Raw genomic sequence first — 90,010 nt, 5'->3', positions numbered from 1 at the left:
TAAACTGTCATCACAGGAACTGCAGGCCTCGGGTTGACTATCAGCTGGATAGGAACTACTGTGCGGCAGTTGGTTGTAGTGCCGTCCTGGATTACACTGGCATAAACTATACCGTTGATGCTGTGGTAATTTGCAGGCGTAGGGATTATATTTACCCCGTTTTGGGCTGCTGTCTCTGTCTCATGATAGGTAATTAACAATCCTGTCGTACCGTTAAGGATCTCTGCGCCTGCCTGGGTCAAATCAAAATATGCAAAGCCGTCAAAGTTGTCTGCGCATTCTTCAAGCGGGGTCGCCTGGTTTACTACAGGGGCGCTGTTGATGGTCACCACAAAGTCTGACTCATCACTGCACACATTTGTAGCATCGCCCGTTACGGCATAAATATAAAGTGTCTGTGTTGTTGTTATCGGTGTGCCTGCAGCAAGCTGCGTACCTGTTCCGCCTGCTGCCGTATAGTAGTTTCCTACTGTAAGTGCCGGAAGCACATAGGTGTCACATGCCTGCAGGTCGGCTACCTCCACTACTTCAGGAGCAGGGTAGATAGTCACCTCAAAGCTCGCCTCGTCAGTACACGTGTTTGGCGCCGTTCCGGATTGCGCGTAAACGTAAACGGTTTGCGTAGCGGTTAGCGGAACAGCAGGATCAATCTGCGTTCCTGTTCCGCCAGGACCGGTATAATAGTTTCCTCCTGTAGGAGCAGTAAGCGTATAAGAACCACAAGCTGCCTGATCTGTATATGTACCTACTTCCGGCTGTGGATCAACCTGAAGCGTTAATGGTGCAACACCGTAAACCAGCACATCGGTTACCGACTCATCCTGAGCCCTAACCCAAACTGTTTCTGTAGTACCCGGATAGGTTTCAGGATTTGCAATAGGATTTTGCGCACTTTCGGCATCTGCCTGGTTATTATAGAATGTATACACATATCCTGCAGGTATAGGGTCTATAACTGTCATCTCATCTGTATACGATGTAAGGTCAAAAACTTCGGTATTATCATAAGGCGCAGGCTCACATATATGAACTGCATAAGGTTCCATTTCTATTTCGCAATCGTGGATACGAAGCGTAAATTGTCGTATTGTATAACAAGGGAAGTCATATCCTACAGCACCTACATATATAACTTCACCGTCTTGCCCCATATAATTAGCAGCTTCACTGTTAGGAATTTTAGGCAATCCCTGTTCTATCTCTTCCTGAGAGTGATAGTATTCTATTTCGATAAAATCCGGATTCTGAAGCGTAGCTTTCATTATAGGATCATTCGTCTGAAGGTTAAAAACATGAGGCTGTGCAGGATCGCCGCACACCACAAGATCAATTGGATCTGCCACCTCAATTTCAGGGCGGTATTCCACCTTAATATCATCTGTTAGGAAACAGGTAGGGTCTGATGGGAAAGCCGCTTTAAGCGTATAGATTCCCGGCTCACTAACGGTGATAGTAGCTGTATCAAGAGGCGCACCAGTTACAGGATCTGTCATTTCTACGCCGTCTTTTTCCCAACGTAGTATAAATGTTGTATTTCCACTAAATATTGCCGAAAGCTCATGCTCTTCTCCCGGACATAAAGCCGCACTATTACCAGGAACTTCACCTATGGTAAAATCTGACGGCAGTGTAGGCTGGCCTATGTTAAACGAGCCAGCTGCTAAGAATACTGCAGAATCGTACGCAGTATCACCTCGATCTCCCACAGCCATCTTAATACTATAAAGGTGTCCAGGAACCACAGTAGATGACGCCTGCATTTTTATAGTCTGCCCTCTGTGATTTATTGAAGAGTTACTTAAACCCGGTTCAGTAACATTGTACTGATAAAAATAGGTCGGATTCGCATCTCCACATGCTGTGTTGTAAATTTGTTTCCTGATCGTACCTACGGATACAGGTGTATTTGTTCCAGGAATAACCGCACAGTTTTTTGGAAGAATAGTAGTATCCGTTAAATCTTTAAGAATGAAAGCAAATGTGTCATACCATCCGCATTGAAAAAACCCATATTCATTAGCCGCGAATAAAAAGTCGAAACTCATTTCATCAGATAACGGTACGAATTCAAACTGAAGGTAACTCACATCGTTCATTGTCTCATTATTAGGCGCATACAATGAAAGTTCAGGATCAAGCAAACCAGATGCAGTACTTGATATATTCTGGTCTGTATATTTACCCTCACTAAACTTAGCGTGGCCATTTCTTATAATGATACCTTCCTGGATAGGAAAACTTGTCTCTAATGCATTGTTTTTATTAAAATAACCAATACCGTAATTTCCGTTGATATCTCCTGCCGAAGCCTGGATATTACTTACGTTAATACAATCTGTATTAATAAGAACATCGTTTACAAGCTCTTCGGTAGTATAAGCATTCTGATCTACTGTAACATAGTTAGCCCTTGGGGTATCTACATCGGTACAGCCGGGACACGCAGGAACAGGATCGGGAGTATCGCTGGTTACTGTTACCACATTGGTAAGGTTTCCAACAAACGTAGGGTGGTTAGCCTTAACCGAAATAGTTACTGTATACTCAATAGTTTGGCCAGCAGCAAGTACCGGAATAACATTATGAAGTGTACCTGCTCCTCCTGTACCGTTTCCGTTCCAGGTCATAAGGTCCACATTATATGGTTTACTGTCATGAACAACAACATTAACCGCGTCGCTAGGACCCGGGTTTGTCACCACGATAGTATAAACAGTTTGTGCATTAGCAAAATACTGGGTTTGTCCATTAGATTTCCATGTTACAATATTCGCCTGAGGGTTTGGCGTTGCTGTATGTGTACATCCAGGACATGCAGGATTAGGATCCGGCGTATCGCTGGTAACCACAACCTGATTTACAATATTTGCCGTTGTGCTGTAATTGCTTGGCACAGGCACAGTCAGCGTATAGGTAACCTGCTGGCCGGCCGGCAATGTAGCCAGCACATCATTAAGGCTTCCTGTACCTGTTGTACCGTTACTGCCATACCATGTAGCATTTGCAGCAGGAAGCCCGGCAGGAATAGCATCGGTAACCGATACATTTTGTGCCACTGTAGGCCCTTCGTTCCTAACAACTATCGTATAGATGGCATCTGCACCGGCAGTGTAAGTAGCACCCTGATTTAATGTTTTTGTAACCACAAGATCGGCAGACGCTGTATTGCTGTCCACATCGGCAACAGTATTATCTGTTGTTACAGGATCTGCGGTTGATGAAGTTACCGTAGTTACACTTGATAAGTTTCCGGTATATCCGGCAGGCACACCAAGTATAATTGTGTAGGTAACAGTCTGGCCAACTGCCATTGTAGGGATGGTGTTGTTTAAGGCACCTGTTCCGGCAGAAGTATTGCTGCCTGTCCATGTAAATGCCGTTATACCGGCAGGGACAGGATTAGACACCACTACATTCTGAGCAGGATAAGGACCATTATTGGTTACCGTTACCGTATAAGTATTATTAGTACCCGGCGTGTATATCTCTATGCCATCGGTATTTGTTACAACTATATTTGCCGTAGGTGTAGCACTAGTATCAATATCAATACATTGCGTACATGCAGGCGTTGGGTCGTTATTACTTGTTACAACAGCCTGTGTTGTAAGGTCGCCCTGATAGCTTGCAGGCACTACTACTGTAATGGTATACACTATAGAAGTACCGTTTGGCAGTGAATTTTGAGTATTGTTTAGAGGAGCATTAGTTCCGGCAGAACCATTTGTACCCTGCCACGAAAATTGTGTGATACCGGCAGGAATCGCCATTTGAACATTAACATTCTGAGCTGCGTTAGGCCCTGTGTTCGCAACTGTAAGCGTATAAACTACTGTAGAACCCGGTGTGTATGTTGTCTGTCCGTCGGTGTTTGTTACTGTAAGATCTGCAAGATTTGCAGGGTTGATATCAGTATCAGTGCATTGTGTACATGCCGTTACAGGATCTTTATCGCTGGTTACAGCAGCCTGGCTTACAAAAGTAGCCGCGTTATAACCTGCAGGAACGCCAACCGTAACTGTATAAGTCACAGTTTGGTTTAGCGCCATGGTACCTATTGCATTACTTAAGTTTCCTGTACCTGAACTTCCGTTACTGCCTGCCCATGTTACCGTTGCTCCGGCAGGAAAAGTATCTGTTACTACTACATTTGTTGCAGCGGCAGGGCCATTATTTGTAACTGTAAATGTATAGACTGTAGTGCCGCCTGCAGTATAAACCGACTGGTTATTTGTATTTACCACCACAACATCAGCATCCTGAAGGGATGTATCTGTATCTGTACATTGCGTACAGCCCGGAACAGGGTCTACCGTATTAGGAGACGTTACGCTCGCCTGCGTAGTTAGTGCTCCTGTAAAAGCGGCCGGAATATCAACCGTAACTGTATAGGTTACAACCTGGTTTACCGCCATAACACCAATGTTATTTGCTAAAGCAGCATTGGTACCCGATGAACCATTACTTCCAGTCCATGAAAAACTGGTAATTCCCGCAGGTATAGGCATTGCTATACTTACAGGATCTGCAACTTCAGGACCGTGGTTTGTAACCGTTACATTATAAGTAACCTGTGTACCAGGCGTATATATTGTCTGGTTATTTGTGTTAACAATTTCCAGATCGGCGCTTTTTGTATAGCTCACCTCAAGCTGTGGTATGGTACCGGTGTATCCGGTAGGCACCTTAACATGAAGCGTATAGCTTACCGTTTGTCCCACAGCCAGTATTGGCGTTATGTTATTTAGAGGAGTATTTGTACCACCTGTAGCAGGCACTGCGTTCTCCTTGCTCCACCAGAATTTTGTAATTCCGGGAGGCAGGGGCTGCAAAAACGCCGGAACGGCATAAAATGCGCGCACGTTGTTTGCCGGCATAGGCCCATTGTTAGTAATCATTACCGTCCAGGTTAATGTTTCCCCGTCAACATAGCTATTGTCAGGGTTGGTACTAAAAACAGAAAGGTTTGACTGCGCAAAAGAACTAAAGGTTCCTAAAAGCAGCACTAAGGCGAGTAAAAAATTTCTCATATAACGAGTTTTAAATAATGCCAATTGTTAAAATAAACAATAGAAATTGTTAATATAAAAAGCCAAATATAAATATTCATTGATATTTTGCCTGTTAAATTTAAAAAAATCACAAAAAACCTAAAAAGTTACATTTTAAATAACTTAAGGTCAGTCTTTATGGGATACTAAACATTTATAATCTAATTTACCCTACCTTCTATTTAAGATATTTTTATACTAATTTTGCATAAAATAAGAATCATGGAAACTATCACTATAAGACCCACACAAAACCCATCTATAGTTAAATTTGAGTTTAGCGACTTTGTTGCAAAAAGTACTAACTACGAATACAAGAACATAGATGAAACGGCAAAATCGCCACTGGCAAAAAAAATGTTTTACCTGCCGTTTGTAAAAACAGTTTACATATCAGGCAACTTCATAGCACTTGAAAAATATTCAATTGTAGAATGGGAAGACGTTCAGGATGATGTAGCCTCACAAATTGAGCAGTTTGTAAATACAGGAGGTGTTATCGTTATGGAAGAAGAAGTTGTAAAAAAACAGCCTTCAACCATTTATGCAGAATCTACCCCTAACCCATCTGTTATGAAGTTTGTTGCTAATAAGCTGCTTACAAAAACACCGGTAGAATTCAAGAATATCGACGAAACTGCTGCTTCGCCCCTGGCAAAAGAGCTATTCAAATTTCCATTCGTTAAAGAAGTATTTATTGATGAGAACTATATATCCATCACTAAATATGCGGTTACAGAATGGGATGAGATAACACTTGAGATAAGAAGCTTTATCAAGCAGTATATTGAAAACGGAGGTACAGCGGTAGAAGAATCTCTGATCCAGATTACGCCGGAAGCGGAAAAACAGCAGGAAGCCTATTTTGACAATCTTGATGTTACTTCGCAGCGTATTATCAATATTCTTGAGGAATATGTAAAGCCGGCAGTCCAGGCTGACGGCGGAAACATTGCTTTTGAATCGTATGATGAAAGCGATAAACGTGTAAAAGTATTGCTTCAGGGTGCCTGCAGCGGATGCCCCTCGTCTACCTTTACCCTTAAGAGCGGTATAGAGAATATGCTGAAGGACATGCTTAACGACAACGACATTAAAGTTGAAGCCATTAACGGTTAAACATACAAAACCCCACGCAGTGCGTGGGGTTTTTATTTATTCTTTCTTCTCTGTCTCCGGAGCTCTCTTCTCTTCTTTAATTACCTGATTGGTCTTCTCGTTGTATTCGGCTTCCTTAATTTCCTGTCCGCTTTTACTGAATATCTTGATTTTAGGCGCTTCGTGTGTACCTGTTATCACTATAGGTATCCCTATAAGTCCTCCCGGAGGCAGTCCAAGTCGTACCCTTATATCCAGCAGCCCGTCAAAACTCGTCGTTCCTTTTATCGTAGGCCTGAAAGTGGCTACCTTAAGCGTAAATGGTTCTATACGTATCAGGTTATTGTCTATACTGGTTTTAATGTTTACATCTTTCATGTTAGGGTTTTTCATGCCGTCTACACCGGTTTTGTCTCCCATGCTGCCAAACATCTTAAGCCCTGCCACCTTAACATCGCGCACTGATATTGTTCCTCCCCCTTTAAGCGAAGGGTATATTGGGCTCATGTTGCCATCAAGATCCCCGTTAAGCTCGTAATCAAGCGAGATGATGCCTTCAGCTTTTTCGGCAGCGGTAACAAGGTCATGGAATAACGGGATTTCTTTATAGGCCCTTTTCACATCAAAATCCTTAGCCTTGAAATGAACGTTAAAATTAGCGGCCATAGGCGATTCATCATCATATCCCGCATCAATAGTAACAAGGCAGTCAATAATATTAAAGTTGGCATTATCAAGGTATAGTTTTCCTTTAGATATACCCACTTTACCTTTAAGCTTATTTAACACAAGGCCGGTGTATTCCACTTTATCTGCATCTGCCACCAGCGACACATCCAGGTTTGTAGGCAGTACTACTACGCCGGTCATTTTAGGGTTAGCTTCTTTTACAGCTTTAACTTCGGGCTTTACATCTTTGTTCTCACCTTCCTGTAAGGCCATGAATTCGTCTACGTTGATACGTTTCGATTTTACATCAAAATTGCCGTGCAGCGTACCTTTAGACTCAAGGAAATAATTGATCGTGTTAAGTAGGTAGCCCTTAATCGCAAAATCTGACTTACCGTATCCTGCAAGGAATTTTTCGAACCACATTTTTTCATTCTGGAACCTGAAATGCCCTTCGGTCAGGTCAAAAGGTTTAGGGAAAGATTCAGAAGTTGCCCTTATATCTTTTAATAAAAGCGTACCCCTGTTATCAAGTTTGCTGTACTGCCCCGTAGTGGCATAGCTCTGGCGGCCGTTAAGCGAAAGGTCAGCTTTGGCATATCCTTTCACATCCAGCCCCTTTTGCGAGAATACTTTATATATCCTGCCAATATTAAGCTCGCCCTTAATTTTTGCGTTATAATCTACATCGTCAAAATTAGACACTTTAGCACTTACGTATACAGGGTTGCCTTCAAACACAAAGGATGCCGGCGTTACCGCTATCCTTACGTCATCAAACGTACCTTTATCGTTTTGCACATTGGCAACAAACTTGATGTCGGTAATGGCATTAGGATAGTATTTTGTTTTAAGCCATCCGTTTTGCAGGTTCACGCCGCCATGCGTTTTAGGAAACAGTCTTTTTTCGGCACTAAAAATACCGTCGGCAGTTATATCTGCCTTAAGCAGACCTTTAAGATCCATATTATCTATGCCCAGCGACCTGTCGAGTGCAGCAAGGTCAAGCGTTCCTTTTGCCTGCGCCTTGAGCGTCATTTCAGACAGTCCTTTAGCTATCACAAAAGCATGAAATTTATCTTTATCGCCCAGGTTAAAATCCAGCTTACTCAGATTGATATCCAATCTTTCAGGATCAAGTGAAGGCAGTTTCATGCTAAGGTTCATCTCAAAATCAGACATGGTAAGCGGTGCATCTTTATAGTTGACAGATCCGTCCCATATCTTGATCCTGAAACCAAGGTCCGGATTAAGGTTTTCCGCAGCATTATACCTCCCTTTAAAAGTAAAGAGCAAATCGCTTTTACCTTTTATCTTAGTATCTTCCATCCAGGTTTTATATTGGGGAGGCAGTACTGAGAACAGGTCTTTCAGCTTGTTATTTTCAGAAATCGCTTTTATATCAATATTATAACCGTCTTTTAAAATCGTGAAAATTCCATTAAACTCCAGCGGAAGCCTGTTAATACGCAATTCGTTCTTAGTCAGTATGAATGATAAGGCATTGGTATTAATACGGGTAACAAGATCGGCATGCACCTGTTTCTTTTCAAGATAAGGTACGCCATCCAGAATAAAATCGATAACATCTATATTGGCATCGGTTTGAAGGTCAAAAACATCTTCACTAAGGTTACCACGGCCCACGTAGTTAAAGCCCTTGGCGTCTACTAATATCCTGGCAGATTTATCGTTGTATTTTATGTGGCAGTTTTCAAGGTCTACCCTGTCCAGCCTTATTGCCGGGCCTGTTCCGGTGGTATCTTTTGGCTGGTCTTTAGGCGCAACATATACATTGTAGTTTGCCTGCCCTTTTTCGTTTACCATTACATTGATAAGCGCATCAGACACATATATCTTATCAATCTTGATTTCATTATCAAAAATCAGCCTTTTAAGATTGATCCCGAAGGCAACCTGGTCTGCACTGAGCAGCGTGTCGTTTTTAAAAGGTGCCGATCCTTTAAGCGAAAGTTCGTCAAGCGATACGGTTAGCGACGGAAAATGCGTAAAGAAGGACAGTTTAGAATTGGTGAAATTAAGTTCGCCATCAAGGCTTTTGTTGGCAAATACTTTTACCTGCTGGGCAATTGTTCCCGGAAAAAGCAGCGGTATAAGAAACATAAGCAGTAAAATCGCCGCTATGCCTACACCTGTCCACTCCAGGATTTTTACTATTATTTTTTTTGGAGACATACTCATAGCTTTACTTTTTTAGGACAGCCTAAAGGTAGTTTTTTCCTATTAATTGTTAATATTATTTAACCTGACCTTAATATTCTTTGTTTTTATCACATATAACGATAAATTTACGGTAAAGACCCATTCTTGCTATGAAGATTAAACCTATCCTTATACTAACATTAAGCTGTTCACTTTTTATGTCTTGCAAACAAATTAATAAAGCCGAAGCCATAGGCGAAGATAATCCGCTTTTGGCCGCATACGATACGCCTTTTCAGGCACCACCTTTCCATCTTATAAGAAATCATCATTTTAAGCCGGCGATCCTTGAAGCCGTAACAATCAACCAAAAGGAGATAGATGCCATTGCTAACAGCAAAGAAAAACCCACTTTTGATAACACTATAGTTGCACTTGAAAATTCGGGTAGCCTGCTTAACCGTATCAACACAACGCTGAGCAACCTTACATCTGCAAACACAAACGATACACTGCAGGCACTGGCGCAGGAAATTGCACCCGAACTTTCTAAACACAGCGATAATATCTTTCTTAACGACAAATTGTTTGCCCGCGTGAAAGCGGTATGGGAAAAACAAATTGATCTTAAGCTCAACGCGGAACAAGCCAAACTTTTAGAAAAAAAATATAAGGCCTTTGTGCGCAGCGGTGCAAACCTTAACGCAGCACAAAAAGACAGGCTCAGGAAGATAAACGAGAACCTATCGGTACTGTCATTAAAATTTGGTGATAATGTATTGGCAGAAAACAATGCTTACCAACTGGTCATCGATAAAAAAGAAGACCTTGCAGGCCTGCCTGAAGAAGTAATCCTTGCAGCAGCCGACGATGCTAAGGAAGCTAACAAGGAAGGCAAATGGTTATTTACGCTTCAAAATGCCAGCGTTATGCCGTTCCTTCAATATGCAGATAATCGCGAGCTTCGCAAAAAGATATGGACTGCCTACCAAAACCGGGGCAATAATGGAAATGACCACGATAACCGCATCAATGTAGTGGAAATGGCGAACCTAAGGGCTGAAAAGGCTAAACTTTTAGGCTATACCAGCCACGCTGCCTATGTGCTTGAAGAGCGTATGGCAAAAACCCCCGAAGCTGTTTATGAACTGATGGACAAGCTGTGGGCTCCCGCTCTTGAAAAGGCAAAGGCCGAAGAAGCCGATATTAAGAAAATGATGCTGGCCGATGGTATTAAAGATAATGTTCAGCCGTATGACTGGAGGTATTATACAGAGAAGATTCGTAAAGAGCGGTATGACCTTGATGAACAGGAGATCAAACCTTATTTTAGTCTTGACAATGTGCGCGACGGAATTTTTACGGTTACTAAAAATCTTTATGGGCTGCAGTACCGCCAACTTAATGATGTACCTAAATACCACGACGATGTAACTGTTTGGGAAGTTACCGATAAAGACAACAAACATATTGGCATACTGTACATGGACTTTTTTCCGAGGGCATCTAAAAAAGGTGGTGCCTGGATGACATCGTACCGAAAACAGAGAACTGAGAACGGCAAGCGCATAGCCCCTGTAATTTCTATAGTATGCAATTTTTCAAAACCAACAGCGGGCAACCCTGCCCTGCTAACTTTTGACGAAACAAGTACTTTCTTCCATGAGTTTGGCCATGCCCTGCACGGACTGCTGAGTAACGTGACCTATGAAAGCCTTGCCGGTACCAGTGTACCTACCGATTTTGTAGAGCTGCCATCGCAGGTTATGGAAAACTGGGCTGCCGAACCGGAGGTTTTAAAACTTTATGCCAAACATTACAAGACCGGAGAAGTGATTCCGGATGCGCTTATCAAAAAACTTCAGGAGTCGGCTACGTTTGATCAGGGTTTTGCAACGGTAGAATATCTCGCCGCAGCCTACCTTGATCTTGATTACCACAACCGAAGCGTACCGCTTACCCAAAACATAATTCCGTTTGAGGAAGAGGCCATGAAAAAACTGGGGCTGATACCATCTATCATACCACGCTACAGGAGTACCTATTACAGCCATATCTTTGCAGGAGGATATTCGGCAGGATATTACAGCTATATATGGTCGGGCGTCTTAGACACCGATGCTTTTGAAGCCTTTAAAACCTCTTCATTGTTTGACCAGGCAAATGCAAGATCATTCCGTACCAACATCCTTGAAAAAGGTGGCACGATGGATGCAATGCAGATGTACAAAAACTTCCGCGGGGCTGAACCATCTATTGAGCCTTTGTTGAGAAAACGCGGTTTAGAAACAAAGTTGGAAAGCAAAAAAGCGGTAAAGTAATTCTTTACAAGTCAATATAAAATGGGCAGCCTGCATATCAGGCCGCCCATTTTTATTTTTGTTAACAACAGCATATTTATAGATTTTATATCTTGGCAGTCAAAACCACCAACTATGAAATCCTTACTACTACTTTTATGCAGCATTGTGCTATGCACAGGCTGCTGTGATGACGACAGCACAAACCAGGCATCTGCACCCGTATCTACAGGCAAATTTACCATGAATTACAATGGCGAAGAACTTGAATTCAGGAATATCCAGATAATAGAGGGCGGCCCTGACTCCGGCTACGACCTACAGATGCATTCTGTAATACTCTACGAAGATGTACCGCAAACAAAGCATTCTTTAGTATTGGTATTCAATAAAAATGATGCAGAAGAGTATCATTTAGACAACATTACGTTTGCGGTAAATGAGCGCCTTTCCGCAACTTTGTTTAACCTCAAATCGTTTTATGCCTACACGTCGGGAGATTTTGTGGTAGAAGATTTTGACCACAGTACATCTACGTATGGCCACACAGAAAAAATCACCGTAAACGGAAGTTTTGAAGGTACACTCCTGCCTCACAATCCATCAGCGGCACCTATAGAAATAGAAGACGGTACATTTGCTTCGGTATTTACACCGCGTGATGAGCTGTAAATAAAGTTATTGTTTTACCTGCTTTTTATAGCTGGCCTGCATGGTGGTTCCCCTGCCAACCTCAGAAGAAAGCACCTTTATCTTGCCTTTGTGATATTCTTCAACGATGCGCTTGGTTAGTGAGAGTCCTAATCCCCAACCCCTCTTTTTAGTAGTGAAACCGGGTTCAAATATTTTCCTGAACTGCGACTTAGGAATACCTTTACCAGTATCGCTTACCTTTATTTTAATAAAAGTTTCGTTCTCACTTATTATAAGGTCAAGCCTGCCTTTGCCTTTCATGGCGTCTATGGCATTTTTCACAAGGTTTTCTATAGTCCAGCTGTGAAGTTCAGGGTTAAGCATTACCGGTACCGGATGGTTAGGCGACATAAAAAAGAACTCCACCTGCCTGGAGGCTCTGGAACGGAGGTACTCGAAAGATTTCTCAGTCTCGGCAACGATATCCAGTTCCTGCAAAACAGGTTCTGACCCTACCTTACTAAAACGTTCGGCAATTATCTGGAGCCGGTGTACATCTTTTTCAATTTCTTCGACTGTAGTCTCATCTACATTATCAGCCTTCATTATTTCTATCCACCCTAAGAGCGACGACAGCGGCGTACCTATCTGGTGCGCGGTTTCTTTAGCCATACCCGCCCAAAGCCTGTTTTGGGTTGCCATCCTGCTGGCACGATAAAAGATAAAGACTATCGTAGCAAATAAGATTACGATAATAACAAGCGTAATAGGATAATATTTAAGGTTATTGAGCAGCAATGAACTGCCGTAATATAACTTAGGGTTATCTTTTTGCCCAATTCTAAGCACAACAAAAGAACCGGCTTGTTTAAGTTCCTGGAGATAGGACTGCTTACGAACAGGATCAGTTTCTACAGCATTAGGCAGGTTTTTAAAATCAACAATACTATCCCTGCTGTTTGTCATGATTACGGGTATCGTAGTATTATTTGACACAATGCGAAAAGGCAGTTCTACATCAAAATTGCCTCCCGTATCATTTATCATTTGATACGATTGAACCAAAAGGTCTACTTTTTTTCTTTCGTCTTCCTTAAATATATTAAAAAAGCTATAGGTATTCCAAAGGATAGAAATCACAATAAAGAACGATGCCGCAATGATTACCCATCGGGTTATGTTCCTGTTATCTGTAAATCGCATAAAAATGAATTTGTGGCTTAAAGATACTAAAAGTTGGGAGGTAGCATACAATAACGAAAAACAGTGCCGATTATTTTATTAACACCGTCGTTAAAACCGTATGCCGATAGTGCAGAAAAAGTATCTTTGCAAAAACAAAAAAGCAACCAATGCTAACCATAGACCCAAAAGAACTTACTACACCTAAGCTGCATGGCTACCTGCAAAGCGCTGTAGGTCCGAGGCCCATAGCGCTGGCATCAACGTTAGACGGCAATAATGTGCCTAACCTGTCGCCATTCAGTTTTTTTAATATCTTCAGCTCAAATCCGCCCATGCTCATTTTTTCGCCTTCGCGAAGGGTAAGGGACAATACTATAAAACACACGCTTATTAACGCCGAACTTAACCGTGAGGTTGTTATAAACGTTGTAAACTATGCCATGGTAGAGCAAATATCGTTAGCCAGTACAGAGTATGCTGCGGGTGTAAACGAGTTTGACAAATCAGGGCTTACCATGATACCGTCGCACACGGTTAAACCTTACAGGGTAAAAGAAGCCCCGGTACAGTTTGAGTGCCGCGTTACACAGATAATACCGTTAGGAACGGAAGGCGGTGCAGGTAACCTTATACTTTGTGAAGTGATTAAAATGCATATTGACAAAAGCATTCTTGACGAAAATGGTGTTATAGACCAGCACAAGATAGACCTTGTGTCAAGGCTTGGCGGCAACTGGTACTCACGCAGTTCTGAAGGGCTTTTTGAAGTAGAAAAACCACTTACTACACTGGGCATAGGCGTTGACAGCATACCGGCATTCATAAAAGAGAGCGGCGTGTTTAACGGTAACGACCTGGGTAAACTTGGTAACACAGAAACATTGCCTACTGACGAAGAAGTTGCTATATTTGTAAAAGAGAGCTTTGACGTGAAAGCGGTTTTAAGCGCCGATGACGAAAGCAAAAAGTTCCTGAAAGCCAAGGAATATCTTGACAATAACGAAGTATCTACAGCATGGAAAGTGCTGCTGGCCAAAAAAGATTTCTAATTTTTAATAACGATAGCTGCCCTCAAGGCAGAAAATAACAAACAAACATTATGGAAGTTTCAGGAAGAATCAAAATGATTGACGAAACCAAAGCCTTTGGTGCAAACGGTTTCAGGAAAAGAGAAGTTGTAGTTACTACAGATGAGCAGTACCCACAGCACATTATGATAGAGTTTACACAGGACAAATGCGACCTGCTTAACAGCTACACAGTAGGAGAACCTGTAAAAGTTTCCATAAACCTAAGAGGCAGGGAATGGGTAAACCCTCAGGGCGAAACGAAATACTTTAACTCTATACAAGGCTGGAGAATAGAAAAAGCAGGAGCTGAAGCGCCGCAACAGGGAGGCTACCAGCAAGCGCCGCAAGGTTATAACCAGGCACCGCAGGGTTACAATCAGGCACCACCGGCTAACAATGACCGTTTTGAGCCGGCTAACAATTTTAAAGAAGAAGAGCACGACGATCTTCCTTTCTAATAAAACCTAAAAAACCGAAGTGGCTGCTTCGGTTTTTTTTATGCATTATAATCTGAAGCTATGCAATAAAAAAAGCGGAGAGCCGAACCACCAGCTCTCCGCAAAAATTTAGCTAAAACACAAACTATGCTTTTATATACTTTAAGTATTTTTATATCGTTATAGCTGTAAGACAGTAAACAATTGCACATCCGTATTCCGGTACGAATGTACAAATGTTGCTCCGAAAAAACTTACGGAAAACCTCACGCAAATGTTAAAAAATCATCATATCACAAAATGAGGATTTTCTGTTTAATTTTAAGGTTTTTTCCTTCTATATTATAATTTTATATTTGCCAAAAAGCAGACCGATGTACTTCTTATCCCGTGAACTTTATTTCCCTTCTGTTGAACAGTCTTCTCCAGAAGGAATTGTAGCCATTGGTGGCGACCTTTCGCCTGAAAGGCTGCTCCTTGCTTACAGGAGCGGTATATTTCCGTGGTTTGAAGATGACGAACCTATACTATGGTGGAGCCCTCCCGAAAGGATGGTTTTATTTTTAGACGAACTCAAGGTTTCTAAAAGTATGCGCAACATCATAAACCGCAATACGTTCAGGGTTACTTTTAATACCGCTTTTAAACAGGTAATTGCAAACTGCCGCGACATTAAACGCGACGGCCAGCCCGGAACCTGGATTACAAACGACATGACTGAGGCATATTGCAGGCTGAATGAGCTTGGTATTGCAAAGTCGGTAGAAGTCTGGCAGGACGATGAACTGGTGGGCGGACTTTATGGCATAGACCTTGGCCATGTGTTTTGTGGCGAAAGCATGTTCTCTAAAGTTAGTAATGCCAGCAAGATTGCTTTTATAGCCCTTGCCAAACAGCTGCAGCTTGCCAATTACAGGGTGCTGGACTGCCAGGTACACAACAGCCACCTGGAAAGCCTTGGTGCCCGCGAGATAGACCGTGAAGATTTTATGGAAATGCTGAAGTATTAGCATAACTACTATATCTTACTATATCAGGCTCTCTTATACTAATACTAATTATAATATAGCTTTGTAATTAGAAAACTGGAACGCTTTTTGCCTTAGTAGGCAAACGGCTGTTAAAATTGCTAAACCTTTCTTAACGCCAAAATATTTTATAAAAACCTGAGTTATAGTAAAAAATACAACCGCCATGAAGAACTATTTACATTTGCTGTTGTTGCTTGCCTCTGCCAATTTTTACGGCCACAACCTTGAAAACTGCGGACTCGACAACAACCCTGCACTTACTGATGATGAAGCGGCTTTCTTAAATGCCTATTTTGGAGAAAATGAAAGTGAAGGCTTCGATTTTAAAGGAAAAAAAGTATTGATCGTTAACGGTGCACAAGGCCTTCGTTTTGAGTCTAAAGCAGAATACTTTAAAGACATTAAGCAGCGCCTTGAGCAGTCAGGACTGCCTGTAGCCACTACTCCTATTCCGCTTACACAAATGGAAAAGATACAATCGGGAGGTTATGATGCTGTTATTACGCACTGGGTAGATGAGCCCATGACAAAAGAGAAAAAAAGAAACATTATTGCAAGATTAGCATCAGGCTTCTGGGAAACCCTGAACAACTAACCATGGGAAAACCAAAAGAGCGCCACTCGGCGCTCTTTGCATTTATTATAACTAGTATGGCGGTATTTGGTTACCTACCTATAGCCCATACCTCTCCTATGTTTATAAAACTAAACAGGACATTTTTTTCAGGATTACTAAAACGCTGTGTCTTATTATCAGGTGTAGCATCGGGCTTAAAAAATTTTTGCCATAACGGAAAAAGCGTTTCATATTTTGCCCTCGCCTTATCAAAATTATAAGCTTTATCGGTAGAAGCAGGAACCGGTTTAAAATCGGCTACAAAACAATCTTCATAATCTGACTGTGCCTTCACGGCTTCTTCAGCCATCCCTTCCGGAGTATAAACAATGCGCAGCAGGCCGTTGTCAAACTGCTTTGTTTTATAGTATACAAATTTCCCTTTAAGCTGTGCTGCCATCTTAGCCACGAGAACTTCTGCATCCTCGGGAGTTTCTACGGTTTTTAGCTTTTCAAAAAATGTATAGTCCTGTGCATTTGCCAGCGTGCATAAAGCAGTAAATAAAATGATAAGTACTTTTTTCATGATTTCATATTTTACCTAATTACTTAAATTTAGCTGATTTACATCTTAAATTTACTAACCCTATCTTAAATTTTAAATGTGACAGACGGTTTTTTTGTGTCATGATTCCGCTGTTTTGTATACATTTCTACAAGAGTACCCGCCATAACTTTGCCTTGTTAATCATTAATACTACAAAACAATGTCTAAAACAATTTTTATAACAGGCGCGTCAAGAGGATTTGGCCGCATCTGGGCAGAAGCATTCCTTGAACGTGGCGATAAAGTAGCTGCAACAGCTAGAAACGTAGAAGTACTTAACGACCTGAAAGCAAAATATGGCGATGCCATTTTACCAATACAGCTAAATGTAGATAACAGGCAGGAAGCCTTTGATGCAGTAAATAAAGCAGCAGCACATTTTGGTTCGCTGGATGTGGTAATAAACAACGCAGGTTACGGACTCTTTGGAACTATTGAAGAAGCAAGTGAGGCAGAAGCACGCCAGCAGATAGAAACAAATGTATTCGGACTGTTATGGATTACCCAGGCAGCGCTGCCAATTATGAGGAAACAGGGACACGGGCATATCATTCAGCTTTCAAGCGTGCTTGGTGTATTTACCTTACCTGTACTTGGCATATACAACGCTTCAAAATTTGCAGTAGAAGGCCTTACCGAAACCCTTTCACAAGAGGTAAAAGGCTTTGGCATTAACGTTACCCTTGTTGAACCAAACGGGTTTGCTACTGATTGGGCAGGTTCATCATCATTCCACAGCACATCAATTGCAGCTTATGACGGGGTTAAAAAAGCATTTAATGAGGGCCTTACTGATGATGCCTTTGGAATACCGGAAGCTACAACCCCTGCAATCCTTAAACTGGTAGACGAAAAAAATCCTCCGCTTCGCTATTTCCTTGGAAAAGTAGGACTGCCTACAGTTAAAGAGGTTTATAAATCACGCCTTGCCGAATGGGAGCAGTATGCAGATGATGCTGTTGCCGCCCACGGTAAATAAGAACCGTATTTTTATTACTTTTACAATAGCATCTGTTTAACGCAGATGCTATACTAATTTTCATAGTTATGAATCATTTTAAGACAATCAGCGAATATTACCGACACAATGGTTTTTCATCTCCGGAAAATCCTTTGATAAGTTTTGTACAGTGTACAAAAGTAGATACGTGCAGCTTAAGCCGCGAAAAATTTACAGGCGATTTCTACATGATAATGTTCAAGAAAATGAAATCGGGTGTAATAGTATACGGCCGTACTAAATATGATCACGACAATGGTTCTCTTGCCTTTATAAAGCCGCACCAGGTTATGCAGATGGATAATATAGAACTTGAAGAAGACGGTTTCATCATTTTTGTCCACGAAGATTATTTTAACGGACACCACCTTCACTCAGAAATAAAAAAGTATGGCTTTTTTGACTATGAGGCAAATGAGGCCTTACATCTTTCACCAAGGGAGGAAGAAATCATGTGGGATCTTTTTTATAAAATGACAGGTGAAAACAGCAACAACCAGGATGAATACACCCGCGAAATAATGCTTACGCACCTTGATTCTATACTCAAGTATTCCCAGCGCTTTTACAAAAGGCAGTTTATCAACCGCACGCAGTTATCAGGCACAACGGTTTCTAAGTTTAATAATCTGCTGTCCTCCTATTTTGATAACGGAAAGCTCATAGGAAAAGCGTTGCCCACGGTAAAATCCATGGCAGAAAAACTCAATACCTCATCCCGTTACCTGAGCGACCTTTTAAAACAGGAGACGGGCAAGACGGCAATGGAGCTTATTCACATTTACCTTATCGGTGAGGCAAAAAATATGCTACAGGCAGCACAGTTCAGTGTATCTGAAACTGCCTATACATTGGGTTTTGAGAATCCTCCTTATTTTACCCGACTCTTCAAGAAAGAGGTTGGACTTACCCCCGGGGAATTCAGGAAACAATTTCTAAACTAAATAGTTATATTCTAAATAATAAGAGCGCAGTTTCCTGCGCTCTTATTATTTTTTACCAAAGACGGTTACCTCAACTTTTCCTTTTACAAAGTCGGTAGAGTCATACCAAAAATCGATTCGCTTTATAGTCCGTAAACCGCTTTTTATATCAACGGTTGGGCCTTCGCCATTTTGCGCAATTGTCATTGGCGTTACAAGTATTTCCTCTTCTCCGTTATCATAAACGATCAGCACTTTAGTGATTGTCAGGTCGCGGTCACGTACTGCAAACTTAAGCTTCTTTACATTTACAGGAATCTTAGGCACAGCCGCGTCGTGGTCCTGATTGTGCATAGCAATTACAGTACCCAGCACTTGCCAGCCGCCAATGTCATTAGTGTTATTTGCTAAAAGCAGGCTCATGCAAAAAAAGCAAAGCCCTAAGAAGGTGATTTTTTTCATAATTTATTTAAAAATTAATTATTTCATTGGTTAAAAACGTTTGAACTCCGTAAAACCCTAAGCACCTAACAATCTTTTTCTTACGAACAGATAAAAATTATAAGTAAAATCAGATATTTTACAGAAGTTTCATATAAACATATTTATTTTTTAAATAATCTCCAAATTTCTTTTTATATGCACTCCTACATAATCCTCTGACTTGTAAGACAAAGCACACTAAAATTACACTTTTTTGAGTTATTCATATATCAATCTTTAGCTATATGAAAAATTTAATTACAGCCATGATGTTCTTTCCCGTGTTATGCTTTGGACAAGTGCAGAGCCACGACATACGATATGCTAATGAAACCACTTACGACTACGTTTTCAGGCACAGGAATAACCCTGATAAGGTAAAAGAAATAAAGTGGAACGATTACAACATCATACTTGCCTTTTATGAGTCGGTAGGCACAGTCTATGACAGCGATAACAAGCCGGAAGAGATCTCAAAAATTGATATTGCTTTTTATGCCCAGGTATCTGATTTCAGTTATCTTGAAATCAGTCTGCCTTCATTTGGGGCTGCAGGAGGTAAAGCTGAGATACTATCTATATTTCAGGCGAATGCCGATAAAGACCCTGAAAAGGAACTCTTCATATTAGCATCTTTTAAACAAACAGATGATACCATGAACGGCACCCGATATTACACCCTGGTGTTTGACAACCTGCCGAAAGACTACCGCCAATTTCCTGAAAGCTTTATCCAAATGGATATTAGTACTACATTTAGCGGCTGCGATTGTAAAATAAACGGACAGCACCCTACAGAAGCTAAATTTACAACCTCAGCCGAAATAAGGGAAGAGCTTGAAAAGAGAGGGTTTAAGCAGTGATATGAGAACCCTACTCCTCACTCACAATTTCAACCTTCCTTCGTATCTCATTACCTGATTCATCCGTAACAGTCACAATATATTTACCAGAGACAGCATTTACAGGCATTTCATGAAACGTTTGGGTTTCGCCTAGGTACCTGTCGCCAAGATACCAAAATAACCTGGCATTCGCCGAAGAATGTGCCGCCCTGAAAACAACCGGCTGCACCTGCCCGTTAAAATCTTTAGTCAGGTATATTTTACCATTTTCTTTAGGGTAGATAAAATCCATAGCCCCGCTGCTTCCGCCCTGGCAATCGCTGCGAAAAGGTGGCAAAGGCATATAATCCATGTGCAGGCTTTTATAGTACCACTCCATAACCGGAGGCAGTACAAACCAGGTTTTGGTTAGCATAGCATCTACACTTTCGCAACTGCTGTTTACCTGATACAGTCCTGACTGGTCAAGATGAACCAGTTTATGATAGGTGCATGATGTTGTCTTTCTCCCATTCAGCGGAATCCATTGCTTAACAATTGGGCAATGTTCTCCTGCCAGATGGCCGCTTGTGGCGCATACATCTGCTTCTTCCAGATCGTTGTAAGGCCTTGCAAACCATTTGGTGCGCGGCAGCAGGTTAAATACATCAAACAATACAGGGGCAGCAGTACCCACTCCCGTAAGTGAAGGCCTCCCTTCTCCCGAAGCATTGCCTACCCACACCCCAACAACATAACGCGAACTTGTGCCAATAGCCCAGGCATCGCGGCTGCCAAAACTGGTTCCCGTTTTCCATGCAATCTCTAACGAAGAATCATAAAAACGCCATGCCTCGTCGCCCTGCGGACGGTTAACCTCTTTCATTGCGTTATAGGTAAGCCATATAGACCCTGCCCCCAGCTGTGGCTTATTGAATACTTCTTTACCAAAATCTGTAATTGTGTTGTTGTCCCAGTTGAGTTCAGCAAACTCATTAGTGCGGTATTTTGCCTGCGTAGCCGTAAAATTATTCAGCGTAGAGCTAAGTCCGGCATAGGTTCGGCATAAGTCCCAAAGGTTGCTTTCTGCCCCGCCAAGGATAAGCGATAATCCGTAATGGTTGGGATGCTTGTTGATATTGCGGAGTTTGAAATGCTGTAACTGTTCGTAGAAACGATACACCCCAAAATCCTTAAGCATGAGTACTGACGGAATATTAAGCGAACGCGATAATGCCCTCTGCGCAGGCACGGCACCATCATAGGTCATTTCAAAATTCTTAGGCGAATAGCCGGCTATCTGCGTGGGTACATCGGCAACAAGGGTATTGGGCAGTATTTCGCCAGCATCGAGCATAGACGCAAACAAGAATGGCTTTAAAATGCTCCCTGTGCTTCGCGGTGCAGGAATAATGTCTACATCCTTTTGGTGTGCCCTGTCGGTAGGCGAATTACCCACATAAGCCACAATGTTATGGGTCTTTACATCTACAATAAGTATGGCAAGATTATGCACTTCCGTCTGGCGGTATTCCTGATAGTAACGTGCCGCAATCTGGTTAACCCTTTCCTGAATTTCGTTCTTTATGGTGGTTTTTATACGCTGCCCTTCTTTTGTTTTGGCAATATGCTGCAATAAATGAGGAGCTGCTTTAGGCAGCCTGAACGGTTTTTGCGGCAGGTCTTCCTGAACAGAAAGCTCATAGGTAGTCCTGTCAATTATTTTCTCTTCATACAGTTTTTCAAGCAGGCGGTTACGTTTAGCAAGCAGTATCTGCTGGTTCTTTCCCGGATAAATAAGACTTGGTGCATTAGGCAAAACCGCAAGTGTAGCCGTTTCGGCCCATGACAGCTGGTGCGGCTGAACGCCAAAGTAACGCCAGGAGGCCATCTCAAGCCCTACAACATTACCTCCATAAGGAGCGTGCGCAGCATACAGGCCAAGTATCTCATCTTTGCCATGGCGCACCTCAAGTCGCGTAGCCAAAAGCATCTCAATAAGCTTTTCAAAATAGCTTCTTTTTTTGCCATCGCGCGAAAGTCGAATTACCTGTTGTGTAAGCGTACTACCGCCACGCACAACCTTGCCGGCATCATAATTTTGGCGTACCGCCTTTACAATCGCCACGGGATTAAACCCGGGATGGCTGTAAAAGTGCTGGTCCTCAAAATAAACAATGCACTTTTTAAACTTAAACGGAATACTGTCCTGCGCAGGGAAACGCCACTGTTCATCGCGGGCTATGCGTGCGCCGAGCAATTCGCCCTCGCTGCTTTCTATAACGGTAGAATACGGCTCTTCAAACAACGTGCGAGGCAGGCAAAAATAATAACCCACCAAAAACAAAAAAGTAATGGCTGTTCTTATTTTGTTGGATTTTATCCAATGCCATGCACGTTCCTGCAAGGTTTTTAAAACCTTGTAGGTGTTTTTAAGAACTATTGAAAATTTATGCTTCATGGGTTACAGCTCAAAAGGAGCAGTATCATTTTTAAGAATGATCAATTATAATACTCAATTTTTCTTTCTGCTATTATTGTTGGCTCGTCTTTTTCTCCCATCAGGTATAGCCTGCATCTTATCCAGTTATTATGACTGTCATAATCATATTCATAGTATCGGTCTACTGGCTCAAGCCCGATTTTTTTACGGGGTGGCGATGTGTCATTTTCAACAATAAAATGCATATGCGTTATATCGCCATATTCATTATACTCCGCTATCATATTTCTTGAAGGATAACGTGATAATAAAGGTTCTGCAATATATCGTTTCAATGTAGTTATATAATTTTTAGAGGAATGATAAGTGTACTCTTCAGAGGATACGATTGTTTTACAGCCGTAAAGAACAACTTTAGTAATACGATTTTGATTATCGTATGTATACCTTACTTCAGTGTCATCGCAATAGGGAACTTCAGTTTCCATCATTGGAAGATTTCCAATTGCTTCTCCAAATTTTCCAGCAAAGATTTTTCGGCTTGATAGATTACCATTTTTATCATAAGAGTAAATTATTTTATTAACCAGTTCAGATTCATCAAGTCTATCGTCAAAAGTTCTATCAATCACGTCTACGAAGTATTCTTTTTCTTCTTTAATCATTCCATTTTCCACAACATAATTATAAACCGTTTGAGACGTTGTACCTTCCAATTTAGCGTGTTGAATAAAGTTTAATTTAATAAGGCCATCAAAGTATACAGGGAATACAGGATGTATATTCTTTACTAAATATTTACTTTTTTCTTCAATATCTTTATTATCATAAACATATTGATAAATTGAATCTCTATGAACTATTTCGTCAATAGTTTTCATGAATATCTTACTAGCAGAAAGATTTCCTCTTTCAGTAAACTCAAGGTAAAAATTTGTCCGTATATCATTACTTAAATATATCCTTGATTTATCAAGAGAATTTAATCCTTCTTTATATTTAGTATACATGAAACGTACACATTTTACTGAATCTTTAAGATTTAACCCCCAATGCCTGCTTTGTTTATCCTTAAACATATAGACCTGCGACCATACATATTGATTACAGCCCATAAGTATTGTTAAAATAAATACCACTAATTTTATTTTCATCTAAAAACTTGTTTTTTTATCTAATTGCTCTGGAGTTTTAATCATTTAAACACCTGCAAGGTTTTTAAAACCTTGCAGGTGTTGGTTAAAGCCTTTGGAAGTTTATTTTTCATCTATCAATAATAGAATCAGATTTATCTCTACGCTTTAACACGCAAAAATCTTTCAGGATTATTACAGCTGAGAAAAGAGAGACTAAAAGTGAACCTATAGAAAAAAAGTAAAGGTCAATTAGACCTAAGACCAGTATTACAATCCAAATAACTGTGAGATAGCTATTAAAGACTCCCGCTAACACATAAATAAAATTTGGACACAAAACTTCTTTATAAGACTTTCTAAACCAGGTAAATCTCAATATCATTACAAGTATACTTATCCCGGATATCCACATACAACTCCCCAAGAAAAAGATATACAAACTAAGCCCCTTGAACATTGTATCTTTATCCGTTAGGTAATCAAAGAACGTATAAAGTATCCAGCCTGAAACGATTGGTTGTGATATTGCAACCTGTTTATAAAAGTTCTGACTCATAATTTTAAATTTGGCTAAAGCCTAAAACACCTGATTTAAACCCACGGCTAAAGCCGTGGGCAAAGCATCTAAGGATTTATCATTTTAAGTTTTACTCTGAATGTTTTGCCCCTGACTTTAGTCAGGGGATTATTTGATAATATCGTTTGTTGGCTTCAGCCTAATATAAACATTTTACCTCACCACCTTAACCCACTGCCCTTTAGTCCTGGCAAGGAAAGAGTTATCATACATTGCCTCGCACTGAACGCCCGGCAGGTAATAACTTCCCGGATAAGATGCATTAAGCAGTATCCTGAATGTTTTGGTTTCGCCGGCTTTTAACGGAAAGTAAAAGTTTGTCCTGTCGTCCCTTATATCGGTATAATCCACATCGTTTTCGGCAAAACTTCCAAAGTCGGTAAACCTTGTATTTACGATTTCCCATCCTGACGGAATTATCTGTGTAAGCGCTACATTCTCTACCCTTTCGTTTTTGGTATTGGCAATGGTTACCTCTGCTACAAACTCAGTACCCTGAGCCAGCTGCGACGGATTTATCGTATTGCCTCCCCTGTCTTTAAAGGTAATGTTTGTAGCCAGTCCGCGTTCCTCTGCCAGTTCCTCCCCTACCGGAAGGATACCGCTATAGAATACCTTAATATACAGTGTAGACTTCTTATTGTTCTTAATCGTTACGCTATTAGCACTACTCACATCAAGCTTTCTGTCAGCAAAAGTTTTAGGCGTGTTGATTCCCTGGGTTTTGCCTTTGCTTGTGTAGGTAACATCAATGCCTTTAGGCCCGTTGCTCTGCGCAAATTTAGACATACTGTACAGGCAGTAGGCCGATGTCTGCGTACTCATCCATTCGCCTGACGACATTTGTTTTGCCAGTTTTATTGCCATAGTAAAGGCTTTTTCTTTCTGTCCAAGAACGATAAGTGTTTCCAGTGCCATTGCCCTGTTACGCGCGGCAGATCCATAATAGTAATATTGGTACGGACTCTCATCTAAATCAAGGCTGCTTTGTGCCAACAACTGCTGACCCACAGCTTTTTGTCCTGCAAGAGCATAAGCGACTGCAAGCCTTAGTTTTGTTTCGTTAGATATGCCCGCCGTTTCCCTTAACCTGTTCATAGACGAAAGATCGGGTGCTCCGGCCAGTGCCAGGGTATACAGTCGGTACGCATGTGCAAAGTCGTTATGGTAGCCATCGTTGTAGCGCCACTGCCTTGCCATTTTCTGCTGGTATTGCAGCCATTGTTTTTTAGCATTAAGCGGCAGTGTATAGCCTTTTTTCTCGGCTTCTATAAAGAAATGACCTGCATAGCTGCTGCCCCAGTCGTCTGCTTCCCTTAGCCCTTCCCAGTAGGCAAAACCACCATTAGCAACCTGAAAATGCGCCAGTTTTTGCAGCGCTGCGCTTACATTCTTTTGAATTTTCTGTTTTCTCGCAGCATCTATGTCGGCAATATCAGCCAGGTACAACTGCGGGAATGCAGCCGATGTTGTCTGCTCCACACAGCCGTGAGGATACTGTATAAGGTAATCCAGCCTTCGGTTAAAGTCGATAGAAGGAAACGATGATACTTCCAGCCTTGCTGTATTGCTTCCTGCCACGCCAAAGCTGTTCCAGTCTATAGCTGCCGATTTGCCCGGTTCCAGCACCAGCTCTTTATAATTTATCGTTACCGGATTAGGGTTTACAATATCCAGCTCTACATCATAGCTTGCCTTTGCATTGCCCGATGTTGCCGTTACCGTAACTTTTCCAATACCCGAAACATCATTTACCTCAAGGTCAAAATAAACCACTTTTTCATCGGGTTTGGCAAAGTTCACCGTTTGTTTAGGCGAACCAACTACCCTTATGCCGTTGTTTGTTTTTACCTGAAGTGAAACATTCTTAATCTGGTTTTCCATGGCAAATACCGTCACCGGAAGTGTTACCCTTTCCTTTGGCGTTACTTTTCTTGGTAATGATGCGAGTAACATCAAAGGGCTGCGAACCGGCGTGGCTTTTTCTGCCATACCGTAAGCACTTAAGTCGGTATTGGCGGCTACGACCATAGTACGCACCGAACCTATATACTGCGGCAGTTTTATGTCGTGCAGCCTTGTCTGGCCTTTGCCAATGGTAAACGGGCCATAGTACATAACAACAGGCTTGAACCTGTTGGCTTTTTTAGCTTTGCCACCACCTAAGTCGGCATCACCTCCTATGCTGAACACCTGGTTGATCTTGCCGCCATAAGCGCCTATCACATCATCATAAATATCCCATGTTTTTACCCCAAGGGCTTCTTTGGCATAAAAGGCGTCCCATGCGTTAGGTGTTTTAAACCTCGTAAGGTCAAGCAGCCCCTCATCTACCACCGCAAGAGTATAGGTCATAGGCTTACCTGATTTTTCACTGACTCTTATAGTCGTTTTCTGTTCCGGTTTCAATACATCAGGCATGGTTATTACCGGCTGGAGTATGGTGCTTTTATCTACCACCTCAATTGGTACGATACCATACAGGCGAATTGGCGAATCATTTGCCGTTGTAGCATGCGGCTGCAGCAGCGTAATATGTATGTACACATTAGGCGCCATTTTCTCGGTAACAGGAATCACAACCTGTGTCTCTCCTTTTTTGGTCATTGTCCAAAATGTCTGTACTACTTTAGAGCCATTTTCCAGCGATATAAGCGCACGGCCTCCCTCGCTCGACGGGAAAGATATTGTTGCTTTTTCGCCTACGCTGTATTTCTCCTCATCAGTAGTAAACATAAGCATGGCGGCATCTTCTCCTCCTGTATTTCGGCTACGGCCTGACCAGTAAGGGTAATCTACCAATACCGTACTTCCGGCAGAGTGTCCGCCTTCAATATCAGTAACGCGTATAAGGTACCTGCCCCATTCTTCTTCGTCGGTCTTAAAACTGAACGAACCTTTACCCGAAGCATCGGTTATTATCTGCTGATAGGCAAACGGCTGGTTTGAAACCGCAGTGCTGAATGACGATGCACCGTTATCGGACTGGTCCCACCACCATCTCCAGTTTACTTTATACACACGGGCTTCCAGCCTGCGGCCCGGCCTTGCCTGTCCTTTTTCGTTTACTGTAGCTACGTCAACTTTGTTTGTTTTTCCGGTTTCAAGCATACCGTATTTATTGCCCTGCGGAAGCTTTACACCCACATAGGTATCATAAGGCGAATAAGACGACGTAATCACATCGGTGCTAAAGTCGCCCCCTTTTTCGTAGGCTTTAGTTATGATGGCTGTTTTAAGCATACCCGGAGCACGCGCCTGCAGCTTAGGCTGAAGCGTTACCACGGCATTTCCGTTAGCATCGGTCTTGCCGGAAAAGATATTGACTTCCTCAGAACTGAAATCCTGTGCAGGGTCATCAAAAACATAATTCAGGTAGCCTTTAAAGGCCGTTGTCTGTTTAAGGAATTTGGCCTGCATTTCTACCTTAAGGTCTTTTGCAACGGCGCCATGCATCCATGTTACCTGTATATTTCCTGTGTTTTTTACATTAGCTGAAAGCATTTTACCGTCAAAGCTGTTCTTTATCTTAAGCCTGTTTGGTTTAATGGTCTCTATCTTGATGCTTTTGTAAAAACGCGCACCACCTACCGATACTACCGCTTCCCAGCTTCCTGTAGGATAGTTGGCCTGTGTAGGCACGATAAATTTAAAGTGGTTCTTTTCATTATAGCTTTGCACCGCCTGGAACATCATCTTACCATTGGGGTCGTTAAGCCTTAATTTTACAGGATGGTTTCCCGGCAGTTTAGATGCTTTGTCGTTCAATATAAAGCCAATAAATAATGTGTCGCCAGGACGCCAAACGCCGCGCTCGCCATACACATACCCCTTAAGCCCCTTTACAAGCTGAGTACCGTCTACATCAAAACTGCTGACTGATTTAGAATTACCGTCATAAAGCTTGATGTAGGTGGTATTATTGTCTTTTTTTACAATGGCAAAATAACCGCCTTTTGCAGCGGTAAGGCTTACGGTTCCTTCATTGCCTGTTACGGCAGAACCCACTTTCTGGCGCTGGTAGTTAAAAATTTCTACCGATGCACCAACTACAGGATTTGTAGTCGTAATACTCGTTACTGCAAAGAAATAGTTGTTTACAGCACCACGTTTAGCAATAACGCCCAGATCACTCGCCAGCACATTAGTGCTTATTTTGCGTTCGTAATTTACATAGTACGAATCACTGCACGGGTTATCCCTTTGGTCCCAGTCATAATTGCCATCATAATAATCGTACTCATCATATTCAGAAAAGTCGTCTTCACTTTCATCGTCTTCGTCCTCATCCTTCGGCTCTTCTGCAGTTTGCTGAAGATTGTCGGCAGCATCACATTTATACAGCGAATACGCTTTTTTAATTGTCATTTCTACCTTATAAATAGCGCCCTGCTGCGGTTTTATAAGCGTTGCCAAATCTAATGAGTAGGCATTCCACTTGCCATAGTTCATAGTTTTGTCGGCATTAAGCACAAGCTTTCTTTTAGCTACCGGAAGCGATACCGAACGCATATTATAATTACCGTTCAGTTCGTTTTCCTGAAGGAACTGCATAACATTGTTCTCAAATATGCGGTACACTTTTACATCTACAGCACTAAGGTTAACTGCTTCAAAGCCCAGCTTAAGGTTGCTAGACGAAGGCAGTATCGTGCCGCTCTTTAAAAAACGTACCTCAGGCTTTAGCTGCTCAAAGTTTATCTTTTCAGCATAGCGGCTTTTAGTCTTAAAGCCATCTACGCTTTCTATCCCCTGAAAAACCTCTACCAAGAAACTGCCGTTAAGCGGTTCGCCAAAGAATACCTTCAGCAGGTTACCGTCTACTGCGTACTTAAGCGTGGCTACGGTTTCTACAGCCACAAGCCCTGAGAAATCCTGGTCTTTACGCAGCGGGTCAGAAAAGTTGATAAGCAGCGTCTGGTTATCGCCCTGCTGCGGAGTCATGCTTATCACTTTAAAATTTTCCTTGCCCGGCACTTCAAACATTTGGGAGTCTTCCCTCTCTACGCCCGCAGCTTTGCCATTCCAGCTTATCTTAATCTGGCTGTTCTGTACTTTACGCTGAATGCTGTCTATAATAAAATGGAATTCTGTCGCGGTGCCTGCCTTACCGTCAAAGCGTATCGGCAGCTTTTTGCCATCCTGTTCGGCAGTAACCAGTTTTTTGGCAATAGCCAGTTCCATGTCGTCGCTTGTTTTAAGCGTACCGTTAAGGTATTGCAGGTTGCGGTTATACGATTGCAGATCCTGAACAGTGACTAAAAAATCCTGTTTAATAGTCTTAACCCTAAAGTTAAAATCCTTAAGCCTGCTGTCTTTTAATTCTATAATTTTAGAAAGGTGCAGCGTGATGCGGTATTCGGTATCCTGATCCAGCCTTTCCGTTGGCCTGAAAGCAATAATATTGCCCGGAAGCAAAAGCACTTTACCTTCCGCCGAAGGCGATATCGAAAAATAATCCTTATCCAGTTCCTGGTTTTCCTTCCACTCACTTTTAGAAAAGGCAAGCCCCACCTGTATGTCGGCCTTTGTAGATACTATACCCGATGTAAAGCTCGAAATGTAATCCCTGTACAGGGTATAGTCAGAGTCAAAATCTTTTCCTGATTGTTTAGAGCAGGCATGAAACAGCACGGTGATAACTGTAAGGTACAGCATCAGTCTTAAGGTTTTCATACTTTGGTTGGTTTGATGGTTAAGTAATTATTTTGGTTGTTGTATTTTACGCTATAACTAAGAACATGATAGTATTATTGCAATGAAATCACGATATATTTTAACACTTTTAAAATTCCGCTAATTCATTGGTTTTATAAAACTTACCGCCTTCGCTGTTTAAAAAAATCTTTTACTAAAACAGAGCATTTGTCTTCCATAATTCCGCTTATCACTTCGGTCTTCGGGTGAAGTTTTCCGCCCATTGTGCGGTAGCCCCTGTGCTCATCGGCAGCGCCATACACTACCCTGCTGACCTGACTCCAATAGAGTGCCCCGGCACACATCTGGCAGGGTTCTAACGTTACATACAGTGTACAGCCGGCAAGGTACTTTCCTCCTAAAAAATTTGCCGCTGCCGTTATCGCCTGCATCTCGGCATGCGCCGTTACATCACTAAGCAATTCGGTGAGGTTATGAGATTTTGCAATAACCCTGTCGTTAATTACAACAAGGGCACCTACGGGTATTTCGCCTTTATCAAATGCATCCTGCGCTTCGGCAAGTGCTTTCTTCATAAAATACTCATGGGTAAAAATGTTTTCCATAGGTTCAAAAATACGATTATGATTACAAAAGTATTATAAATAAAATCTTAAATTAACAATACTTTTTGAAGGCCATAATTCGTTATAACACAAAACCTTCACTATGAAAAGCCAATTCACTGTACCTGAACCCTGCCATGAAAGCTGGAACGCCATGACTCCTGACGAGCAGGGACGTTTTTGCAGCCTGTGTTCAAAATCGGTAACCGACTTTACCCAAATGAGTAATGACGAGATAACTATTTATCTTAAAATGAATAATGGCAGCAGCGTATGCGGGCGTTTCAGGAGCAGCCAGTTGCAGAAAGAAAGTATCAGTATACCAAAAAAGGTTTTGTATTCACAAACAAAATTCGTTAATGTGTTTTTACTGGCATTACTGGTAACCATGGGGTCTATGCTTTTTAGCTGTAAAAACACGACAAAGGGAGAGGTAGAAAAAAAGGCCTCTATTGACACCGTAGCAACACAGTCGGCAGGTGAAGCCGAATACACAACCGGTATAACAATTTATGAATTGCCTGACCCAATTGAAGATGAAACAATTAAAATTGATACAATTAACCCGGCAATCAAATTTACAAATAACTAATTTTTATATCGTAAATTTGCTGTTCTATTACAAGCAATGGCAAACAACTTATTAAACAGCATAAACGACCCTGCAGACCTGAGGAAACTCAGCCCTGATCAATTGCCTCAACTGGCGCAGGAACTGCGCAGGTTTATTATAGATATTGTATCGGCTAAAGAAGGCCACCTTGGCGCAAGCCTGGGCGTTACAGAGCTTACCATTGCATTGCATTACGTTTTTAATACACCCGAGGACCTTTTGGTATGGGATGTGGGCCATCAGGCCTACGGACACAAGATACTTACCGGACGCAGGGAAAAATTCGACACCAACCGCCAGCTTAATGGTATAAGCGGTTTTCCTAAACGCAGCGAAAGTGACTACGACACTTTTGGCACCGGCCACAGTAGCACGTCGATTTCGGCAGCGCTGGGAATGGCGATTGCCTCCAGGCTTAAAGGCGAAGACCATAAAAATCATATTGCGGTTATAGGCGACGCATCCATAGCATCTGGTATGGCGTTTGAAGGCCTCAACCATGCCGGCGTCACCGACGCCAACCTGCTCGTTATCCTTAACGACAACGCCATAGGCATAGACCCAAGTGTAGGCGCCCTTAAAAATTACCTTACCCAGGTAAAAGAAGGCAATAATCCGCGCGACAACAACATGATCAAGTCGCTTAACTTTGATTACAGCGGCCCAATCGACGGGCATGACCTTCCTGCCCTGCTAAAAGAATTGGAAAGGCTTAAGCACAAAAAAGGCCCGCGTTTTTTACATATCATTACAACCAAGGGCAAAGGACTTAAACAAGCCGAAGAGGACCAGGTAAAATATCATGCTCCCGGCAAGTTTGACCGGCTAACCGGCGAAGTATTAGCAATTGCAGATGAAAACCTGCCGCCCAAATACCAGGATGTTTTCGGCCTAACTTTAATAGAACTGGCAAAACAAAACGACAGGATAATAGGCATTACGCCCGCCATGCCATCGGGCAGTTCGATGAAATTCATGATGGAAGCGTTTCCTGACCGTGCTTTTGATGTAGGCATTGCAGAACAGCATGCCGTAACCCTTGCAGCCGGAATGGCAACACAGGGCATGACGGTGTACTGCAACATATACTCCACCTTTTTACAACGGGCTTATGACCAGGTAATACACGATGTTGCCCTGCAAAACCTGCCAGTAATATTTTGCCTTGACCGCGCCGGCCTTGTAGGCGAAGATGGCGCTACGCATCACGGTGTGTTTGACATTGCTTACCTGCAATGCATACCAAACCTCATAGTGTATGCCCCCCTAAATGAAAGGGCACTGCGTAATATACTCTATACTGCACAACTGGGTCTTGAGCACCCAATTGCTATACGTTACCCACGCGGACGCGGAGAAAAAACCGATTGGCTGCAGCCATTTGAACCCATAGAAATTGGCAAGGCACACCAGCTTACCGGAGGCTCTCAGATTGCAATACTATCTACGGGAACTATTGGTAATAATGTCATTAAAGCATTAGCTGCAATAGATAATGCTTCACTGTTTTCGCATTACGACTTTGCCTTCATAAAGCCGTTGGACGAAAATCTTTTACACACTATCTTCGGGCAGCACACCGAAATTATAACTATTGAAGACGGATGTATTACAGGAGGTTTTGGCAATACTATCTGTACTTTTGCTGCAAAAAACGGTTACGTATTGAAAATAAACACGTTAGGCATTCCCGACAACTTCATAGAGCAGGGAACGGTCCATCAGTTGCAACAATTTTGCGGTATTGACGTTAAAACCCTTAAAGATATTTTTTCTGCGTACTGAAAAAATACCGACTTTTGCAACGAATTTCCAAAAAACGCTAAGAATGAGAATTAAAGCCTGCGTCATTGTGCTGTTGTGCATTGTATTTAGCCAGACAGCCAAAGCACAAGTTATAATAACTACCACACTGCCCGATTCTATTACCTATTGGGAGAGAAGCAATACCGTAGGGTTTGATATTAACCAGGTTTCGTTTGTAAACTGGAACGTGGGGGGTAACAACTCTGTTGCCGGCCTTATTAAAGGAGCGTTTATCAGAAAATATGTAAAGGGTAACCTTAATTGGAATAACGAGCTTATACTTAAGTACGGGCTTAACAGGCAGGAAGGGCAGGGAACGCGTAAAACTGACGACCAGATAGAGCTGAATTCAACTTTTGGCTACAGGAGGGATAGCGTATCTAATTGGTACTATAGTGCCAAGTTTAACTTTAAAACGCAATTTGCTAACGGTTACAACTACCCAAATACTACTAACGAGATTTCGGGGCCATTTTCTCCGGCATATATCTTCCTGGGTATTGGTACCGAATATATCCGCAAGGACATAGGTTTAAACCTGTATATCTCTCCGCTTACAGATAAAACTACTATTGTAACAAACAATACGCTGGCAGACCAGGGAGCCTTTGGGGTAACTCCTGCAGTGAAAGATGCCGATGGCAACATTATAAGAGGCGGTAAGAACTCGCGTACTGAGGTGGGTATACTTATAACCAATCAGTTCAAGAGGCAGATATTTACCAATATCATGCTGGACAACCGCTTTACCTTTTATACTGATTACCTTAATAACTTTGGAAATATAGACGTTGACTGGCAAATGCAGCTTGACCTTAAGGTGAACCAGTACGTAAGGGCAAATGTGGGTATGCACATGATCTATGACGACGACATTAAGAACAAAGTAGAAAGAGATGGCGTTCAGGTAACCGAAGGCCCAAGGATACAGCTTAAACAAATGATAGGCGTAGGATTAAGTTATACATTCTAAATCCTGTTGCATCATAAAAATAAAAGCCCGAATAGAGTTCTATTCGGGCTTTTATTTTTATGCGCCTGCCTGTTTCGACAGGCTTCTTAAAACAGGCATTCAATTCATTTGCTAATCGGTGTCTGTATAAACACATTAGTCGACAATAGCTTAGGCAATGATTCTATTAGGTACTGTACTAAAAACAAAAAACCCATCTCGCTAAGCGGATGGGTTTTTATATGATAGAGTATATTCTTAAGCTTCGAATGGAACTATAGAAACGAAAGATTTGTTATCACCTTTCTTCTGAAATTTCACTACACCAGCAACTTTTGCATGTAAAGTATGATCTTTACCCATGTAAACGTTTTCACCCGGGTTGTGCTTAGAACCTCTTTGTCTTACGATAATGTTACCGGCAATAGCAGCCTGTCCACCATAAATCTTAACGCCTAGACGTTTCGATTCTGATTCCCTACCATTCTTCGAACTACCGACACCTTTCTTGTGAGCCATGATGTTTTGTTTTAAATGTTAGTTAATTATTCCTCTGTAGCTTCCGCTTTCTTAGCTGCCGCTTTTTTCTTTGGCGCTGCACCAGCTCCAGTGATACCAGAGATTTGGATTTGCGTTAAAGATTGACGGTGGCCGTTTTTCTTTTTGTAACCTTTTCTTCTTTTCTTTTTGAAAACGATTACTTTTTCACCTTTTAAGTGCTGAAGCACTTTAGCTTCTACTGAAGCACCTTCTATAGCCGGGGCGCCTATAGTTACAGTTCCGTTGTCATCAAGTAAAAGAACTTTTGCAAATGAAATTGCATCTCCTTCTTTAGCTTCAAGACGGTGAACATAAACCTTAAGGTCTTTGCTAACTTTAAATTGTTGCCCTGCTATCTCTACGATTGCGTACATAACAATATGGTTTAATTAAATTTTTTAAGGTTGCAAATATACAACTTATTATTTATCAGCCAACATACCCACAATATTTTCCAGTAAAAATTACGTTTTTACAGGCCGAAAAACCTAATTCTTAAAATTTTGTAAAATTATTGTAACAAAATACCGAAATTGCACACCAATTAGCAATATCAAATAATTATTAATGTTTATGAAAAAATCTTTAATGGCTTTGGGTTCACTTCTAATGCTTGGCGGAGTTGCTTCAGCTCAAAAAGTGGCATTCGAAGAATACAATTTAGACAACGGGCTGCACGTTATCCTTCACCAGGATAAATCTGCTCCGGTTATCGTTACTTCGGTAATGTATCACGTAGGTTCTAAAGATGAAAATCCTGAAAGAACAGGCTTTGCTCACTTTTTTGAACACTTACTGTTTGAAGGAACAGAAAACATCAAACGTGGCGAATGGTTTAAAATAGTTACTGCAAACGGTGGTAACAATAATGCTAACACGTCTGACGACAGAACGTATTACTACGAGGTTTTCCCTTCTAACAACCTTGAGCTTGCTATCTGGATGGAAGCTGAAAGAATGCTTCACCCGGTAATCAACCAAATAGGTGTGGATACCCAAAATGAAGTTGTTAAAGAAGAAAAAAGACTTCGTATAGACAACCAGCCTTACGGTAACCTTATTGCAGAAGTTAAGAAAAATATGTTTAAAGTGCACCCCTACCGTTGGGCAACCATTGGGTCTATGGACCACTTAGATGCTGCAACTCTTGCTGAGTTCCAGGCTTTCAACAAAAAATTCTATATCCCTAACAATGCTGTACTTGTAGTTGCAGGTGACTTTGAACCGGCAAAAGCTAAAGAATGGATAAACCAGTATTTTAGCAAAGTACCAAAAGGAACTCCTATTACACGTCAGAAATTTGAAGAGAAGCCTATCACTCAGGCTTTCAAAGCTACTTACGAGGATCCTAACGTACAGCTTCCAATGGTCGTTACTGCTTACAGAACTCCATCTATGAAAACTAAAGATGCTAAAGTTCTTGACATGATCTCTTCTATCCTTACAGGCGGAAAAAGCTCAAGGATGTACAAAAAGATCGTTGACGATAAAAAAATGGCACTTCAGATAGGCGCGTTTAACTACAGCCAGGAAGATTACGGTTTATATATTGTATACGGAATACCGATGCAGGGCTTTACTGCTGCAGACATCATGAAAGAAGCTGACGCTGAGATCGTAAAACTGCAGACAGAACTTATCTCTGAAAGAGAATTCCAAAAACTTCAAAACGAGATTGAAAGCAACTATGTAAGCAGCAACTCTAACGTTGAGGGAATTGCAGAAAACCTTGCTTCTTTCTACCTGCTTTACGGCGATGTTAACCTTATTAACACTGAAATAGACATTTACCGTTCTATTACAAGAGAAGACATAAGGGAAGTTGCTAAAAAATACCTTAACCCTAACCAACGTTTAACACTAGACTACGTAGGCGCTAAAGACAAAGCCCAAAACTAAGCATAGAGAAATATCATGAGAAAAGTTATATATATTCTAGCCGGCGTAATGTTATCACTAAACATGCACGGACAAGTAATACCACAGCCAAAACCGGGACCAGCTCCTAAAGTAAACGTAGGCAAACCTGAAACTTTCAGCCTTAAGAACGGCCTTAAAGTTCTGGTTGTAGAAAACCACAAACTACCTACAGTATCATACACCCTTACTATGGACAACGCTCCGTATGCAGAAGGTGATAAAAAAGGAGTATCTGACATGACTGCTGCACTTATGGGCAGCGGAACTACAAAAATGTCTAAAGATGCTTTTAATGAAGAGGTAGACTTTTTAGGCGCAAGCATCGGTTTCGGATCGCAATCAGCTTACGGAAGCGGACTTTCTAAATATTCTAACAGGATATTAGAACTTATGGCTGACGGCGCCTTAAACCCTGTGTTTACACAACAGGAGTTTGACAAACAAAAGGCTCAGATTCTTGAAGGACTAAAATCTAACGAGAAAAGTGCTTCTGCAATTGCAGAAAGAGTTGGCGGAGTACTTGTTTATGGTAAAAACCACCCAAGCGGCGAATACCTTAGCGAAGAAACACTTAACAACGTAACACTTGCTGACGTAAAAGATAACTATACATCTTACTTTGTACCAGGTAATGCTTACCTTGTAGTTGTAGGTGATGTTAAAGCTAAAGACGTAGAGAAACAAGTTAAAAAACTTTTTGGCTCATGGAAAGCCGCTAAAGCTCCAAACGTTACTTACTCTGACCCTAAAGATGTACAATACACGCAGGTTAACTTTGTAGATGTACCAAACGCAGTACAGTCTGAAATCTCTGTTGTAAATGTTGTTAACCTTAAAATGACAGACAAAGAGTATTTTGCTACGCTGCTTGCTAACCAAATCTTAGGTGGTGGTGGAGAAGGAAGACTTTTCCTTAACCTTCGTGAAGCTCATGGATGGACTTACGGTGCTTACTCTTCAATCCGTGGAGGTAAATACGTTAGCGAATTCTCTTCTTCTACATCGGTAAGAAATACTGTTACTGATAGTGCGGTTATCGAGATATTCAACGAGCTTAAAAAGATGAAAACAGACTTAGTTTCTGCTGAAGACCTTAAAAATGCTAAAGCTAAATACGTAGGAAGCTTTGTAATGAACATGGAGAAACCAGGCACAATTGCTCGTTATGCTCTTACTACAGAAACTCAGGGCCTTCCTACAGATTTCTATGAAAACTATATCAAGAACATCAACGCTGTAACTGCTGAAGATATCAAGAACGCTGCAAACAAGTATTTCCTTACTGATAACGCACGTATCATTGTTGTAGGTAAGGCTGCAGATGTACTACCTGGACTTGAAAGCAGAAAAATTCCAATTTCTTACTTTGATAAATACGGCAAACCAACAGAGAAACCGGCTACTAAAAAAGCGGTTCCTGCAGGTGTGACAGCTAAAACTGTTCTTGACGGCTATATTAAAGCTATTGGTGGAGAAAAAGCGGCTAAAGCTGTTAAAAGCGTAGCTACAAAATCTACAGCTACTGTACAGGGAGCTCCTGTTGTATTTACTTCTAAAGTAACATCTGACAACAAGCAGCTTGTAGAAATTACTGTTATGGGTAACTCTATGATGAAACAGGTAGTTAACGAAAAAGGTGCTTACTCTGTTCAGCAAGGACAAAAAACAGACATTACCGGTGCTGAAGCTGCTGATCTTAAGGCAAGCGCTGTTCCATTTGAAGAACTTACTTTAGCAAACAAAAAAGATGTAACTGTAACAGGTATCGAACCAATTAATGGTGTTGACGCTTATGCAGTTAAATCTGGCGAATCAACTTATTTCTACGATATAAAATCTGGATTTAAAATCGCTGAAGCTAAAGAACAAGAAGGACCGGACGGAAAAAAGATTCCTGTATATACTTACTATGGAGACTACAAAGAAGTGAAAGGCATCAAAATACCTCACAAAGTAGTACTTAATGTAGGTATTGAGATTGACCTTACTGTTAATGAAGCTAAGATCAACGAAGGAGTTTCTCCTGCTGATTTCCAATAATAGTTATTTGAATTGCATACATAAAGGCTCCGCATTGCGGAGCCTTTTGCTTTAACAGCAATCTCCAAAAAAACATATAGCATAAACAGTTAAGTGAAAGCGTTTTTTATATAAATTTGTAAACTCTTTTGAGTTAACTGTTTAAATTCTAATAACGACATAGTATGAATCTTATAAAGAAACTATCATTTTTTGCTTTGGCTGCACTTCTTTTTGCAAGCTGCAAAGACACTTCTAAAGACGGAAACCTTGAAACTCCTGCTGAAGGCACAGTAACCGACACTACACATGTTAAGGAAACTGCCGCTGCTAACCTTGAGACAACAACTTTCAAGATTGATGGCATGACTTGCCCAATGGGATGTGCTGCAACCATAGAGAAAAAACTTGCTAACCTGGATGGTGTAACTAAAGCTAAAGTAGATTTTGAAGCTAAAACGGCTACTGTATCTTTTGATGCTGCGAAACAAACTCCTGAAAAACTTGTTGAGACTGTAGAACACATTGCAGACGGCGCTTACAAAGTATCCGACGTTAAGAACTCAGGAGATAAGGCTTACTATTCGGTAGACCAGGAAAAAGAAAAAGCTGCAAAAGCTAAAACGGCTAAGGCAGAGAAAAAATCTAAAGACGCTAAACCTGCATGCTGCTCTACGGAGAAGAAAGCAGACAAAAAAGCAGGATGCTGCTCAGCAGATAAAAAAGCTGAAAAAGGCACATTGTAATTTTACATTCGGCTATAAACTCAAAAAAGGATTCCAATTACGGAATCCTTTTTTATTGAACTTGTCACAAATTACACTAATCTACACCAATTCAACAATGATAGGTTTAAAAGATAATTTGTGTTAATTTGTGTAATTCGTGGCTAAAATTATTTCTTCCACTTCACGGTTTCCATGATATTTCTCATATCATCGCGAAGGTAGCTTGCAGCAGGCATAATAGAATCAAAATTAGGCTTGGCATAAAAATATACAGATCCCGAAAGAAAATTGCTTGTACTGTCGGTAACATAGAATTGGGCGTTAGTCGCCGCATTCCCTCCTACCTCATAGAACATTCCGTACAGTTTCTTATCAGCGTTAACAAAAGGCTGCTCGCGAATATCATCTGCCTTGACTACCTGCTTATAAGTAAGCTTTTGGGCATCCATAAGCAAAACATCGAGGTTGTTATTTACCGGCTTGTAATTAAGGTATATTGTAGCTTTCATTTTTGGGTAATCAAGCGTAAGTGCCCAACAGTCTTTACTCCTGCTTACCCTGGCCTGTGAATTGTAGCCAAATGTAAAAGGACAGTCGCCCTCAAGCGGTACATATTTTCCTTCAGGGTAATCCAGCCTCAGGTATGCTTTAGGTTTAGGAAGCGTATCGCCGCCACAGCTTACAGAAAGCGTAAACACTGCTGCAATTGCCCCAAAACCCGCTAATCGTTTAATAGTATTCATTTAAGTGTAACCTTAATTTGTTTTATCCTTCTCTTATCAACTGATTCGACGGTAAAGATATTGCCATTAAAGCTAATTTTTTGCCCTTTTTTAGGAAAATTGCCCGATATCTCCAAAACAAAGCCGGCAAGGGTTTCGGCTTCTCCTTTTGCAGATTCGAACGCTTCTTCTTCAATATCTGTAATACGGTAAAAATCCTTGAGGGAAATTTTACCGTCAAAAAGAAAGTTATGATCATCAATACGGGTGTAAATAATATCCTCGTCATCAAACTCATCGCTTATGTCGCCTACAATCTCTTCTAGTATATCTTCCAGCGACACAAGCCCCGACGTACCCCCATACTCATCTACCACTATAGCAAGGTGGTTTTTCATGCTTTGGAATTCTTTAAGCAGGTTGTCGAGCTTTTTATTTTCGGGGATAAAAAACGGCTCACGGATAATTCCCTGCCATTCAAAATCGTCATTATCAATATGCGGAATAAGGTCTTTTATAAACAACACCCCTACTATCTGGTCTATATTATCGCGGTAAACCGGTATACGCGAAAAACCTTTATCTACCACCTGCGTCATAACTTCGGTAAACGAAGCGTCGGCATTAAGCGCAAAAATATCGATACGCGGACTCATAACCTGTTTTACATCTGTATTCCCAAAGGAAACAATACCTTCCAGCAGTTTCTGCTCCTCTGCAGATGCATCACCATAATCAGTAAGTTCAAGCGCCTGCGAAAGCCTGTCTATAGACAGGCCGTTGCCCTGTGCACCTATCTTCTTATGAAACTTCAGCACTACTTCGCGCATGGGTACACTTAATGGGGTAAGCAGCTTATTAAGCCAAAACAAGATATAACATATCCTCCCTGCAAACCTCACGTTATTACGGCCGGCATATACCTTAGGCATTACTTCGCCAAAGAGCAGTACCACAAAGGTTATCACGATAACCTGAAGCACAAAGCTGAACCATGGCAGCAAAGACCCATCAATAATATAAGTGTTCACCTTAAAGAAAAGAACAACTGCCGCTATATTTATAAAGGTATTAGTAATAAGGATTGTGGCAAGCAGCTTTTTGGGTTTTTCAAGAAGTGAAATAATCGTGCTGCCACGCCTTGGATTGTTTTGGGATATCTTTTCAATATCCTGTGCAGTTAGAGAAAATACGGCTACTTCGGTACCGGATATGAACGCAGAACAAACAAGCAGGAAAACAATTCCCGCCAGGCCCGCAATAAGGCTGTAATCTATTGAGATGTAACTCGAGGGATCGGGGTCCACAATAAAGGGTATTGGTTAAACACTAAAATGGCAGGTCGTCATTAGGTGCCGGCACATTTATATCATAGTTTGGCTTTGCAGGCTCGTTCACCGGCTGCGATGAATAGCTTTGCTGTTTATTGTCAAGCTCTTTTTTGGTTGTCAGAAAAGTAAATTCGGTTACCTGGATTTCGGTAGTGTATTTTGTACTGCCGTCTTCTCCCTGCCACTGGCGTGATTTTATCCTGCCCTCTACATAAATCTTATCGCCTTTGGTCAGGTACTTTTCGCAAATCTCTGCAGCTTTATTGCGCACTACGAGATTATGCCATTCGGTAGACGTTATCTTTTCGTTAGTTTGCTTATTGATGTAGATCTCATTAGTAGCAAGAGGAAAACGGCCAATGCAGTTGCCTCCTTCAAAATAATGCAGTTTTACATCATCGCCTAAATGCCCTATCAGCATCACTTTATTTAACGTGCCGTTCATAGTTTATCTGATTAGTTAACCAAATATACCACTTTTAATGATTAGTCCAATGACTCTCCATAAAATTATGGATTACGACAGGAAAAGGATATGCTTTTAACACATCTACAGGAATCGCGCCAACCAATTCATTATCAACACTAATTTCCCAAAAACGAACATAAAGATGCTGGTGCGAGAGCTTATGCACTATAACATCGGTATTGAGAAGCGAAACGTTTTTCGGCGTAAAGTCAAGCCCCTCAAATTTAGAGATAAGAACTCTGGTTTCATCTTCTGCAAATAAGCTTTCTGTCTCTAATAATGGAAATTCATAGAGATTATGCCATATGCCTTTTGACGTCCGTTTCTGCACTACACTATAACCACGGTTGTCTTTAATTACCAAATAGTTAAAATAACGGTTGGTCACCTTAGTCTTCTTCAGCTTTACCGGAAGCTGCCCTACCCTGCCAGTGTTAAAGGCAACACACTCACTGTTAAAGATGCAAACACTACAATCAGGGCTTTTCGGTACGCATTGCAATGCACCAAACTCCATCATGGCCTGGTTAAAATCCGAAGCATTGTCCTTAGGCATAAGCGAAGCAGCCAGCGCTGTAAACTGTTTCTTAGCACCGCCGGAAGAAATATCCGTATCTACACCAAAAACGCGTGAAAGCACTCGGTATACATTACCATCTACCACAGGCACAGTCTCTCCATAACTTATAGAAGCAATGGCAGCTGCGGTATAGTCGCCTACTCCCTTCAGTTTAAGAAGACCTGCATAACTATCAGGAAAATTGCCGCCCATTTCAAACGCTACCTGTTTTGCCGTTGCATGAAGGTTACGCGCTCGGGAGTAATAGCCCAGCCCCTGCCATAACTTAAGCACCTGTTCTTCGGGCGCATCAGCCATATCCTGAACAGTAGGAAAAGCCTCTATAAAGCGTAAAAAATAGGGTAATCCCTGTGCCACACGGGTTTGCTGAAGCATTATTTCTGAGAGCCAAACAGGGTATGCTCCGCTGGTTTTTCGCCACGGCAAATCACGCTTGTTTTGTAAATACCAATGAATTAAAGACTTAGTAAACTCCATTTTTTTATATAAGCCTGCAAAAGTAAAAGTTTATGTAATTAAATTTTAATAGATTAACCTTGAATTATTGTTTTTTTAATTGTTATATTTGCACTCTCAAAAAAATACACAATCATAAATTAGAAAGAAAATGACGAAAGCAGACATCGTAGCGAAAATTTCGGAAAAACTTGGACTTGAGAAAGGTGATGTACAAGCAACAGTTGAGTCTTTTATGGAAGAAGTAAAAAACTCTCTTGAGACTGGTGACAATGTATACCTAAGAGGTTTTGGAAGTTTTATCATCAAAACGCGCGCTGAAAAAACAGGTAGAAATATATCTAAAAATACTACCATCAAGATTCCTGCTCACAATATTCCGGCTTTCAAACCTGCAAAGATTTTTGTTGACGGAGTAAAAACAAATACTGAGGCTAAAGTAAACTAATTATTAACCACCTAACCCTTTCATTATTATGCCAAGTGGTAAAAAAAGAAAAAGACATAAGGTAGCTACTCACAAACGTAAAAAGAGAGCGAGAGCTAATCGTCACAAGAAGAAAAAGTAGTTTAGAACTACTTTTTCTTGTTTTAAAAGAATTTTAAGTTCATTGAAAATGTTTTAAGACCTGAGAGGAAAGACAACAGACCTAAGACACCAGTCTGCACTCTGTCATCTGACATTTAACTGTCTCAAAACACCGGGTAAAAAATACCTGAAATTAATGTTTAATCCATCTGTACTGTGGTTGAGAGTTGACAGTTGCGGGACTTTCCAGCAGCTAACAATCAAAAACCAACTGGTATGGATAAAAATGTACAGTGTGAATAAAGAGCTAATTATTAGATCTGGTTCTGAAGCCGTAGATTTTGCCTTATTAAAAGATGGAAAACTAATTGAATTGCACAGCGAGCGCGAAGATAAGAACCAATTTTCTGTTGGTGACATCTTCATAGCGAAGATCCGCAAACCCGTGGCAGGCTTAAACGCCGCCTTTGTAAATGTAGGCTTTGAAAAAGATGCCTTTTTACACTACCACGATTTGGGACCTAACCTGGCCTCGATGATGAAATTCATAAAACTTGTAAGCGCAGGTAAAGTAAAAGATTACTCACTAAAAAACTTTCCTTTTGAGAAAGAGATAGACAAAGATGGCGCCATAGGCGATGTACTTAGTGCAAACCAGTCTATCCTTGTTCAGGTGGTTAAGGAACCCATATCTACAAAAGGGCCGCGTATAAGCTCAGAGCTTTCACTGGCCGGAAGATATGTTGTATTGGTTCCCTTTTCAGACAGGATATCTATTTCACAGAAAATAGACTCTAAAGAAGAAAAAGACCGCCTAAAAAGACTCGTGCAGTCTATACGCCCAAAAGGATTTGGAGTAATAGTGAGAACGGTAGCGGAAGGCAAAAAAGTAGCCGAACTGGACAAAGACCTGCAGAACCTGCTGGACAAATGGACAGGGATGTGCAAACGCCTGCCGAGCGCCCATCATCCTAGCAAAGTACTGGGTGAAGTCAACAAAGCTTCGTCTATACTTCGCGATGTATTCAATGATACCTTTACCGGTATTTATGTAGATGATGAGGACTTATTCTACCAAACAAAGGACTATCTGCAGGAGATAGCTCCTCAAAAAGCAAATATCGTAAAGCATTACCAAAGTAAAGAGCTGCCATTGTTTGAAAAATACAACATTGAAAGGCAGATAAAAACCTCTTTTGGTAAAACAGTATCGATGAGTAAAGGTGCGTACCTTATTATAGAACACACCGAAGCCCTGCACGTTATAGACGTGAACAGCGGCAACCGCTCAAATAAGGCTTTAAGCCAGGAAGATACCGCCCTTGAAGTAAACCTTATAGCTGCTGCAGAGATTGCACGACAGCTGAGATTAAGGGATATGGGAGGGATTATCGTTATAGATTTCATAGATATGGGAAATCCTGATAACAGGAAAAAACTATATGATTTCTTAAGAGAGGAAATGAGTGACGATAAAGCTAAACACAAGATCCTGCCACCAAGTAAATTTGGACTTATCCAGATTACAAGGCAAAGGGTAAGGCCTGAAGTCAATATTAAAACCAAGGAAGTTGACCCTAACAGGGTTAACGAGGAAATTGAAGCTCCTATCCTTGTTATTGACCGAATAACAGCCGACCTGGAAAGAATTATGAAGACCCACAAAAAGATAGCGCTTAACGCACACCCTTTTGTGGCAGCATACCTAACAAAAGGTTTCCCGTCCATACGTTCAAAATGGTTTTTTGAACATAAAAAATGGGTAACGATCATACCACGTGACGCTTACACGTATTTAGAATACCACTTTTTTGATAGCAAAGGAAACGCTATCGCAGAATAACAAGAACCGCCCCGGGATACCGAGGGCGGTTTTTTTGTTTATAAAGTATACCCAAGCTGTTTAAAGCAAAGTCCTAATATAAAAATGAGGTCAAAAATCTACACTTAAACAAATTCTAAACAACTAAAGAGCTAAACTTATCTCTCCATTTTATGCTTTATTTAACCTGCCATTAAGTTATCTATAGGAGTAGGCAAAAGCGTTAAAAGGTAAATTTGTGTTTACCCTAAATACTTTTATATGCTAAAAAAACTCCCCTTCTTATTAGTCGCACTACTCGTTAGCCTTACCGGCTGCGATATGTTTGACTCTCACCCCTATGACGGACAAATTACCGGCGACACCAACATCAACACTAAAAATATTTCCCGCATTGAAGAGGCTACTGCCGGAAAAACTACCATTAAGTTTGCCTGGATGGGCGACTCCCAGCGTTATTACGACGAAACCGAGGAGTTCGTAAAAAAGATAAACGAACGCACCGATCTTGACTTTGTAATTCACGGCGGCGACCTTACCGACTTTGGCGCTACGGAAGAATTCATGTGGATGCGCGATATCATGAACGGTCTCAAGCTGCCGTATGTAGCGCTTATAGGCAATCACGACTGCCTTGCGAACGGAGAGGAAATTTTCCGTACCATTTATGGCGAAGAGAATTTCTCGTTCATGGCAGGAAACATCAAATTTGTATGCCTTAATACCAACGCCCTGGAGTTTGATTACTCCCACCCAATCCCCGATTTTAATTATTTAGAACAGGAGCTAAACAGCCAGCCGCAACAGCAGGAAAAAACCATTTTTGCAATGCACGTACGCCCTTATTCGGAACAGTTTAACAATAACGTGGCATGGGTTTTTCAGGATGTTATAAAACGATTCCCGGGGCTGCAGTTCTGCGTTAATGCACACGACCACAGGCTGCAGGTAGACGACCTGTTTAACGACGGAGTCATTTATTACGGCTCTGAGAACATGGAAAAAAGATCATATTTAGTTTTTACAGTAACCCCAGATAACAATTACACCTATGAAGTGGTTAGATATTAAGAAGGCAGGCACACTGGCTGCCGCACTGCTGTTAAGCACCGCTTCATTTGCACAGGACAAGGTTACCGACTCTATAGCTGCATTAGACAGCGACAAGGTTGCCGTTACCGATTCTGTAACCGTGGCAGTAAAAGACTACAGGTCAGGATGGGGTAAGCTGATACCCAAATACATCAAAGTACAATATGCCGGCTCTATGGGATTTATGTCTTTAGGGGGAGGATATGACTATGGCGTAAACCGACAATGGGAAACAGATATCTTCTTTGGCTTCCTGCCCCATTACAGCACAGCCAAAAACAAGATCACGCTTACATTAAAACAAAATTATATTCCGTGGAAAACGGATATAAACGACCGTTTTATGATTGAACTGTTAACCACAGGCCTTTACATAAACACTATCTTTGACGATGAATTCTGGATAAGCGAACCCGATAAATACCCTAACGGATATTATTCTTTTTCAACAAGGATACGCTTCAATGCATTTGTGGGGCAGCGCCTTACCTATAAATTAAAGCCTGAATCGCATAAATTCCTTAAGTCAGTTACTGCGTTTTATGAGGTGAGCACAAACGACGTATATGTGTTGAGCGCTTTTAACAACAGCTATCTCAAACCAAAAGATTACCTGGTATTATCGCTGGGAGTAAAACTGCAAATGTTCTAAAAAAGAGAGGGCAGCCATTTGGCTGCCCTCTCTTTTTACCTTACAATGCAATAAGGTTATTTTTTTACACTGTCGTGGTATTGTGTAGGTTTACCGTCATTCCACAAGGTAAGGATATCTGTACCCACAGATGCGCCGCTTCCTGCCGCAATGGCAAGCTGACTGCGGTGGCCTGCAAGAGTTCCTATAGCATAAACGCCTTCGGTTACAAGATGGTCGTCGTTTATAAGCTGGATACGGTTTTTTTCAGGTATTGCTTTCTTGTTCGGTACTACATACTCTTTCAGCCCCTCTATATCAAAGGAATTGGCTGAGCCAATTCCCAAAATAACAGCTTTAGTTTGATAAGAACCTTTGTTGGTCGTTACAGTAAAGTTTCCTGCTTCGCCTTCTATGTTCATTACTTTTTCGTTAGGAATCTGTTCCATTTCGGGATACAGAGTTGCTAGCTGCTCAAGGGTAGTTTCCATAAGCGTAGCACCTAAAGTGCCTGCAGGAATACCATAAGCATTATTAAAAACAGCATTTTCTAATGAAGTTGCTTTTTGATGGGTAAGGATACCTGCTTTTTTACCTTCGGCATACGGCCTTTTTAGTGCAGAACCTATAATAAGTGCACAGGAAACGCCGGAAACGCCTCCTCCAATGATCAGAACGTCAAACATATTTATCTTTTGGTTTTTTCTTCGATGTTTTTAGAAATCTTAAATATCAGCAGTATACATACAGCGCACAGTGAGGCTATGATACCTATTAGGGCTATAAGGCTGTCTCCGCCCAAAAGATTGTCAAAATCAAGAAGCGTGATGTTGAAAACTATCAACGCGAACGCAATAGCTATTAGTGAGTAGATAAAAATTTTCATTTTTTTTTGGTAATAAATGATGTGTGTATATAGTTGGTTTTCAGAACGTGAAATTAATAAATTTATGATTATGCAAACAATTGTTTAACATTGGCTGCAAATAATTTAACAGCAATTGCGAGAAGGATAACGCCAAATACCTTACGTATTACGCCCAGTCCGTTAACCCCTAAAGCCCTTTCTAAACGCGAAGAAGATTTTAATACTGCATAAACAACAATCATATTGATAATAATCGCCACAATGATGTTTATCTTCTCATACTCTGCCCTTAACGATAATAGCGTGGTCATAGTACCCGCACCTGCAATAAGCGGAAAAGCAATAGGCACGATAGAAGCCGTACTTGGATTGTCTTCTTTGTAAAGGCGTATTCCCAGAATCATTTCCAGCGCAAGGAAAAACAATACAAACGAACCGGCTACAGCAAACGAGCTTGCATCTATACCGATAAGCTTAAGGATTTCCTCTCCCACAAAAAGAAAAATGATCATGATGAACATTGCCACGACTGAAGCCTTTTCAGATTGTATGTGCCCCAGCTTGTTGCGAAGGTCTACAATAATAGGTACACTGCCCACTATATCTATCACTGCAAAAAGCACCATACTCACGGTAAATATTTCTCTCCAGTCGAAACCCATCTGCTGATTTTTTTATTAACCGCAAAGGTATTAATAAATAGTATACGGTATTACCACAAAAACAGGGTAAACAAGTATAAATCTGCTGTTTTTATCCTGCTGTTTTTGAATTCTCATCAGTGCCTCAGCCCTAAAACGTTATCGTTAAAATTTAAACCGCGCGGCCCCTAAATTTCGGTTTATGGGTTAAACTTATGTATCTTTGCTGCATGTTTCAATTAGGAAAAACAATTGTGTCTGAAGACATACTGGAAAAAGAGTTTGTTTGCAACCTTTCGGCATGCAAAGGAGCTTGTTGTGTAGATGGAGATGCGGGTGCGCCGTTAAATGAAGAGGAAACCAGGATTTTACAGGATATCTATCCATTAGTGAAGCCTTTTTTACGAAAAGAAGGCATTGCTGCGATAGAAGCCCAGGGAACATGGGTTAATGGAACGGATGGCGAACTTGAAACGCCGCTAATTGACAATAAGGACTGCGCTTACGTAATTTTTGATGGGAAAACGGCACTTTGCGGTATTGAGCAGGCCTACAACCAAGGCATTGTAAGCTGGAAAAAACCGGTATCATGCCACCTTTACCCTATACGCGTTAAAGACTTTACAGAGTTTGCTGCGGTAAACTACGATAAATGGGACATATGCGACGACGCTTGTTCCCTTGGTAAAGAACTCGAAGTACCCGTATACAAATTCGTAAAAGAAGCACTTGTAAGAAGATTTGGTGCCGACTGGTACTCAGAGCTTGAGAAGGTGGCTGAAGAGCTAAAGGAAAATCCGGTTCAAAAGCGCCGTTAAAACCCCTGAAACATACGTTTTCGTAGTGTTTTTTTCTTATTTTTTTCGTAAACCCATAATTCGCAAAACTTTGTAAATCAATATTTTGCAGGTTATTATCATGTTTGTAAGAAAAAGTAAGCTTGTTAAAAACTATACACAATTGTGAATAAGTTTGACTTGCATTTTTTGTTTCACTTGTTTCAAATGCCAATCTTTGTAATAGTCCCTATAGGGTACACCATCTAACTCTAAATAAATAAAAGTCAAGTCACTATGTCTGCAATCGAACCAATATTACAGGAAAATAAAAACCGCTTTGTAATTTTTCCGATCAAACACCATGATATATGGGACTGGTATAAAAAAATGGAAGCGAGTTTCTGGACAGCTGAAGAGATAGATCTTCACCAGGACCTTAACGATTGGAATACCAAACTTAGTGAAGACGAGAAATATTTCATCAAGCATATCCTTGCTTTCTTTGCAGCATCTGACGGCATCGTAAACGAAAACCTTGCAGAAAACTTCGTTAACGAGGTACAGTATGCCGAGGCAAAATTCTTTTATGGTTTCCAGATCATGATGGAAAACATACACAGCGAGACCTATTCACTTCTCATAGATACTTATGTGAAGGACGAAGCGGAGAAAAACCAGCTTTTCCATGCACTCGAGGTATTCCCTGCCATCAAGAAAAAAGCAGACTGGGCGCTTAAATGGATAGAATCTGATTCTTTTGCCGAAAGGCTTATTGCTTTTGCAGCAGTAGAGGGTATTTTCTTCTCAGGTGCGTTCTGTTCTATCTATTGGCTTAAAAAGCGCGGGCTTATGCCGGGGCTTACCTTCTCTAACGAACTGATATCGCGTGATGAAGGTGTTCACTGTGATTTTGCGGTACACCTGCACAACCATCACCTTATAAATAAAGTGCCTAAAGACAGGATCAAAGAAATCCTTATTGATGCGCTTAATATTGAAAGAGAATTCATTACAGAGTCGCTTCCTGTAAGCCTTATCGGTATGAACGCTGTTTTAATGACGCAATACCTGGAGTTTGTTACCGACAGGCTTCTTGTAGAACTGGGCTGCGAAAGACAGTACAACGTGGGTAACCCATTTGATTTTATGGACATGATCTCGCTTCAGGGTAAAACGAACTTCTTTGAGAAAAGGGTTTCAGAATACCAAAAAGCGGGCGTTATTAAAAACGAAGGCGATTCTCAGGCAATTACTTTCGACGCTGATTTTTAATCAGAGCAGACAATCCCAACCAAATCCAGGTGTGCCAACCACACCGCTTACTAACTTTTTAAAATTATTGCCATATGTATGTAGCTAAAAGAGACGGAAAAAGAGAGCCGGTAATGTTTGATAAAATTACCGACAGAGTTAGAAAATTGTGCTATGAACTGAATGAACTGGTAGACCCTGTAAAGGTGGCAATGCGCGTTATTGAAGGTCTATATGACGGTGTAACCACTTCTGAACTTGATAACCTTGCGGCAGAAACTGCTGCTTCCATGACAATTACCCACCCTGACTATGCACAGCTGGCTGCCCGTATTGCGGTATCTAACCTGCACAAGAATACTAAAAAATCGTTCTCTGAAACGATGCACGATATGTACCACTATGTTAACCCAAGGACAGGGCAGGAATCTCCGCTATTGTCTGACGAGGTTTACGAGGCTATTATGGCTAATGCCGAGGTACTGGATTCTACAATTATTTACAACAGGGATTTTAACTACGACTACTTTGGGTTTAAAACGCTTGAGCGTTCGTATCTTCTGAAAATAAACGGACAGATAGTGGAAAGGCCGCAGCACATGCTTATGCGTGTATCTGTAGGCATCCACCTTAACGATATTGCTTCGGCCATAGAAACCTATGAGCTGATGTCTAAAAAATTCTTTACCCACGCTACGCCTACCTTGTTTAATGCAGGTACGCCTAAGCCGCAAATGTCGTCATGTTTCCTTCTTTCCATGAAGGATGACAGTATTGATGGTATTTATGACACGCTTAGAAGCACTGCAAAGATATCGCAGTCGGCAGGTGGTATAGGGTTATCTATACACAATGTAAGGGCTACAGGTTCTTACATCCGCGGCACTAATGGTACATCAAATGGTATCGTACCTATGCTTCGCGTATTTAACGATACGGCACGTTATGTAGACCAGGGCGGAGGTAAACGTAAGGGAAGTTTTGCGGTATACATTGAGCCATGGCATGCTGATATCTTTGATTTCCTTGACCTGAGAAAAAACCATGGTAAAGAGGAAATGAGGACACGCGACCTTTTCCTTGCCATGTGGATCCCGGATCTTTTCATGAAACGCGTACAGGAAGACAGCACGTGGACACTTATGTGCCCTAACGAATGTCCTAACCTGTATGATGTACACAGCGAGGAGTTTGATGAACTTTACCTAAGCTATGAGGCAGCAAACAAAGGAAGAAAAACCGTTAAGGCTCGTGAGCTTTGGGAAAAAATCCTTGAATCTCAAATTGAGACAGGCCTTCCGTACATGCTTTACAAAGATGCGGCAAACAGAAAATCGAATCAGAAAAACCTGGGTACGATACGTTCTTCAAACCTTTGTACAGAGATCATGGAGTATACATCTGCAGATGAGATCGCTGTATGTAACCTTGCTTCCATATCATTGCCAATGTTTGTGGAGAACGGAAAGTTTAACCATGATTTCTTATTCCAGGTTACAAAGCGTATAACGCGTAACCTTAATAAAGTTATAGACAGGAACTATTACCCTGTTATTGAGGCAGAGAACTCTAATATGCGCCACCGCCCTGTAGGGCTTGGTGTTCAGGGTCTTGCAGATGCTTTTATCCTTATGCGCCTGCCATTTACAAGCGATGGTGCTAAGGCACTTAACCAGGAGATATTTGAAACCATCTATTTTGCAGCAGTTACGGCTTCTATGGAGCTTGCAAAAGAAGAAGGACCCTATTCTACATTCCAGGGATCGCCTATATCTCAGGGAGAATTCCAGTACAACCTTTGGGGACTTAACGATGGCGACTTAAGCGGCCGTTGGGACTGGGCCTCACTTCGTAAAGAGGTTGTAGAGCACGGTGTAAGAAACTCACTGCTTATGGCACCTATGCCTACTGCGTCTACATCTCAGATATTAGGTAATAATGAAGCGTTTGAACCATACACATCTAACATCTATACAAGAAGGGTACTTTCTGGCGAATTTATCGTTGTGAACAAACACCTTCTTAGCGACCTTGTAGACCTTGGCCTTTGGAATGAAAGCCTTAAACAAGAGGTTATGAGAGCTAACGGATCGATACAAAATATTGACATTATCCCTCAGGATATAAAAGACCTATATAAAACGGTTTGGGAAATGAGTATGAAAGATATCATAGACATGTCCCGCCAGAGAGGTTACTTTATTGACCAGTCACAGTCGCTTAACCTGTTTATGGAAGGCGCTACATTCTCTAAGCTTACATCTATGCACTTCTATGCATGGCAGAGCGGCCTTAAAACAGGTATGTACTACTTAAGGACTAAGAGTGCGGTTGATGCTATTAAGTTTACACTTAACAACGACAAAAAAGTTGAAGAAGTTCCGGAAGTTGCTGCTGCACCTAAACCTGTTGCCGCTGCAACGATAGCAGAAGAAGTTCAGCCAATTGCGGTAAGTGAGTTCCAGGCTATGCTTGAGCGTTCAAGGACTGCTGATCCTGAAGACTGCGAAATGTGCGGATCTTAATCAGATAATAAATAAATTTCGAAAAAAATAAGGGGCAATTTGCTCCTTATTTTTATTTAAAACATTTTATTGAAAATGGATAAAAATATTGCGGCTGTTTATGCATCGCTTTCAGAACGCAGCACAAGATTTGCAAATTTTGTTATTGACGGTATAATCGTTACCCTGCTACAGTTTGGGACAGCTGCTTTAGGGAACTGGATGTATGACACCTATGGCAACGAAGGTTTTTTGGTTGGTCCGCTTGATACGCAAAACCTTAAATTCACCCTACTTTGCCTGGGCATACAAATTGTGTATTACGGCTTGTTTGAGAGCGTTTTTATGCGTACTCCTGCAAAATTTATCACTAACACAATGGTAATAAACAGGGATGGCAGCACACCGGACAATGGCCGTATCTTTCTGCGTACGTTATGCAGGCAGATACCTCTTGAAATATTTTCGTTCTTATGGCCGCCGGGTACAGGATGGCACGACAGCATATCTAAAACACTTGTAGTAGATGTAAACAAACTTAAAATCGCTCAGCGCAATGCTGATATGGAAAATATAAACACTAACGACGAAAACATATAATTATGTCTAAAGATAAAAAAGGAGTACACTCAGGACTTATTGAGAAGGATGAGAACGGTAACTATTTTTGCGGCGAATACCTGCTGGATTATCAGCATGTAGAAAAAAACTTTAAGGTTGGCGATAAGATCACGATCAAATCGGTTATAGATAATCCAAGCGACAAAAGCCTCGAGCAATACCCTCAGAAATCACGTGATTTCTTCTTATTCAATTTAAAGAAATAATAAACCGAAGGCTTTGAGCGCATTATTTTTTACCGACAGAAGTGGGGTTGATATTAAAGACGTTGTTTTTAATGATGGCGTTGCCGTGCAGATAGAGCAGTTCTTAAAAGAATACCGCTTTAAGGATGTTCTGGAGCAGTACGAACTGCCTGTTAATAACAAAATGCTGCTGTACGGCAAGACCGGCTGCGGCAAGACCATGACTGCAAGGGCTATTGCTAAGGAGCTTGACCGAAAAATAATCGTTGTTAACCTGGCATCAATAGTTTCTTCTAAACTGGGCGAGACTGCTAAGAATGTTGCTGCACTATTTAAGGAGGTAAGTTATCACGACGCTGTGCTGTTTTTTGACGAATTTGACACATTGGGTCAAGTACGGGATTACGACAGCCGTGACAGCAGCGAAATGAAGCGTGTGGTTAACGCAATACTGCAATTGGTAGACAATTTCCCGTCTAATTCCGTGCTAATTGCAGCAACCAATCAGATAAAAATGATAGATGAGGCGTTGGTAAGGCGTTTTCAGCTGCGTTTGGAATTTACATCACCGGCGGGCGAAACGCTCGACAGCTACTACGACAAACTGCTCACAAAATATCCGGCTGAATTCAGGAATATCAATCGCAAATACGATATATCGTTTGCTGAGGCAAAAAATGAAGTATTTACTCAGGTAAAGAATAATATTATTCAGGCAGAACTTGCTAAAGAAGGTATCAATTAATTTTTGGCTACAGCCAATAGATAAATCATAATCAATATGATGCAATGGGAACAGCTACTGTCGTTAAAAAGACAAGGCGACAAAGGCAAAAGGTTACGCAAAGAACAGGATGAAACCCGCTTAGGGTTTGAGGTAGATTACGACCGTATTATTTTCTCATCGGCTTTCAGGAGCCTTCAGGACAAAACGCAGGTTATACCTTTGTCTAAGACCGATTTTGTACACACCCGACTTACGCACAGCCTTGAGGTCTCTGTTGTAGGGCGTTCCCTGGGCAGGCTTGTAGGTAAAAAGATCATTGAGAAACACCCATATCTTCAGGATATCCACGGCTACCAAATGAACGATTTTGGTGCTATTGTGGCTGCTGCTGCACTTTCGCACGATATCGGCAACCCGCCGTTTGGACATTCGGGCGAAAAAGCAATAGGGGAATATTTCAAGACAGGCCGCGGCCAAATGTACAAAGAGCACCTGACCGATAAGGAATGGACTGACCTGACCGACTTTGAAGGAAATGCCAACGGTTTTAACCTGCTTACCGCTTCAAGGCCGGGTATAGAGGGCGGACTCAGAATATCGTATGCTACGCTTGGCGCATTTATGAAATACCCTAAAGAGTCGCTGCCTAAAAAGCCAACCAGCAATATTGCTGATAAGAAATACGGCTTTTTTCAGTGCGATGCCCCATTTTTTCAGGAAATAGCCGAAGAGCTTGGGCTTATACCCAATAAAACGGGCGATGATATTGGCTATGAACGCCATCCGCTTGCATATCTTGTAGAAGCAGCCGATGACATATGCTATACCATTATTGATTTTGAAGATGGTATAAACCTCGGGTTAATCTCTGAAGATTTTGCCTTAGAGTACCTGATAAAACTCGTTAAGGATAATGTGCATGTAGAGAAATACAAATCGCTTGTCACTAAAGAAGACCGCATAAGCTACCTGCGTGCATTAGCCATAAGCAGCCTTATAAACGACGCTGTAAACGTATTCCTTGAAAACGAAGAAGCCATACTTAAAGGAGAATATCCGCATGCATTGACCGAGCAGGGTAAATATACCGCCCAGATGAACGACATCATAAAACTGAGCGTCAACAACATCTATCAAAGCCGCGAAGTAGTAGAAAAGGAGGTGATAGGCTACCGTATCATCAATACGCTGCTGGACACGTTCTGTACCGCTTACAACAACAAGTTTGAAGACAATGCCAGCAATTATGACAAGCTTATCCTGAAGCTTCTCCCTGAAAAATTTATAACCAATAAGATGAACCTGTATGACAGGCTGCTGCATATATGCCATTTCGTGTCGACCCTGACTGATGGTAAAGCCGTATTACTCTACAACACTATTACCGGAGCAAAATAAGATTCAATGCTATATAAGAAACTATGCCCTGTATTAGTACAGGGCATAGTTTTTTATATAAGGTAGCAGCTAGTTACTTTCTGTCTGTCAATACAGTTTTTACCATATTGTCCTCTTTAAGTATCATTTCGTAATAAGCCTTTTCGCTTAGCAGCTGCCTGCAGAATTCGGCAGCCAGGTAATGTTTCACCCTGTCTTTGTGTTTTTCAAGTTTAAAAACCAATCCGTTCTTAGCAAGATACGATTCAAAATCCTTGAAGTATTTATCGGTTTCGGTCACCTTTTGGGTAATTAATGGAGCAGAAAGTCCTTTAAAACCTTTACGGTCTTTATCCAGCTGCTCGAAAGCAAAATAGCTTACAATACCGCTCTGCATTATCATAGTAACTGCCTCATCGCCATGCTTACCTTCCTGCGGAACGAATTTATCCGGAATTATACCACCACCGCCATAAACAATACGTCCTTTAGCAGTTTTAAACTTAAGCGTATCGGCTATTTTAATGCTGTCAGCAGAATATAGCTCTCCACTTTCATAACGTTTCTCAAAGTCGTTAAAGTAGGCTTCTCCCCCTTTCTCATAACTTCTTTGTATCGATCTGCCCGACGGCGTATAATAGCGCGCTACAGTGAGCCTTACAGCGCTGCCGTCGCCTAAAGGCATTTCGCGCTGCACAAGCCCTTTACCAAAAGAACGCCTGCCCACAATAACGCCCCTGTCGTTATCCTGTATCGCTCCCGCTAATATTTCGCTGGCAGAAGCACTGTTCTCATTGATAAGCACATACAGCTTACCCGTTTCGAAATCGCCTTTCTTAGAGGCGTATGTCTTGTCTTCGCGGTTCTTTTTATTTCTTGTCTTAACGATAAGCTCGCCATCTCTAAGGAATTCATCGGCAATCCGTACGGCCTTTTCAAGGTAGCCGCCTCCATTTTCACGAAGGTCTATGATAAGTTCCTTAGCGCCCTGTGCCTTAAGGTTTATCAGTGCGCGGTGGAATTCATCGGCAGTAGTTTCTGCAAAGCGGTTTATTTTGATGTATCCCGTTGTTTTATTAGCCATTACAGCTGCATCCACACTTTTAATGGGTACAACATCGCGCTGAACATCTACCTTAAATTTTTTGTTTTCGCTTTTCCTGAAGATGGTTAGCGTAACCTTAGTTCCCTCCTCACCCTTAAGTTTTGAGAAAAGGGTATCGTTTGGCAGTTTACGCCCAAAAAGTTTATTGTTATCGGCGAAAAGAATGCGGTCTCCCGGTTTTATGCCTGCCCTTTCAGACGGGCCTCCCGGTACCGGCTTTATAACCGCCACCGAATCTTTGTACATATAAAAATTCACGCCAATACCCACAAAATCGCCCTTCATGCTTTGCGCAACACCTTCCATTTCATTTTTATCAATGTAAACAGAGTGCGGATCGAGTTTTTCGAGTATGCTATTTACCGTTATATCTACTATAGAGTCGGTATTAACATCATCTACATATTCGCTGTCAATAAAATCAATAAGCTTATTCAGCTTGCTTTTATTAGAACTCGAAATCATACCGCGCTGTGTTGCAGGAAAGTTTAAAAAACTTCCCATAAGCAATCCTATGGATAATGCCGCAGATAAGGCAATTGGTAAATATATTCTCTTAATTTTCATGTAAATCAGCTTCCAGATCGGCTATGTGTGCTACCTCTACCCCTGCCTTATGCAGAAATTCTATGCCTGAATCATCCTTGTACCCCTGCAGGTACACTACTCGTTTTATCCCGGCCTGATGAATCAGTTTACTACAGTCTTTACAAGGCGACATAGTTATATATAGCGTTGCACCTTCGCACGATTGTGTTGAACGGGCTACTTTTAATATTGCGTTTGCTTCGGCATGGAGCACATACCATTTTGTAACGTTTGCTTCGTCCTCGCAGCAATTCTCAAACCCCGATGGTGTCCCGTTATATCCATCAGAAATTATCATTCTGTCCTTTACAATAATTGCGCCAACTTTCTTACGGTTGCAATACGACAACTGTCCCCATTCACGGGCAATTCTTAAATAGGCCCTGTCGTATTTGTTTTGCTTTTTCTCTTTCATTTCCAAGTATGAACCCTTACATCCAAATATATAGTATTGGCTATTGTTAAACGTTAAATAATTACCAAATTTCGCTGCCAATGATCATCGGCACAACAACTCCTGCTACAAAAGCCGACGTGATGAGCACCCAGTCGCGCTTGCCCAAACGGAAGAACTCTATAAGCACATAACCTATTATAAGTACCATAAGCACAATGATAAGCTGCGCTGTCTCAATTCCTAATGCAAACTCCAGCAATGGCAGCATCTTATCTTTAGTATTCTTATCCAGTATAAGTTTAAAGTAGTTTGAAAAACCAAGGCCGTGGATGATACCAAAGAACAGCGCCGTAATCGCAATGGCGCTAATGCTATTGTTCTTAGATGATTTTTTACCCAGTTTGATGATATTGTAGATTGCCGCAATAAGTATGGTAACGGGTATAAGAAACTCTATCATAGATGGGTTTACTTTTATAACTCCGTACACCGACAGTATGAGCGAAATAGTATGCCCAACCGTAAAAAGCGTTATTAGTGCAAGAATATTTTTCCAGTCCTTAAAAGTGTAAGGAACGGTAAGCATGGTTATAAAAAGCAGGTGGTCATATCCGTTGATATCAAGCACATGGCGCAGGCCTGTTTCAAAATATAAAAGAAATTCTGACATAATCCGGGCGATATTATATTGAAACCGTAAACTTACGGTATTTTTAGAAACTTCTATTCCTTAAAACTGTTATAAAAGAACGCAGGATTCGCTAAAATCTTTTAAAAAATTATTTCGTGATAAAATATAGAAGTATATTTGCGGTTGAATTTTAACAGAAAAAATATGTCCATTTCAGATTTATTCGACAGTGGGTTTAAGAACAGGAATAAAGGGCATTTTTCTGCAATCGTAAGGGTTGCTATGGAAAATGGCCACCTTTCTACCGAAGAACGCCACTTTCTTGACAAGCTTGCTAAAGAGCTTGAAATTTCGGATGAAGAATACACCGAGATCCTTGCTAATCCGTTAAGATACCCTATTAACCCTCCGTACCTTCACGTACACAGGCTGGAGCGTTTGTATGACCTTTCAAGAATGGTATATGCAGACCACATACTTGGGCCAAGACAAAAAGAAATACTTACACGTTTTGCACTTGCATTAGGTTTTACACCGGGCAACGTTCATTACATTGTAGACAAGGCATTATCGTTGCTGGTACTAAACGTAGATTTAGATACTTTCCTTTACGAAATGCAGCACATGAACAAATAAAAAGGCACTTAGGTTCTAGAGGCTTAGGCTCTTAGTCCCCAAGTTGCTTACAATAAAAAAAACCACGCTGATGCGTGGTTTTTTTTGTACAATATTCGAGGGATGTTTGCCCTACATTTCACGTAAAAATCAATGACAGATTTGACTATTTTGAAACTTTGCGACTTTGCAACTCTAAAAACTATCTCCCGTATTTCTTCATAAACTCCTCTGCCTTTGTTACCATGTTAGAGCTTCCGCAGAAGAATGGCACACGCTGGTGAAGTTCGCCAGGCGCAATTTCCATGATTCGCCCAAAACCGTCTGAAGCTTTTCCTCCTGCCTGCTCGGCAATAAATGCCATAGGGTTGCATTCGTAAAGTAATCTCAGTTTACCGTTTGGCGCTTTAGAGCTGGTAGGGTAAATATAAATTCCGCCCTTTATCATATTACGATGAATATCTGACACCAGGCTTCCAATATATCGTGATGTATAGGGCCTGTCGCCTTCTTCAAGCTGGCAGTATTTTATGTAATCTTTTACCCCTTGCGGGAAGTGCACATAGTTACCCTCATTTATTGAGTATATCGTCCCGTCTTTAGGAAAGGTTAAGTTGGGGTGCGACAGGTAAAATGTTCCGATAGCGGGGTTAAGTGTAAAACCGTTCACTCCGTTTCCTGTAGTATATACCAGCATGGTAGATGTACCATAAATCACATAGCCCGCAGCCACCTGGTTTACACCCGGCTGAAGGAAATCTTCCAGCGTTACGGGAGTCCCTACAGGGGTGACCCTTCTGTAAACAGAGAAGATCGTACCTACCGACACATTTACATCTATGTTAGATGATCCGTCAAGCGGATCGATAAGCACTACATATTTGTTGTTATGCGCACCGTCATTACCCTGAATCGTGATAAAGTCGTCATTCTCTTCAGAAGCTATCCCGCAAACTATCTCACGGTTAATGAGCGTCTGCATAAAGATCTCGTTAGCATAAACATCCAGTTTTTGCTGGTCTTCACCCTGAATGTTCTGTTCGCCGAATTTCCCTATGATATCTACCAGCCCTGCCTTGTTTACCTTGTAGTTCACTACTTTGGCAGCAAGCCGTATGGAGTTAATGAGTTTTGATAATTCGCCCGAAGAATATTTAAAGTCTTCCTGCCTTTCGATAATAAATTCGCCAAGTGTCTTGTTGCGTTCTTCCATTACTATAACGTTGTAGTTGTGTTGAGGGCACAAATATCGAAATTTTTGTGATATGAAAAGAAATTATTATTTAGAAGCAATTTTGCACGTATTTTTGCGCAAAATTTACCGATGTTAGTTAGAAAAGGACGCATAGAAGACATGCCTGCAGTATTGGAACTTATCCGCGAGCTGGCTGTATTTGAAAAAGAACCCGATGCCGTAGTAGTAACCGCAGAAGAATTGCAGCGCGACGGCTTTGGCGAGAGCCCTTTATTCTACACTTTTGTGGCAGAGGCTGACGGCGAAATCATAGGGACTGCCTTATTCTATTACCGCTATTCTACTTGGAAAGGAAAAACGGTACATTTAGAAGATCTTATCGTAAGGGAAGACAAACGCGGTACAGGTGCCGGCAGCGCGTTATATAAGGAAGTGATCAAGTTTGCCAAACAAGAGGGCGTGCGCCGTGCTGAGTGGGCAGTTTTGAATTGGAACACACACGCTATTGACTTTTATGAACGATCTGGCGCGGCTATATTACAGGACTGGTTTACCGTCCAGATGAACGAAGAAGGAATTACAAAGTTTACATTAGATCTATAAACACTTTTCAGGATGAAAGTATTCAAATTTGGAGGTGCATCAGTTAAGGATGCCGATGGTATTAAAAATGTGTATGATGTTTTAGAAAAAGTTGGCCACGAAGACGTGCTGCTGGTTATCTCAGCAATGGGGAAAACCACGAACGCCTTTGAGGCGGTTATAAAGAACTACTTTGATAAATCACCGGAACTGCAGGCATCTGTACAGGAAGTAAAAAAATACCATAACCAGATTTTAATGGACTTGTTTGAAGACGAGAATAATGCTGTTTTCGGGGCTATCAATGCCATCTTTGCAGATCTTGAGAGCTTCTTACAACACAACAAATCGCCAAACTATAACTTTGTATACGACCAGGTGGTAAGCCTTGGCGAGGTGCTTTCTACAACTGTTGTCAGCCACTACTTCAATGCACGCGGTTTAACAAACCAATGGATAGACGTGCGCGAATACATAAAAACAGACAATACCTACCGTGATGCGATAGTTGACTGGGAACAAACCCAGCAGAATATTAAAAACATTAAGACAAAGAACCTTAATATTACACAGGGATTCCTTGGATCTGATGAAAACGGATTCACCACTACTTTAGGCAGGGAAGGATCTGACTATACAGCGGCAATTTTTGCCTATTGCCTGAATGCCGAGAACGTAACGATATGGAAAGACGTGCCGGGAGTTATGAATGCAGATCCGCGTTATTTTGAAAACGCAATTTTGTTAAACCAGATCTCATACCGTGAAGCCATTGAGCTTGCTTTTTACGGTGCTACGGTTATTCACCCGAAGACATTGCAGCCTTTACAGAAAAAAGAGATTCCGCTTTATGTAAAATCGTTTATCAACCCGTTACTGCCGGGAACTAAAGTAAGCAAAGGTGCCGATCTTGAGTCGCAGGCTTCATGCTTCATCGTGAAAAAAGACCAGTTGCTATTGTCATTATCTTCTCTTGATTTTTCATTTATTATGGAAGAGAATATCAGCGAAATATTCCTGCTCCTGCATAAATACAAGATTAAGGTAACGCTTATCCAGAATACGGCTATCAGCTTCTCTGTATGTGTAGAAGATAAATTTGGCAATTTCCCTGAACTGAAAAGCATCTTATCTAAAAAATTCCAGGTTACCTATAACGAAAATGTATCGCTATATACCATCCGCCACTTTACCGAAACATCGGCAGACGCAGTAGCGCAGGGTAAAGAAGTACTGGTAAAACAAATAAGCCGCGAAACGTTACAGATTGTAACTAAAGAAACTAAATAGTTTTTAGTCACAGTTTCATCGCATGTCGTGTCATTTTGAACGAAGCGAAGCGAAGTCGAAAAACATCAATAAACTAGCTCCGGCGGAGCGGCATACAATATGCCATTCCGCCGGAGTTTTCATTTTTGAAATTAAAATACGAGAAACATCCAGGCCCACCGCGGCTCGTAATCATTCGCAAAGCCAATTAGCTATTTCTTATTTGTTTCCTTTAAATAAACTACTTTTGCTTTTTTTGAGTTTATAGTGTACTACGCTGAAAAACAAATCTCAACGATATAATTCAACAAAGTTTTTTAACTTTATAAAAAGAAATTAAATGAAAGTAAAGGATTTAGAGAGGTACTCCAATGCTGAAAAAATAATTTTAGCAGAACAATTGTGGGACAGTGTCTCAAAAAATGATGTAGAAATTTCTGATGACGTAAAAAAAGAACTGGATATACGCCTTAAAAACCTTGAGGAAGGCAAAACAGAATTATACAGTTGGGATGAAGTTAAAACGCATTTAAACTCGTTAAGACAACCCTCTTAATTCTTCCCTGTAAATACACTACTTTTGCTTTTTTTGAGTTAATAGTGTACTATGCTGAAAAATGGGCTATTACTGGTGTTTTTATGTTGTGTTTCTGCACTTTACGGGCAGGAGATAACTACGCCATATAAAAACCGAAAGTTTGTTGCCGTACACGACACCATAAAAATTGACAGCGTAAGCATCAATAAGGCTTTTTTTAAGCTTCAGGATGCCTCCGGTACAGATATAGACACCTCTTTTTACAAGGTAGATTTCCGTAAAAGCCAACTGGTCTTCCGCAATGGATTTACGTCTCAGGACACCCTTACCATGCGTTACCTTTCTTACCCTGATTACCTCACCAAAAAATACAGCATTTATGATGACAGCCGTGTGGTAAGTAATTCTGCCGGTGTAACTAATCTTTATAAAGTAACCCGTGACCCTTTAAATACCTTTAAACCATTTGATGGACTCAACACATCAGGAAGCATCACACGCGGTATAACCGTGGGCAATAACCAAAGCTCAGTAGTTAACTCTAATCTTGATTTACAGATAACAGGAAAAATATCCGACAAAGTAAGCCTTCGTGCTTCCATACAGGATACTAATATCCCGTTGCAGGAGGGCGGTTATTCGCAGAAGCTTGATGAATTCGACCAGATTTTCATCGAAATGTATACCGATAAGTGGAATATCCGCGCGGGCGACCTTTTCCTCGAAAACCGCCAGTCGCGTTTTCTTAACTTCAATAAAAAAGTGCAGGGGCTTTCTACCGCATTTACCTTTGGCGGAGAGGGCAACAAAACATCGGTATTTGCAGCCGCAGCGCTTGTAAGGGGGCAATATGCCAAGAGTACCTTTACAGGACAGGAGGGCAATCAGGGGCCATATAAATTGCGTGGACCTAATCAGGAACTATATGTATTGGTCATCTCAGGGTCTGAAAGGGTATTCGTAAACGGAATCCTGCTGGAACGCGGCGAGAATAACGACTATATTATAGATTATAATGCAGGCGAGATCATTTTTACTTCGCTTTTCCCTATAACGTCTGAGATGCGTATTAATATAGAATACCAATATTCTGAACGCAGTTACACCCGTTTTGTAACCTATGGTGGTGTTACACACGAAGCCGAGACATGGAGCATAGGCGGTTTTGTGTATTCTGAAAATGACATGAAAAACCAGCCGTTACAGCAAAACCTTTCGGAAGACCAGGCAGCAATCCTGAAAAATGCAGGCGATGACATAAACAAAATGACGGCGCCATCGGCTTATGTTGATTCGTTTTCAGAAAACAAAACGCTTTATAAAAAGGTAACCATAAATGGTGTTGAGGCTTTTGAATATTCTAATAACCCTGACGACGAACTTTACAACGTCCGTTTCAGCCTTGTAGGCACTAACCTGGGTAATTATATTCTGGCAAATGCCGCGGCGGTTGGCAGGATTTATCAATATGTCCCGCAGGTTAACGGAATTCCGCAGGGGAACTATGAGCCTGTTATACGCCTTACGCCGCCCACTAAAATACAGATAGCAACAGTATTGGGTAAATACAACCCAAGCGAAAAAACATCTGTAGATTTTGAAGCGGGCATAAGCAATAATGACCTCAACCTGTTTTCGCCAATAGACGATAATAACAATAAAGGCGGTGCCGGAAAAATAAATGCAAAACAGCGACTGTATACTGGAAGCTGGGAGCTGGATGCGTTTGCCAATTATCAGTTTATTCAAAAAGACTTCAGAACTATTGAGCGATTGTTTAATATAGAATTTGGCCGCGACTGGAACCTTACTAACATTGTTACTACAAACGGTAACCAGAGTTATCTGGTTTCGGGTGCTGCGTTTCGCCTGCCACAAAAGGGAACAATAAACTACCAGCTTGAAAAACTGGATTTTTCCAACACGTTTAACGGTACACGCCATGTAATTGACGGGAGACTTAACTTTAAGCAGCTTTTGGTACAGAACCGCGGCAGCTACATGAGCAGCGACAGCGAATATTCTACCTCAACATTTTTACGCAATGAGGCCTTGGCCAAATATCACTTCGGTAAAAACTGGGTGGGCGGAACAGTGCGTATTGAAGACAATAAGGAGAAGATAAAAACCACGCAGCAATTTAGTACACTGAGCCAGCGCTTTAATGAGTTTGGAGCGTTTATAGGCCGTGGCGACAGCACAAAGGTATACGTGGAGCTGGGCTACCTTCAGCGTTCTAACGACAGCCTTGTAAACGGGCTGCTGCAAAAGGTAAACACCTCCCGCTCCTACTACCTGAAATCAAGATTGGTACAAACCGAAAAAAGTGATCTTACCGTATTTGTAAACTATCGTAACCTGAAATTTGAAGATCCGGCATTTAAAAGCGAGCCGTCGCTTAACTCAAGGGTATTGTACAACGACCGGTATTGGGATCAGCTGGTACAGGTTAACACAGCTTATGAAAATACATCAGGTACTATTGCGCAGCAGGAATTCACCTACTTGGAAGTAGCTGCCGGGCAGGGCGTATATACTTGGAACGATTACAACGGCAACGGCATACAGGAGTTGCAGGAGTTTGAAGTAGCTCCCTTCCCCGACAAAGCAACATATGTGCGTGTATTTTTACCCAATCAGGTATTTGTGCGCACACACCAGAATAAGTTCTCGCAGTCGTTAACCCTGAACCCTAACCAGTGGCAGAATGAAACGGGCTTTAAAAAATTCCTTTCTTACTTTTATGACCAGGCTTCCTTTTCTATAGACCGAAAAATTGAACGCGACTCCGGTAATTTTGACCTTAACCCATTTTCCACCAGCGATAAGAATCTGTTAGGGCTTAATTCGGGTATACGCAACAGCCTGTTTTACAACAGGGGTAAGCAGGACCATTCGGTAACCTATACCTTCCTTAAAAACCGTGCAAAAACACTGCTGACTGTAGGGTCTCAGGAAAACCGCACCAGTTCGCACCAACTGCAATACGCCCATCTGGTTCAAAAAACATGGCTTTTTGGATTATTAGGACAGACAAATACTGCTGACTCCGAATCAGAAAATTATGGCAGCAAAAACTTTAAGATTGAAGGTTTTGGGCTTTCACCAAAGATATCTTATATCTTTTCTCGTAATGCCAGCTGGGATATTTTCTACGAATACAAAAAGAAAGAAAACCAGATAGGTGAATCAGAGTTGCTCAACCAGCAAAGACTGGGCACTTCGTTTAGTTATGCTTCTGAAAAGCAGTTTACTGCCAACGGTGAATTTTCGCTGTATAAAAATGATTTTACCGGTAATGAGCTATCGCCGGCTGCTTACCAAATGCTGGAAGGGCTGCAGGCAGGACAAAACCTTACATGGCGATTGCTACTGCAAAAGAACCTTACACAATATCTCGATGTGAATATTAGCTACCAGGGAAGAAAAAGTGAGACCAGCAAAGCCATACATACCGGAAGTATCCAGTTGAGGGCTTATTTTTAATTACCGGTAATTAATTCCTGTTATCAATAAAATTTATTGGCTTTCGGCTCATAGGATTAAACATAATGCCGTTTACCTCTTCGGCCGATGCAAAAACAATCTTTGGGGTCACCCTGAGCTTTGCCCTGAAATGGTCTTTTATCTCTGTCAGCAAAGCGTCGGTAGGATTTGCAGCGACAGCCCTGATCAGAATCTCGTCAGTCCCAAGATCGTTAGTACTAATCTCTATAATATAGTTTTGTATCTGCGGAAAAGACCTCAGCAGGTCAATCATTGCCGGCGGGTATAGCGTCGTGCCTTTATATTTTATCATTTGCTGTTTTCTGCCCACTACAGGACCTACACGCAGAGAATTTCGCCCACACTGGCACGGCTCATGGTGAAGCTGAACGATATCGCCCGTCTTGAATCGTATAAGCGGCATTCCTTCAATGCCTAAAGTAGTTACTACAAGTTCTCCGGCACTGCCATCAGTTATCGGCCTGTCATTTTCATCCAATACTTCAGGAATGATCAGTTCTGGGTGATGGTGCCCGCCGCAGGAATGTTCGCATTCGGCAAAAGCAGTGCTCATTTCGGTCGATGCATACGTGGAAAACAGTTTAATATCCCATTTATCCTTTATCTTCTGCGAAAGTGTATTATTAGAAAAATCCTGGTTACGTAACGGTTCCCCTATACATATTGCTCCCTTAATGCTGCTGTTGTTATAATCGATACCATGTGCCTCGGCATATTCTATAAGCTTTAGAAGGAACGATGGTACAGTGATTAGATATGTTGGGTTGTATTTTAATATAGAATCCCATTGCAGTTCAGGCACCCCGGCACCTACGCGGATAACGCCTGCCTTTATTTTTCGGAGTCCTAAAAAGTAGGCAAGTCCCGCCATAAAGCGCCTGTCTATGGTAGTCATTAGCTGAACAACATCGCCCTCCTGAATACCTGAGCAAACAAATGATATCGCTTCATTGTACGCCAGCCTGTCAAGGTCTTTATCAGTAAGGCCAAAGGTTACGGGACGCCCCGATGTGCCCGATGTTGTGGTGTAATCTATAATCTGCGATTTTGGCACGCACAAAAAGTCATCGTTAAATTCCTGAAGCTGCTCCTTTGTCGTGACAGGAAGCTGTTGCAGGTCGTCAAGCGTTTTTATATCCTCTACAGTTATGTTTTCTTTTTCAAAAAGTCTTTTATAGTAGGGCGAATTTGCAGCAGCATAACGCAGTGCTTCTGTAAGCTCTCGTTCCTGGTGCTTTTTGATTTCGGCTGCCGAAGCCATTTCTATAGAATGGATGTTCATGCTATTTTAATTTCCTTTTTAGTTCCTTACGATAGTTTTCTGTTTTTTCCCTATCCGGAAGCGTCGTGATCTCTTTAGTCAGCGCCTTGTTAAACTCAGCAAGGGCTGCGGTATAGTAGCCACGGTTGTAAAGATAAACACCTGCTTTATAATATACCACCCAATAATCAGGATTTAATGACTGATAGTGCTTTATATAGGCTTCATCAAGATGTTCCTCGTCTTTGATTGCCTTGTCTACCCTACGGTCCTCTATCCTGAAGGCTTCATAATTTTTAAATGCCTGCGAAGCTGCAAATTCATCCTTCGGGATGGCAAGCGAATCTATTGCCATCGATTTTGGCAATCCTGTGTGGCTGCTCCCAAAGACCTCATTTAGGTCATAAGCTGCATATGCGCCCAGCTGATACGGATTAGATGATACCCAAACCTGCCTTTGTTCCGGCTTAAATATAACCGAATGATGTGCCAGCAGCTGGTTTATCGCTTTCTCATTTCCGTAGCCCAAAGCCAGTTCGTTAAGCCCATTTGTATTGCGCATTATTGCCGCTGCCTTTACAGGATTTACCTTATCGTGTTCATTAAGAAGTTGTGTCATTCTCTCGTAACGATATTTAGAATGGCTGTTGGCAATCGTGTACTTGTTGTTTTCGTCTTCTTTGTAGGCAGCACTCTGAAAATGATTGGAACAGATGAGCTGCGATGTGTTCCCGACTTCATACACCCCAAACTTTTTAGGCGATACTTCTATAAGTACCGCTTTATGGTCGTGCGCACTGCCTATCATAATACTTTCTGACACGAATACCTCGTGCTTTTTGGCTATAGCAATGGCTTCATCTATATTTTTTGCATACTGTAATATCTGTCTTGTAAGAATAGAAATAGGTGTTTTTGCAATAAGCGGCATGTCCGATTTTCCTGCATTTATTGTTACTGTTAAGCCTTCTTTGTTCATTCCTGACAAGGTGCCTATCATTCCGGCCCATGACACCGACACGTAAGGGTAACCCGTTGATGGCTTTACAAATGATATGAGCTTGTTTTTGGCAAATTCATCACCCGCATAAAAATCAAGATTACGGGCAATAAGCAGTGAGCCGTCTTCGGTCTTATCATCCCACGCTGCAAAAGAGGTACAGCCTACCAGTGCAAGGTCGCTGAGGGCATGCCCAATATCGTGTGCTGCATGCAGGTAAAGCGAACGCAGATACGGCGGGGCGACATTATCATAGTCGTGGGATAGGTATTGCGATAGTCCATAAATTTCGGTTTTATATTCAGGCTCAACGTGCAGGTATACCTTCCTGTTGTACCATTTTAAAAACTGGCGTAAAAGGCGCAGTTTAAATTCTGAAGGAACTATTTCTTTTATCTTACCAATAAATACCTGTTCCTGATATTTCATCAGGTCTTTCGATAAGGCGCCTGTTACCATACCCCTTTGCAGCGGATCGCCCTCAACATACAGCTCCCACAGGCCTTGTTTATTTTTAAGCAGAAAGTTGTTTCCACTCTGCCTTACAGTGTCATTTTCTTTTACGACAACAGGTACGGTAGCATTATATCCTTCGGTTACGGGTTTATCATGAAGCGAATTGTATGTACCGCACGATACCTGCAGCAGCGCCGCATAAAGTAACGTTAGTGCATATACAAACCTTTTCATTGCTATTGATTTACTTCGCTGTTTATTTTATTGATCAGGTAGTCTTTGCCTAAAATCTCACAGCAGGTTACCGCTGCGCCTATGGTTACGCCAAGCACCCCATGCATATTTATGCTCTGCCCTGTAAGGTAGAGGTTGTCTATCTTAGTCTTTGCCGATATAAAAGTTTTCATGGGGTTGTTAGAATCTTTTACATACCCATACAGGTTACCGTTCTGCCCGCCTATGTAGTCCCTGTAGGACAAAGGCGTAGAAGCGTGTACCGATTTGATGCAATCCCTGATTCCCGGAAATTTCTTTTCTATCTCCTTTAGGAATTGTTCTGTTTTGCGTTCTTTAAATTTGGCATATTCCTCTCCCCTGTCGGCTTCTTCGGCAGTAGTGTTGTGGGTATGCGCCCATTGTCTAACCTCTTCAAAATCCATAAAGGTAATAAGCGTCATGCTTTCTGCCCATTCGTCCTGCTTTGCAGAAACGTTCATGGAAGCCATATAGCCTTCCGGCCATGATTCTTCGGTGGCGTGCATCGTTTTCCAAACCTTTGTACTGTCTTTAAAATGATAGTAATTATGGTTCATGTATTTAAACGTTTCAGGTGTAAACACAAGGTAAAGGCTAAACGCCGAACCCACACATTCTAATCCCTGTACACGGTTATAAAAAGATTTCCTGAACCTCTCTTTACCTATCAGGTCAAGTGTTGTTTTAGGTTCTATGTTAGAAATGAACATATCGCCAAAAACCTCTTCGCCTGTTTTTATTTTTGCCGAAACGAGCTTATCACCTTCAAAACCAAAACCGTTTACTTCTTTATATTTATAAGTTTCGCCACCATATTTTTTAAGCTGCTTTATAAGCTGCCTGGTAATCTGGCTGCCCCCATTTATGCATCGCCATGAACTTTGCATATAAGAGTTTACAGAAAGCGCATGTACATACAACGGCGATTTGTCTTCTATCCCTGCATATAAAAAGTTAGACCCCGCCAGCACCGCCCTCAGTTTTTCATTCTGGGTAATCTGGTCAATGTACTCTTTAGCATTTTCGGCAAGTATCTCTTCGCTGTATTTTAATTCGCTGTTTCTAAGGTTGTATAGCGGGAAAGAATCGCAGGTATCAATGAGCTTTTGACAATATGCCTTAAGATTTTCTTCTTCTTCCGGAAAATACTTTACAAGCTGCTTTACAAAGTTATCATACCCCTGTGCATGCGGATACTCCTGCTCATCATCGTCAAAAGAGATAATGTCGTACGCATCTTCATCCATCTTTTTAAGCCTTAACCCATCCATGATGCCTATATACTTAAAATAGCTGTACAGGTTCTGGCCCTCGTCCAGCCCGCCTATGTAGTGTACACCAGTGTCAAAAATGGTCTTGTCCCTCACAAAGGTCTGCAGATTGCCGCCAAACTGGTTGTTTTTTTCGAGCACACAAACGCTGTAGCCTTCTTTGGCTAAAATTATAGAAGACACAAGGCCTCCTAAACCGCTCCCTATTATAACAACATCATATTTTTTCTTCATCTGCTTATTGCTTCCTAACTATTACAAAACCTTCCTCTTCATGCTCAACCTCAAAACCTGCCGGATAGTGTGCCTCAACGGGCTTCATGAAGACTATGGTATCCGAAAGTCCCCATACTTTATTATCAATATCCGTCGCGCCTGACTCTGCAATAATAACCGAATAACTTATCTTTTCTACATCAGCAATACCGTCAGGATATTTTACTTCTCTTTTCGAGTTTATATAATTTGTTCCCGCTACATCACGCTTTTCCGGGTCTGATATATAGCAATGCACCTTGCGCTGCGGCTGCTGAAGTGCCAATAACAATGCCGTCTCGCCATAATTATTCGCAACCTGCAATATAGTGCTTTTTGCGGCAATGTGCCCGTCCAGTTTTTTGTAGGCCTCCATCCTTTGCTTAAGGTTTTGCTTAACCGAACTTACAATTTCAAACTCCTTAAAGGCAAAGCTATTTACCAGCATCCGCCTAAAATAAAATGGCCCTTCGGTCTCGTCTCGCATTTGTGCAAACTGCGCTTTAAAATAAGCCCCTATACCCTTGGCCCTTTCTGCAAATGCAGTTCCAAACCTTTCATCATAGGGTGTAATACGCTCCAATATCTTTAATGTAATGCTGCCGTCGTTGATTATAAAATCGCCTTTAGGCAGTACCTCCGAATTTCCGTGTATCAGTATCGGCACAACATCTATATTAAATTCCTGTGACAGGTAAAACGCACCTTTATGAAAACGCTGAATATGGTTACTTTTAGAACGTGTCCCTTCAGGGAATACCACAAGCGAATACCCTTCTTCCACTTTTTTACGCAGGTGTTCTACTCCGCCCTCAAGACCCTGCGATACAGGATAGAACCCGGCAAGTTTAACGCCTATTCCAAATATTGGAGAGTTGTACACCCAGTCACTCACCAAATAGATGATCTTCGGGCTAAGCATGCCTATGGCAAGTATATCAAGAAAAGATGTATGGTTTGCAATTATCATTGCCGGCTTATCAAAGGTTTCATTATGTGGGTTCAATACTTTTTTCCTGACAAACGGATTAAAATACAGCACCGATTTCATAAACTTTGAAAGCACATACCTGAATGCCATCATTTTTGAACGCTTTTTAACAGGAAGCATCGTTACCAATACAGCACTGACGATTGAAAGCACGAATGCCCCTATGCCATAATAAGCAAATAGCAGTATTGATTGCAGCAATGTTCTCAGTTCAAAAGGAGCATTGCATTTTTTAACCCTTTGGCTAAGCGCAAACCTGAAAAGTATAGGGTAAAAGATGAATGTAATAATAAGCGCCGCAAAAACCCCTATCAGCGATACCGAAGAAATAGATTTTAACGCCGGATGGCCTGCAAAAACAAGCGCACCTATACCAAGCACCGTCGTGAGAACCGCAAGCAGAATAGAAGTCCTGTAGGTTGCCATTTCATTTTTGCCCGTGCTGTATTCCTTTTGCAGGGCACTCGTCATGAATATGCTAAAGTCCACTCCATGTCCAAATACAAGTGTACACACTATTGTGCTAAAGATGTTCAGGCGTACATCAAACACTGCCATAATACCCGTGGTTACTATACCTGTAATCACGATAGGAATACAGCTAATTATAACGAGCTCTATCCTCCTGAAGAACAGGAACAGGATAAGCACAACAGCCACAAATGAATAATTGACCAATGAATTAAAATCATCTTTCAGTCCGCCTAGAAAGGTTTCATTCATCTGCTGCCTGTCTATAACCATAACCTTTTGCCTGGCAGACAGTTCTTTAACCAACTTGTCGCGCTGGGCATCAGAGACTTTTACTACCGACGAAATGGTGTAAAAACCATTCTTTTCGGTTACAAACTCATTAAGAAAAAGTGTTTTAACCTTCATGTATTCCTTTAACGAAACGGGGCTGAAGGTTTTATCTAACAACGCATAGAAATTAGTGTAAGCATCGGGCTTGAAGCCAAGTTTCTCACCTTCAGCGATAAGTCCGCTTTTTACCAATGCCTTTCGCTGTGGTGTCCAGAAATTATTCCAGCGGTCTATTTTCTTTTGCTGTTCTTTTTCGGAAAATACTACGCCCCCGATAGAGCTGTAGCTTAGTAATTTATCTGCATTTTTATCAGTATCCAGCTGTGTGTAAAGGCTGTTGTTATTCTGAAGCACTTCTTCGGCAGAATTACCGTAGGTTGTTACATAAAGAGATTTTGAGGTTACATTGGTTGTACCTTCAAGATGTTTTTCGGCAAGTTTTATATCAGCAGGAACATAGTTAAGCTGCGAAATATCCTTATCGTAGATTACCTTATTAAAGGTAAAGAAGCTAATAACGATTACGATTATGCTTATTACGATAAGTACCTTATTGCTGTGGAACGAGAACTTGGCCATCTTATCAAGGATGGTGTCGTGGTTCACGGCTTCATTAGTTTTCGGCTTGTATAAATGCGGAATGATAAGCAGCGAAAACAACGCCGATACTACCACGCTTACTGCGGCAAATATACCAAGATCCTGAAGCGCCCCGGAGTTAACAAACAGCAGGCACAAAAATGCAAGTGCTGTTGTCGTACTGCTCATAATAAGCGGTTTTGTAATATCTTTATACAGCACCTTTACATCACTATTGTGTTTGTAGTGTGTAAGTATGTGCAGGGCATAATCTATGGTTACGCCAAGTAATATCGAACCGATGCTTAAAGAAATGGCGGAGATTGTACCCCTTAAAAAATACAGCAGTGCCACCGCAAACAATACCCCAAATATGGTAGGTATCATGATAATTATCGGAATAAAGAACTTACGGTAATACACCATCAGGATCAGCATAAGTAGTCCAAGGGCAATTATTGTAGTCGTTTGTATGTCGCTCTTTATCTGCCTGGCATTGGCAACAGCTATGTTTGTTGCTCCAAAATATTCTACCGATGCCGTTTTTTTGAATGTTGCATTAAGGCCGTCTTTTATAACATCGAGCTTATCTACAAAAGCCGTATTCTTCTTCGTTTCGTTACCCGGAAGCTTAGGGCTGATAAACAGCAGTATCTTTTGGTTGTCTTTAGTAATCACATAGCCATCCTGAAGATGAAACTCATCGCCCATGCCCAGCTGGCGTAATTTCTTAAGCCCGATGAACGATATTCCAAAAGGATCATTCAGTATAAAGTCTTTCGTTACAAGCCCGGATGGCGAGATGATAGACCTGTAGTTACCGTTTACTGTTGCAGCTATGCTGTCAGTATGCAGCTTTTGTTCTATTATTTGATAGTCGGTTTCATTAAGAAAAAGCGGAACGTTGTTATACAAAAAATCAAATGTTTCCTGTATGTTTTCGTCGTCTACCTTTCCCTGTAGCCCGTTTACGTATTCGCTGTATTTATCATAATGCTGAAGGCTGTCTAAAAATGCGCCGGCTACTTTAGTAAGATCTTCCGGAGTTGCCCCTTTTTTAGCATTAATGATAACGGTAATCTTATCGGCAAAATTAAGCTGGCCCAATACTTTTGCAGCTTCGTCTGACTTTTCGTTTTTTGGGATAAGCCTTGTAATATCTTCCTCAAAAGTGATTTTAGACGCAAAATAACCAAACAACGCCAGGAAGCCCAGCGCCATAACTACAGATAAGATCCTGTTACGGTTTACGAAAAAATGTATGCCTGTAAAGATCTTATGCATTTTTGTGTATTTTGTTTTTATCTAAAGCCGTTAGCAGCACATAAGCAGTCATCCCAAAAAGAAAAGACATAAGCACCGCAAGCAGGATGCTGCCTACAAGATATTGTGCTAAATTTTGTTTTATGGCATCAAATGTCGTGGCAGTATCTAATGTTTTACCTCCCGCGATAAACAGCGAACCCATTTTTAGGGACAGGTATATGATAACCGGAATAGCCGGTGGTATGCTAATGTTTGAAAATGCAAAAGCAATAAGCTTGTTAAGCCGCAGCAGATACGCTGAAGACAACACTAGAACAGTTTGAAGTCCCCATAAAGGCGCAATACCTATAAACACGCCAAGCGCTATAGAGAGTGCCTTTTTTGTATTGCTGTCGCCGCTTTCCAGCACATTTTCTATGAAGAACTGTTTAAGGCTTTTTTTTTTAAAGCTCAGTATAAAGTCACGGGGTTTGATGTACAGCAGGCTTATAATAACCAATACCGTATTCAGTACGCTTATCCTTGTAAAATCTTTGAACGGACGAAAATGAGATACCCTCTCGTTCACATCATATAGTACCTTTACAGGTACGTTTTTTACAGGAAGCCCTTTCCAGGCTGCACGCACTATGATTTCTATCTCAAATTCGAACTTAGGGGTGTAATAGTGCTCAGGTATTCTTTTTAAAGGATACAGCCTATAACCTGACTGTGTATCTTCCAGCTTTATACCTGTTTCAAACCAAAACCAAAAGTTGGAGAATTTATTACCAAAACTGCTTTTCTTAGGCACACCTTCCTGTGCCATGTTACGGCTGCCAATAAGCAGTGCGTCACCATCAGCGATGAGGGCATCTATAAAAACCGGAATATCATCTGGAAAATGCTGCCCGTCAGAATCTATTGTAATGGCATACTCATAACCTGCATTGCGTGCGGTAACAAAACCGGTACGCAGGGCGTTGCCTTTTCCTTTATTCTTTGATAAATGAACCTGATTGACCTGCGGATAATCCAGCAGTATTTCTACGGTAGTATCTGTAGAACCATCATTTACCACAATAACATTGGCCGTGTACTGCAACACGCCGTCTATTACCCTTTTAAGGGTTTTGTGGTTATTATAAGTGGGAATAATAACACAACACTTTAGCCTGCCTAGTAAACTATAATATTGTGGAGCTGTGCTCATTACAAGAATGGTTGGTTTAAAATGGTGCGCAAAGATACCGTTTTAATTTTTTATGCCAAATTAAGGCTTCGCTTTACAGAAATATAACACTTCTGCACTAATTAAAAGCCGCCTTGTCTTCTTTTGTAATAGAAGCAGACACTTTTACAAACCCCTGTGTATACTCCTTAAGGTCTGATTTTTGTGCTTTATAATTCCTGATAATAAATGTCTTGTCTTCGGCAATCTTTTTGTTGTAGCCTGTAATCTTTGGCGCATTTTCCTGAATACTTAAACGTATCAGCCTGGCTTCATAATTGTCGGCATCCCTTTCGATTACTGCTTCGAGTAGCTTCGCGCCCTGGGTAAAAAGCTTTTTCTTAGTAAGCATCCCTTTTTCATGCTTTGCCCTTAGTGTTAATGCTGCAGCTTTATAAGCCACCAATGTATTCTCACTGCTGCTGTCACTTACATCTTTAAGGGAATCATACAAATCTTGTGTCACCTGAGCTGATTTAGCGGCATTAAGGTACTGCTGCCTTATACCGGTAAGATCTGCTGTACCAAACAGGAGTGTTGAAACAAACAAAATTAATAGCTTCATATAGTATACAAATAGTATTTAAATTTGGCAAATATTAAATTTATCTGCTAATTTTTGCTGTAAATACAACTTAATTTTAACGCTACAGTATCATCAAAATACGATGTATTTTTCACCTTTACTGTGCCACCTTCAGTGCTTGCAACATCCAGCTCCAATCGCAAAACAGGATTGATCTCAGGATTAATAAGCGCCATAAACTTAATGTTGCTGGCGCTTTTCATTGTTAGCGGTGCATTTACTGCCTTCTGCGTAAGTTCTTTAATAATCTGCATCATACACACGCCGGGAGTAACAGGGTTACCCGGAAAGTGCCCTTTAAAAACCTCGTGGTTTTTATTCAGCATGATGGTAGCCACATATTTCTGGCCATCGGTATTTTCAAATGAGTTTACAGTATAAAAATCTTTAAGCAGCATCAATCTGTTTTTTAAAATGTATATGCTAATCCTAACTGGATAACACTATTAAGTCGTATATCGTCTATGTTATCATTATAATAATCGTCATTATTATAATCATAATTGTCTCCAAAAATATCTATCAGGCCAAGTTTGTAACGCGCCTCAACGGTTAACCCTATTGGCAGCGTATATCCAATACCTGTATTAAGCCCAAGGTCGAAGCCAATCAAATCGTCTTTAGCGTAACCGGTAAAATTATCGCTTACCTTAAAGTCAAGCGATGGACCAACCATTACGCTGAAACTTTCGGCAAAGGTAAATTTATTCATTACGGTAAGCGAGACATACTGCAGCGAATAATCTACTTCCTGACGGGATGGCGGCGCAACAGGATCAAAGTCAATACTCTCAAAATGGCCTTTTGCACCCTGCCTCGAGTAATTGATCTCCGGCTGAAGCGTATAGAATTTAGCAAACTTAATGGCCACAAACCCGCCCACATAAAAATCGGCTTTGGTATCAAGCTCACTGTTTGTAATAGTAGAAAGATTTAACCCCGCCCTGACACCCGGCTTAACAGTTACCTGTGCAGCTGCGTTCAGCGCAAAGAGGGAGATAAGTACACCAATTATTTTTTTCATGATTCGTTGATTTGTTGGTTTATTTTGTAGTGCCTTTCACGTCAAAGCTATAGGCAATGCCTATCTGGAATACATAGTTAGAGTTCCAGTCCTTTACATCGTTGTCTGCATTATTATAATCGTCAGATTCCAGTACATCTATAATACCCAGCTTTGCCCTCGCCTCTATGGTCAGTCCCATAGGCAGGGTATAGCCAAAACCTAAGGTAGCTGCAAGATCCAGATCGGCGTTTGAATTTGAACTACCGTTGACCTTGAAATCAAGCATAGGCCCGGCCAAAACAAATATCTTATCGGTAAAGGTTATTTTATTAAGGACGCCTAAAGACAAGTAATTAAATTCAATCTTTTCAGGTGCATGATTTGTAATTTCAGGGTTAGAAAATGTAGCTTTCGCCCCCTGCTGTGTGTAGTTGATCTCAGGCTGAAGTGTATAAAAGCGTGTTAGCTTTACAGCTGCAAATCCTCCTATGTAAAAACTGGCCCTGAAATCAAGGTCAGAATCTGTAAAATTCGAAAAATTTGCCCCCACCCTAATACCAGGCTTTACTGTTGTCTGTGAGTAAACTTGCAAGCTAAGTCCAAAGACCAGGATTATAATTGCTACACATCTTTTCATAGCAGTTTAAATTACTTAGAAGCTCCTTTTACATCAAAACTATAAGAAACGCCTAATGAGAACACAAGGTTTGTACCTGTATTACCATTATAATAGTAATCGTCGCCATCATTATAGTAATAGGTATCTACAGCTTCAACAAATCCTTTTTTTACACGTGCCTCAATGGTAAGCCCCATTGTCAGTGTATATCCTACACCCGCGGTAACACCAAGGTCAACATCGTTATAAGTGTAACGGCCTGAGCTGGTAATAATATCAAATGTAGGGCCTACGTGCACGTTAAAGCTATCACTAAGCGTAAACTTACTTAATGCAGATAACGAAATATACTGAAGCGATAAATCTATATTCTGCCTGTTATAATTTCCCGTATTATAATCATAAAGAGAAACATCCCCTTTACCTCCTTGTCGGGAGTAGGTGGCCTCCGGCTGAAGTGTATAAAAACGTGATAGCTTTAACGCGCCAAAAGCACCAATGTAGAAATCGGCTTTTGCATCAAGATCGGTTCCTGAGATGTTAGCAATGTTAAGCCCTCCCCTAACACCGGGCCTGAATGTAACCTGTGCCTGTACCGATACTGCTGCAAAAAACAATGCTGATAATAGTAAGATCTTTTTCATAAATGATTTTATTGTATATAGTTAAGTGTGATTTTGAGTTTGATATTCTTATGGTCTATAACAATGTTTTTTGCTAATATATTGTTTTCTTCGCTGAAATTTACTACAATTTTTTCTTTGCTTTTTGTAGCATTCACGATTTTTGATAATCTTCCATTATCCTTATTTACAAAAAGATAGTTGAAACGCCCGCCATCACTGCATTTGTAAATAATGTCCTTATCATCCTCATATTGCTGTGCTACATTGTACTTTGTTTTAAGCAGCAGCATAAAATCACGCTTAAGCGTATTTACAATTATTTTTCTGTCCAGTTCCTCCAGTATGTAATTTACCTTAAAACTGTCATCATTTATTTCAAAATCAAAAAGTTTGTTGCCAAATTCGGTAGTAAAAGCTGCACGGTAAAGTGTATCGTTTACTTTTTTTGCAATAAATATCCCTCCAAAGTCTTTACCATAAATAGCGATATGCGCCTTATAAACATAATCTGTTTCAAGGTTCGAAAAATAAGTCACGGGATATGTCGTAACCTTCGGAGTTTTTGCTTCCAGGCCTTTAACCGTTTTTACGGCACACGAACTAAACAGCACACTGCTAGTTAGTAAATACAGAATCAGGAACCTGCGCATTGGTAGCTTTATTTTTAAATACAATTGTAGTATAGTCGTTAGATGGCTCTGTCATTTTAACCTGGGCAACAGTATTGCCCTTTTTGTCAAAATTAAGCTCCATCTGCTTAATGTATTTTTTTAGCGCAGCGTCTTTAGGCACGAGCTTAGTAATATTATGCTCTGCCGTTTTAAAGTAGCTAATCGTAAATTCGTTTTCATCAAACATATCACCACTTACACTACCCACGATTAACTTGTTGAGCTTGGCAAACATCTTGCTGTTGCCTACATTCATTTCGCTCTTTTTACCCGCATCGTTTATAACGATCTTATTGTTTTTAAACACCACACTGTACTGGTACGGCTTGGTGTATTGCCACAATAGCATACCCGGAGCCTTGAATACCATTTTTCCCGATGTTTCTATATCCTTCGATAAAAAGTCCATGTGCTTATACTGCACAAAATCGGTAGTAAGCGTTTTTGTACTCTTTGCAGTGGCATTTACCGCATTCTTAAAAGTAGTAATTTCGGCAGCGCTCATTTTTTGCTCTTGTGCAAATGTTACCATCGCACTAAACAAAAACAAGACATAAAAAGCACTATTTTTCATAAGCAGGGATATTTAATAATTGGTTTACGGTTACAGCTTCATAATGCTGCTGCTGCAAAAGTATCAATAATTGTTCCAACACATTCACCGTTTTTTGCGAAGTATCGTGCAGCAATATAATACTTCCCGGCGCGAGCCTTGTTGCTATACGGTTAAATATTTTATTTTCATCTTCGATAACCGCATCAAGTGAACGTATATTCCACCCTACAACGTAATGCCCTGTAGTCTTCAAAGCCCTTGCTAATCGTGGATTGGTTACCCCATACGGCGGCCTGAACAACAGCGGCTTTAAAATATAGTGTTGTATCAAAGCATCTGTACTTTTAAGCTCAGTCAGGATTTTATCTGTAGAAAAAAAATTCATTTGAGGCAGATGATTGTACGTGTGGTTGCCTACCGTATGGCCCTCGTTAATTATTTTTTGTAATATATCAGGATGTTTTTCAATTTGTTTACCAATGCAAAAAAAGGTGGCTTTTACATTGTATTTCTTCAACAATTCCAGAACTTTTTCGGTTGAAGGGGTTGGGCCGTCATCAAAAGTGACAGCGATTTTTTTATCGGTTGTTTGTATCCTGTTATACGTTTTGATATGATAGCCCGATTGCACTAATCCCGATCCAATTACTGCGATGGTAAGCCATAGCAAAACCGGAATAATGAGTACCCACCAAGCCAATGGTTGATAAAAAGAATATGCCGCCAGAAAGATAAGTACAGCCAGAAAAAAGCCTGTATTTACTTTGTGTGTCAGCATTGCGAAATAAGTGTAAAACTGTGGTCTATACTCCGGTACTGGTTATAAAGCAAGACATTTTTATATGATTTACCCTCAATAGAATTTACTTTTATGACTTGCGGAATTTCCTGAAGTTTCACGATATGTGAAGCGACCCATAGGCCAAAGGCCGATGCCGTGTTAAACTCGCCGCTCAGGTGTTTGTAATAGGCCTGCGGCGTGGCTGAAAATATTCCATTAGCCAGTGCGGTGTAATATCCATCGTACCGCGTGTCGCCGTTATAGCCTAGCACTATTGCATCAATATCGTTTACTGTAAGTTTATTATTCGCCAAGAATGCTTCAAGCTTTGCCTGAACCTCATCCTGCTTTAAAACATTGTAGATGGCAACATCTTTAAGCTCGGCATAGGTAGTGTCTTTTTGTTCGTCTTCAAGCACAAAAAAAGTTGCTCCTTCAGAGAACACTGCACCAGTAGTATCAGATTCTAAAACACTGTAAGGCGATTGTGCCTTGTCTTTTATACTGCCCGAAAGCTGTAAAAAGTTCATAGTGTTCTCGGCAGTTTCCTCTACTCCGCCTACTAAAACTGTAGCCGCCTCACCTTCTTCAATCTGCATTATAGCGTCGATAAGCGATGATTCAAACGAAACAGCGCCATTTACGTAGGTAAAGTTATAGGCTTTGCATTGCAATCCTAAAGCGATCTGTCCGCCAACGGTATTATGTGTAGACTGAATGAATGATGTTGGCGTTAAAAACTCTTCTTTGTTATCTATAAGCGCTTTTAAGAATTTTTCAGAATCTACACTGCATCCCATTCCTGTGCCGGTTATTATAGCATCAGGGTTTTGTGTGCCGGCTTCTTTCATAGCCCAGTGCGATGCTACAATACCATTCTTAACTCCTTTAGCCATGCGCCTTGCAGCAGCAGGCGGAATAACCTCTTTATAATCCGGCAATGCCAGTTCAAGAATATTGTCACCGTGGTTTACAATGATATCCTGCAAAAAAGCCGTGTTAATGGTTTTTTGCGAAGAAACGCAGGCTGTACCGTTTATATAACACTTTTTCATTAGCTTTTTGAGAACAGCAGGGTTGAACAGTTACCGCCAAATCCAAAGGAATTAGACAGTACATGATTAATTTCTTTTTCTTTTAGCACCGTTTGCGGAATGATATTGAATTCTTCCATCGGCGTCTCAAAATTCAGGTTGGGGTACACAACACCATTTTGAAGCGCCAGAATACTGTAAACAGCCTCAATAGCCGCCGCAGCTGCCAGTGTGTGCCCAGTAAAGGGTTTTGTTGAGCTAAAATCGGGCATATTGCTGCCAAAAGCCCTTATAAGCGCCCTTCCTTCACTAAGATCATTGTTTGGGGTCGCTGTGCCATGCGCATTGATATAATCTACATCAGATGGCTGCAATCCTGATATTTTAAATGCTTTTTCCATCGCCAGGAAAGCCCCATCCCCATTTTCTGAGGAGGCAGTCTGATGATAAGCATCATTTGCATTTCCATATCCTGAAAGATAGGCAAGCACTTTTTTGTTTTGTTTTTTTACCACTTCATCGCTTTCCAGCACTATAAATGCAGCCGCTTCGCCTAAATTCAATCCTTTTCTATTATTATCAAAAGGAGTGTTATAGGTGTCAGAAAGTATCATAAGGGTCTTGAAACCATTTATGGTAAATTTAGAAAGCGCGTCGGCACCACCTACGATAACTCTGTCCAGTTTACCCGACTTAATAAGCCTTGCACCCAGCATAATGGCATTGGCTGCAGATGAACACGCTGTGCTTATCGTGGTCACCATACCTTTCAAGCCAAGCTCGTTAGCTATTTTATGGGTATTATCTCCTGCATCGTGCGATTCTATATATCTCCTGTTATCAGGACGCTCCATATAGTCGTAAAAATACGTTTCGGTCATGTCCATTCCGCCAACGGTCGTTGCAGATATCAGCCCTGTATTGTATTCGTTGATATCTGTAATGCCGGCATTTTCAACCGCCTGCTTTGCCGCAATCGTAGCAAGCATAGCAGTACGGGAAAAGTTGTTATCTGCCGGCAGGTTTAACTCTTCCGCAAGCTGGCTGTTAGTATTCTTTATCTCGCCAACTTTGATGTTGTTTTTATGAATGGTATCAATATTATCTATTAGCGTGATACCCGGCCTGCCATTTACAAGGGCATTAAAATTTTCTTCGACAGTAGCTCCTATCGAAGAAATGATTCCCATACCGGTTATGGCAACTCCTTTATTCATTACTATTTTGTACGGTTTTCAGAGATATATTTTGCCATCGTCTCAATCGACTGAAATATCGCCTTGCCCTCTTTAGGATCGGCAAGTTTAATTCCGTAATCTTTATCAAGCATTACTATAAGCTCAAGCGCATCTATAGAATCAAGGCCAAGTCCGTCACCAAAAAGCGCATCATTATCATTTACATCTTCCACTGCAATATCCTCAAGGTTAAGCACATTGATAATCTTCTCTTTTAATTCCTGTTTTAATGCTTCCATCTTAACTGTTATATAATAATTGTATGTTTTCTATTGTATTATCAGTACCCGATTCTTTAGACACCAGGTACATAAACGCTTTGTAATCGTCCTTAAAAAATTCTACCCATCCGCAAAGCACTTTATCTGCCCTGTTGGTATCCAGCAAAATAGCTGCATAATTAGCAAAAAATTCCGGATTGAAAGCCTCAAATATAAAGAAACTATTTTCAGTATACAGCTTGTAGCGTATGCTTATCTCACCCATACATATGTTTGGCAGGGTATATACAAATACCGCCGGGCTGGGAAAATAGTTGTCTTTATCGGCTATCGAGTCGTTGTACTTCACATCGGTATCAAGGCTTGATGATATATTAGCAAACAGTAGCGCCGTGTTGTTGCTGCCATCTAAAGGCTGCCCTTTAAGCAGTAAATCAGCGGCAAGAAACGACAGTTTGCTCAGGTTATCCATTTTAAAAAATTTGGGATACTCTGTTTCAGCATGTTTGTAGGCCTGTTTGGCAAAATCAGCAAATGCAGTATCGGACGCAGCAAAAACCTCCTGCCCGTTGCGCTTAATCCTGCCTTTTTCTATCGTACAATAGTCTGTTATAAAATACTTATCTGCCATTGCCTGTTTTTTCAAATACCACTGCTGTGTTGCAGCCCCCAAAACCCGAAGCCGTTTTAAGGAAATAGTTAATCTGCCTGTGTTCGTTCTTCGTAATCACATTTATAGGCTGTGAAACACCCGGCTCATCATAACCTAACGAGGTAAATACTTTATTCTGCGCCATAGACTCAAGGGCTATAACCGTCTCCAATAATCCTGATGCTCCAAGCGTATGCCCGTAATACCCTTTAAAACTATTAACCGGTACATTTTCCAGACCAAGCCTGTTAAACGCAATCGCTTCCATCTCATCGTTAAAAGGGGTTGCCGTACCGTGAGCCGATATGTAATCTATTTTTTCAGGGCCTACGCCCGATTCTTTCAATGCGATCTCTATACTTCTAAACAATCCCTCTCCTGTACGCGACGGACCCGATATATGGTTGGCGTCGTTTATAGAGCCATCTCCTGTTATCTTTGCTTTGGCTTCCGCCAAATCTTTTGTGACCAATACCGCAGCGGCTGCTTCTCCAAGTGTTACCCCGCTCCTGTCAGCCGAATAGGGCTTGCAAGGAACACTGCTCATGGCCTGAAAAGAATTGAAGCCCGACAGTACAAATTCTGAAACCTCATCGCCCGCCACAATAAACACGTTGTCATACAATCCCGACTGTATCAGTCTTTTTGCTACCGATACCGCCATAATACCCGATACGCAGGCATTAGAAACTACTATAGGCATTGTGGTAAAACCAAAAAAGCCTGCAATGTTTTTTGCCAGTCCCTGAAGGTAAACTTCATCAGGAAGATTGCCTTCATTTGGCAACGAGGTAATATTTCCTTTTGTAGTAGAAAGTAGCAGCGCTGTCTTAGAATCAAGCTGTACACCCGATTTTTGCACCATAGGTTGCAGTGCAAGCAGCATCATTTTTTCGAGCCTGGTATATTTTTTATCGCTAATTGCAGCAAAAGCTGTAGTAAGCGCATCATTATCTATAACCCCGGCATAAAAAGGTTCGGGCAGCATACCGCTTTGTTGGGTTATGCCAGTGTTTCCTTCGGCTATTGCCTGCACGTTAGCAGCTACATCAAATCCCAGCGGAGTGATGCAGTTGGTATGGGTTATATATACATTCTTTAATTCCATTATTTTTCTAATCCTACTTTTTTTCTCCATTCTTCAAAAAACGGAGGATAGTTAAGCACCATCATGCCCTCATCATTTACAAAAACCTGAACGGTTTCACCGGTACAGGCAAGGTTTCCTGCCCCGTTATATATTTTAAACCTGTAAATTATCTTCGCCGCAGGTGTATCTACAATTGTTGTTTCTACCCTTGCCACATCGCCGTATTTTAAAGGAAGCTTATGTTCGCAACTCGATTTTACAATAGGCACGGTATATCCCTGGGCATGTATGTCAAGATAGGTAATACCATGCTTACGCCCAAAAGCCTCGCGGCCGTCTTCAAAATACGTTATATAGTTGCCATGCCAAACAATACCCAGCGGATCGGTTTCGTTAAAACGAATCCTTATCTCCTGCGTTATCGTTAGCGCTGTAACCTCGCTATACTGCTCTTTTCTTCTCATCATATATAATTGACAGGCCTACCATAACCATAAAAAACAACAGTAAGGCGCCAAGCAGCGGCCATATCTCCAGTATTGAATTATTTCTTAAAAGCACATCATAAAAAGCCTCAAGTCCCCAGTTCATGGGCGATGCCTTAGCTACGTACTGCATTATCTTCGGCATGGCAAAAACAGGCACCCATACCCCGCCCACTGCGGCAAGTATAACTACCGAGGTTGCCCCAAAAGGTGCCGACTGTTCCTGTGTTTTTGCAACCGTGCCGAGCAATATCCCGAAACCAACAGCTGCCAGTCCGCTAAAAAGCGCTACGACGCTCATCATTAAAAATGTGCCGTTAAGCTCTAATACCGGCAACCCGATTCCCGGAAAAACAAACATACCCACAGCAAGCATCAGGAAAAACTGAAGCATGCAAATGATAAGATACGTTATTGTTTTGCCGGCTATGATAGTAGCATACGACACTGGGTTTGTTCTTAAACGTATCTGCGTGCCCTGGTTTTTTTCTTTTACGATGTTGATAGACAATGGTACCACGATAAAAAACATGGCAAACAAAGTCCACGCCGGAACATTGTGCTGTGTTGAGTTAGGCACCATTTCCTTATTGTCAAACATGGGTACTATCTCCTTAAAACTTATGTAGCTATCCTGCTGAAAGGCGGCCGTACTCTCTTCGCCTAGCTGCTCGCTAAAGGCGTTATATATCGATTTGGTCTCAATCTGCGAGATCATTTGGTCTACCGTACTTTTTACCGCCGTTTTAAAAGCTGTTTGCGATGCCGGATCAAAATACAGGCGTACTTCTTTAGGGCTAATTGTCTCTTTTTTAGCTGATGCAACCGAATCTGTTGTACCAAGGCCTTCCATTATTTTGGCAACATTTTCATCAACCTTAGCCTTAAGCCCTGAGCTTAAATTTTGTGGAATTATGATTGCCAGCTGATACTCGCCATTAAACACCTTGTCTTTGGCAAATGCCTCGTCAATCGTCTTACCATTAACATTTGTTATTACATCAAAAGAGTTGCTCTCACCAAGGTTTTTCAGCACCATTTTAGAGACTTCGCCCTTATCATTATCCACCAGGAGGATTGGTATTTTACTTTCGGTTGCTGTTTTAAAAGTACTGTCCTGTATCAGGGTTATGGTTATAATAAGGCATAGCGGCATTATGAATAAGATAACTAATCCGCCCATATCGCGCCTAAGCAGCAAAATTTCCTTATATATTGATATCCACAGTTTATGCATCCCTTAATTCTTTACCGGTTAATGACAAAAACACATCTTCGAGCGAATGCGCATTGTGCGTAATCTCAATAATTTCTTCGGGAGTTCCCTGTATAAGTATCCGCCCATCATCTATAATTGCGATGTGGCTGCACAAGTCTTGCGCTTCGGCAAGGTGGTGCGAAGTGTAAATCATTGTGGTACCCTTTGAGTTTATCTGCTTCAGGTAGTCTATAATCACATTTTTAGAATGAACATCTACCCCAACAGTAGGCTCATCCAGAAATAATACCCCGGGTTCATGGAGCAAACCTGCAATTAGATTTACCCTTCGCTTCATTCCGCCCGAAAAGGTATCGATTTTTTTATCGGCAAATTTTGCCAGCCCGAGATAATCCAGTGAGTCATTTATTTTTTGCCTGAGGTCTTTGCCTTTAAGTCCGTACATACTGCCAAAATACAACAGGTTTTCGTAAGCAGTAAGTGTAGGGTATAAGGCATATTCCTGCGGAACCACACCGATGATCCTCTGAATAGCTTTGATGTCGTTTTTATAGGAAAGCCCATTAATGGTAAAGTTTCCTGATGTAGGCTTTATCAATCCGCATAAAATAGAAATCAGCGTGGTCTTGCCAGCACCATTAGGCCCCAGCAATCCAAAGATCTCCCCTTTATTTACAGACAACGACAAATCGTTAACCGAAAAGAAATCGGTGTCTTTATATTTTTTAGACAGGGATTGTATTTCTATAATTGTATTACTCATGTAAAACTATACTGCTTTTCTCAGTTTTTTAAAGAATTCTTCTTCCCTGTTGGCAATAGCCGTAAGCTGGCCTGCCAGTACGTTATACACATCCTGTTTAGCGCTGCGTTGTTTGTACACACGAGACGCTTCCAGCGCAAAATCACGCCACATATCGCCTATTTCTGTCATTTCAAACGAAAGCTGCTTTAGCGCATTGCTCTCCATAATTACTGATGCTTCCTGTAAAAAGGCAGCATATATAAATCGGAACCCACCCCCACCAGTACCTATTTCTTCCTGCATACGTACTATTTGTGCCAGGTAATGATTGGCTTTACGCACACCCAGTTTTACAGGCCACTTGCGTATTTGTTTTGCCACATACTTCATTCCCGCAACGCCAATAATGGGCATTGGGGCAAGCATATCGCGGCAGGTAGCCTTTATTGCTTTTGTTATCGCCGTTTTAAAGTCTATTTCTTTAGGTATGTGTACCGGATAATAGATCTGGCCCTTAGGTGCAAAAGCGCCCTTTGCAAAACGCACCCTGTCAAGCTCTTCGGCAGTAAGGGTGGTTACCGTTTCCATAACGGGATCACTTATAAGGTAGTTATCGTTTTCTTTGCCGTACACCACAAGATTGTGTGCATTAAAGTGAAAACGGTAGTCATCAGGAAAATAAGTAAGGTTATACACCCCTACCTGAAGCCCTGATGGTATATTTTTTTGAAGGTTATCGTCAAGTGCTTTTTCGGCGGCTTGCGAACCCGAAAATTTTTGTCTTTTTATTTTTACACCAAGCCTTTTAGCAAGTCGGCTAAAAATCATTCCCGGCAGCGGCCTGTAGCTGAAAGCCGGGGCATGGTTTACTTTTACAAACGGGAGGTATACAAAAAACAAGCCCGAACCGATACCAAAAACCATCGGTTCGCTTATATTGAGCCCATTATGCTTCAGTAAGTTAGATGCCACACCATTCTCGCAATGTGCAGACTGGTGGTGCTTAAAGTCGGTTGTCATTATATCAGCCCTTAAAATTTTTCAATACATCAACGGTAATCAGGAAAGCATCTGCATATTTTTGCAAGATCTTATTGTTAAGTCCTGCAAAGACTTTCGGTTTACAATGCCTTTTTATACGCCATTGCCATAAGCCTGTATATCCGGCTAATATACCAACGTCCATTTTGCTCAGTTCCATAAAATACAGCACCGGGCTTGCCTCTCCATTAATAACCTTCTGCCTTGCTTCTTCAGTACGTTCTTTTATATCATCTATAGCGTTACTAAGGGCAATGGTTTTAGGCTCCCAGCCCGAACTCAGTTCTGTGGTATAATTACCATTTTCATCGGTGGCATAGCACAGCTCGCGCATATTTACCGACTCTATATTACTTTTATCCTGTGGCACTTCGCTCTTTTTCATCGCTCCTGAATAAATAGGTTAATTTCTCCCTCTAATAGCAGCTCCCCCTCGCAATAGCTTTTGCAGCTAACCATGCAGGTGGTATAAACACCGGTATCAAACCTTGATATAAGGTTTGCCCTGGTGGTAATCTCACTGCCCACTTCAGGCAGTTTATGTATTTGTATTGTTTTTATCGAGCTTATAAATCCTATAACATCTGCATTAGGAATATCCTGGGCATCATCATCTACAAGGTACGATTTTGCCACTATAGACGAGCACGTTTGTGCAGCATTTTCTATAAGTCCGGCCTCGCTAAGCAATCCGTTCTCAATAAAAATATTGTTCTCTTTTACCGTAAAAACGGTATCCACATTTTCTGGCGTTATAGCTACTATAAGGTCTACCATAAGCATGGGCTCACGATGCGGCAGATAATTGTGTATGTCTATAACCTTTACCATAAAGTACTATTGCGCTAAAACCGTTTTCATTTGGCTTGAGGCTATCTGTATGTTATTTCGTTTTGTAATTATATCCACAAGGGTAACACCCATAAATTCCTGTATAATGTTTACCTCTGTAACAAGTTCTTCTCCGGGCAGCGGAAGCTCCAGTATAACAGCGTCTTTTACAGAACCTATGTAACCCGTAGGCGCGGGCTCTTTTTTAAGATAATACTGGTAGCCGGTATACAATGCTACTGACTGTGCCATGTGTTCTATTATTCCTGACTCGTTAAACCTTCCATTTTCCACAAAAATATTATCGGCAGCAATGGTAAGTCCGGCTGTAATTGTATTATCACCGAAAGCCAGCATCTTGTCTATCATTACAAAAGGCGCTTTTTGCGGTATCAGGTTCTCAACAAGGCTTTTCTGGAGCATTGATTCCATATATTAGCAAACGGTTAAATAAGCCACCGAATAGGTAAACCTTCCACTCTCAGGCACGATAAGTAATATCTTCTCGCCCTTTTTGAGCTTGCCGGAGTTCATTAGCTCTTCAACCATAAGGTATATAGATGCAGCACCAACATTACCAACCCTGCTAAGGTTTAAGAACCATTTATCCTCAGGGATATCTATACCATGATCTAATAACGAACGATACAGCTTTGACCCGAAAAAGTTAGACGATACGTGCGGAAGCAAATAATCTATCTCTTCAGGATTTACACCGTGCTTCTCTAAAGCTTTTTTAGTGCTTAATGAACCCAGATCCATTACATATTTATCAAGCAGCTTTACATCCTGCTTAACCGAAAATATTGACTGCTTTAGCCATTCTTCGGCATCGTAATCCTGCCATGGCTTTAGCGTACCATCTTCAAGTTTGTCGCCTCCTGCATACATGCACGCTTCATGTTCGTGCGCATACGAGAACGACTCCATCCATTCTATTTTTAACGATAATTCACCCCTTGGTTTGTCTTCCAGCAAAAATGCGCCGGCACCGTCTGAAAGCATCCAGCGTAAAAATTCTTTCTTAAAAGCTATTACAGGCTGCTCTTCAAGATTTTTAAGGTTAATAATCTCGTTATTGAATTTATTGGCAAGCATCCATGTTGCAGAACGTTCTGAACCCGTACATATTGCGTTTTTTGTATTGCCAGAACGTATGCTTAAAAAACCATATTTAAGGGCATTCATACCCGCACAGCATACACCGGCCGATGAATTAAGC

General features: G+C 41.3%; 80 protein-coding genes (1 of these 80 running past the window's edge). 32 read left to right on the top strand and 48 right to left on the bottom strand.

Annotated elements, in window-relative coordinates; translation table 11 throughout:
• Nucleotides 1-5,030 (bottom strand): choice-of-anchor L domain-containing protein (locus R1T16_RS12975; protein ID WP_317501536.1); only part of this gene is annotated, 5,030 nt, incomplete at its 3' end.
• 243 nt (nt 5,031-5,273) lie between these two features.
• Here R1T16_RS12975 and R1T16_RS12970 point away from each other — a divergent pair.
• Nucleotides 5,274-6,170, top strand: a complete 897-nt coding sequence (locus tag R1T16_RS12970; RefSeq protein ID WP_317501535.1) for a NifU family protein — start codon at nt 5,274-5,276, stop codon at nt 6,168-6,170.
• Between the two features lie 36 nt (nt 6,171-6,206).
• On the opposite strand, the gene R1T16_RS12965 is transcribed toward R1T16_RS12970, so the two are convergent.
• Nucleotides 6,207-9,014 (bottom strand): AsmA-like C-terminal region-containing protein, encoded by a 2,808-nt coding sequence (locus R1T16_RS12965; protein ID WP_317501534.1) that lies wholly within the window; start codon nt 9,012-9,014, stop codon nt 6,207-6,209.
• Nucleotides 9,015-9,151: 137 nt separating this feature from the next.
• Between R1T16_RS12965 and R1T16_RS12960 the strand changes: the two genes are divergently transcribed.
• Both R1T16_RS12960 and R1T16_RS12955 read left to right on the top strand, forming a co-directional pair.
• Nucleotides 9,152-11,302, top strand: a complete 2,151-nt coding sequence (locus R1T16_RS12960; RefSeq protein WP_317501533.1) for a M3 family metallopeptidase — start codon at nt 9,152-9,154, stop codon at nt 11,300-11,302.
• A 114-nt stretch (nt 11,303-11,416) separates the two neighbouring features.
• Nucleotides 11,417-11,953 carry a hypothetical protein gene (locus R1T16_RS12955; protein WP_317501532.1) on the top strand — a complete coding sequence of 179 codons (537 nt, stop codon included), beginning with the start codon at nt 11,417-11,419 and terminating at the stop codon, nt 11,951-11,953.
• A gap of 6 nt (nt 11,954-11,959) precedes the next feature.
• Here R1T16_RS12955 and R1T16_RS12950 read toward each other — a convergent pair whose 3' ends face one another.
• The gene (locus tag R1T16_RS12950; protein WP_317501531.1) at nt 11,960-13,117 is read right to left on the bottom strand and encodes a HAMP domain-containing sensor histidine kinase; all 1,158 of its coding nucleotides are present in this window, start codon (nt 13,115-13,117) and stop codon (nt 11,960-11,962) included.
• A 149-nt stretch (nt 13,118-13,266) separates the two neighbouring features.
• Here R1T16_RS12950 and R1T16_RS12945 point away from each other — a divergent pair, with 149 nt between their 5' ends.
• From R1T16_RS12945 to R1T16_RS12930, 4 genes are all read left to right on the top strand, one after another.
• Entirely contained in the window at nt 13,267-14,148 is an 882-nt protein-coding gene (locus tag R1T16_RS12945) for a flavin reductase family protein (protein WP_317501530.1), read from the top strand.
• 50 nt (nt 14,149-14,198) lie between these two features.
• Nucleotides 14,199-14,627, top strand: coding sequence for a DUF3127 domain-containing protein (locus R1T16_RS12940; RefSeq protein WP_317501529.1), 429 nt, complete (start codon nt 14,199-14,201; stop codon nt 14,625-14,627).
• A gap of 353 nt (nt 14,628-14,980) precedes the next feature.
• On the top strand, nt 14,981-15,616 hold the full coding sequence (gene aat / locus R1T16_RS12935; RefSeq protein ID WP_317501528.1) for a leucyl/phenylalanyl-tRNA--protein transferase: 636 nt from the start codon (nt 14,981-14,983) through the stop codon (nt 15,614-15,616).
• A 184-nt stretch (nt 15,617-15,800) separates the two neighbouring features.
• Nucleotides 15,801-16,232, top strand: coding sequence for a hypothetical protein (locus R1T16_RS12930; protein ID WP_317501527.1), 432 nt, complete (start codon nt 15,801-15,803; stop codon nt 16,230-16,232).
• Nucleotides 16,233-16,302: 70 nt separating this feature from the next.
• Here R1T16_RS12930 and R1T16_RS12925 read toward each other — a convergent pair whose 3' ends face one another.
• Nucleotides 16,303-16,779 carry a hypothetical protein gene (locus R1T16_RS12925; RefSeq protein ID WP_317501526.1) on the bottom strand — a complete coding sequence of 159 codons (477 nt, stop codon included), beginning with the start codon at nt 16,777-16,779 and terminating at the stop codon, nt 16,303-16,305.
• 181 nt (nt 16,780-16,960) lie between these two features.
• Between R1T16_RS12925 and R1T16_RS12920 the strand changes: the two genes are divergently transcribed.
• Entirely contained in the window at nt 16,961-17,779 is an 819-nt protein-coding gene (locus R1T16_RS12920; protein WP_317501525.1) for an SDR family NAD(P)-dependent oxidoreductase, read from the top strand.
• A 68-nt stretch (nt 17,780-17,847) separates the two neighbouring features.
• Nucleotides 17,848-18,744 carry an AraC family transcriptional regulator gene (locus R1T16_RS12915; RefSeq protein ID WP_317501524.1) on the top strand — a complete coding sequence of 299 codons (897 nt, stop codon included), beginning with the start codon at nt 17,848-17,850 and terminating at the stop codon, nt 18,742-18,744.
• Nucleotides 18,745-18,789: 45 nt separating this feature from the next.
• On the opposite strand, the gene R1T16_RS12910 is transcribed toward R1T16_RS12915, so the two are convergent.
• Entirely contained in the window at nt 18,790-19,185 is a 396-nt protein-coding gene (locus tag R1T16_RS12910; RefSeq protein WP_317501523.1) for a hypothetical protein, read from the bottom strand.
• 266 nt (nt 19,186-19,451) lie between these two features.
• Between R1T16_RS12910 and R1T16_RS12905 the strand changes: the two genes are divergently transcribed.
• Nucleotides 19,452-20,069, top strand: a complete 618-nt coding sequence (locus tag R1T16_RS12905) for a hypothetical protein (protein ID WP_317501522.1) — start codon at nt 19,452-19,454, stop codon at nt 20,067-20,069.
• 10 nt (nt 20,070-20,079) lie between these two features.
• Here the strand turns inward: R1T16_RS12905 and pbpC are convergent, their stop codons facing one another.
• The 4 genes from pbpC to R1T16_RS12885 all read right to left on the bottom strand — a co-directional run bounded on the left by pbpC (nt 20,080) and on the right by R1T16_RS12885 (nt 30,449).
• Nucleotides 20,080-22,491 carry a penicillin-binding protein 1C gene (gene pbpC, locus R1T16_RS12900; RefSeq protein ID WP_317501521.1) on the bottom strand — a complete coding sequence of 804 codons (2,412 nt, stop codon included), beginning with the start codon at nt 22,489-22,491 and terminating at the stop codon, nt 20,080-20,082.
• A 41-nt stretch (nt 22,492-22,532) separates the two neighbouring features.
• Nucleotides 22,533-23,627 carry a hypothetical protein gene (locus tag R1T16_RS12895; protein ID WP_317501520.1) on the bottom strand — a complete coding sequence of 365 codons (1,095 nt, stop codon included), beginning with the start codon at nt 23,625-23,627 and terminating at the stop codon, nt 22,533-22,535.
• 712 nt (nt 23,628-24,339) lie between these two features.
• Nucleotides 24,340-29,862: an alpha-2-macroglobulin family protein gene (locus R1T16_RS12890; protein WP_317501519.1), complete on the bottom strand. Its 5,523-nt coding sequence runs from the start codon at nt 29,860-29,862 to the stop codon at nt 24,340-24,342.
• Between the two features lie 143 nt (nt 29,863-30,005).
• Nucleotides 30,006-30,449 carry a nucleoside deaminase gene (locus R1T16_RS12885; RefSeq protein ID WP_317501518.1) on the bottom strand — a complete coding sequence of 148 codons (444 nt, stop codon included), beginning with the start codon at nt 30,447-30,449 and terminating at the stop codon, nt 30,006-30,008.
• Between the two features lie 103 nt (nt 30,450-30,552).
• On the opposite strand from R1T16_RS12885, the gene R1T16_RS12880 reads away from it, so the two are divergent.
• From R1T16_RS12880 to R1T16_RS12870, 3 genes are read left to right on the top strand one after another with little or no spacing between them, the layout of a single operon-like run.
• Complete coding sequence (locus R1T16_RS12880; protein ID WP_317501517.1) at nt 30,553-31,041, top strand: hypothetical protein; 489 nt, start codon at nt 30,553-30,555, stop codon at nt 31,039-31,041.
• A gap of 36 nt (nt 31,042-31,077) precedes the next feature.
• Nucleotides 31,078-32,847: a 1-deoxy-D-xylulose-5-phosphate synthase gene (locus R1T16_RS12875; protein WP_317501516.1), complete on the top strand. Its 1,770-nt coding sequence runs from the start codon at nt 31,078-31,080 to the stop codon at nt 32,845-32,847.
• A gap of 43 nt (nt 32,848-32,890) precedes the next feature.
• On the top strand, nt 32,891-33,841 hold the full coding sequence (locus tag R1T16_RS12870; protein WP_317501515.1) for a DUF3078 domain-containing protein: 951 nt from the start codon (nt 32,891-32,893) through the stop codon (nt 33,839-33,841).
• A gap of 237 nt (nt 33,842-34,078) precedes the next feature.
• On the opposite strand, the gene rpmA is transcribed toward R1T16_RS12870, so the two are convergent.
• Entirely contained in the window at nt 34,079-34,339 is a 261-nt protein-coding gene (rpmA, locus tag R1T16_RS12865; RefSeq protein WP_057671086.1) for a 50S ribosomal protein L27, read from the bottom strand.
• Between the two features lie 26 nt (nt 34,340-34,365).
• Entirely contained in the window at nt 34,366-34,734 is a 369-nt protein-coding gene (rplU, locus tag R1T16_RS12860) for a 50S ribosomal protein L21 (RefSeq protein ID WP_317501514.1), read from the bottom strand.
• Nucleotides 34,735-34,933: 199 nt separating this feature from the next.
• Here rplU and R1T16_RS12855 point away from each other — a divergent pair, with 199 nt between their 5' ends.
• The 3 genes from R1T16_RS12855 (at nt 34,934) to R1T16_RS12845 (ending at nt 39,045) form a co-directional block, all read left to right on the top strand.
• Nucleotides 34,934-36,259 carry a pitrilysin family protein gene (locus R1T16_RS12855; RefSeq protein WP_317501513.1) on the top strand — a complete coding sequence of 442 codons (1,326 nt, stop codon included), beginning with the start codon at nt 34,934-34,936 and terminating at the stop codon, nt 36,257-36,259.
• A 63-nt stretch (nt 36,260-36,322) separates the two neighbouring features.
• Nucleotides 36,323-38,320 (top strand): pitrilysin family protein, encoded by a 1,998-nt coding sequence (locus R1T16_RS12850; protein ID WP_317501512.1) that lies wholly within the window; start codon nt 36,323-36,325, stop codon nt 38,318-38,320.
• 164 nt (nt 38,321-38,484) lie between these two features.
• Entirely contained in the window at nt 38,485-39,045 is a 561-nt protein-coding gene (locus tag R1T16_RS12845; RefSeq protein ID WP_317501511.1) for a heavy-metal-associated domain-containing protein, read from the top strand.
• A 149-nt stretch (nt 39,046-39,194) separates the two neighbouring features.
• Here R1T16_RS12845 and gldD read toward each other — a convergent pair whose 3' ends face one another.
• Genes gldD through mutY form a run of 4 tightly spaced genes read right to left on the bottom strand, consistent with a single transcriptional unit; the run spans nt 39,195 to nt 42,606 of the window.
• The gene (gene gldD / locus R1T16_RS12840; protein ID WP_317501510.1) at nt 39,195-39,770 is read right to left on the bottom strand and encodes a gliding motility lipoprotein GldD; all 576 of its coding nucleotides are present in this window, start codon (nt 39,768-39,770) and stop codon (nt 39,195-39,197) included.
• Nucleotides 39,767-41,056: a gliding motility-associated protein GldE gene (locus tag R1T16_RS12835; RefSeq protein ID WP_317501509.1), complete on the bottom strand. Its 1,290-nt coding sequence runs from the start codon at nt 41,054-41,056 to the stop codon at nt 39,767-39,769. Before R1T16_RS12835 ends, gldD begins: the two co-directional genes overlap by 4 nt.
• A 22-nt stretch (nt 41,057-41,078) precedes the next feature.
• On the bottom strand, nt 41,079-41,525 hold the full coding sequence (locus tag R1T16_RS12830) for a single-stranded DNA-binding protein (RefSeq protein WP_317501508.1): 447 nt from the start codon (nt 41,523-41,525) through the stop codon (nt 41,079-41,081).
• A gap of 34 nt (nt 41,526-41,559) precedes the next feature.
• A complete protein-coding gene (mutY, locus tag R1T16_RS12825; RefSeq protein ID WP_317501507.1) occupies nt 41,560-42,606 on the bottom strand; it encodes an A/G-specific adenine glycosylase in 1,047 nt (348 codons plus the stop codon).
• Between the two features lie 130 nt (nt 42,607-42,736).
• Between mutY and R1T16_RS12820 the strand changes: the two genes are divergently transcribed.
• The 4 genes from R1T16_RS12820 (at nt 42,737) to R1T16_RS12805 (ending at nt 46,680) form a co-directional block, all read left to right on the top strand.
• Entirely contained in the window at nt 42,737-43,033 is a 297-nt protein-coding gene (locus tag R1T16_RS12820) for an HU family DNA-binding protein (protein ID WP_057671073.1), read from the top strand.
• A 367-nt stretch (nt 43,034-43,400) separates the two neighbouring features.
• Complete coding sequence (locus R1T16_RS12815) at nt 43,401-44,957, top strand: ribonuclease E/G (protein WP_317501541.1); 1,557 nt, start codon at nt 43,401-43,403, stop codon at nt 44,955-44,957.
• Nucleotides 44,958-45,197: 240 nt separating this feature from the next.
• Complete coding sequence (locus tag R1T16_RS12810; protein WP_317501506.1) at nt 45,198-46,007, top strand: metallophosphoesterase family protein; 810 nt, start codon at nt 45,198-45,200, stop codon at nt 46,005-46,007.
• Nucleotides 45,988-46,680, top strand: a complete 693-nt coding sequence (locus R1T16_RS12805; protein ID WP_317501505.1) for a hypothetical protein — start codon at nt 45,988-45,990, stop codon at nt 46,678-46,680. The genes R1T16_RS12810 and R1T16_RS12805 overlap by 20 nt, the downstream gene beginning before the upstream one ends.
• A gap of 56 nt (nt 46,681-46,736) precedes the next feature.
• Here the strand turns inward: R1T16_RS12805 and R1T16_RS12800 are convergent, their stop codons facing one another.
• From R1T16_RS12800 to R1T16_RS12790, 3 genes are all read right to left on the bottom strand, one after another.
• The gene (locus R1T16_RS12800) at nt 46,737-47,345 is read right to left on the bottom strand and encodes an FAD-dependent oxidoreductase (protein ID WP_317501504.1); all 609 of its coding nucleotides are present in this window, start codon (nt 47,343-47,345) and stop codon (nt 46,737-46,739) included.
• Nucleotides 47,346-47,347: 2 nt separating this feature from the next.
• The gene (locus R1T16_RS12795) at nt 47,348-47,545 is read right to left on the bottom strand and encodes a hypothetical protein (protein WP_317501503.1); all 198 of its coding nucleotides are present in this window, start codon (nt 47,543-47,545) and stop codon (nt 47,348-47,350) included.
• Nucleotides 47,546-47,613: 68 nt separating this feature from the next.
• Complete coding sequence (locus tag R1T16_RS12790) at nt 47,614-48,189, bottom strand: MarC family protein (protein WP_317501502.1); 576 nt, start codon at nt 48,187-48,189, stop codon at nt 47,614-47,616.
• Nucleotides 48,190-48,398: 209 nt separating this feature from the next.
• On the opposite strand from R1T16_RS12790, the gene R1T16_RS12785 reads away from it, so the two are divergent.
• The 7 genes from R1T16_RS12785 to R1T16_RS12755 all read left to right on the top strand — a co-directional run bounded on the left by R1T16_RS12785 (nt 48,399) and on the right by R1T16_RS12755 (nt 55,633).
• The gene (locus tag R1T16_RS12785; protein ID WP_317501501.1) at nt 48,399-48,986 is read left to right on the top strand and encodes a DUF3109 family protein; all 588 of its coding nucleotides are present in this window, start codon (nt 48,399-48,401) and stop codon (nt 48,984-48,986) included.
• 255 nt (nt 48,987-49,241) lie between these two features.
• A complete protein-coding gene (locus R1T16_RS12780) occupies nt 49,242-50,219 on the top strand; it encodes a ribonucleotide-diphosphate reductase subunit beta (RefSeq protein WP_317501500.1) in 978 nt (325 codons plus the stop codon).
• Nucleotides 50,220-50,293: 74 nt separating this feature from the next.
• Nucleotides 50,294-52,723 (top strand): ribonucleoside-diphosphate reductase subunit alpha, encoded by a 2,430-nt coding sequence (locus R1T16_RS12775; protein ID WP_317501499.1) that lies wholly within the window; start codon nt 50,294-50,296, stop codon nt 52,721-52,723.
• A 75-nt stretch (nt 52,724-52,798) separates the two neighbouring features.
• A complete protein-coding gene (locus R1T16_RS12770; protein WP_317501498.1) occupies nt 52,799-53,302 on the top strand; it encodes an RDD family protein in 504 nt (167 codons plus the stop codon).
• A gap of 2 nt (nt 53,303-53,304) precedes the next feature.
• Nucleotides 53,305-53,529 carry a hypothetical protein gene (locus tag R1T16_RS12765; protein WP_317501497.1) on the top strand — a complete coding sequence of 75 codons (225 nt, stop codon included), beginning with the start codon at nt 53,305-53,307 and terminating at the stop codon, nt 53,527-53,529.
• A 13-nt stretch (nt 53,530-53,542) separates the two neighbouring features.
• Nucleotides 53,543-54,253 carry an ATP-binding protein gene (locus R1T16_RS12760; protein ID WP_317501496.1) on the top strand — a complete coding sequence of 237 codons (711 nt, stop codon included), beginning with the start codon at nt 53,543-53,545 and terminating at the stop codon, nt 54,251-54,253.
• Between the two features lie 39 nt (nt 54,254-54,292).
• Entirely contained in the window at nt 54,293-55,633 is a 1,341-nt protein-coding gene (locus R1T16_RS12755) for a deoxyguanosinetriphosphate triphosphohydrolase (protein WP_317501540.1), read from the top strand.
• Nucleotides 55,634-55,706: 73 nt separating this feature from the next.
• Here R1T16_RS12755 and R1T16_RS12750 read toward each other — a convergent pair whose 3' ends face one another.
• The 3 genes from R1T16_RS12750 to R1T16_RS12740 form a co-directional block, all read right to left on the bottom strand.
• Nucleotides 55,707-57,284, bottom strand: a complete 1,578-nt coding sequence (locus R1T16_RS12750) for a S41 family peptidase (protein WP_317501495.1) — start codon at nt 57,282-57,284, stop codon at nt 55,707-55,709.
• Nucleotides 57,274-57,720, bottom strand: coding sequence for a dCMP deaminase family protein (locus R1T16_RS12745; protein WP_317501494.1), 447 nt, complete (start codon nt 57,718-57,720; stop codon nt 57,274-57,276). Before R1T16_RS12745 ends, R1T16_RS12750 begins: the two co-directional genes overlap by 11 nt.
• Before the next feature lie 61 nt (nt 57,721-57,781).
• Nucleotides 57,782-58,372, bottom strand: coding sequence for a HupE/UreJ family protein (locus tag R1T16_RS12740; RefSeq protein WP_317501493.1), 591 nt, complete (start codon nt 58,370-58,372; stop codon nt 57,782-57,784).
• A 165-nt stretch (nt 58,373-58,537) separates the two neighbouring features.
• Between R1T16_RS12740 and R1T16_RS12735 the strand changes: the two genes are divergently transcribed.
• Nucleotides 58,538-58,969, top strand: coding sequence for a TerB family tellurite resistance protein (locus R1T16_RS12735; protein WP_317501492.1), 432 nt, complete (start codon nt 58,538-58,540; stop codon nt 58,967-58,969).
• Nucleotides 58,970-59,150: 181 nt separating this feature from the next.
• Here the strand turns inward: R1T16_RS12735 and fbp are convergent, their stop codons facing one another.
• Nucleotides 59,151-60,161 carry a class 1 fructose-bisphosphatase gene (fbp, locus tag R1T16_RS12730; RefSeq protein ID WP_317501491.1) on the bottom strand — a complete coding sequence of 337 codons (1,011 nt, stop codon included), beginning with the start codon at nt 60,159-60,161 and terminating at the stop codon, nt 59,151-59,153.
• A 111-nt stretch (nt 60,162-60,272) separates the two neighbouring features.
• Between fbp and R1T16_RS12725 the strand changes: the two genes are divergently transcribed.
• The 4 genes from R1T16_RS12725 to R1T16_RS12710 all read left to right on the top strand — a co-directional run bounded on the left by R1T16_RS12725 (nt 60,273) and on the right by R1T16_RS12710 (nt 66,018).
• Nucleotides 60,273-60,746 (top strand): GNAT family N-acetyltransferase, encoded by a 474-nt coding sequence (locus tag R1T16_RS12725; protein ID WP_317501490.1) that lies wholly within the window; start codon nt 60,273-60,275, stop codon nt 60,744-60,746.
• A 12-nt stretch (nt 60,747-60,758) separates the two neighbouring features.
• Entirely contained in the window at nt 60,759-62,015 is a 1,257-nt protein-coding gene (locus R1T16_RS12720; RefSeq protein WP_317501489.1) for an aspartate kinase, read from the top strand.
• A 319-nt stretch (nt 62,016-62,334) separates the two neighbouring features.
• Nucleotides 62,335-62,550 carry an addiction module protein gene (locus R1T16_RS12715; RefSeq protein WP_317501488.1) on the top strand — a complete coding sequence of 72 codons (216 nt, stop codon included), beginning with the start codon at nt 62,335-62,337 and terminating at the stop codon, nt 62,548-62,550.
• A gap of 51 nt (nt 62,551-62,601) precedes the next feature.
• Nucleotides 62,602-66,018 (top strand): hypothetical protein, encoded by a 3,417-nt coding sequence (locus tag R1T16_RS12710; protein ID WP_317501487.1) that lies wholly within the window; start codon nt 62,602-62,604, stop codon nt 66,016-66,018.
• A gap of 10 nt (nt 66,019-66,028) precedes the next feature.
• On the opposite strand, the gene R1T16_RS12705 is transcribed toward R1T16_RS12710, so the two are convergent.
• The 26 genes from R1T16_RS12705 to R1T16_RS12580 form a co-directional block, all read right to left on the bottom strand.
• Nucleotides 66,029-67,321 (bottom strand): phenylacetate--CoA ligase family protein, encoded by a 1,293-nt coding sequence (locus R1T16_RS12705; protein ID WP_317501486.1) that lies wholly within the window; start codon nt 67,319-67,321, stop codon nt 66,029-66,031.
• Nucleotide 67,322: 1 nt separating this feature from the next.
• A complete protein-coding gene (locus R1T16_RS12700; protein ID WP_317501485.1) occupies nt 67,323-68,990 on the bottom strand; it encodes a C45 family peptidase in 1,668 nt (555 codons plus the stop codon).
• Between the two features lie 2 nt (nt 68,991-68,992).
• Entirely contained in the window at nt 68,993-70,516 is a 1,524-nt protein-coding gene (locus R1T16_RS12695; protein WP_317501484.1) for an NAD(P)/FAD-dependent oxidoreductase, read from the bottom strand.
• A 4-nt stretch (nt 70,517-70,520) separates the two neighbouring features.
• A complete protein-coding gene (locus tag R1T16_RS12690) occupies nt 70,521-74,195 on the bottom strand; it encodes an MMPL family transporter (RefSeq protein WP_317501483.1) in 3,675 nt (1,224 codons plus the stop codon).
• On the bottom strand, nt 74,188-75,369 hold the full coding sequence (locus R1T16_RS12685) for a DUF2062 domain-containing protein (RefSeq protein WP_317501482.1): 1,182 nt from the start codon (nt 75,367-75,369) through the stop codon (nt 74,188-74,190). Before R1T16_RS12685 ends, R1T16_RS12690 begins: the two co-directional genes overlap by 8 nt.
• 97 nt (nt 75,370-75,466) lie before the next feature.
• Nucleotides 75,467-75,952 (bottom strand): hypothetical protein, encoded by a 486-nt coding sequence (locus R1T16_RS12680; RefSeq protein ID WP_317501481.1) that lies wholly within the window; start codon nt 75,950-75,952, stop codon nt 75,467-75,469.
• A 47-nt stretch (nt 75,953-75,999) separates the two neighbouring features.
• Nucleotides 76,000-76,371 carry a 3-hydroxyacyl-ACP dehydratase gene (locus tag R1T16_RS12675; protein WP_317501480.1) on the bottom strand — a complete coding sequence of 124 codons (372 nt, stop codon included), beginning with the start codon at nt 76,369-76,371 and terminating at the stop codon, nt 76,000-76,002.
• 11 nt (nt 76,372-76,382) lie between these two features.
• Entirely contained in the window at nt 76,383-76,997 is a 615-nt protein-coding gene (locus tag R1T16_RS12670; RefSeq protein WP_317501479.1) for a porin family protein, read from the bottom strand.
• A 19-nt stretch (nt 76,998-77,016) separates the two neighbouring features.
• The gene (locus tag R1T16_RS12665; protein ID WP_317501478.1) at nt 77,017-77,616 is read right to left on the bottom strand and encodes an outer membrane beta-barrel protein; all 600 of its coding nucleotides are present in this window, start codon (nt 77,614-77,616) and stop codon (nt 77,017-77,019) included.
• 11 nt (nt 77,617-77,627) lie between these two features.
• Complete coding sequence (locus tag R1T16_RS12660; protein ID WP_317501477.1) at nt 77,628-78,242, bottom strand: outer membrane beta-barrel protein; 615 nt, start codon at nt 78,240-78,242, stop codon at nt 77,628-77,630.
• Between the two features lie 8 nt (nt 78,243-78,250).
• Nucleotides 78,251-78,835: a hypothetical protein gene (locus tag R1T16_RS12655; protein ID WP_317501476.1), complete on the bottom strand. Its 585-nt coding sequence runs from the start codon at nt 78,833-78,835 to the stop codon at nt 78,251-78,253.
• A gap of 4 nt (nt 78,836-78,839) precedes the next feature.
• A complete protein-coding gene (locus tag R1T16_RS12650; protein WP_317501475.1) occupies nt 78,840-79,469 on the bottom strand; it encodes an outer membrane lipoprotein carrier protein LolA in 630 nt (209 codons plus the stop codon).
• Nucleotides 79,459-80,229 (bottom strand): polysaccharide deacetylase family protein, encoded by a 771-nt coding sequence (locus tag R1T16_RS12645; RefSeq protein WP_317501474.1) that lies wholly within the window; start codon nt 80,227-80,229, stop codon nt 79,459-79,461. The genes R1T16_RS12650 and R1T16_RS12645 overlap by 11 nt, the downstream gene beginning before the upstream one ends.
• Nucleotides 80,223-81,287: a beta-ketoacyl synthase N-terminal-like domain-containing protein gene (locus R1T16_RS12640; RefSeq protein ID WP_317501473.1), complete on the bottom strand. Its 1,065-nt coding sequence runs from the start codon at nt 81,285-81,287 to the stop codon at nt 80,223-80,225. The genes R1T16_RS12645 and R1T16_RS12640 overlap by 7 nt, the downstream gene beginning before the upstream one ends.
• Nucleotides 81,287-82,483 carry a beta-ketoacyl-[acyl-carrier-protein] synthase family protein gene (locus R1T16_RS12635; RefSeq protein ID WP_317501472.1) on the bottom strand — a complete coding sequence of 399 codons (1,197 nt, stop codon included), beginning with the start codon at nt 82,481-82,483 and terminating at the stop codon, nt 81,287-81,289. Before R1T16_RS12635 ends, R1T16_RS12640 begins: the two co-directional genes overlap by 1 nt.
• Nucleotides 82,484-82,485: 2 nt before the next feature.
• On the bottom strand, nt 82,486-82,743 hold the full coding sequence (locus tag R1T16_RS12630; RefSeq protein ID WP_317501471.1) for a phosphopantetheine-binding protein: 258 nt from the start codon (nt 82,741-82,743) through the stop codon (nt 82,486-82,488).
• A 1-nt stretch (nt 82,744) separates the two neighbouring features.
• The gene (locus tag R1T16_RS12625; RefSeq protein WP_317501470.1) at nt 82,745-83,356 is read right to left on the bottom strand and encodes a 3-oxoacyl-ACP synthase; all 612 of its coding nucleotides are present in this window, start codon (nt 83,354-83,356) and stop codon (nt 82,745-82,747) included.
• Nucleotides 83,346-84,485: a beta-ketoacyl synthase N-terminal-like domain-containing protein gene (locus tag R1T16_RS12620; RefSeq protein ID WP_317501469.1), complete on the bottom strand. Its 1,140-nt coding sequence runs from the start codon at nt 84,483-84,485 to the stop codon at nt 83,346-83,348. The genes R1T16_RS12625 and R1T16_RS12620 overlap by 11 nt, the downstream gene beginning before the upstream one ends.
• Nucleotides 84,485-84,934, bottom strand: a complete 450-nt coding sequence (locus tag R1T16_RS12615; protein WP_317501468.1) for an acyl-CoA thioesterase — start codon at nt 84,932-84,934, stop codon at nt 84,485-84,487. The genes R1T16_RS12620 and R1T16_RS12615 overlap by 1 nt, the downstream gene beginning before the upstream one ends.
• Complete coding sequence (locus R1T16_RS12610; protein WP_317501467.1) at nt 84,909-86,189, bottom strand: ABC transporter permease; 1,281 nt, start codon at nt 86,187-86,189, stop codon at nt 84,909-84,911. Before R1T16_RS12610 ends, R1T16_RS12615 begins: the two co-directional genes overlap by 26 nt.
• Nucleotides 86,182-86,934: an ABC transporter ATP-binding protein gene (locus tag R1T16_RS12605; protein WP_317501466.1), complete on the bottom strand. Its 753-nt coding sequence runs from the start codon at nt 86,932-86,934 to the stop codon at nt 86,182-86,184. The genes R1T16_RS12610 and R1T16_RS12605 overlap by 8 nt, the downstream gene beginning before the upstream one ends.
• Nucleotides 86,935-86,940: 6 nt before the next feature.
• Entirely contained in the window at nt 86,941-87,936 is a 996-nt protein-coding gene (locus R1T16_RS12600) for a BtrH N-terminal domain-containing protein (RefSeq protein ID WP_317501465.1), read from the bottom strand.
• Between the two features lie 4 nt (nt 87,937-87,940).
• Nucleotides 87,941-88,342: a hypothetical protein gene (locus tag R1T16_RS12595; protein ID WP_317501464.1), complete on the bottom strand. Its 402-nt coding sequence runs from the start codon at nt 88,340-88,342 to the stop codon at nt 87,941-87,943.
• The gene (locus R1T16_RS12590) at nt 88,339-88,788 is read right to left on the bottom strand and encodes an ABC transporter permease (RefSeq protein ID WP_317501463.1); all 450 of its coding nucleotides are present in this window, start codon (nt 88,786-88,788) and stop codon (nt 88,339-88,341) included. The genes R1T16_RS12595 and R1T16_RS12590 overlap by 4 nt, the downstream gene beginning before the upstream one ends.
• A gap of 6 nt (nt 88,789-88,794) precedes the next feature.
• Nucleotides 88,795-89,220, bottom strand: a complete 426-nt coding sequence (locus R1T16_RS12585; RefSeq protein ID WP_317501462.1) for a hypothetical protein — start codon at nt 89,218-89,220, stop codon at nt 88,795-88,797.
• A 3-nt stretch (nt 89,221-89,223) separates the two neighbouring features.
• Nucleotides 89,224-90,010, bottom strand: the 3' portion of a protein-coding gene (locus R1T16_RS12580) for a beta-ketoacyl-ACP synthase III (protein WP_317501461.1). The gene runs 347 nt beyond the window's last position; only the last 787 of its 1,134 coding nucleotides appear in the window; its start codon lies off the right edge, out of view; the stop codon is at nt 89,224-89,226.

The sequence above is a fragment of the Flavobacterium sp. DG1-102-2 genome, from assembly GCF_033042555.1.
GTDB lineage: Bacteria > Bacteroidota > Bacteroidia > Flavobacteriales > Flavobacteriaceae > Flavobacterium.
The sequence above is the reverse complement of the archived record's forward strand: the minus strand, read 5'-3'. Positions and strand labels throughout refer to the sequence as shown.

Coding starts and splice junctions, on each gene's coding strand:
- R1T16_RS12970 (WP_317501535.1), top strand. CDS start 5,274: ATGGAAACTATCACTATAAGACCCACACAAAACCCATCTATAGTTAAA.
- R1T16_RS12965 (WP_317501534.1), bottom strand. CDS start 9,014: ATGTCTCCAAAAAAAATAATAGTAAAAATCCTGGAGTGGACAGGTGTA.
- R1T16_RS12960 (WP_317501533.1), top strand. CDS start 9,152: ATGAAGATTAAACCTATCCTTATACTAACATTAAGCTGTTCACTTTTT.
- R1T16_RS12955 (WP_317501532.1), top strand. CDS start 11,417: ATGAAATCCTTACTACTACTTTTATGCAGCATTGTGCTATGCACAGGC.
- R1T16_RS12950 (WP_317501531.1), bottom strand. CDS start 13,117: ATGCGATTTACAGATAACAGGAACATAACCCGATGGGTAATCATTGCG.
- R1T16_RS12945 (WP_317501530.1), top strand. CDS start 13,267: ATGCTAACCATAGACCCAAAAGAACTTACTACACCTAAGCTGCATGGC.
- R1T16_RS12940 (WP_317501529.1), top strand. CDS start 14,199: ATGGAAGTTTCAGGAAGAATCAAAATGATTGACGAAACCAAAGCCTTT.
- aat (WP_317501528.1), top strand. CDS start 14,981: ATGTACTTCTTATCCCGTGAACTTTATTTCCCTTCTGTTGAACAGTCT.
- R1T16_RS12930 (WP_317501527.1), top strand. CDS start 15,801: ATGAAGAACTATTTACATTTGCTGTTGTTGCTTGCCTCTGCCAATTTT.
- R1T16_RS12925 (WP_317501526.1), bottom strand. CDS start 16,779: ATGAAAAAAGTACTTATCATTTTATTTACTGCTTTATGCACGCTGGCA.
- R1T16_RS12920 (WP_317501525.1), top strand. CDS start 16,961: ATGTCTAAAACAATTTTTATAACAGGCGCGTCAAGAGGATTTGGCCGC.
- R1T16_RS12915 (WP_317501524.1), top strand. CDS start 17,848: ATGAATCATTTTAAGACAATCAGCGAATATTACCGACACAATGGTTTT.
- R1T16_RS12910 (WP_317501523.1), bottom strand. CDS start 19,185: ATGAAAAAAATCACCTTCTTAGGGCTTTGCTTTTTTTGCATGAGCCTG.
- R1T16_RS12905 (WP_317501522.1), top strand. CDS start 19,452: ATGAAAAATTTAATTACAGCCATGATGTTCTTTCCCGTGTTATGCTTT.
- pbpC (WP_317501521.1), bottom strand. CDS start 22,491: ATGAAGCATAAATTTTCAATAGTTCTTAAAAACACCTACAAGGTTTTA.
- R1T16_RS12895 (WP_317501520.1), bottom strand. CDS start 23,627: ATGAAAATAAAATTAGTGGTATTTATTTTAACAATACTTATGGGCTGT.
- R1T16_RS12890 (WP_317501519.1), bottom strand. CDS start 29,862: ATGAAAACCTTAAGACTGATGCTGTACCTTACAGTTATCACCGTGCTG.
- R1T16_RS12885 (WP_317501518.1), bottom strand. CDS start 30,449: ATGGAAAACATTTTTACCCATGAGTATTTTATGAAGAAAGCACTTGCC.
- R1T16_RS12880 (WP_317501517.1), top strand. CDS start 30,553: ATGAAAAGCCAATTCACTGTACCTGAACCCTGCCATGAAAGCTGGAAC.
- R1T16_RS12875 (WP_317501516.1), top strand. CDS start 31,078: ATGGCAAACAACTTATTAAACAGCATAAACGACCCTGCAGACCTGAGG.
- R1T16_RS12870 (WP_317501515.1), top strand. CDS start 32,891: ATGAGAATTAAAGCCTGCGTCATTGTGCTGTTGTGCATTGTATTTAGC.
- rpmA (WP_057671086.1), bottom strand. CDS start 34,339: ATGGCTCACAAGAAAGGTGTCGGTAGTTCGAAGAATGGTAGGGAATCA.
- rplU (WP_317501514.1), bottom strand. CDS start 34,734: ATGTACGCAATCGTAGAGATAGCAGGGCAACAATTTAAAGTTAGCAAA.
- R1T16_RS12855 (WP_317501513.1), top strand. CDS start 34,934: ATGAAAAAATCTTTAATGGCTTTGGGTTCACTTCTAATGCTTGGCGGA.
- R1T16_RS12850 (WP_317501512.1), top strand. CDS start 36,323: ATGCACGGACAAGTAATACCACAGCCAAAACCGGGACCAGCTCCTAAA.
- R1T16_RS12845 (WP_317501511.1), top strand. CDS start 38,485: ATGAATCTTATAAAGAAACTATCATTTTTTGCTTTGGCTGCACTTCTT.
- gldD (WP_317501510.1), bottom strand. CDS start 39,770: ATGAATACTATTAAACGATTAGCGGGTTTTGGGGCAATTGCAGCAGTG.
- R1T16_RS12830 (WP_317501508.1), bottom strand. CDS start 41,525: ATGAACGGCACGTTAAATAAAGTGATGCTGATAGGGCATTTAGGCGAT.
- mutY (WP_317501507.1), bottom strand. CDS start 42,606: ATGGAGTTTACTAAGTCTTTAATTCATTGGTATTTACAAAACAAGCGT.
- R1T16_RS12820 (WP_057671073.1), top strand. CDS start 42,737: ATGACGAAAGCAGACATCGTAGCGAAAATTTCGGAAAAACTTGGACTT.
- R1T16_RS12815 (WP_317501541.1), top strand. CDS start 43,401: ATGTACAGTGTGAATAAAGAGCTAATTATTAGATCTGGTTCTGAAGCC.
- R1T16_RS12810 (WP_317501506.1), top strand. CDS start 45,198: ATGCTAAAAAAACTCCCCTTCTTATTAGTCGCACTACTCGTTAGCCTT.
- R1T16_RS12805 (WP_317501505.1), top strand. CDS start 45,988: ATGAAGTGGTTAGATATTAAGAAGGCAGGCACACTGGCTGCCGCACTG.
- R1T16_RS12800 (WP_317501504.1), bottom strand. CDS start 47,345: ATGTTTGACGTTCTGATCATTGGAGGAGGCGTTTCCGGCGTTTCCTGT.
- R1T16_RS12795 (WP_317501503.1), bottom strand. CDS start 47,545: ATGAAAATTTTTATCTACTCACTAATAGCTATTGCGTTCGCGTTGATA.
- R1T16_RS12790 (WP_317501502.1), bottom strand. CDS start 48,189: ATGGGTTTCGACTGGAGAGAAATATTTACCGTGAGTATGGTGCTTTTT.
- R1T16_RS12785 (WP_317501501.1), top strand. CDS start 48,399: ATGTTTCAATTAGGAAAAACAATTGTGTCTGAAGACATACTGGAAAAA.
- R1T16_RS12780 (WP_317501500.1), top strand. CDS start 49,242: ATGTCTGCAATCGAACCAATATTACAGGAAAATAAAAACCGCTTTGTA.
- R1T16_RS12775 (WP_317501499.1), top strand. CDS start 50,294: ATGTATGTAGCTAAAAGAGACGGAAAAAGAGAGCCGGTAATGTTTGAT.
- R1T16_RS12770 (WP_317501498.1), top strand. CDS start 52,799: ATGGATAAAAATATTGCGGCTGTTTATGCATCGCTTTCAGAACGCAGC.
- R1T16_RS12765 (WP_317501497.1), top strand. CDS start 53,305: ATGTCTAAAGATAAAAAAGGAGTACACTCAGGACTTATTGAGAAGGAT.
- R1T16_RS12755 (WP_317501540.1), top strand. CDS start 54,293: ATGCAATGGGAACAGCTACTGTCGTTAAAAAGACAAGGCGACAAAGGC.
- R1T16_RS12750 (WP_317501495.1), bottom strand. CDS start 57,284: ATGAAAATTAAGAGAATATATTTACCAATTGCCTTATCTGCGGCATTA.
- R1T16_RS12745 (WP_317501494.1), bottom strand. CDS start 57,720: ATGAAAGAGAAAAAGCAAAACAAATACGACAGGGCCTATTTAAGAATT.
- R1T16_RS12740 (WP_317501493.1), bottom strand. CDS start 58,372: ATGTCAGAATTTCTTTTATATTTTGAAACAGGCCTGCGCCATGTGCTT.
- R1T16_RS12735 (WP_317501492.1), top strand. CDS start 58,538: ATGTCCATTTCAGATTTATTCGACAGTGGGTTTAAGAACAGGAATAAA.
- fbp (WP_317501491.1), bottom strand. CDS start 60,161: ATGGAAGAACGCAACAAGACACTTGGCGAATTTATTATCGAAAGGCAG.
- R1T16_RS12725 (WP_317501490.1), top strand. CDS start 60,273: ATGTTAGTTAGAAAAGGACGCATAGAAGACATGCCTGCAGTATTGGAA.
- R1T16_RS12720 (WP_317501489.1), top strand. CDS start 60,759: ATGAAAGTATTCAAATTTGGAGGTGCATCAGTTAAGGATGCCGATGGT.
- R1T16_RS12715 (WP_317501488.1), top strand. CDS start 62,335: ATGAAAGTAAAGGATTTAGAGAGGTACTCCAATGCTGAAAAAATAATT.
- R1T16_RS12710 (WP_317501487.1), top strand. CDS start 62,602: ATGCTGAAAAATGGGCTATTACTGGTGTTTTTATGTTGTGTTTCTGCA.
- R1T16_RS12705 (WP_317501486.1), bottom strand. CDS start 67,321: ATGAACATCCATTCTATAGAAATGGCTTCGGCAGCCGAAATCAAAAAG.
- R1T16_RS12700 (WP_317501485.1), bottom strand. CDS start 68,990: ATGAAAAGGTTTGTATATGCACTAACGTTACTTTATGCGGCGCTGCTG.
- R1T16_RS12695 (WP_317501484.1), bottom strand. CDS start 70,516: ATGAAGAAAAAATATGATGTTGTTATAATAGGGAGCGGTTTAGGAGGC.
- R1T16_RS12690 (WP_317501483.1), bottom strand. CDS start 74,195: ATGCATAAGATCTTTACAGGCATACATTTTTTCGTAAACCGTAACAGG.
- R1T16_RS12685 (WP_317501482.1), bottom strand. CDS start 75,369: ATGAGCACAGCTCCACAATATTATAGTTTACTAGGCAGGCTAAAGTGT.
- R1T16_RS12680 (WP_317501481.1), bottom strand. CDS start 75,952: ATGAAGCTATTAATTTTGTTTGTTTCAACACTCCTGTTTGGTACAGCA.
- R1T16_RS12675 (WP_317501480.1), bottom strand. CDS start 76,371: ATGCTGCTTAAAGATTTTTATACTGTAAACTCATTTGAAAATACCGAT.
- R1T16_RS12670 (WP_317501479.1), bottom strand. CDS start 76,997: ATGAAAAAAATAATTGGTGTACTTATCTCCCTCTTTGCGCTGAACGCA.
- R1T16_RS12665 (WP_317501478.1), bottom strand. CDS start 77,616: ATGAAAAGATGTGTAGCAATTATAATCCTGGTCTTTGGACTTAGCTTG.
- R1T16_RS12660 (WP_317501477.1), bottom strand. CDS start 78,242: ATGAAAAAGATCTTACTATTATCAGCATTGTTTTTTGCAGCAGTATCG.
- R1T16_RS12650 (WP_317501475.1), bottom strand. CDS start 79,469: ATGAAAAATAGTGCTTTTTATGTCTTGTTTTTGTTTAGTGCGATGGTA.
- R1T16_RS12645 (WP_317501474.1), bottom strand. CDS start 80,229: ATGCTGACACACAAAGTAAATACAGGCTTTTTTCTGGCTGTACTTATC.
- R1T16_RS12640 (WP_317501473.1), bottom strand. CDS start 81,287: ATGAAAAAGTGTTATATAAACGGTACAGCCTGCGTTTCTTCGCAAAAA.
- R1T16_RS12635 (WP_317501472.1), bottom strand. CDS start 82,483: ATGAATAAAGGAGTTGCCATAACCGGTATGGGAATCATTTCTTCGATA.
- R1T16_RS12630 (WP_317501471.1), bottom strand. CDS start 82,743: ATGGAAGCATTAAAACAGGAATTAAAAGAGAAGATTATCAATGTGCTT.
- R1T16_RS12625 (WP_317501470.1), bottom strand. CDS start 83,356: ATGGCAGATAAGTATTTTATAACAGACTATTGTACGATAGAAAAAGGC.
- R1T16_RS12620 (WP_317501469.1), bottom strand. CDS start 84,485: ATGGAATTAAAGAATGTATATATAACCCATACCAACTGCATCACTCCG.
- R1T16_RS12615 (WP_317501468.1), bottom strand. CDS start 84,934: ATGATGAGAAGAAAAGAGCAGTATAGCGAGGTTACAGCGCTAACGATA.
- R1T16_RS12610 (WP_317501467.1), bottom strand. CDS start 86,189: ATGCATAAACTGTGGATATCAATATATAAGGAAATTTTGCTGCTTAGG.
- R1T16_RS12605 (WP_317501466.1), bottom strand. CDS start 86,934: ATGAGTAATACAATTATAGAAATACAATCCCTGTCTAAAAAATATAAA.
- R1T16_RS12600 (WP_317501465.1), bottom strand. CDS start 87,936: ATGACAACCGACTTTAAGCACCACCAGTCTGCACATTGCGAGAATGGT.
- R1T16_RS12595 (WP_317501464.1), bottom strand. CDS start 88,342: ATGAAAAAGAGCGAAGTGCCACAGGATAAAAGTAATATAGAGTCGGTA.
- R1T16_RS12590 (WP_317501463.1), bottom strand. CDS start 88,788: ATGGTAAAGGTTATAGACATACACAATTATCTGCCGCATCGTGAGCCC.
- R1T16_RS12585 (WP_317501462.1), bottom strand. CDS start 89,220: ATGGAATCAATGCTCCAGAAAAGCCTTGTTGAGAACCTGATACCGCAA.